Source organism: Hyphomicrobium sp. CS1BSMeth3, assembly GCF_900117415.1.
Classification (GTDB): domain Bacteria; phylum Pseudomonadota; class Alphaproteobacteria; order Rhizobiales; family Hyphomicrobiaceae.
The window spans coordinates 284,726-398,776 of the sequence record NZ_FPEI01000006.1; the positions used below are offsets into that span (position 1 = coordinate 284,726).

Annotated in this window: 103 protein-coding genes, 1 tRNA gene and 2 pseudogenes (2 of these 106 only partly in view); 65 read left to right on the forward strand and 41 right to left on the reverse strand. The window is 62.2% G+C overall.

From position 1 onward, the window contains the following. The 8 genes and pseudogenes from fdnG to CS1BSM3_RS16470 all read left to right on the forward strand — a co-directional run. Positions 1–2,794: the 3' portion of a formate dehydrogenase-N subunit alpha gene (fdnG, locus tag CS1BSM3_RS16435; RefSeq protein ID WP_143149242.1), read on the forward strand. Its footprint begins 296 nt before the window's first position; only the last 2,794 of its 3,090 coding nucleotides appear in the window; the start codon falls outside the window, past its left edge; it ends in the stop codon at positions 2,792–2,794. Between the two features lie 12 nt (positions 2,795–2,806). Further along, a complete protein-coding gene (gene fdxH / locus CS1BSM3_RS16440) occupies positions 2,807–3,712 on the forward strand; it encodes a formate dehydrogenase subunit beta (protein WP_072388705.1) in 906 nt (301 codons plus the stop codon). Then, positions 3,709–4,395: a formate dehydrogenase subunit gamma gene (locus CS1BSM3_RS16445; protein WP_072388707.1), complete on the forward strand. Its 687-nt coding sequence runs from the start codon at positions 3,709–3,711 to the stop codon at positions 4,393–4,395. Before fdxH ends, CS1BSM3_RS16445 begins: the two co-directional genes overlap by 4 nt. Before the next feature lie 35 nt (positions 4,396–4,430). Further along, a complete protein-coding gene (gene fdhE, locus CS1BSM3_RS16450; protein WP_143149243.1) occupies positions 4,431–5,369 on the forward strand; it encodes a formate dehydrogenase accessory protein FdhE in 939 nt (312 codons plus the stop codon). 19 nt (positions 5,370–5,388) lie between these two features. Beyond that, positions 5,389–6,822, forward strand: a complete 1,434-nt coding sequence (selA, locus tag CS1BSM3_RS16455) for an L-seryl-tRNA(Sec) selenium transferase (RefSeq protein WP_244540539.1) — start codon at positions 5,389–5,391, stop codon at positions 6,820–6,822. Then, positions 6,819–7,622: a tetratricopeptide repeat protein gene (locus CS1BSM3_RS16460; RefSeq protein WP_072388711.1), complete on the forward strand. Its 804-nt coding sequence runs from the start codon at positions 6,819–6,821 to the stop codon at positions 7,620–7,622. Before selA ends, CS1BSM3_RS16460 begins: the two co-directional genes overlap by 4 nt. Further along, a pseudogene (gene selB / locus CS1BSM3_RS16465) lies at positions 7,619–9,450 on the forward strand (selenocysteine-specific translation elongation factor); the annotation flags it as partial. The gene CS1BSM3_RS16460 and the pseudogene selB, both read left to right, overlap by 4 nt. A 127-nt stretch (positions 9,451–9,577) precedes the next feature. After that, positions 9,578–9,672 (forward strand) — tRNA-Sec (locus CS1BSM3_RS16470). A gap of 230 nt (positions 9,673–9,902) precedes the next feature. Here the strand turns inward: CS1BSM3_RS16470 and CS1BSM3_RS16475 are convergent. Next, entirely contained in the window at positions 9,903–10,106 is a 204-nt protein-coding gene (locus tag CS1BSM3_RS16475; RefSeq protein ID WP_072388713.1) for a YgaP family membrane protein, read from the reverse strand. 13 nt (positions 10,107–10,119) lie between these two features. Continuing rightward, positions 10,120–11,340: an MFS transporter gene (locus CS1BSM3_RS16480; RefSeq protein WP_072388715.1), complete on the reverse strand. Its 1,221-nt coding sequence runs from the start codon at positions 11,338–11,340 to the stop codon at positions 10,120–10,122. Between the two features lie 410 nt (positions 11,341–11,750). Between CS1BSM3_RS16480 and CS1BSM3_RS16485 the strand changes: the two genes are divergently transcribed. The 3 genes from CS1BSM3_RS16485 to CS1BSM3_RS16495 are packed head-to-tail and all read left to right on the forward strand — an operon-like array spanning position 11,751 to position 16,346. Next, entirely contained in the window at positions 11,751–12,104 is a 354-nt protein-coding gene (locus CS1BSM3_RS16485) for an ArsR/SmtB family transcription factor (protein ID WP_210188842.1), read from the forward strand. 55 nt (positions 12,105–12,159) lie between these two features. Beyond that, positions 12,160–13,152, forward strand: a complete 993-nt coding sequence (locus CS1BSM3_RS16490; RefSeq protein ID WP_072388719.1) for an efflux RND transporter periplasmic adaptor subunit — start codon at positions 12,160–12,162, stop codon at positions 13,150–13,152. Then, positions 13,149–16,346 (forward strand): efflux RND transporter permease subunit, encoded by a 3,198-nt coding sequence (locus tag CS1BSM3_RS16495; protein WP_072388721.1) that lies wholly within the window; start codon positions 13,149–13,151, stop codon positions 16,344–16,346. Before CS1BSM3_RS16490 ends, CS1BSM3_RS16495 begins: the two co-directional genes overlap by 4 nt. Before the next feature lie 255 nt (positions 16,347–16,601). Here CS1BSM3_RS16495 and CS1BSM3_RS16500 read toward each other — a convergent pair whose 3' ends face one another. From CS1BSM3_RS16500 to CS1BSM3_RS16510, 3 genes are all read right to left on the reverse strand, one after another. Then, positions 16,602–16,850, reverse strand: a complete 249-nt coding sequence (locus tag CS1BSM3_RS16500) for an acyl carrier protein (protein WP_072388722.1) — start codon at positions 16,848–16,850, stop codon at positions 16,602–16,604. Positions 16,851–16,856: 6 nt separating this feature from the next. Further along, on the reverse strand, positions 16,857–18,686 hold the full coding sequence (locus tag CS1BSM3_RS16505) for an HAD-IIIC family phosphatase (protein WP_244540540.1): 1,830 nt from the start codon (positions 18,684–18,686) through the stop codon (positions 16,857–16,859). Positions 18,687–19,063: 377 nt separating this feature from the next. Next, entirely contained in the window at positions 19,064–20,269 is a 1,206-nt protein-coding gene (locus CS1BSM3_RS16510) for an SDR family oxidoreductase (protein ID WP_072388726.1), read from the reverse strand. Between the two features lie 214 nt (positions 20,270–20,483). Here CS1BSM3_RS16510 and CS1BSM3_RS16515 point away from each other — a divergent pair, with 214 nt between their 5' ends. The 9 genes from CS1BSM3_RS16515 (at position 20,484) to CS1BSM3_RS16555 (ending at position 28,922) form a co-directional block, all read left to right on the forward strand. Next, a complete protein-coding gene (locus tag CS1BSM3_RS16515) occupies positions 20,484–20,765 on the forward strand; it encodes an acyl carrier protein (protein ID WP_072393864.1) in 282 nt (93 codons plus the stop codon). Between the two features lie 12 nt (positions 20,766–20,777). Next, positions 20,778–21,245, forward strand: a complete 468-nt coding sequence (locus CS1BSM3_RS16520; RefSeq protein ID WP_072388728.1) for a 3-hydroxyacyl-ACP dehydratase FabZ family protein — start codon at positions 20,778–20,780, stop codon at positions 21,243–21,245. Position 21,246: 1 nt separating this feature from the next. Further along, positions 21,247–22,476, forward strand: coding sequence for a beta-ketoacyl-ACP synthase (locus tag CS1BSM3_RS16525; RefSeq protein WP_072388730.1), 1,230 nt, complete (start codon positions 21,247–21,249; stop codon positions 22,474–22,476). Beyond that, positions 22,469–23,752, forward strand: a complete 1,284-nt coding sequence (locus CS1BSM3_RS16530; RefSeq protein ID WP_072388732.1) for a beta-ketoacyl-ACP synthase — start codon at positions 22,469–22,471, stop codon at positions 23,750–23,752. Before CS1BSM3_RS16525 ends, CS1BSM3_RS16530 begins: the two co-directional genes overlap by 8 nt. Further along, positions 23,752–24,987, forward strand: a complete 1,236-nt coding sequence (locus tag CS1BSM3_RS16535; protein WP_072388734.1) for a beta-ketoacyl-ACP synthase — start codon at positions 23,752–23,754, stop codon at positions 24,985–24,987. The genes CS1BSM3_RS16530 and CS1BSM3_RS16535 overlap by 1 nt, the downstream gene beginning before the upstream one ends. Further along, positions 24,977–26,254 (forward strand): beta-ketoacyl-ACP synthase, encoded by a 1,278-nt coding sequence (locus CS1BSM3_RS16540; RefSeq protein WP_072388736.1) that lies wholly within the window; start codon positions 24,977–24,979, stop codon positions 26,252–26,254. Before CS1BSM3_RS16535 ends, CS1BSM3_RS16540 begins: the two co-directional genes overlap by 11 nt. A 179-nt stretch (positions 26,255–26,433) precedes the next feature. Beyond that, entirely contained in the window at positions 26,434–26,862 is a 429-nt protein-coding gene (locus tag CS1BSM3_RS16545; protein ID WP_244540541.1) for a cupredoxin domain-containing protein, read from the forward strand. Positions 26,863–27,021: 159 nt separating this feature from the next. Then, positions 27,022–28,377: an oxygen-independent coproporphyrinogen III oxidase gene (gene hemN / locus CS1BSM3_RS16550; protein ID WP_072388738.1), complete on the forward strand. Its 1,356-nt coding sequence runs from the start codon at positions 27,022–27,024 to the stop codon at positions 28,375–28,377. Between the two features lie 155 nt (positions 28,378–28,532). Continuing rightward, positions 28,533–28,922: a c-type cytochrome gene (locus tag CS1BSM3_RS16555; RefSeq protein ID WP_174263702.1), complete on the forward strand. Its 390-nt coding sequence runs from the start codon at positions 28,533–28,535 to the stop codon at positions 28,920–28,922. A 24-nt stretch (positions 28,923–28,946) separates the two neighbouring features. Here the strand turns inward: CS1BSM3_RS16555 and CS1BSM3_RS16560 are convergent, their stop codons facing one another. The 8 genes from CS1BSM3_RS16560 to CS1BSM3_RS16595 form a co-directional block, all read right to left on the reverse strand. Next, positions 28,947–29,345, reverse strand: coding sequence for a bacteriohemerythrin (locus CS1BSM3_RS16560; protein WP_072388740.1), 399 nt, complete (start codon positions 29,343–29,345; stop codon positions 28,947–28,949). Between the two features lie 8 nt (positions 29,346–29,353). Further along, positions 29,354–29,860, reverse strand: coding sequence for a hypothetical protein (locus CS1BSM3_RS16565; protein ID WP_072388742.1), 507 nt, complete (start codon positions 29,858–29,860; stop codon positions 29,354–29,356). Continuing rightward, positions 29,853–31,427 (reverse strand): cytochrome b N-terminal domain-containing protein, encoded by a 1,575-nt coding sequence (locus CS1BSM3_RS16570; RefSeq protein ID WP_072388744.1) that lies wholly within the window; start codon positions 31,425–31,427, stop codon positions 29,853–29,855. The genes CS1BSM3_RS16565 and CS1BSM3_RS16570 overlap by 8 nt, the downstream gene beginning before the upstream one ends. Beyond that, the gene (locus CS1BSM3_RS16575; RefSeq protein WP_174263703.1) at positions 31,424–32,224 is read right to left on the reverse strand and encodes an SCO family protein; all 801 of its coding nucleotides are present in this window, start codon (positions 32,222–32,224) and stop codon (positions 31,424–31,426) included. The genes CS1BSM3_RS16570 and CS1BSM3_RS16575 overlap by 4 nt, the downstream gene beginning before the upstream one ends. Beyond that, positions 32,221–33,132, reverse strand: a complete 912-nt coding sequence (cyoE, locus tag CS1BSM3_RS16580; RefSeq protein WP_072388748.1) for a heme o synthase — start codon at positions 33,130–33,132, stop codon at positions 32,221–32,223. Before cyoE ends, CS1BSM3_RS16575 begins: the two co-directional genes overlap by 4 nt. A 195-nt stretch (positions 33,133–33,327) precedes the next feature. Beyond that, complete coding sequence (locus CS1BSM3_RS16585) at positions 33,328–35,064, reverse strand: cbb3-type cytochrome c oxidase subunit I (protein ID WP_210188796.1); 1,737 nt, start codon at positions 35,062–35,064, stop codon at positions 33,328–33,330. A gap of 12 nt (positions 35,065–35,076) precedes the next feature. Beyond that, positions 35,077–35,646 carry a cupredoxin domain-containing protein gene (locus CS1BSM3_RS16590; RefSeq protein WP_072388752.1) on the reverse strand — a complete coding sequence of 190 codons (570 nt, stop codon included), beginning with the start codon at positions 35,644–35,646 and terminating at the stop codon, positions 35,077–35,079. Between the two features lie 12 nt (positions 35,647–35,658). Then, positions 35,659–35,838 carry a hypothetical protein gene (locus tag CS1BSM3_RS16595; protein ID WP_072388754.1) on the reverse strand — a complete coding sequence of 60 codons (180 nt, stop codon included), beginning with the start codon at positions 35,836–35,838 and terminating at the stop codon, positions 35,659–35,661. Between the two features lie 267 nt (positions 35,839–36,105). Here CS1BSM3_RS16595 and nirK point away from each other — a divergent pair, with 267 nt between their 5' ends. After that, complete coding sequence (nirK, locus tag CS1BSM3_RS16600) at positions 36,106–37,209, forward strand: copper-containing nitrite reductase (RefSeq protein ID WP_072388756.1); 1,104 nt, start codon at positions 36,106–36,108, stop codon at positions 37,207–37,209. Positions 37,210–37,298: 89 nt separating this feature from the next. After that, positions 37,299–38,156 carry a formylglycine-generating enzyme family protein gene (locus CS1BSM3_RS16605; protein WP_072388758.1) on the forward strand — a complete coding sequence of 286 codons (858 nt, stop codon included), beginning with the start codon at positions 37,299–37,301 and terminating at the stop codon, positions 38,154–38,156. 221 nt (positions 38,157–38,377) lie between these two features. On the opposite strand, the gene CS1BSM3_RS16610 is transcribed toward CS1BSM3_RS16605, so the two are convergent. After that, positions 38,378–38,797: a pseudoazurin gene (locus CS1BSM3_RS16610; protein ID WP_244540542.1), complete on the reverse strand. Its 420-nt coding sequence runs from the start codon at positions 38,795–38,797 to the stop codon at positions 38,378–38,380. A 188-nt stretch (positions 38,798–38,985) separates the two neighbouring features. Between CS1BSM3_RS16610 and CS1BSM3_RS16615 the strand changes: the two genes are divergently transcribed. Further along, a complete protein-coding gene (locus CS1BSM3_RS16615) occupies positions 38,986–39,690 on the forward strand; it encodes a Crp/Fnr family transcriptional regulator (RefSeq protein ID WP_143149387.1) in 705 nt (234 codons plus the stop codon). A gap of 321 nt (positions 39,691–40,011) precedes the next feature. Here the strand turns inward: CS1BSM3_RS16615 and CS1BSM3_RS16620 are convergent, their stop codons facing one another. The 3 genes from CS1BSM3_RS16620 to CS1BSM3_RS16630 are packed head-to-tail and all read right to left on the reverse strand — an operon-like array spanning position 40,012 to position 42,281. Continuing rightward, positions 40,012–40,365: a metal-sulfur cluster assembly factor gene (locus tag CS1BSM3_RS16620; protein ID WP_072388762.1), complete on the reverse strand. Its 354-nt coding sequence runs from the start codon at positions 40,363–40,365 to the stop codon at positions 40,012–40,014. Beyond that, positions 40,362–40,895 carry a DUF2249 domain-containing protein gene (locus tag CS1BSM3_RS16625; protein ID WP_072388764.1) on the reverse strand — a complete coding sequence of 178 codons (534 nt, stop codon included), beginning with the start codon at positions 40,893–40,895 and terminating at the stop codon, positions 40,362–40,364. The genes CS1BSM3_RS16620 and CS1BSM3_RS16625 overlap by 4 nt, the downstream gene beginning before the upstream one ends. 18 nt (positions 40,896–40,913) lie before the next feature. Beyond that, a complete protein-coding gene (locus CS1BSM3_RS16630) occupies positions 40,914–42,281 on the reverse strand; it encodes a hypothetical protein (RefSeq protein ID WP_072388765.1) in 1,368 nt (455 codons plus the stop codon). Positions 42,282–42,592: 311 nt separating this feature from the next. On the opposite strand from CS1BSM3_RS16630, the gene CS1BSM3_RS16635 reads away from it, so the two are divergent. Beyond that, positions 42,593–43,327 carry a Crp/Fnr family transcriptional regulator gene (locus CS1BSM3_RS16635; RefSeq protein WP_244540543.1) on the forward strand — a complete coding sequence of 245 codons (735 nt, stop codon included), beginning with the start codon at positions 42,593–42,595 and terminating at the stop codon, positions 43,325–43,327. A 194-nt stretch (positions 43,328–43,521) separates the two neighbouring features. Here the strand turns inward: CS1BSM3_RS16635 and CS1BSM3_RS16640 are convergent, their stop codons facing one another. The 5 genes and pseudogenes from CS1BSM3_RS16640 to CS1BSM3_RS16655 all read right to left on the reverse strand — a co-directional run bounded on the left by CS1BSM3_RS16640 (position 43,522) and on the right by CS1BSM3_RS16655 (position 47,735). Then, positions 43,522–45,150, reverse strand: coding sequence for a GMC family oxidoreductase (locus CS1BSM3_RS16640; RefSeq protein ID WP_072388767.1), 1,629 nt, complete (start codon positions 45,148–45,150; stop codon positions 43,522–43,524). 4 nt (positions 45,151–45,154) lie between these two features. Continuing rightward, a complete protein-coding gene (locus tag CS1BSM3_RS16645) occupies positions 45,155–46,102 on the reverse strand; it encodes an ABC transporter substrate-binding protein (RefSeq protein WP_348532919.1) in 948 nt (315 codons plus the stop codon). Next, positions 46,086–46,214 (reverse strand): annotated as a pseudogene (locus CS1BSM3_RS28880) (hypothetical protein); the annotation flags it as partial. The pseudogene CS1BSM3_RS28880 and the gene CS1BSM3_RS16645, both read right to left, overlap by 17 nt. After that, the gene (locus CS1BSM3_RS16650; protein WP_072388771.1) at positions 46,183–46,989 is read right to left on the reverse strand and encodes an ATP-binding cassette domain-containing protein; all 807 of its coding nucleotides are present in this window, start codon (positions 46,987–46,989) and stop codon (positions 46,183–46,185) included. The gene CS1BSM3_RS16650 and the pseudogene CS1BSM3_RS28880, both read right to left, overlap by 32 nt. After that, positions 46,986–47,735 carry an ABC transporter permease gene (locus CS1BSM3_RS16655; protein ID WP_348532904.1) on the reverse strand — a complete coding sequence of 250 codons (750 nt, stop codon included), beginning with the start codon at positions 47,733–47,735 and terminating at the stop codon, positions 46,986–46,988. The genes CS1BSM3_RS16650 and CS1BSM3_RS16655 overlap by 4 nt, the downstream gene beginning before the upstream one ends. Before the next feature lie 91 nt (positions 47,736–47,826). Here CS1BSM3_RS16655 and CS1BSM3_RS16660 point away from each other — a divergent pair, with 91 nt between their 5' ends. Then, positions 47,827–48,564: a GntR family transcriptional regulator gene (locus CS1BSM3_RS16660; protein WP_244540544.1), complete on the forward strand. Its 738-nt coding sequence runs from the start codon at positions 47,827–47,829 to the stop codon at positions 48,562–48,564. After that, entirely contained in the window at positions 48,561–49,694 is a 1,134-nt protein-coding gene (locus tag CS1BSM3_RS16665; RefSeq protein ID WP_072388774.1) for a mandelate racemase/muconate lactonizing enzyme family protein, read from the forward strand. Before CS1BSM3_RS16660 ends, CS1BSM3_RS16665 begins: the two co-directional genes overlap by 4 nt. A 200-nt stretch (positions 49,695–49,894) precedes the next feature. Here the strand turns inward: CS1BSM3_RS16665 and CS1BSM3_RS16670 are convergent, their stop codons facing one another. Then, on the reverse strand, positions 49,895–50,362 hold the full coding sequence (locus tag CS1BSM3_RS16670) for an Lrp/AsnC family transcriptional regulator (RefSeq protein ID WP_072388776.1): 468 nt from the start codon (positions 50,360–50,362) through the stop codon (positions 49,895–49,897). Positions 50,363–50,488: 126 nt separating this feature from the next. Here CS1BSM3_RS16670 and CS1BSM3_RS16675 point away from each other — a divergent pair, with 126 nt between their 5' ends. Further along, positions 50,489–52,171 carry an acyl-CoA dehydrogenase family protein gene (locus CS1BSM3_RS16675; RefSeq protein ID WP_072388778.1) on the forward strand — a complete coding sequence of 561 codons (1,683 nt, stop codon included), beginning with the start codon at positions 50,489–50,491 and terminating at the stop codon, positions 52,169–52,171. 328 nt (positions 52,172–52,499) lie between these two features. On the opposite strand, the gene CS1BSM3_RS16680 is transcribed toward CS1BSM3_RS16675, so the two are convergent. From CS1BSM3_RS16680 to CS1BSM3_RS16705, 6 genes are all read right to left on the reverse strand, one after another. After that, complete coding sequence (locus CS1BSM3_RS16680; RefSeq protein ID WP_072388780.1) at positions 52,500–54,680, reverse strand: VIT and vWA domain-containing protein; 2,181 nt, start codon at positions 54,678–54,680, stop codon at positions 52,500–52,502. A gap of 6 nt (positions 54,681–54,686) precedes the next feature. Then, positions 54,687–56,264 (reverse strand): exosortase T, encoded by a 1,578-nt coding sequence (xrtT, locus tag CS1BSM3_RS16685; protein ID WP_174263704.1) that lies wholly within the window; start codon positions 56,262–56,264, stop codon positions 54,687–54,689. Between the two features lie 48 nt (positions 56,265–56,312). Then, complete coding sequence (locus tag CS1BSM3_RS16690) at positions 56,313–57,074, reverse strand: di-trans,poly-cis-decaprenylcistransferase (protein WP_072388782.1); 762 nt, start codon at positions 57,072–57,074, stop codon at positions 56,313–56,315. A gap of 39 nt (positions 57,075–57,113) precedes the next feature. Beyond that, positions 57,114–57,503 carry a transcriptional regulator gene (locus CS1BSM3_RS16695; RefSeq protein WP_072388784.1) on the reverse strand — a complete coding sequence of 130 codons (390 nt, stop codon included), beginning with the start codon at positions 57,501–57,503 and terminating at the stop codon, positions 57,114–57,116. Then, positions 57,487–58,104, reverse strand: coding sequence for a hypothetical protein (locus CS1BSM3_RS16700; protein WP_072388786.1), 618 nt, complete (start codon positions 58,102–58,104; stop codon positions 57,487–57,489). Before CS1BSM3_RS16700 ends, CS1BSM3_RS16695 begins: the two co-directional genes overlap by 17 nt. Before the next feature lie 598 nt (positions 58,105–58,702). Beyond that, positions 58,703–59,689 (reverse strand): LacI family DNA-binding transcriptional regulator, encoded by a 987-nt coding sequence (locus tag CS1BSM3_RS16705; protein WP_083528658.1) that lies wholly within the window; start codon positions 59,687–59,689, stop codon positions 58,703–58,705. A 143-nt stretch (positions 59,690–59,832) separates the two neighbouring features. On the opposite strand from CS1BSM3_RS16705, the gene CS1BSM3_RS16710 reads away from it, so the two are divergent. From CS1BSM3_RS16710 to CS1BSM3_RS16755, 10 genes are all read left to right on the forward strand, one after another. Further along, positions 59,833–60,729 carry a phytanoyl-CoA dioxygenase family protein gene (locus CS1BSM3_RS16710; protein WP_072388790.1) on the forward strand — a complete coding sequence of 299 codons (897 nt, stop codon included), beginning with the start codon at positions 59,833–59,835 and terminating at the stop codon, positions 60,727–60,729. A gap of 54 nt (positions 60,730–60,783) precedes the next feature. After that, a complete protein-coding gene (locus CS1BSM3_RS16715; protein ID WP_072388792.1) occupies positions 60,784–61,770 on the forward strand; it encodes a TRAP transporter substrate-binding protein in 987 nt (328 codons plus the stop codon). 67 nt (positions 61,771–61,837) lie between these two features. Continuing rightward, a complete protein-coding gene (locus tag CS1BSM3_RS16720; RefSeq protein WP_072388794.1) occupies positions 61,838–62,401 on the forward strand; it encodes a TRAP transporter small permease in 564 nt (187 codons plus the stop codon). 10 nt (positions 62,402–62,411) lie between these two features. Then, positions 62,412–63,701: a TRAP transporter large permease gene (locus CS1BSM3_RS16725; RefSeq protein WP_244540545.1), complete on the forward strand. Its 1,290-nt coding sequence runs from the start codon at positions 62,412–62,414 to the stop codon at positions 63,699–63,701. Between the two features lie 698 nt (positions 63,702–64,399). Continuing rightward, complete coding sequence (locus CS1BSM3_RS16730; protein WP_174263705.1) at positions 64,400–65,203, forward strand: IclR family transcriptional regulator; 804 nt, start codon at positions 64,400–64,402, stop codon at positions 65,201–65,203. A 1-nt stretch (position 65,204) separates the two neighbouring features. Continuing rightward, positions 65,205–66,713 (forward strand): class I adenylate-forming enzyme family protein, encoded by a 1,509-nt coding sequence (locus CS1BSM3_RS16735; RefSeq protein WP_072388798.1) that lies wholly within the window; start codon positions 65,205–65,207, stop codon positions 66,711–66,713. A 182-nt stretch (positions 66,714–66,895) separates the two neighbouring features. After that, on the forward strand, positions 66,896–67,822 hold the full coding sequence (locus CS1BSM3_RS16740) for an ABC transporter substrate-binding protein (protein ID WP_174263706.1): 927 nt from the start codon (positions 66,896–66,898) through the stop codon (positions 67,820–67,822). Further along, positions 67,822–68,697, forward strand: a complete 876-nt coding sequence (locus CS1BSM3_RS16745) for an ABC transporter ATP-binding protein (protein ID WP_244540547.1) — start codon at positions 67,822–67,824, stop codon at positions 68,695–68,697. Before CS1BSM3_RS16740 ends, CS1BSM3_RS16745 begins: the two co-directional genes overlap by 1 nt. Further along, a complete protein-coding gene (locus tag CS1BSM3_RS16750) occupies positions 68,690–69,559 on the forward strand; it encodes an ABC transporter permease (protein ID WP_072388802.1) in 870 nt (289 codons plus the stop codon). Before CS1BSM3_RS16745 ends, CS1BSM3_RS16750 begins: the two co-directional genes overlap by 8 nt. A gap of 76 nt (positions 69,560–69,635) precedes the next feature. Continuing rightward, positions 69,636–70,943 carry an LLM class flavin-dependent oxidoreductase gene (locus CS1BSM3_RS16755; protein ID WP_072388804.1) on the forward strand — a complete coding sequence of 436 codons (1,308 nt, stop codon included), beginning with the start codon at positions 69,636–69,638 and terminating at the stop codon, positions 70,941–70,943. Between the two features lie 430 nt (positions 70,944–71,373). On the opposite strand, the gene CS1BSM3_RS16760 is transcribed toward CS1BSM3_RS16755, so the two are convergent. From CS1BSM3_RS16760 to CS1BSM3_RS16790, 7 genes are all read right to left on the reverse strand, one after another. Next, positions 71,374–72,432 carry an ABC transporter substrate-binding protein gene (locus CS1BSM3_RS16760; protein WP_083528659.1) on the reverse strand — a complete coding sequence of 353 codons (1,059 nt, stop codon included), beginning with the start codon at positions 72,430–72,432 and terminating at the stop codon, positions 71,374–71,376. 769 nt (positions 72,433–73,201) lie between these two features. Then, entirely contained in the window at positions 73,202–73,999 is a 798-nt protein-coding gene (locus tag CS1BSM3_RS16765; protein ID WP_072388806.1) for an ABC transporter permease, read from the reverse strand. Continuing rightward, positions 73,999–74,871 (reverse strand): ABC transporter permease, encoded by an 873-nt coding sequence (locus CS1BSM3_RS16770; protein WP_174263707.1) that lies wholly within the window; start codon positions 74,869–74,871, stop codon positions 73,999–74,001. Before CS1BSM3_RS16770 ends, CS1BSM3_RS16765 begins: the two co-directional genes overlap by 1 nt. After that, positions 74,844–75,530 carry a DUF1028 domain-containing protein gene (locus CS1BSM3_RS16775; protein WP_072388810.1) on the reverse strand — a complete coding sequence of 229 codons (687 nt, stop codon included), beginning with the start codon at positions 75,528–75,530 and terminating at the stop codon, positions 74,844–74,846. The genes CS1BSM3_RS16770 and CS1BSM3_RS16775 overlap by 28 nt, the downstream gene beginning before the upstream one ends. Further along, positions 75,527–76,681, reverse strand: coding sequence for an ABC transporter ATP-binding protein (locus tag CS1BSM3_RS16780; protein WP_072388812.1), 1,155 nt, complete (start codon positions 76,679–76,681; stop codon positions 75,527–75,529). The genes CS1BSM3_RS16775 and CS1BSM3_RS16780 overlap by 4 nt, the downstream gene beginning before the upstream one ends. After that, a complete protein-coding gene (locus CS1BSM3_RS16785) occupies positions 76,678–77,760 on the reverse strand; it encodes an ABC transporter substrate-binding protein (RefSeq protein WP_083528660.1) in 1,083 nt (360 codons plus the stop codon). Before CS1BSM3_RS16785 ends, CS1BSM3_RS16780 begins: the two co-directional genes overlap by 4 nt. A gap of 16 nt (positions 77,761–77,776) precedes the next feature. Next, positions 77,777–78,781, reverse strand: a complete 1,005-nt coding sequence (locus CS1BSM3_RS16790) for a glutamate cyclase domain-containing protein (RefSeq protein WP_072388814.1) — start codon at positions 78,779–78,781, stop codon at positions 77,777–77,779. A gap of 141 nt (positions 78,782–78,922) precedes the next feature. Here CS1BSM3_RS16790 and CS1BSM3_RS16795 point away from each other — a divergent pair, with 141 nt between their 5' ends. The 8 genes from CS1BSM3_RS16795 to CS1BSM3_RS16830 all read left to right on the forward strand — a co-directional run bounded on the left by CS1BSM3_RS16795 (position 78,923) and on the right by CS1BSM3_RS16830 (position 87,718). Then, positions 78,923–79,825: a LysR family transcriptional regulator gene (locus CS1BSM3_RS16795; RefSeq protein WP_072388816.1), complete on the forward strand. Its 903-nt coding sequence runs from the start codon at positions 78,923–78,925 to the stop codon at positions 79,823–79,825. A 551-nt stretch (positions 79,826–80,376) separates the two neighbouring features. Continuing rightward, the gene (locus CS1BSM3_RS16800) at positions 80,377–81,381 is read left to right on the forward strand and encodes a LysR family transcriptional regulator (RefSeq protein ID WP_072388817.1); all 1,005 of its coding nucleotides are present in this window, start codon (positions 80,377–80,379) and stop codon (positions 81,379–81,381) included. A gap of 62 nt (positions 81,382–81,443) precedes the next feature. Continuing rightward, positions 81,444–82,613 carry an LLM class flavin-dependent oxidoreductase gene (locus CS1BSM3_RS16805; RefSeq protein WP_072388818.1) on the forward strand — a complete coding sequence of 390 codons (1,170 nt, stop codon included), beginning with the start codon at positions 81,444–81,446 and terminating at the stop codon, positions 82,611–82,613. A 100-nt stretch (positions 82,614–82,713) separates the two neighbouring features. Then, positions 82,714–83,892 carry a CaiB/BaiF CoA transferase family protein gene (locus CS1BSM3_RS16810; RefSeq protein WP_072393890.1) on the forward strand — a complete coding sequence of 393 codons (1,179 nt, stop codon included), beginning with the start codon at positions 82,714–82,716 and terminating at the stop codon, positions 83,890–83,892. Next, positions 83,880–84,629 carry an enoyl-CoA hydratase/isomerase family protein gene (locus tag CS1BSM3_RS16815; protein ID WP_083528661.1) on the forward strand — a complete coding sequence of 250 codons (750 nt, stop codon included), beginning with the start codon at positions 83,880–83,882 and terminating at the stop codon, positions 84,627–84,629. The genes CS1BSM3_RS16810 and CS1BSM3_RS16815 overlap by 13 nt, the downstream gene beginning before the upstream one ends. A gap of 96 nt (positions 84,630–84,725) precedes the next feature. Beyond that, positions 84,726–85,745, forward strand: coding sequence for a TRAP transporter substrate-binding protein DctP (gene dctP, locus CS1BSM3_RS16820; protein ID WP_174263708.1), 1,020 nt, complete (start codon positions 84,726–84,728; stop codon positions 85,743–85,745). Positions 85,746–85,810: 65 nt separating this feature from the next. Then, positions 85,811–86,368 (forward strand): TRAP transporter small permease, encoded by a 558-nt coding sequence (locus tag CS1BSM3_RS16825; RefSeq protein ID WP_072388822.1) that lies wholly within the window; start codon positions 85,811–85,813, stop codon positions 86,366–86,368. Between the two features lie 36 nt (positions 86,369–86,404). Continuing rightward, the gene (locus CS1BSM3_RS16830) at positions 86,405–87,718 is read left to right on the forward strand and encodes a TRAP transporter large permease (protein ID WP_072388824.1); all 1,314 of its coding nucleotides are present in this window, start codon (positions 86,405–86,407) and stop codon (positions 87,716–87,718) included. Between the two features lie 310 nt (positions 87,719–88,028). Here the strand turns inward: CS1BSM3_RS16830 and CS1BSM3_RS16835 are convergent, their stop codons facing one another. Genes CS1BSM3_RS16835 through CS1BSM3_RS16845 form a run of 3 tightly spaced genes read right to left on the reverse strand, consistent with a single transcriptional unit; the run spans position 88,029 to position 91,268 of the window. After that, on the reverse strand, positions 88,029–89,627 hold the full coding sequence (locus CS1BSM3_RS16835) for a GMC family oxidoreductase (protein ID WP_072388826.1): 1,599 nt from the start codon (positions 89,625–89,627) through the stop codon (positions 88,029–88,031). 59 nt (positions 89,628–89,686) lie between these two features. Then, complete coding sequence (locus CS1BSM3_RS16840) at positions 89,687–90,484, reverse strand: SDR family NAD(P)-dependent oxidoreductase (RefSeq protein WP_072388828.1); 798 nt, start codon at positions 90,482–90,484, stop codon at positions 89,687–89,689. A 16-nt stretch (positions 90,485–90,500) separates the two neighbouring features. After that, the gene (locus tag CS1BSM3_RS16845; RefSeq protein ID WP_174263709.1) at positions 90,501–91,268 is read right to left on the reverse strand and encodes an SDR family NAD(P)-dependent oxidoreductase; all 768 of its coding nucleotides are present in this window, start codon (positions 91,266–91,268) and stop codon (positions 90,501–90,503) included. A 233-nt stretch (positions 91,269–91,501) separates the two neighbouring features. Between CS1BSM3_RS16845 and CS1BSM3_RS16850 the strand changes: the two genes are divergently transcribed. From CS1BSM3_RS16850 to CS1BSM3_RS16860, 3 genes are all read left to right on the forward strand, one after another. Continuing rightward, a complete protein-coding gene (locus CS1BSM3_RS16850; RefSeq protein WP_072388832.1) occupies positions 91,502–92,536 on the forward strand; it encodes a TRAP transporter substrate-binding protein in 1,035 nt (344 codons plus the stop codon). A gap of 93 nt (positions 92,537–92,629) precedes the next feature. After that, entirely contained in the window at positions 92,630–93,139 is a 510-nt protein-coding gene (locus CS1BSM3_RS16855; protein WP_072388834.1) for a TRAP transporter small permease, read from the forward strand. A gap of 7 nt (positions 93,140–93,146) precedes the next feature. Beyond that, entirely contained in the window at positions 93,147–94,454 is a 1,308-nt protein-coding gene (locus CS1BSM3_RS16860) for a TRAP transporter large permease (protein ID WP_072388836.1), read from the forward strand. Positions 94,455–94,790: 336 nt separating this feature from the next. Here the strand turns inward: CS1BSM3_RS16860 and CS1BSM3_RS16865 are convergent, their stop codons facing one another. After that, positions 94,791–96,188: a M20/M25/M40 family metallo-hydrolase gene (locus CS1BSM3_RS16865; RefSeq protein WP_072388838.1), complete on the reverse strand. Its 1,398-nt coding sequence runs from the start codon at positions 96,186–96,188 to the stop codon at positions 94,791–94,793. A 127-nt stretch (positions 96,189–96,315) separates the two neighbouring features. On the opposite strand from CS1BSM3_RS16865, the gene CS1BSM3_RS16870 reads away from it, so the two are divergent. Together CS1BSM3_RS16870 and CS1BSM3_RS16875 are read left to right on the forward strand one after the other, a co-directional pair. Next, positions 96,316–98,478 (forward strand): molybdopterin-containing oxidoreductase family protein, encoded by a 2,163-nt coding sequence (locus tag CS1BSM3_RS16870; protein WP_072388840.1) that lies wholly within the window; start codon positions 96,316–96,318, stop codon positions 98,476–98,478. A 145-nt stretch (positions 98,479–98,623) separates the two neighbouring features. Next, positions 98,624–99,760, forward strand: a complete 1,137-nt coding sequence (locus tag CS1BSM3_RS16875) for a helix-turn-helix transcriptional regulator (protein WP_072388842.1) — start codon at positions 98,624–98,626, stop codon at positions 99,758–99,760. Positions 99,761–99,853: 93 nt separating this feature from the next. Here the strand turns inward: CS1BSM3_RS16875 and CS1BSM3_RS28040 are convergent, their stop codons facing one another. After that, positions 99,854–101,065: a hypothetical protein gene (locus tag CS1BSM3_RS28040; RefSeq protein ID WP_143149248.1), complete on the reverse strand. Its 1,212-nt coding sequence runs from the start codon at positions 101,063–101,065 to the stop codon at positions 99,854–99,856. Between the two features lie 215 nt (positions 101,066–101,280). Here CS1BSM3_RS28040 and CS1BSM3_RS28045 point away from each other — a divergent pair, with 215 nt between their 5' ends. The 15 genes from CS1BSM3_RS28045 to glmL all read left to right on the forward strand — a co-directional run. Beyond that, positions 101,281–101,433 (forward strand): helix-turn-helix transcriptional regulator, encoded by a 153-nt coding sequence (locus tag CS1BSM3_RS28045; protein ID WP_210188797.1) that lies wholly within the window; start codon positions 101,281–101,283, stop codon positions 101,431–101,433. Between the two features lie 245 nt (positions 101,434–101,678). Continuing rightward, positions 101,679–102,116: an OmpA family protein gene (locus tag CS1BSM3_RS16880; protein ID WP_174263710.1), complete on the forward strand. Its 438-nt coding sequence runs from the start codon at positions 101,679–101,681 to the stop codon at positions 102,114–102,116. A gap of 213 nt (positions 102,117–102,329) precedes the next feature. Then, positions 102,330–102,755: a hypothetical protein gene (locus tag CS1BSM3_RS28050; RefSeq protein ID WP_143149249.1), complete on the forward strand. Its 426-nt coding sequence runs from the start codon at positions 102,330–102,332 to the stop codon at positions 102,753–102,755. A gap of 69 nt (positions 102,756–102,824) precedes the next feature. Beyond that, a complete protein-coding gene (locus CS1BSM3_RS28305) occupies positions 102,825–103,211 on the forward strand; it encodes a hypothetical protein (protein ID WP_174263711.1) in 387 nt (128 codons plus the stop codon). 492 nt (positions 103,212–103,703) lie between these two features. After that, a complete protein-coding gene (locus CS1BSM3_RS16890) occupies positions 103,704–104,651 on the forward strand; it encodes a dipeptidase (protein ID WP_072388848.1) in 948 nt (315 codons plus the stop codon). Positions 104,652–104,657: 6 nt separating this feature from the next. Then, a complete protein-coding gene (locus tag CS1BSM3_RS16895; protein WP_348532905.1) occupies positions 104,658–105,638 on the forward strand; it encodes a dipeptidase in 981 nt (326 codons plus the stop codon). Positions 105,639–105,719: 81 nt separating this feature from the next. Beyond that, complete coding sequence (locus CS1BSM3_RS16900) at positions 105,720–106,379, forward strand: FABP family protein (protein ID WP_072388850.1); 660 nt, start codon at positions 105,720–105,722, stop codon at positions 106,377–106,379. 258 nt (positions 106,380–106,637) lie between these two features. After that, complete coding sequence (locus CS1BSM3_RS16905) at positions 106,638–107,318, forward strand: Crp/Fnr family transcriptional regulator (protein ID WP_072388852.1); 681 nt, start codon at positions 106,638–106,640, stop codon at positions 107,316–107,318. A 124-nt stretch (positions 107,319–107,442) separates the two neighbouring features. Continuing rightward, positions 107,443–108,396, forward strand: a complete 954-nt coding sequence (locus tag CS1BSM3_RS16910; protein ID WP_072388854.1) for a Bug family tripartite tricarboxylate transporter substrate binding protein — start codon at positions 107,443–107,445, stop codon at positions 108,394–108,396. Between the two features lie 17 nt (positions 108,397–108,413). Next, entirely contained in the window at positions 108,414–108,998 is a 585-nt protein-coding gene (locus CS1BSM3_RS16915; RefSeq protein ID WP_072388856.1) for a tripartite tricarboxylate transporter TctB family protein, read from the forward strand. A gap of 9 nt (positions 108,999–109,007) precedes the next feature. Then, complete coding sequence (locus tag CS1BSM3_RS16920) at positions 109,008–110,522, forward strand: tripartite tricarboxylate transporter permease (RefSeq protein ID WP_072388857.1); 1,515 nt, start codon at positions 109,008–109,010, stop codon at positions 110,520–110,522. Positions 110,523–110,619: 97 nt separating this feature from the next. Then, positions 110,620–111,609, forward strand: a complete 990-nt coding sequence (locus CS1BSM3_RS16925; protein ID WP_072388859.1) for a quinone oxidoreductase family protein — start codon at positions 110,620–110,622, stop codon at positions 111,607–111,609. A gap of 18 nt (positions 111,610–111,627) precedes the next feature. After that, a complete protein-coding gene (locus tag CS1BSM3_RS16930; RefSeq protein WP_072388862.1) occupies positions 111,628–112,707 on the forward strand; it encodes a mandelate racemase/muconate lactonizing enzyme family protein in 1,080 nt (359 codons plus the stop codon). Between the two features lie 5 nt (positions 112,708–112,712). Beyond that, entirely contained in the window at positions 112,713–113,192 is a 480-nt protein-coding gene (glmS, locus tag CS1BSM3_RS16935; protein WP_210188798.1) for a methylaspartate mutase subunit S, read from the forward strand. Between the two features lie 12 nt (positions 113,193–113,204). Further along, positions 113,205–114,051: the 5' portion of a methylaspartate mutase accessory protein GlmL gene (gene glmL / locus CS1BSM3_RS16940; RefSeq protein WP_072388864.1), read on the forward strand. 578 nt of this gene lie beyond the right edge of the window; the window shows 847 of its 1,425 coding nt (coding positions 1–847); it begins with the start codon at positions 113,205–113,207; its stop codon lies off the right edge, out of view.

Consider the following 114,051-nt stretch of genomic DNA (forward strand, 5'->3'; position numbering starts at 1 on the left):
CGCCGGCGCTCTCGACTTCATCCACTCGAAACAGCGCGTCACCCGGCCGATGCACAGGAAGCCGGGCAGCGACAAGTTCGAGCCGGTCACCTGGGATTTCGCGATGGAGCGCATCGCGAAGCTCATGAAGGAAGACCGCGACGCGAACTTCATCGAGAAGACGCGCGACGGCGTCACGGTGAACCGCTGGCCCACCATGGGCTTCCTCGCCGGCTGTGCCACCTCGAACGAGGCGGGCTGGCTGACCTGGAAGGCCGTTCGTGGCCTCGGCATCGTGGCCGTCGACAACCAGGCACGTATCTGACACGCCCCGACGGTAGCCAGTCTGGCTCCGACATTTGGGCGTGGCGCGATGACGAACTCCTGGACCGACATCAAGAACGCCGATGTCGTGCTCATCATGGGCGGCAACGCGGCCGAGGCGCATCCGTGCGGCTTCAAGTGGGTCACGGAAGCCAAGCACCATAACAAGGCGCGCCTCATCGTCGTCGATCCGCGGTTCACGCGCTCGGCCTCGGTCTCGGACTTCTACTGTCCGATCCGTGCCGGCACCGACACCGCGTATCTGCTCGGCGTGATCAACTACCTCATCACGAACGACAAGATCCATCGCGAGTACGTGGCGAACTACACCGACGTCTCGATGATCGTGAAGGAAGGCTTCTCGTTCGACGAGCAGGAGGGCGTGTTCTCCGGCTTCAACGCGAACAACCGGACGTACAATCGCGACACCTGGGACTACGAGATCGGCGCTGACGGCTTCGTCGTCAGGGATACGACGCTCGAGCATCCGCGCTCCGTCTACCAGCTCCTGAAGAAGCACGCTGCCCGGTACACGCCGGAGATGGTGGAGCGCGTCTGCGGCGCGCCGAAGGACAAGTTCCTCAAGGTCTGCGAGATGATTTCATCGACCGCCAATGGCGAGAAGTCGATGACGATCATGTACGCGCTGGGCTGGACACAGCACAGCTACGGCTCGCAGACCATCCGCACGGCGGGCATGCTTCAGCTCCTGCTCGGCAACATCGGTGTTCCGGGCGGTGGCGTGAACGCGCTGCGCGGCCACTCGAACGTGCAGGGTCTGACCGACATCGGTCTGCTCTCGCAGTCGACGCCCGGTTATCTCGGCCAGCCCCGTGACAGCGAGCCGACGCTTGCTGCGCACATGGCGAACCGGAATTTCCGGCCGATGATGCAGAACTCGGTGAGCTTCTGGCAGAACTACAAGAAGTTCTACGTGAGCTTGCTGAAGTCCATGTACGGCGCGTCGGCGACGGCCGAGAACGACTTCGGCTACGAGTGGCTGCCGAAGCTCGACAAGGTCTACGACACGCTGCAGATGTTCGAGCTCGTCCACCAGGGACAGGTGAACGGCTTTGTCTGCCAGGGCTTCAACCCGCTGCTCTCCGTGCCGAACAAGGGCAAGCTGATCGCGGGCCTCTCGAAGCTGAAGTTCCTGGTGTCGATCGACCCGCTCGAGACGGACACGGTGAAGTTCTGGGAGAACCACGGAGAGGCCAACCCGGTCGATCCGTCGAAGATCCAGACCGAAGTGTTCATGCTGCCGGCAACCTGCTTCGCCGAGGACGAGGGCTCGTTCACCAACTCCTCCCGCACCATCAACTGGCGCTGGAAGGCGGCGAACGGCCCGGGCGAAGCACGCAACGACATCGCGATCATGGCGGAGCTCTTCCTCCGCATTCGCGAGCTCTACGAGAAGCAGGGTGGCAAGGCTGCAGATCCGATCCTCAAGGTCGACTGGAGCTATGCCAATCCGAAGCTGCCGACGGCCGATGAGCTCATGCGTGAGATCAACGGCAAGGCGCTTGTCGACATCCCGGATCCGGCGGACGCGACGAAGACCCTCTACAAGGCGGGTCAGCAGCTCGCGACCTTCGGTCATCTGAGAGACGACGGCACGACCACGTCGGGGTGCTGGATCTACACCGGCGCCTATACCGAGCGCGGCAACATGACGGCGCGTCGGGACAACTCCGACCCGTCCGGCAGGTACGTGTACGGCAACTGGGGCTTCGCTTGGCCGGCCAACCGCCGCATTCTCTACAACCGCGCGTCGGCCGATCCTTCCGGCAAGCCGTGGAGCGAGCGGAAGTCCTACATCACGTGGAACGGTAAGGCGTGGGGCGGGGCGGATGTGCCTGACTATCCGCCGCCGCTTGCGCCGGACCGCAATGCCGGCCCCTACATCATGAACGCGGAAGGCGTTGCTCGCCTCTTCGCGCGCAAGATGATGAACGAGGGCCCGTTCCCCGAGCACTACGAGCCGTTCGAGAGTCCGGTTGCAAATGCCTTGCACCCGAAGATGTCCTCGAACCCCGCGGCGCGTGTATTCGGTGGCGACCGTGCGGCTTTCGGTACGTCGAAGGACTTCCCCTACGTGGCGACGACCTATCGGCTTACCGAGCACTTCCACTGGTGGACCAAGACCAACAAGCTCAACGCGATCACCCAGCCTGAATTCTTCGTCGAAATCTCTCCCGAGCTTGCGAAGGAGAAGAACATTTCGAACGGCCAGTGGGTGAAGGTCTCGTCCAACCGTGGCTCGGTCAAAGGCAAGGCGGTCATCACCAAGCGCATTCCGGCGCTCAAGATCGACGGCAAGACGGTGCATACCGTCGGCATGCCGATCCACTACGGGTTCATTGGCGAGACCAAGAAGGCGATCGGCGTGAACTCGCTGACGCCCTACGTCGGCGACGCCAACACCCAGACGCCGGAATACAAGGCGTTCCTTGTCAACATCGAGCCGCTCAGCGGCCCGGCCGTAAGCTGAGGGAGGGCTGACATGTCTCAACTTCAACCGGCATTCGGCCTCGCGAAGCGCTCCGCGACCACCGGTGCACTGCCGCCCGCAAAGGCGGAGACGCCGGTCGCCAAGATGATCGATGTCTCGAAGTGCATCGGTTGCAAGGCGTGCCAGGTCGCCTGCATGGAGTGGAACGATCTGCGCCAGGACATCGAGGAGAACGTGGGCGTTTACGAGAACCCCCACGATCTTACGCCGAACGCCTGGACGCTGATGCGCTTCGCCGAGTGGGAGAACCCTGAGCGCGGTCAGCTCGAGTGGCTCATCCGCAAGGACGGCTGCATGCACTGCCAGGATCCGGGCTGTCTCAAGGCCTGCCCGGCCCCCGGCGCGATCGTGCAGTACTCCAACGGCATCGTCGACTTCATCTCTGCGAACTGCATCGGCTGCGGGTACTGCGTGAAGGGCTGCCCCTTCAACATTCCCCGCATCTCGACGGCCGACAACAAGGCCTACAAGTGCACGCTGTGCTCGGACCGCGTCGCCGTCGGTCAGGGTCCGGCCTGCGCCAAGGCCTGCCCGACGAAGGCCATCACCTTCGGCACCAAGGACGACATGAAGAAGCTCGCCGCCGAGCGCGTCGCGGACCTCAAGGACCGCGGCTACTCCAAGGCTGGCCTCTACGACCCACCGGGCGTCCAGGGCACGCACGTGATGTACGTGCTGCACCACCTGGACAAGGCTCCGCTCTATGCGGGCCTTCCGCAGAATCCGCGGATCAGCCCGCTCGTCGAGCTGTGGAAGGGGGCCGGCAAGTATGCCGGCCTCGCCCTCCTCGGCGTCACGGCAGCCTTCGGCGTCGTTCACCATCTGCTCGCGGGCGCCAATCGCGTCACGCATGAAGATGAGGAGAACGCCGAGAAGCTTCGGGGAGGCGGGGCATGAGCCAGCACAGGGGAGAGGCACCGCTTCAGGTGCCTCGCTACTCCGGTAGCGCGCGCATCAACCACTGGGTCGTCGCGATCAGCTTCGTGCTGCTGATGATCAGCGGGCTCGCGCTGTTCCACCCGAGCCTCTACTGGCTGACCGGCCTCTTCGGCGGCGGTCCGACGGCGCGCTGGCTCCATCCGTGGCTCGGCGTCGTGCTGGTCATCGGCTTCCTCGGACTGTTCCTCCGCTTTTTCGTGGCGAACCTGCCCGAGCGGACCGATTGGGTCTGGCTTGCCCGTCTGCGCCATGTTCTGGCGGGGCGGGAGGAGTATCTGCCCGAGGTCGGCAAGTACAACGCGGGCCAGAAGTTCGTCTTCTGGGCGCAGGCCTTCCTGGTGCTCGTCATGTTCGTGACCGGCATCGGCCTCTGGCCGGTGGGGCTTGCCTACTTCGAGCAGCTTCTCGGCTTCAAGGCCACGATCGACCAGCGGCGCCTCGCCGCCGTTATCCATGCCGGGGCGGCCGTCCTCACGATCGCCATCTGGATCATCCATGTGTACGCGGCGATCTGGGTTCGTGGTACTATCAGTGCCATGACGCGCGGTACCGTGACCGGTGGCTGGGCCTGGCGCCATCACCGCAAGTGGCTGCGCAAGGAGATTGGCAAGGAGCCCGGCGGGCCCCAGCCTGCCGAGTAGGCAGAGTAGTGTAGTGACAGAGATTCGAGGCTCGGATGCCGCGTGACGGTTCCAGACGCCCGGCCGGCGATGCCGTGCCGTTGGCCCCCATGGACATCGGCGAAGTCGCAAACCCGCCCTTCGCCGTGCTCCCCGACCCTGGCCGCGTGTTTCTTGTGCGCAGCGAGCGCTTTGCCGCGCTCGCGCCGGGCCATCAGCTCGAGCCCTATCTGCACCTCCTGTCGCAGATCACGCGCGCCCAGCACGACATTCTTGGCGAGCTGCCGGAGCCGGTTCTGCCGTCGCCGGAGCGGCTCGCGCTCGCCCGCGACAACACCATGCCGCCGATCTCGACCGGGCAGATTGCGCTCGACGAGACCGCCGACCGCACATTCGACGCGCTGTTGAAGACGCTTGCCGCCGCCGACCTTGCGGAGACCTCGCGCACGGCCTTGGAGGCCGTCGAGAAAGCCGGGCCGGACGGTCGCCGCAATATGATGCAGGCCGTGATCCTGGACGAGATTCCCGGCGATGCCATTGCCGAGCACGTGCTTGCCGCTGCCGCCGTGCAGGTCCTCTTCACGCGCCTCGCAGCCCGCCTGGACGTCGAAAGCCTCAAGCGTGTTGCGGATGGCGCCTGCCCCTCGTGCGGCGGCGCGCCCGTCGCGAGCGCCGTCGTCGGCTGGGAGGGCGCTCACGGCACGCGCTTCTGCACCTGCTCGATCTGCGCCACGCAGTGGAATGTCGTGCGCATCAAGTGCCTTGTGTGCAGTAGCGAGAAGGGGATTGCCTATCACTCCCTCGAGGGCGGCCAGGAGACCGTCATGGGCGAGACGTGCGAGGCCTGCGACTCCTATGTGAAGATGCTCCATCAGCACAAGGACCCGTCCCTGGAGCCGATCGCCGACGACGTGGCCTCGCTGGCGCTGGACCTCACCCTCACAAAGGAGGGGTGGACACGCGCTTCAGTGAACCCATTCCTGATGGGGTATTAGATCGGGGCTGGAGGCGGTCGTGACAAAGGCATCCGTACCAATACCCTCTGTCGACGAGGTGTTGCGGGGCGAGGCCGGCAAGGTCGTCGTCGCCCGTTTCGGCCATGCGGCGACGCTTGGTGCCGTGCGCGCGGCCCTCGACGACCTGCGCGCGCTCAGCCGGCATTCGGCCCTCCCTCATGCGAGCCGCGAGGATACGGCCGCGACGATTGCGGCGCGGGCCGCCGAGGTGCTCGAGGCCGAGGACGCGCCGCGCCTGCGCCGCGTGCTCAATCTCACGGGCACAGTCCTCCACACAAACCTCGGCCGCGCCGTCCTCGCCGAGGAGGCGGTTACGGCCGCGGCCGCCGCCATGCGTGCACCGGCAGCACTGGAGTTCGATCTCGAGAGCGGCAGCCGCGGCGAGCGCGACGACATCGTGCGCGGCCTCATCTGCGAGCTGACCGGCGCGGAGGACGCGGTCCTCGTCAACAACAATGCCTCTGCCATCCTGCTCGTGCTCAACACGCTGGCGCTCGCCAAGGAGAGCATCGTCTCGCGTGGCGAGCTCATCGAGATCGGCGGCAGCTTCCGCATGCCGGACATCATGGCGCGCGCCGGCACGCGTCTCAGGGAGATCGGCACGACCAACCGCACGCACCTGCGCGATTACACCGACGCGATCGGCCCCGAAACCGCGATGCTGCTCAAGGTGCACACCTCCAATTACCTCGTGCAGGGTTTCACCAAGGAGGTCGGCACGAACGAGCTTGCCGTCCTCGCGCGCGAGAAGAATCTGCCGCTCGTCGATGATCTCGGCTCGGGCACGCTGATCGATCTCGCCAAGTACGGCCTGCGCCGCGAGCGTACCGTGCAGGATGCGCTCAAGGATGGCGCCGACCTCGTGACCTTCTCTGGTGACAAGCTGCTCGGCGGCCCGCAGGCCGGCTTTATCGTCGGCCGCCGCGATCTCGTGCGCGCCTGCGCGAAAAATCCGATCAAGCGCGCCGTGCGCCTCGACAAGATCCGCCTGGCTGCCCTCGAAGCCACGCTCAAACTTTACCGCGATCCGGATCGCCTGCCCGATCGCCTGCCGACACTCGGCTATCTGACGCGTCCGCTCGATGATATCCGCGCTCAGGCAGAGCGCGTCGAGGGGCCGCTCGCGCGAACGATGGGTGATCTCTTCGACGTCGCCATCTGCGATTGCACGAGCCAGATCGGCTCGGGCGCGCTTCCCCTCGAGACCATCCCCAGTGCCGGTCTCGCCATGACGCCGCGTGCGAAGAAGCAGTCCGGCCGCCAGCTCGAGGCGCTCGCCGGTGCCTTCCGTCGCCTGCCCGTTCCGGTAATCGGGCATATCGAGAAGGGCGCGCTCGTCTTTGATCTGCGCTGCCTCGACGCCGAGACGCTCTTCGTCGAGCAACTCGAGAAGCTGACGATCGTGCGCAGCGAAGCCGAGGCCGAGCCATGAAGCTCCTGGGCCTCAAATTCGGCCGCGACAAAGCTCCCGCTGCGCCGCCGCCAGCCGATACTCAGCTCCGCGAAGCCGGCGCGTTCTTCGCGGCAGAGGAGTACGAAGCGGCCATTGCGATCTGGCTGCCGCTCGCCCAGGGAGGCAACGCCGAAGCCCAGCATGGTGTTGCACTCTGCCTCATGCAGGGGCTCGGTACACCCGCGGATCAGCAGGCCGGCGCCAAGTGGCTCCTCGCTGCGGCCGTTGAGGGCCATGCGCAAGCACAGCGCAACCTCGCCGAGGCCTATCTCAAAGGCGAAGGCGTGCCGCAGAGCGACGTCGATGCCGAGCTCTGGTATCGCCGCGCCGCCGAGCAGGGTGATGCGGCCGCCCAGGATATGCTCTCGTGGCTGCTCGCCAATGAGGACGGCCGCACGCCCGACTATGCGGAGTCCCTGAAGTGGGCGCGCGCTGCCGCCGAGCAGGGCGTTGCGGCCTCCATGACGCGCATCGGCCTCTTTCATCACAACGCGCTCGGCGTCGCGCGCGATTCCGACGTCGCGATCACATGGTGGCGGAAGGCGGCTGCGCTCGGCGATCCCGACGGGCAGGCCATGCTCGGTGCAGCCCATCACATCGGCCAGGGCGTGCCGCAGGATCGCGTGAAGGCCTACGCCTGGCTCATGCGGGCGCGCTGGGGCGGCAGCAAGCTTGCCGAGCGGTTTCTGAGCCCGGTCTATGCGACGCTCTCGCCCGATGAGATCGAAGCGGGCAAGGATCTGGCGCGGCGACTTCCCGAGGCGGAGGTCGGGTCATGATCATCGGCACGGCAGGCCATATCGACCACGGCAAGACGAGCCTCGTGCGCGCGCTCACCGGCGTCGAGACCGACCGCCTCAAGGAGGAGCAGCGCCGCGGCATCACCATCGAGCTGGGCTTTGCCTATCTGCCGCGTCCCTCCGGTGACATCATCGGCTTTGTCGATGTGCCGGGCCACGAGCGTCTCGTGCACACCATGCTCGCCGGCGCCACCGGTATCGACTTCGCGCTGCTGGTCGTCGCGGCCGATGACGGCGTCATGCCGCAGACGCGCGAGCATCTCGCGATCATCGATCTGCTCGGCATCCGCCGCGGCGCGGTGGCGCTCAGCAAGTGCGATCTTGCGACGCCCGAGCGCCTCGTCGAAGTGAGCGCACAGATTCGCGCGACGCTCGCCGGCACAGGCCTGGAAGAAGCGGAGATCGTGCCTGTCTCGACCGTGACGGACGAGGGCGTCGCCGATCTTCTGGCACTGCTCGACCGGGAAGCCATTGCGACTGGCCTCAGATCGGCCGACGGGCGCTTCCGTCTCGCCATAGACCGCAGTTTCTCTTTGCGCGGCGCGGGCACGGTCGTCACGGGAACGGTCCTCTCGGGCCGTGTTGCCGTTGGCGATCGGGTGCTGACCTCGCCCGGCGGCATCGAGGCGCGCGTGCGCTCTGTTCATGCGCAGAATGCGGCCGCCACTCTCGGCCTCGCCGGTCAGCGCTGCGCGCTCGCGCTTGCCGGTCCCAAGGTCGATCCCGAAAGTGTGTCGCGCGGCGAAGTCCTGCTTGAGCCGACGCTGCACAGTCCGACGAACCGCATCGACGTGACGCTCAAGCTGTTGCCGAGCGAGCGCAAAGCGCTCTCGCAGTGGCTTCCTGTGAAGTTCCATCACGGCTCGGCCGAGCGCAACGCCCGTGTGCTCGCGCTCAAGTCTGGCGGCATCGCGCCCGGCGATGGCGACTACGCGCAGATCGTGCTCGACCGGCCGGCGGCCATGGCTGCGGGTGACCGCTTCGTGCTTCGCGACTCCGCGGCCTCGCGCACTATCGGCGGTGGCACCATCCTCGACCTGCGCCCGCCGGAGCGCCACCGCGGCACGCCGGCTCGTCGCGCCGAGCTCGAGATCCTCGCCGGACACGATGCGATGTCCATGCTGCGCCAGCTTCTCGAAAGTGGGCGCGGCTTCGTCGATATTGCTGCCTTCTTCCGCGACCGCGCCGCGGCGGAGCCCCTGGTCGAGGAGGCCATCCGGGCGCTCGATCTCGTGACTTTTGCCGATGGCGATCGCGTTATCGGCCTTACGCAATCGGCGTGGAGGGCTTATGCAACCGAAACGATCGCGACGCTCGACCGCTTCCATGCCGAGAAGCCCGATCTGCCGGGCCTTGGGCAGGAGCGCCTTCGGCTCGCGCTGAACCCGCGCCTTCCCGGCCCCGCGTTTGTCCGCGCGCTGCAGCAGCTCGTGGCCGAAGGTCAGCTCGTCCTCGACCGCTCCTGGGTGCGCCGGCCGGGCCACGAGGTTCGCCTCTCGGATGAGGAGGAGAAGCTCTGGTCGCGCATCTTCCCGCTCCTCGGCGGCGAGGCGCGCTTTCGTCCGCCGCGCGTGCGCGACATCGCCAAGGCACAGCGGATCGACGAGGGGTTCATTCGTCGCCTCTTCAAGCTGGCGGCCCGCCGCGGAGACGTAGACGAAATCGCCCAAGACCATTACTTTCTCGGGCAGACCGTGATCGAGATGGCGGACATGGCGCGCGAGCTCGCGGCCGCGGATCCCAATGGCGAGTTCACCGTCATTGCGTTTCGTGACCGCCTCGCCAATGGCCGCAAGGTCGCGATCCACATCCTGGAGTTCTTCGATCGCCAGGGACTGACAATGCGTCGCGGCGACATTCGCCGCATCAACCCGCACAAGCGGGATCTGTTTTCGCGCGGGCCGGTCGGGGCAGACCCGGCGGCGTCGCGCGACGGAAGAGAAACGTCCCCGGTGGGGCGGCCGGACTTCAAATCCGGAGAGGGTCGCGAGACGGCTCTCGGTGGGTTCGACTCCTGCCTCTTCCGCCAAAATTCCTCAAGAAGGCGTTGATGCTTTGCATGAATTTATATTGCTTAGCTCTATGATCCCACCATCCCTCGGCCATTGAGCGAAGCGGCGCCAAGCGCCTGCTCCGCTGCTCGCGACGCCGCACGTGGACGAAGAGACGCGAGGTGCAATGGCATTGCTCGCGGTCCCCAAATCACCAGAGAAAGTTCGCGCAGGGTGCAGGCGGCTTGAGTGTCATGGGCGAGCTCCATCAGTGAAAGGCTTCGCCGGGCTTGATGCCGAGCTTCTTGAAGATAATCGCCGCCGGGCAGAAACCCGTGAACGATGCTTGGATCAGGTTGAGGCCGACGAATGCGGTCAGCAGATACCAGTAGGGCGAGACATAGTACCCGAGCGCCAGCGACACGAGCACAATGAGGCCAGCAAACAACAGCACGGCACGATCGACAGTCATGGCCTTTCTCCTTTCATGAAACACGGGTTTGAGGGTTCTCTTCCTTGGGCCCGCCTTCGCGTGCGGCACGCCACACAAGGGGCACCAAAATGAACGCCACGACCGGAAAGATGAGCCAGTTGATCGTTGCCCATCCGGAGGCGTGCAGCAGACTGCCGGAGAAGAAGGATGCGGCAGCGACTACGCCGAACACGAGAAAATCGTTGGTACCTTGAACTTTGCTGCGCTCGGCAGGCGTATGGCAATCCGCGACCATGGTGGTCGCGCCGATGAAGCCGAAATTCCATCCGATGCCGAGAAGGACGAGCGACGTCCAGAAGTGAAAAAGGTCGAGGCCGGTGAGTGCGATCACAGCCGAGAATGCGATGAGCAGCAGCCCGACAGCGGTCACACGCTCCTTCCTGAATTTCGTGATCAGATGACCGGTGACGAAGCTCGGCGCGAACATGGCGAGTACGTGCCACTGAATGCCGAGGGCCGCGTGGTCGACGGAGTGGCCCTGCCCAACCATGGCCATGGGCGCGGCCGTCATCACGAACGTCATCAGCCCGTAGGAAACAACGCCGGCGATCACGGCGAGTACAAAGCGAGGATTGCGCAGGATCTCTCCCAGCGGCCGCCCGCTATCGGCGGTCGAGATGCTGAGCGTATCTGGCTTCGGTACTCGCAACAGCATCAGCACGGGCATGGCGAGCAGGGCGAGCGCCGCCTGGCTGAGAAAGCTCCCGGCGAACGGCGTCGCAGGTAGAGCGTCACGCGTCCAGATCACGAGCTGTGGGCCGATGACCGCCGCGACGAGACCGCCGACCATCACCCAGGAGATGGCCCTGGCCTTCATCGCGCCGGAGACGGTGTCGGCGGCAGCGAAGCGATAGCTCTGGACATACGCGGCATAAAAGCCGGCGGTAAAGGTGCCGAGGCAGAAGAGGACGAACGACGCGGCGGCGATGCCTGACGCCGCGATGAGGCCTGCTGAGAGCCCGAACATTGTCCCGATCAGATACCCACTACGTCGGCCGAGGCGACGCATGATGAAGGCGGCGGGCAGCGTGCCGAGGGCGAGGCCGAGATTGAACAGGCTCACCGGCAGCGTCACCAGGGCCGGGTCGGACGAGAGCGACTGACCGACCAGCCCGCCGAGAGAAACGATGATGGGCGGGCTCGCTGCGCCGAGCGCCTGCGCCATGGCCAGGACAGCAATATTCCGCCAGGGATCGGTGGTGGTGCGCGTCATGGGCGTGCCGCCGCGTTAGCCGCGGATCCCAGTGGCGCATCGTTGCGGGTTGGCGTGCCGGCGCGGGCAGGCTTGCGCCCGGGTCGCCGCCATTGCTCGTTGATCACGTGTATCCATGGCGCTTCGCGGCGCCAAGCCTCTATAACATTCGTTATATTGAATATTCGCAATAACGAATGTACGATGTCAAGAGAAAGGATGTGCAGTGCTCCGGACACAGGGTCCGCTTTGGTGAGCGGGGCAACATGCCGGCCGGAATATTGGCACGGCGCGGGTGGTCGCTCGCCTCGCTGGTTTTCATGCTGTCCGCCCGCCGCTCCCCAATCCGCAATAACGTCGATCTTCGGGCATCGCTTGACATAGATCCGTTAATTCATATATTCGCATTTATGAAAATACAAATCGAACGCATGCAGGACGCTGCTGATCGGGCCTGTGAGCTATTGAAGGCGATGGCGAACCGCCATCGCCTTCTCATCCTCTGTCAGCTTGTCCAAGGAGAGCGGTCCGTCGGTGAGCTTGCCGAGTTCCTCGGTATCCGCGATTCCGCGGTCTCGCAGCACCTGACGCTTCTGCGCAAAGACGGCCTCGTGAGCGCGCGTCGTGATGGTCAGACGATCTGGTACTCGATCGCCAGCGCCGAGGCACGCGCCCTGCTTTCCACGCTCTACGACGTCTTCTGCGAGCCGGTGCCGAGACGTGGTGCAGCACCCAAAGGCAAGATCACGCCACGCTCACGCCGTCGTCTCGAACGCGATCGGTGAGCCGGACGCTGCTGCGCCTGCAAAGGCAGATAAAATTCAGAACGGGTTATCCTCCATGTGGTTTAGGCTGCTTGTCGCTCTGGCAACTTCCATTGCGCCGCTGCAGGCTCTTGATGCTGCAGACAGCTATTCCGTGTCGCTGAGAAACATCTCCGACGACAAAGCTGTGTTCGCGACCGTCGAAGCCCCAAAGCCCGTCCAAGCGAGGGTGCGCACGGGAGGAACGGTCGCCCAGCTCACGGTCAGGGAAGGCGATCGCGTCGAGACCGGGCAGGTGATCGCCACAGTGGGCGATGAAAAGCTCGCCCTGCAGATGAAGTCCCTCGACGCCCAGATCGCCGGACTCCAGGCGCAGCTAGCACAGGCCAAGACGGATCTTACGCGCGCCGAAAGCCTGGCAGAGCGAGGTACCGTTCCAAGAGCGCGCCTCGACGAAGCGCGCACGGCCGTCGACGTCGCCGCGAATGCACTGCAAGCGCGCATCGCCGAGCGCTCGGTGGTCGAGCGGCAGCTTGCGGAAGGCGAAGTCCTGGCACCGACGGCAGGTCGCGTGCTGAGTGCCCCCTATACGGCTGGCGCCGTTGTTCTTCCCGGCGAGGTCATTGCCACAATTGCCGAGCAGAATTTCGTGCTCCGTTTGCGCGTGCCCGAGCGCCACGCTCAGTTTCTCAAGGTCGGCGATCGTGTCCGCGTCGACGGCGAGGAGATCGGACTTTCAGGTACGCGCTTCGGCACAATCAGGCTGATCTATCCGCGGATCGAGGACGGCCGGGTCGTCGCCGATGCGGTCATAGAGGGACTAGGCGACTATTTTGTCGCCCGGCGCATCCGCGTGTGGATCTCGGGCGGCACGCGGCAGGCCTTCATCGTGCCGGCCCCACTCGTCTCGACGCGGTTCGGTGTCGATTACGTCAGGGTCGCGCGCGATGGTGGGAAGTCCCTCGATGTACCTGTCCAGCGCGGGCGCTCGCATCCCACGCCCGAAATGCCGGATGGCCTCGAGATCCTGTCCGGCATCAAGGCCGGCGACCGGCTGGTGCGGCCGTGAACCTCGGTCTCTCCGGGCGCCTGACGCGCGCGACCATCCGTTCTCCTCTGACGCCTCTATTCCTGTTGGCAGCGATCGCCATGGGGCTGATCGCACTTCTCGTGATCCCGCGCGAGGAGGAGCCGCAGATCAGCGTCCCCATGGTCGATATCCGCGTCAATGCCGATGGCCTCAAGGCACCCAATGCCGTGGAGCTGGTGACCAAGCCGCTCGAGACCATCGTCAAGGCCATCGACGGGGTCGAGCACGTCTACAGCCAGAGCGAGGACGATCGCGTCATGGTGACGGCGCGCTTCCTCGTCGGCACCAAGGCGGAAGACGCGATCCTGCGCGTGCACGAAAAGATTCGCGCCAATATGGATCGCATCCCCGTTGGGATTCCTGAGCCGCTGATCGTGGGCCGCGGCATCAACGACGTGGCCATCCTCACGCTCACCCTGTCGCCAAAGCCCGAAGTGGCCGCCCGCTGGACCGACAAGGACCTTTATGAACTAGCCGACAAGTTGCGTGCCGAGCTGACGAAGGTCGAGAATGTCGGCCTCACATACATCTCCGGCGGCAGCCCCCAGCAGATCCGCGTCGAGCCGTCGCCGGAGAAGCTCGCTCTCTATGGCATCACGCTGCAGCAGCTCGTCGCCAAGGTGCGGGAGGCCAATCGCTCCTTCCTCGCCGGGCAGGTTCGCGATGGCGGCACAACAAGGACCGTCGCGGCAGGGCAGACACTCTCGGGCGTGCCCGACATCGGCCTTCTGCTGATCACCGCCCGGGATGGACGGCCGGTCTATGTCAATGATGTCGCCTCGGTGGTGATAGGCCCAAGTCCCCAGGAGCATCGCGTATGGCACGATGCGCGCAGCGACGATGGCTCCTGGCATCGCACTCCTGCCGTTACCGTTGCGGTCGCCAAGCGGGCCGGTGCCAATGCGGTTGTCGTTGCCGAGGAGCTCCTGCATCGACTGGATGTCGTCAGAGGCTCGCTGATCCCCGAAGACATCGGCGTGACGATCACGCGCGATTATGGCGAGACAGCCAACGAGAAGGCCAATGAGCTGCTCTTCCACCTCGGACTGGCGACCATCTCGATCGTTATCCTGATTGCTGTCGCCATCGGTTGGCGCGAGGCTGTCGTCACGCTCGTCGTCATTCCGACGACGATCCTGCTGACGCTGTTTGCGGCCAACCTGATGGGCTATACGATCAACCGCGTCAGCCTGTTCGCGCTCATCTTTTCGATCGGGATCCTGGTCGACGACGCCATCGTGATCGTCGAGAACATCGCCCGCCACTGGGCCATGCGCGATGGGCGCTCGCGCCTGCAGGCGGCGATCGAGGCCGTGGCCGAGGTCGGCAATCCAACGATTGTGGCGACGCTGACGGTCGTTGCTGCGCTGCTGCCCATGCTGTTCGTCTCGGGCCTCATGGGGCCGTACATGGCGCCGATCCCGGCCAACGCGTCCGCGGCCATGCTGTTCTCGTTCTTCGTGGCGGTTGTCATTGCTCCGTGGCTGATGCTGCGATTGGCGCCTGCCAATGCTGGCGAGGCGGCAGCGCACGATCAGCATGGCGAAGGTCTGCTCGGCGGCCTTTACCGGCGTCTTGCCGAACCGGTGATCCGCAGTCGGCGAACGGCGTGGATCTTTCTGATCGGCGTCGGTGTTGCGACGCTCGCCGCATTGGCGCTGTTCGCGACTAAGTCCGTGACGGTGAAGCTGCTCCCCTTCGACAACAAGTCGGAGCTGGCTGTGGTTCTGGATCTGCCCGAAGGCGCAAGCCTCGAGGATACTGAGCGGGCTCTGTTCACGATGACGGAAGTCGCGCGCGACCTGCCCGAAGTGCGCTCGATCCAATCCTATGCCGGCACACCTGCTCCCTTCAATTTCAACGGCCTGGTGCGGCACTATTATCTGCGCCAATCCGTCGAGCTCGGCGAGCTACAGCTCAATCTTGCGCCGCGCGGCGAGCGCGCTCGCGCCAGCCACGCCATTGCCCTCGATCTCAGAGAGCGCTTGAAGCAGGTCAGCGTTCCCGCCGGCACGAGCGTCAAGGTCGTCGAGGTGCCGCCGGGGCCACCCGTGCTGGCGACGCTGCTCGCCGAAATTTACGGTCACGACTCCGAGACCCGGCGCGCTGTTGCACGTGAGGTAAAGAAGATCTTCGCCTCCGTGCCCTACATTGTCGACGTGGATGATTCCATCGGCGCGCCGCGGCCGCGCCTGCGCGTATCCATCGACCAGGATCGTCTCGAGTTCTTCGGTGTGTCGCAGAGCGACGTCTACGACACCCTGCAGATGCTGCTGGGCGGCATATCGGTCGGCTATTCCCATCGCGGAGAAGACCGCAATCCCATCGAGATCGCCGTTCGGCTGCCGAAGAGCGCGCTCGCCTGGTCGGAGGCCATGGCGTCGACGCCCGTGCCCGCCAACGCCCTACCCGGCAACCGCAGCGTGGTCGAGCTGGGCGAGGTGGTGCGCGTGACCAGGGAGGAAGGCTCACCGGTCATCTTTCGGCGCGATGGTCGCTTCGCCGACATGGTGATGGCGGAGCTCGCAGGCGCCTACGAGGCGCCGATCTACGGCATGCTGGAGGTTGCACGGCTCATCGACGCGCACAACTGGGGCGCCTTGCCGAAGCCGGCGCTTAAGCTCCACGGCCAGCCGATCGATGAATCGAAACCCACACTGCTCTGGGATGGCGAATGGGAGATCACCTACGTCACCTTCCGTGACATGGGTGCCGCGTTCGCCGTCGCGATCCTTGGCATCTACGTGCTCGTTGTGGCGCAGTTCGGCAGCTTCCGCCTGCCGCTCGTCATCTTGACCCCAATTCCGCTGACGCTGATCGGCATCATGCTCGGGCACTGGCTCTTTGGCGCCCCATTCACGGCAACGTCGATGATCGGCTTCATCGCGCTCGCCGGTATCATCGTGCGCAACTCGATCCTACTCGTCGACTTCATTCGCCATGGGCGACAGCCGGGCAGATCGTTGCGCGAGGTCCTGCTTGAAGCGGGCGCCGTGCGCTTCAAGCCGATCATCCTGACGGCGCTTGCCGCCATGATCGGCGCCGCGACCATCCTGGTCGACCCGATCTTCCAGGGTCTCGCGATCTCGCTGCTGTTCGGGCTCGCGTCCTCGACGCTCCTGACCGTCCTGGTCATTCCCGCCATCTACGTCGTGCTGCGGGACAATCGGTGAGTTGAGCCAGAAAGCACTCGACCGCTATCTGGTCCAGCATTGAGAGGCTGCCCCGGAAGGTACTGCTGCGCAGCGCGCTGGATGGCGCTGCCAATCCTGCGGCTTGCTGGCCTCCATTTAAAAGCAGACATTCGGTCGTATTGCGCGAAAGGTCGCGCTAGTCAGTGGGACCAGGGACAGCAGTTGAGCCCAACCATCTCGCGAAGGCGCGAAAGGCCGCAACGGGACTACAGTGCGCGTAGATGATGTGGCCGGTCATATGCCGTGCCGCTGCAGGACCGCTTCGATATCACCGACCGTGCGCATTTCCATCATCTCGTCCAGAGAGAGATCGATGTCGAATGTGGTCTCGATTGCCCGAACCAGCGCAATGTGCTGGAGAGAGTCCCAGCGTGATACGTCATCCTTTGACGTGGCTGTGGTGAGCAGGTCCGTATGCTGGAACACGTCCTCGAAGATGGTTGCGAGTAAAGGATAGGAAAGGTCTGACTGCTGCGCGATCATACTCGCTCATGCCTCCAATATTGCCGCAACGAACTCGGACCGAGGCACGGACTGCGTGCTGAGATCAAACGCCCAGGAGGATGCACTGTCGTCACCTCCAATGAATGAGAAGCCATTCTCCCGATAGAAGTTGCGGACCATGCCGTTCTTCTTTGTTGAGATAAACTGCGCCGTTACGCGCGCTATCCCGCGTTGGGCGAGAACAAGAAGCAGGCTGCCAAGAAACGCTTTCTCTACTTCGCGGCCAATGACGCGGCAGCTCATCAGGAACGTCTCGATCGCAGCGTTCGAGCCTTCGAAGGATACGGTCGCAGTGATTGCGATGCCGTGATCGCCGAACTTGTCGGCAACGCGGCCGAGCAGCGCCAGGCCGCGCTCGGGATGATCGAGGTAGGCGGCAATATCGGCATCGCTCAGCCGTCGCGTGGTCAGATTGAACTGGTTGGTGCGTTGTTGCATCTGCGCAACTCGCACTACCGCTTCAGGGGCGACGTGTGAGACCGTGAGACGCTGCTGAAGTCCGCGAAGATATTCCTCCACGCTGGCCGCCGAGTTCTTGAGAGCACGGTTTTGGCGCTCCGCGGCATACATTTCCGTGCGGCGCTCATCTTCGTCGGTGAGCCGGATCGGCCATGTGCGCGTAAGCTCGCGAATCCAGTTGGGGCGCCGAGCAGGATCAGTCGGAAGTTCTGCAACGGCAACCTCCGGGACCAGCCGGCGCATGGCCTCCCGTTCGTGGGGGCTGTCATCAATGAAGATGAAGCTATCGAGACCGAGGTTCAACTCGCTGGCAATCTGGCGAATGTTCTGAGGCTTGGATTGCCAGTTGATTGCCGTAGCTGCAAAATCGGATGGCTTCAGGATCATGCCCGGATGACGTTCGAAGACAGTAATGGCATCGGGATCGTTCTTGCTGAGTGCGACGAGTAGAAACCCCTGGCGCTTCAGGCGCAGGCACTCCTGCTGAAAGGCTTGGAAAGCATTGCCAGGATAGTCCTCGCCACAGGCAAGGCGCTCGATGCCATCCTCACCGTAAGTGCCGCCCCAGAGCGTGTTGTCGAAATCGAGCGCAAGAACCTTGGCTGGCCCGCGCGTAAGAAGCGCCCAAGTCTGGGCGAAGGCGGACGCGATCGCGCGGCTCGCATCGGCCGAGTAGGCTATGCGGCCGTAGAACCAGAGCTTGGGATCGTGATGTCTCGAAGACGGGATGTCGACAAGGGCACGATCCGCATCGACGGCGATGATGTTTCCACTCTTCTCCGATGCCGCGAACAATCTCGCATTGATCAGATGCACGGCGTGGCGCAGGCCGGAATGGTGCCGGCTGTCCAGCAATCCGGCCGTCGGCGCGGAAGGGATAGGTATCGAGTTGATCAGCAATGGCGACGTCGAGCGGGACGCGAATGTGGAAAGTGCGCTACTGAGATTGTCGGCTTGCTCGACCAATCGGCTATGGAGCGCTGTAGGATGTAGGCGCCAATCGCGGGCGGCCAAGCTGTCGAAATCGAGGAGAACAATATGCACATCGGCTTCGGCATCCGGCTTCAGCAGTGTCGTGAGTGCGCCACCGAACTCGGCTTGAGAAATGTGTGCGTTGCGGCCGGCGCCGCCGAATGCGGGGCCTAGGTCGGCCGCCAGCATTTCGGTAGTCGAGAAGCCCGCGAGGCGGATCTGCAACGGCGACAAGGACGCAAGATGAGAAGCGAGCTTGGCGCGGACGGGAGAAAGAGCCTGCGGCATTGAGGGCCAGAGAGCCAGACCAAGGCTGCAAGCCTCGTCATCCGCCCCCAGGGACATGAGTCGGTCGACGATGGCGCCAGCAACCTCTGGTCTCATGTGCTCGTGCTCCGCAAGGCGCGACAGGTCCCCCGCTATAAGTGTCGGGGCGACCGCGCCGCGGTTCAGATCGTTGAGGGCGCGCTGTTGGAGGTCCCGTGCACAGTCGGTCGGCACCGCGTGACCCGCCACGAGCAACGCATCCACAAGATCGCGAGGTGGTGCCAGACTTCGCTCGGCAAGTGCTGCAAATATGCTGGCGACACGAGCAGGAGAAACGCCGGACCAATCCACGGAGCGTGGAGTCACCCGCCGATGCGCGGCTTCCGCCGCGTTACTGATGATCGTCTCGAGAATCTCCTCGCGTGAGGGGCGGACAGCGGGGTCGTCGGCAGCGTTTATCGGCGCAGGCTCCCTCGACAGTGCCATGCCCAACCTCAGATCATTGTCTCGCCACCTGTCACCAGCAGATTCTCGCCGCTGATGAAGGAGGCATAAGGCGACGCGAGGAGGAGAACGGCGCCTGCGACATCCTCGGCTGTCGCAAGCCTGCGCAAGGGCGTGCGCGACACCATGGCTTGTCGCACACGATCGGGGATGTTGGCCGTGAGATCGGTATCGATCATCGAGGGCGATATCATATTGACTGTCACGCCCTGTGGCCCGAGCTCTTGTGCCAGGTTCTTGCCCATGGCGAGCAGCGCAGCCTTCGCCGCGACGTAGGGCAGCCAGTTGTGAGCCGTTCTGCCGAGTGAAGCAGATGTGAGGATGGTAATGATCTTGCCCTTGCTCTGCTTGAGTGCCGGCAGCAGCGCCTTCGTCACGCGAAAGGCACTCCCGACGATTTCTTCATGAGCTGTGCTCAGATCGCTCCATGAGAGATCACTGAAAGGCGCGGACCTGATGCGTGGTCCCGCATTGTGAACAAGAATGTCGAGACCGCCCTGGCCACCGATTTCCTCCGCGAGTCGGCGAACATCGGTCTCGTCCGTCACGTCGGCTCCGATCAGATGGCACCTCCCACCTCGGTCGATGATCTCTCTCTCCAAGCTCTCTGCTGCGGTCCTGCTGCGGCGGTAGTTGATCCAGACTGAGGCGCCTTGCGCGGCAAGTAGGCGGGCAATCGCGCGTCCTATGCCGCGGGAGCTTCCTGTCACGAGCGCGGTGCGGTCTTCCAGCAGACGGATCCTCGGCATCGCCGGAGCATCCTTCGGGACGGGCGCCGGTTCCGTCAGGCGCAGAACTTTGACGAGAGCCGTGCCCCTCAGCACACAGGTGCCATCGGCTTTGTGGATCTGCGTTCCCAGGGTGACGAGACGGGTTTCCTCGTCGATCTTCTCGATTGTTGCGCGAGCTTCCACGATGTCACCAATAAAGACGGGACGCGTGAACTCGAGGGCCTGTGAAACGTAGAGCGCACCGCGGCCGGGGAGCCGGGTCCCGATCAAGGCGGACAATAGGCTCGCGTGCAGAAACCCATGGACGACTCGTTCCGAAAACTCCGTCCGCGCAGCGAACTCTTCGTCGATGTGAAGCTCGTTGTAGTCACCCGACAGGCGCGCAAACGTCGCCACATCGTCGGCGTCGATACGCCGCGACAACATTTCGGTCTGGCCTATCCGGAGCTCGCGTAAACGATCCATTGTCTCTTCTTGGCTCGGAGGTCCGGTCCCACTTGGCGCGTAGATCGATATCCAGCTCGTCGAGCCCATGTCTTGACTTTGGTTAAGTCGGATCGATCTGAGGCTTGCTAAGGGGAGGACAGAGATGTCGCGCGAAGCCGCTCTAGCTCTTGCGAAAAAGCGAGTGGAAATCGCTTCGCGATGCGTATCAGCCATCGAGACGTGGACAGCAGCGATGACTTCAACTTTCGAAACTGTCGCCAGGATCATCGCCAGCACGAGCGATGTTCCGCTCGAAAGTATCACTCCCGATAGCCATGTGATGAAGGATCTCGAGGTCGACAGCCTGGGCTTTCTCGATGTCGTCTTCGAGATCGACAAGACGTTCGACATCAGGTTGCCGGTGGAGGAATGGCTGCAGAACGTGCAGGGCGGGTACGACGGCGACACCTACTTCGTTCTTCGCAATCTCTGTGACTACATCGATCAGACGGCCGGCTCGGCGGCCGTGGCGTAATCCTGTCTCATCATGCGCCTCGAATACTTCCAGATGCTCGACGGAGTGGAGAGGTTGGACCTCGACCTGCCAACTCTCGTGGCTTCTGCGCAGGTGCCCGAAACAAGTCCGGTGTTCGAGGGGCACTTTCCCGGCCACGCGGTGATGCCCGGCGTTCTCCTGCTGGAGACAATGGCGCAGGCGGCCGGCTACCTCATGCTCGCGAGCGACGGGTTCTCGCGGATGCCATTCTTCGCAGGCGTGAAGAAGGCCAACTTTCGCGCCTTCGTGCCGCCCGGGGCGGATCTTCTGGTGCACGCTACGCGCGTTCACGACGGCTCGGGTTACGCAGTTGTGGACACCAGCATACTCTATGGTGGGAAGAGTATGGCTGATGCGTGTCTGATCATGCGCAGCGTTGCCTTTCCCAACACAGCGCTCGAGCAGCACGTGCGCAGTGAGGGAACCCGCCTCGGCCTGCTTAAGGAGACGCACGCCTGACATGCTTCTCAAACGCACAGAGGCATGGATCACCGGCATCGGGCTTGTCAGCTCGCTCGGTGAAGGTGTCGATGCGCATTGGCAGGAGCTAGGACCGCACGTCGCGCCAACTATCAACGTCGACGATGCCGGCTATGCGCCGTATTCTGTTCATCCGCTCGCTACGGTCGACTTTTCCAGGCAGATTCCCAGGATATCCGACCAACGTCAGATGGATCGCTGGCAACGGATCGGCGTGCACGCCGCCGGTCTTGCGCTCGCTGACGCCGGCATCGCTGGAAAGCCTGAGCTCCTCGACAGGATCGATCTTTCGATCGCGGCCGGAAACGGCGAGCGGGACTTGGTGCTGGACGAACACGTTCTTGAGGCGATGGAGGGGCACAGAGATCTGGATGGAACGCTCAATCACCAGCTCGCAACTGGCCTGAGACCGACGCTCTACCTTGGTCAGCTCTCGAACCTGCTCGCTGGAAACATCTCGATCGTGCACAAGGCGGCAGGATCCTCGCGTACCTTCAAGGGCGAAGAGATGGCCGGCGTTGCAGCGCTCGAGGATGCCGTTCGACGTCTCGGCGCTGGCCAGAGCGAGCTGATGCTCGTCGGCGGGGCACTCAACGCCGAGCGCAAGGATCTCCTGCTCAACCTCGAGCTTGGTGCTTCACTTCTGCACGGCGGCTATCGCAGCGTATGGGCGCGGAGGGAGGTGGGTGGTGGCATGGTACCGGGGAGTATTGGCGTATTCCTCGTTCTCGAAGCTCCGGGACATGCCGCCGATCGCGGCGCAAAGCCCTATGCGCGCATCGCGGCCGTTGCGTCCGACCGGTCGGCGCGCGGCCCAGGTGAGGCCGCGGTTACGATGCGCTCGTTGCTTGAGGGGTTGGCTCCTGTTGTTGACGACGATCGTCCGCTTGCCGTTCTGAGTGGCGCCAGTGGCGTCGAACCCGCAACCAGCGAGGAACGCCAATTCCTGCAAGAGTTGAAAGACGCACTAGGGCCCACGCGCACTTACGGCAGCAGGTTGGGGCATGGCATCGAGGCTCATTTCATCACCGGCGTGGCACTGGCAGCGTTGGCGTTATCGAAGCGGTCTTTCTACCCGCCCAGTGACCACACTGAGAGCGCGGCGGACACTGGCTTCGCCTGTCGCCAGATCCTGGTGACGAGCCTCGGACACGATTGTGGTGAGGCCCTCGGCCTTGTCGAGGCAGTTGAGGAGAGACCTCGTGGCTAGGGCGCACGGCGATCATAGGGGCCGCCCACTCGTCGCCATCACCGGCATCGGCGTCGTGACATGCCTGGGGCATGGCGTGCGCGATAACTGGTCCAAGCTGACGTCAGGACAATCGGGCATCCGGCCGATCACGCGTTTCTCCACCGAGGGGCTCAAGACAACCATTGCCGGCACGGTCGATGGACTGTGCGACGCGCCTTATTCTGCCGCCGATCTTTCGGCGGCCATGGCCGAGGCGGCGGCACATGAGGCTATCGCACAAGCTGCGATCGGTGAAAGCGGTGCATTTCCCGGCCGCCTCATTGTTGCAACGCCGCCTTCTGAGCTCGAATGGCCGCACTTGCGTGCTCTCTACGCTGCTGGGAGCGGTGAGCCGGAAGGCGGCTATGCGCGACTTCTTTCCGCCGCGCGCAGTGGAACGTTTGGTGACATGGCTCGGCATGTGCGTTTTGCCAGCATCGCCGGTCGGCTACAGGAGAGATTTGGCACGCGCGGCGCCCCCCTCTCTGTTTGCACGGCGTGCGCATCCGGGGCGACAACCATCCAGTTGGGGGCTGAAGCTATCCGCCGCGGCGATGTCGGTGCTGCGCTCTGCATCGGCACCGATGCCACCGTGCATCCGGAAGGTCTCATACGCTTTTCGCTGCTCTCCGCGCTCTCGACCAGAAACCATCCCGCCGAGTGTGCCTCAAAGCCATTCTCCAAGGACCGCGACGGCTTCGTTATGGCCGAAGGTGCCGGCGCACTCGTTCTGGAGGATTACGATCGCGCACGGGCGCGCGGGGTTCGCGTTCTCGGCATTGTGCGAGGTTGCGGAGAAAAGGCGGACCACTATCACCGCACCCGCTCGGAGCCAAGCGGCGCGGCAATCATCGGTGCTATCCGCAAGACGCTCGACGATGCTGGCCTTGCTCCTGAGGATATCGACTATATCAACGCTCACGGCACCAGCACGCCAGAGAACGACAAGATGGAGTATGTGTCCCTCAGGTCCGTACTCGGCGAACGTGTCAGCGAGGTTCCCATAAGCTCGAACAAGTCGATGATCGGGCACACGCTGATTGCGGCCGGCGCTGTCGAGGCCGTGTTCTCGGTAATGACCATGCAGACGGGGACGCTGCCGCCTACGATCAACTACGACACTCCCGATCCGGAGCTTCCCCTCGATGTGGTCGCCAATGTCCGGCGCGATGCGACCGTGACGACGATGCTGTCGAACTCGTTCGGGTTCGGTGGCCAGAATGTCTGCCTGGCTCTATCTACGGAGCCCATCTGATGCGCGGGAACGATCACGAAAACGAAGTCTGGATCACCGGTGTTGGACTTGTCAGTTCACTCGGTGAAGGCGTTGAAGCTCATGCACGCATTCTCTCGGGAGAGCAACCATGCGCCGCTTGCGTCGATGAGACGACATTCGCGCCATATCCCGTGCATCCTCTCGTACCGTTGACGCTCTCCAAGCAGATTCCCAAAAACAGCGACCAGCGACAGATGGAGGGGTGGCAGCGTCTCGGTGTGTATGCTGCTGGCCTCGCTCTGGAAGACGCGCAGATCAAGGGATGCGCCGACCTGCTCGATCGGATGGATCTCATCGTCGCCGCCGGCAGCGGCGAGCGCGATACCGCCGTCGACTGCAAGGTGCTCGAAATGAGCGGCGCGTCAGACAGTGCGCCGTTGCGCGCCAGTGAAATCCTGCCAAGCGCTCTTCGTCCTACCTTGTTTCTGGCTCAGCTCTCGAACCTCCTCGCCGGCAACATCTCGATCGTCCACCATGTCACAGGGTCGTCGCGCACCTTCATGGGCGAGGAAATGGCGGGGCTTTCGGCGATCGACAATGCCTTCCAGAGGATTGCGGCGGGTCAATCGGAGATGTGCCTCGTCGGGGGCGCCGTCAATGCCGAGCGCGAGGATCTGCTTCTTGCTTATGAGCTCGGCCACAATCTCTGGCGTCACTCCTTCGAACGCATCGAGCAGCGGGCGCAGCGAGGCGGTGGCTTCGTCCCTGGCAGCGTCGGCGCATTTCTGGTGCTCGAGCAGCGGCGTCACGCCGAGAGACGATCGGCGCGTGCTTACGCGCGCGTAACGGCAGTCGGAACAGATCGGATGCGTCGAACCAATGTCGAAGCGAATCCGTTCGCGTGTGTGTCCAATCTCATTGATGAGACAGTGGCCGGAAGTACGGGGGCAGTGTTCAGCGGTGCCAGTGGTGTAGCCCCCGTGACAGCAGCGGAATTCGCTTTCCTCGATGAGCTGAAGCGCCGCGCGCAGATCGAGTATGTGTGGCCGTATGGGAACATTCTGGGCCATGCGGTGGAAGCACATTTCCCGGCAGGGATCGCCCTTGCCGCCCTTGCCCAGCATTCAGGGCGTGTATCCCGCACTTTGCTCGGCGAATGCCCGGGCAGGTTCAGCTCTGTCGATCGCATTATCGTAACCGGCGTTGGGCATGAGCGCGGCGAGGGGGTGGCTGTCATCGACGGGATACCGACGCGAGGCGCCAATGGGATCTGAGATCCACGACAAGTTCGGCCGCCCCTTGGTCGCTATTACGGGCTGCGGGCTCGTTACGTCGCTCGGCCTAGGCAAGGAAGCAAACTGGTCAGGGCTCACGCAGGGACGCTCGGGGATCCGAGGGATTGCGCGCTTTTCCACCGATGGCCTGCGCACGGCGATCGCTGGCACCGTCGATTTTCTGAGACCTTCGCCCTTTTCGGCGCCGGCTCTGGCGATCGCCATGGCTATTGCTGCGGGCGAGGAAGCAGTGATCGAGGCCGATATCGCCCGCGTCGGCAGCTTTCCCGGTCCGCTCTACCTCGCCACACCTCCGGCGGAGCTCGAATGGCCACAACGCAAGTCACTGTGGGATGAAATCGGCGAGAGCGAGGCTGCCGGCTACCAGCGCCTGCTCGCCGCCGCACGTGGTCGCAAGCACGAGGATATGGCGAGCCTTTTCCAGTTCGGCAGCGTCGCCGATCATCTGGCGGACAGGTTCGGCACGCGCGGGCTGCCGATGTCCGTGTCGACCGCGTGTGCGTCCGGTGCGACAGCGATCCAACTCGGCGTCGAGGCCATTCGTCGAAGGCAGGCGAATGCGGTGTTGTGCATCGGCACGGACAGCTCGGTCCAGATCGAGGCGCTGATACGGTTCATTTTGCTGTCTGCCCTTTCCACGCGAAATGAAACTCCCGAGAAAGCCTCGCGACCATTCTCGAAGGATCGCGACGGCTTCGTCATGGCCGAGGGCGCCGGCGCTCTTGTCCTCGAGGAGTATGCGAGCGCAAAAGCGCGCGGGGCACGTGTTCTCGGTTTCGTGCGGGGCTGTGGCGAGAAGGCCGATGACTATCACCGCACACGCTCAAAGCCCGACGGCACGGCGATTATTGGCGCCATTCGCAAGGCTCTGCTGGACGCCGGCGTCGAGCCGGAAGAGATAGGATATGTGAATGCGCATGGGACCAGTACGCCCGAGAACGACAAGATGGAGTATCTCTCGCTCAAGGCTGTGCTGGGAGACCATCTGGCGCGCACACCCGTCAGCTCGAACAAATCCATGATCGGCCATACGCTGTCGGCAGCCGGGGCTATTGAAGCCGTGTTTTCGCTGATGACCATACGGACCGGAAAGCTACCGCCAACCATCAACTACGATGTGCCCGATCCGGAGATACCTCTTGATGTTGTGCCAAATGCAGCAAGGGATGCAGCAATCACGACGGTTCTCTCGAATTCATTCGGGTTCGGTGGGCAGAATGTTTCGCTCGTTTTGTCCAGCCCGTGAGGTTGCCTACGGCCGGGTGTTCCTTGCGCTGTGAGCTTGGTACGCACTCCCGAGCACAAAAGCTTCACGATGCGAATTGCTGGAAGCCCAACCTGGAAGAAAGAGGAAAGAGCATGTCCGCAAGACTGACCATTGCTGCGCTCTGCCTTTCTGGAATGGTGGCAGTGGGAGCTCCACCGTTGAGCGAGCTGGTTTCCAAACCCGCAGAGGCGCATACCGAGCACGTATTCGCCGCCGGAGAACCAGGCGACCCCAGGAAGGCGTCCCGCACGATCGAGATCGGGATGGCGGAAGGTCCCGGCTCCATGACCTACAGCCTCGACAGCATCGCGGTGCGCCGAGGAGAGCAGATCAGGTTCGTGCTCAGGAATACAGGAGATCTTGCCCACGAGTTTCTGCTCGACTCCATGGAGAACAACGCCAAGCACAAGAGCGAAATGGAGCAGAACCCGGAGATGGCGCACGACGAGGCCAATGGAAAGCGGCTCGAGCCAAAGACATCCAGCGAAATTGCCTGGCGCTTTACGAAGGCCGGCGAGTTCGAGTTCGCCTGCCTCATTCCCGGACACTACGAGGCAGGAATGAAGGGCATCATCGTCGTCAAGTAGGTCGCAGCGTCGGTGACGAGGGAGCCATCGAGGACGTGCCCAAGATTACGTCCCGTTGCGGCGCTTGGTCAGCCCGTTCGTTTGCGTTAGCACAAAGCCGCTCTGATAAAACGATGACAAGGCTCGTTTATCATTGCCGTGAGAATGGAAGCGGCTGCCATGATCGATTACCAAGCGATGGCGCGGTATGCTGATGAGCGGCTGCCGCGCTACACAAGCTATCCGACAGCACCGCTGTTCTCTTCGGCGGTAGCAGCGCCAGACTATTGTCATTGGCTTGCAGCGCTGCCTCCTGCAACCGAGACATCGCTTTACCTCCACATACCGTTCTGCCGATCGATGTGCTGGTATTGCGGTTGTCACACGACCATCACTCGGCGCAACGAACCGATCAGCAACTACGTCGATGTTCTCCAACGCGAGATCGAATTGGTCGCGCGCCACGTGCCCGCTCCTCTTACGGTGCGTCATGTTCATTTTGGCGGTGGCACGCCCACGACCATCGAACCGGAAGCTCTGAGGGCACTTGTGGCACGACTGCGCGCGACGTTTCACGTCGTGCCCGGAGCAGAGATCGCAATCGAAATCGACCCGAGAACACTGACGCCGGATATGACGGTGGCACTGGGCGAGGCTGGCTTCACGCGCGCCAGCCTCGGCGTGCAAAGCTTCGATCCTCGCGTGCAGAAGGAAATCAACCGCGTCCAGAGTGTTGACTGCACAGCCGCTGCGGTGGACGGCCTGCGCGCCGCCGGCATTGATGGCATCAACTTCGACCTGATCTATGGTCTGCCGCTGCAGACGACTGCTTCCTGTGTCGAGACGGTGGAGCAGTGCCTCGCCTTGCAGCCAGATCGCTTCTCAGTGTTCGGCTATGCCCATGTGCCCAAATTCAAGAAGCATCAGCGCAAGATCAATGAGGCCGGTCTCCCGGGAGGTCATGCCAGGCACGACCAGGCGACGGCGATCGCGGATGTGCTGGTTGCGGCGGGTTACGTCCACGTCGGCCTCGATCACTTCGCGCGCCCCGGCGACACCCTGGCTCGCGCGCAAGCCGAGGGCCGGCTGCGGCGCAACTTTCAAGGCTACACCACGGATGCATGCGGGGCATTGATCGGCTTCGGCGCCTCGGCAATTGGCCGTCTTCCCCAAGGCTACATGCAAAACGAGGTGGCACTCGGCCGTTACGCCGATTGCATCATGCAGGGTGAGCTTGCCGCTGCGAGGGGATATCGGCTCACCCCTGACGACATCTTGCGGGCGGACCTCATAGAACGGCTGATGTGCGATCTTGCGGTCGACGTTGCCGAGGTCTGTGCCCGGCATGGGATAACGCCTGTAACCCTCGCCCCGGCACTGATCCGGTTACGTGCGCTCGCCAACGAAGGCATCGTTCACATAGACGGGGCGCGTATCGTCGTTGCAGATCACGCACGTCCTCTGGTGCGCACCGTTGCGTCGACCTTCGATGCCTATCTTGGCGACTCTCAAAGGCTGTACAGCCGCGCGGTTTAGCGAGGCGGGGTGAGGTGCATTGCGCGCGCAGAGTCATGTCGCGAATGCGACACGCAATGAAGACTTAACCGCGGTCAAGGAGCGCCCGGCGGTCTGACGCCAAGGTGGCACAACGTGGATCCGAGCCACGAGCACCCCATGTTGGAGCCATGCCGATGATTGCGCGCCTGCGGTTTCCAGTCGCCCTGATGAGTGTGTCACTGCTCGGCGCGACCGCGCTAGCCGAGGGCAATGCAGAGAATGGCGAAACCGTCTTCCGGAAGTGCCGGACTTGTCATGAGATTGGGCCGAATGCCAAAAATAAAGTTGGCCCTCACCTCAATGGGATCATCGGGCGCAAAGCGGCGGCGCGGGACGGCTATGCTTATTCTCCGGTATTCAAAGGGCTTGGTGAGAAGGGCGTGGTGTGGGACGAAGCAACGCTGCTCAAGTACATCACCAAGCCGAACGACATGGCGCCGCGCAGCAAAATGGTATTTCCCGGCCTGGCTGACGAGAGCGAGCGCAAGGATCTTCTTGAGTATCTGAAGAAGTTTCCTGAGTAGGATTGGTGCGATTGTCTTCTGGGGTCATACGCCAAGCATCTTGTGCAGGCGTGCGTCCTTACTCTTGAAGTGATCGACGAACCAGTCCCGCACGGCGCGTCCGAGCGCCTCTTCATAGTCGACAAACGCGCCGCTTTCGTGGGCGTCGATGATGTCGCGGATGTCATCCAGCAGCTTCTCGTGATCCGCCTTGTGCGCCGCGTACTCGTCGTATCGATGCTTGCGCATGACCGTTTCCTCGAGGGCAAAATGCGCGGATATCTTTGCGAACACCTCGCCGAGGAAGCCGCCGATGACTTCTTTTCCTGCGTTGCTCCCGATCTTGCTATGCAGCGCGTTGATAAGGTCCACGAGTTCCCGGTGTTCGTGATCGACCTCACGAACGCCAGTTTCGAACTCGGTTTGCCATTCGATGAGCGCCATGACTGCTCCTATCGGATCGTGAACGTTCCTTGGTCACTGCTGAAGTCTATTGCGAGATTCTGCTGCGCCTTGAGTTCGATAGTGACCCGGCGCTCGTAGTCGAATCCTTCCATTCTATTGCTGTCGCGCAGGCGCGCCGTAATCTCGTGCCGGCCGGGCGCAATCGAGAATTTTCGATAGATCCTAGCGGGACCATCTCGAGATAAGCCGGTCGGCTGAATGACGTCATCATAGATGGGGACGTCACCGACGAGGAGCTGGACGCGCATCGGCAAGCGCTCGCGCCCGCATGTGTGCGGCCGGCGCTCGCGGGGCGGTAGCTTGGCGATTTCTTCCGGAGCCAGCCGCCGGCATTCCTCGACGCGCTTCGCGCCATGCGCGAAGCTGAACTTGATCTGCGCCTTGTCCGTCGGGAAATAGACAACCATCGGCCGGCTGGAGAAGTAACCGATAGCAAGCGCAAGAAGCCCATAGATTGCAGCTTGTCCCACGTATCTTGCCGCGTCGCTAATCACGAATGAACTCCTCGAGTTTTGCCATCCGCTCGGCCACGGCCCGTGACGGCGGCGCGAGCAATTCATCGAGCTCACGCGAGAAGTCCCGAAGCGCGCTGTCGAGTTTGGTGCGTCCGTCGCGCCCCGCCCACACAACTCTGAGCCGTTCGGCTGGTACGCGTGCGCGCAAGTGCGGGTCGCGGGCCCTCGCAAGGCGTGCTTGCGTCCACCGGATGCCGAAGCGAGCATGGCCGCTGTTCTCGGAGCATCCGACCAGCACGACGCCATCGGCGAGGTTCTTGCTCAGCACGAAGTCGATGAATGAAGGCGGGAGCTGGCCGATGCAACGCAAGCTGACCGATGACGTCCCAGGCGGAAGGTTGCTGATGGAGGAACCGTGCTCGCAGCCGAAAACAAGTATGCGACTTTTGCCCTGCAGAGGCGCGGTTGCCGCGAGCACGGCATCGCGAAGTGCACTGATACTGTGATCGGGCAGATCGATGCCTGGAATTAGGTCGGACGCCGTTCGGAAGGGTGTCGAGGTCGGGCAGGATCCTGCGCAGATGCCGCATCCCACGCACAGTGCAGGGTTGACGATGGCCTGGCGTTCGAAGGGGCGTCCATCAGTCCGGTTGCCCATGATGATGGCGCTGTACGGGCAGTCGTTGAAGCATCTCGTGCAGCCGTTGCAATTGGCGAGATCGACCACGGCCGCCGCAGGTTTGCGCATGGGGGGCAGCCAGGGCATGGCAAGCAGGATCAGCAGCAGTGCTCCCGAGGCACCCCATGTCACCGGGCCCGGCCAGCGGTCCAGCAGCGGGTAGAGCGGCAGGTAGAACCAGTCCAGCCCGACGGTTGCTGGCACTTTGGCGAGGTCGGCGGGGCCTTGGCTCGTTGCCGGATGCACGAGCGAGAGGGCGAGCAACGCCACGAAAACGCCGATGGCAAGGCCGCGCGGTGGATTGATGCGGGGCTTCGTCACGCGCTGGAGATGCACCCAGAGAATAACCAGCGCGATGAGCGGCACCGCGATGTGCATGAAGACCATGAGCGTGAAGAAGCGGCTCTCGAGCGTGTCGGGCGAGAAGAAGTTGCGCGCGATCGACGCGCCGAAGATGGGCAGTTTGTCGAGCCACTCGGTGGTCACGAGCGCCACGTATTGCGCAAGCGTGTCCCAGACCATCCAGTAGCCGGTAATTCCGGCTACGAAGATGAGCACAAGAGCGGGAACGCCCGTCACCCAACTGAACCAGCGCACGCCGCGATACCGATCCAGCGCAAACTCCCTCAAAAGGTGCGCGATCACAACGACGATGAGCCCGTCCGACGCGTAGCGATGGAGGCTGCGCATGACGCCTGCCGCATACCACTGGTCGCGGGTCATGTACTCGACCGAGGCGAAGGCGTCGTGGACGGCCGTCTCGAAAAAGATGAACAAGTATATGCCGCTGACCGTGACCACCCAGTAGAAGAAGAAGCCGAGCGCGCCGAGGTTGAGCAACGGGTTCCACTCAGGTGGGAACACTTTGCCAAGCCCGCTCTCGGCCAGATCGAAGATCCGGCGGATGGAAAGCCGGAGCAGTCTCATCGGAAGGACCTCATTCCGCGGCCGCTCGAGCGCCACCACTCTCTTATGAGCGCGAGAACGATCAGGCTAAAGCTGAAGAGCCCGATCCCGACGCTGATAAACAGCGAGTAGTTGAAATAGTAGCGGCCGGATTTGGGATCGTAGACCGTGCAGAAGTAGCGAATGCGATCGACGAGAATGTCGAGCGACTTCAGAGGTTCGCTGCGCCTGAGGACAAGCGCCTTGAGCGGATCCATGATGATCGGCGGCTCGAAGACCGCGCCATAGATCTGTTGGCTGACGCGCCCCTCTGCATCGATGAGGCTGACTTGCGCCAGATGATCAAAACCGCCGGCGCGGCTGTAGATGCCGAAGCCAACCGCCCTTGCCAGCGCGTCGAGGCTCTCCTCGTCTGCGGCGAGGAATTTCCAGTTGGGCAGGTCGATGCCGCGCGTGCGCGCGAACAGACGCAATCTTTCAGGCGTATCGTTGCGGATGTCGAAACCGACCGTGATGACGGCGAAGCTGTCCTCGCCAAAGGCTCGGCGTCCGGCTTCGACAGCCGGATAGAGACTTTCGAGCAGGGTCGGGCAAACGTCGGCGCACCCAGTGTAGATCATGCTGACCAGCAGAGGCTTGCCGCGATAGTCGGAGAGCCTCACCGTGCGCCCGCTGGTATCGGTGAGCGCGAGATCTGGCAGTTGCTGGCCGAGGGCCGCCTGTGACAAGGCAATGGCATTCTCGGCATTGCTGGCGGCCAATGCGCTGCTCGGCACGAGGGCGAAAGCCAGCGCCAGCGCAAGGAATTTGCGTCTCATGCCAGCGGTCCGAGTAGCCATCGATCAAGCACGACGCCAGTCAGCAGTAGAAGGAGCTGGGCCAGCGATGCGAAAAAATTCCGTATCGCATTGCGGCGTGTCGGCGCGCGCGCGAGCCCAATGCTGGCCGCAGTGAAAAGGATGCCGCTCACCACGGCGAACGCGAGGTAGATCATCCCCATGCCGAGCGCTGCCGGCGCCAGCGCAATGAGCGACAACGCGACCGTGTGCGCAAGAATGACCTGTGCGCAGATCCGATCGCCGACCACGAGTGGCAACATCGGAACGAGATTGGCGGCGTAGTCATCACGTGCAGCGATCGCCAGGCTCCAGAAATGCGGTGGCGTCCAAAGGAACAGGACGACAGCGAGGAGGATCGCCTCGATGGATATGACCGGATCGACGCTGGCGGCTCCGGCGAGCACGGCGAAGCTGCCGGCGAGGCCGCCGATCACGATGTTGAGACACGTGCGCCGCTTCAGCCACATCGTATAGACGATGCCGTATGTGAACGCGCCCATGAAGGTGTAGAAGGCCGATTGGGCATTGCCGGCAATGCCGGCCATGATGACCGCCACTGCGAGCAGCGCCGCGATGCCGCCGAGCCACGCCCATCCGGCATCCAGACGGCCGCTCGCAAATGGCCGGGTCGATGTTCGAGCCATGCGCGCGTCGAGATCGGCTTCGGCCCATTGATTGAAGGCACCTGCGGCCCCGGCTGCCAGAAGAACGGCGATGGCGACAGCCGCCATGCGCCACATCTCGGGAAGAGCTCCTGGAGATATCGCCAGCCCGCCGATCGCGCTGAGCATGATCGACACCGCGATCCGCGGCTTGAAGATGCCCATCACTTCCCGGATGGTCAGCGGCTCCCGGAGAATGGCTGCAGCAGCATCAGCCCTGTTCATCGTCGGCTCCTGCGGGTTCCTGTGGAACCGGCCTCGTGTGATGATCGAGAAATTTGCCACCTTTCAGGGCACCGTATCGAGCGAATTTCTCGATCTGAATCACACGAGCAAATCTATGCTTCCAGTGCCTCTTTTGATTCCGAAGTTTGCTCGCGACACCAGGATCGGGGTGTGGCGAACTTCGGAATCGGGGCACTAGCCCATCGGCCAGAGCTGGGAGAGGTACTTCCAGTTGACGAAGTAGTAGAGGACGAAGGCCGTGAAGAAGACGGACACGAGAATGTACGTGCCCGGCAGCTTCCAGGTGCCCGCATTGCCATAGCTCGACACCGCATCGCCAACTTGGCGCTGAGGCATGGGGCCGAGCGACTCGACGATGTTCGACGCATCCACGGGCTTGCCCCACAGGACGCTCGCCACGACGATGACGACGAAAAGGGCTCCACCGATGGCGGCCATGACCGCGGATAAGCCGTTGAGAGCCAGCATCAGGAATGCGGCCGCCGGATAAGCGAAGGACAACGTCGCGTCAGAGAATGCGACGTCCCAATGTCGCCGCGCGACGCCGAGCGTGCCTGCGCCCATCATGAAGAGCGAGATGCCCGCGACGCCAATGCCGAAGAGGTAGGGCTGCCACTTCGCCAGCCGAGGCCATATGACCTGGCGTTGGAAGATGAGGGGCAGCAGCAGGTAGGTGACGGCCATGAAGGCGAGCGTGGTGCCGGCGACGACCGTGGCGTGGAAATGCCCAGGCACGTAGAGCGTATTGTGCAGCATGATGTTGATCTGCTCGGTGCCGAGAACAACACCGGAGATGCCTCCAAGGAAGCCGAACATCACGAGCGAGAGGAACATTCCCGAGAAGGCCGGGTTCCCCCACGGTGCTTTCCGCAACCACTCGAAGGCGCCGCGCGTATAGCCGTTGCGCCGCTGGGCAGCTTCGATTGCGCCAGGTACGGTCATGCCATGGATCATGCTGCCGAGCACGGCCATGTACATGAAGTACGAGGTGTTGAAGACGCGCCATTCCGCGCTGACACCCGGCTCCACCAGAAGGTGGTGAGCAGAGGCAAGCTGCAGGAACAGTATGTAGAGGAAAAACGCGGTGCGGCTCACCTTTTCGGAGAGCGGTTTGGCGCCGAGCAGGATGGCGATGATCGCGTACCAGATCGCGACATGGGCCGATACGTTGACCTGCTGGGAGCTGTGACCCATTGCCCACCAGACGAGCTTGTACATCACCGTATTGATCTCGGAGATGTAGCCTATTGACCAGAGCCAGGTCGGGATCAGGATGATGGCGCCCGATGCGATCGTGAAAATCGCGATGATACACGCCGTCAAGGCGCCAAAAGTAACCAGAGGGATCGAGCCTTCGTATGTCTTTTCTTCTTTGGCGATGACCAGCGTGCCGAGAAAGACGAGACAACCGAGCAGCGCGCCGACCGCGAACAGGATCAGGCCCAGGTAGAAGTTCGGATGCGCCTGGAGTGGTGGGTAGCTCGTGAACATCACGCTCGACTGCCCCTGCAGGACAGTGACATTCGTGAGCAGACCGCCGCCCAGCATGAGCACGAAGCCGAGCCAGGCGATGCGCGGCGCAGCCAGCCTGCAGTTGAGCAGAACGGCCGACGCGAAGTAGAGCACGGCCATCTCGAAGAAAAGGATCCACAGCAGCAGTACATCGAGACCGTGCGCCGTGAGCACGAGATAGAACATGTCGGCAGGCAGCAGATGCACGGCCTGCCAGCGCGTCAGCGCCACCATCAGGCCGAACAGCCCGCCGATTGCCAGAAACACGATTGCGGCAACGGCATTCGCCTTGATCAGCCGCTGCGCTGCCAGATCGATCTTGAGACCGCTGGCCGGGCATATGCGGAACCTCGCAGCGATGCCACCGATCACACCCGTCTCAGCAGTTGCCATAGCCATGGCTTGATCCCCTCACTGTGGCTTGCCACCCGCCGCTGACCCGGGCTCGACGACATGAATGCGGCCGACCATGGTGTGGTGGCCGATGCCGCAGAACTCGTTGCACACGACGCTGAATGTCCCCGTCTCCGTCGGCGTAAGCGTGATGACGTGCTCGATGCCGGGATGAACCTGAATGTTGATATTCACGGGCTGAAGCGAGAAGCCGTGCTGCCAATCCAGGGATGACAGATGCAGGCGATAGCTGCGCCCCTTCTCGAGCTCCAACACCGGCCACCACTCCCATAGCCGGCTCAGCATGTAGACGTCGCCCCCGGCTGGTGGCCGGGCGACCGGAATGCCGGTCGTGCCCTCTTCGCGAACCTTGAACTGTTTCGTGAACGCTTCGGTGCGCTTCTCGAACACCGCGGGGTCTATGCGGTAAGCTTGAGTGGAAAGGTTCTGGCGCCCTTCGATATGCCAGTAGACCATCGCGCCGAACATCACGAGGCCCCACAGGAAGGCGATCACTATCCAAATGATCTCATCCTTTTCGATGGGCTCGTTCCACCAGACGCGCTTCTCGGGAGGATGGATAGCCACGACTCGCTCTCCTCACTTCGCAATGGGCATCTGAGTGAGCTCGATGAGCCCCCAGAGAATGTAGAAGACGGTCGGGATCGTGACCCCGAGGAACAGGAGCAGAAACGGGTTGTCGAGAGCCCGTTGCATTGCCGGAATGCGTTCCGGCGGCGAGACCGACGCGTGTGGTTGCTGTTGCCCTGCATTCGCCATGGTGGGCTCCCTCCCGAAGCTGATGGCCCGAAGCTGATGGATTGAAACTGAGTGTCTGCACAGTTTCGTTCCTTGACTTCGGTTAAGCGTCCATCCGCGCATGTCAGCGCAGCGCGCGCGGTTGCGCGCGTGCCTGCTCATGGATGCGGTGCTGGCCGTGTCGGCTATCGGCAGGAAGTTTGCTGCAGCACAAAGAGGCTGTTTTGCGCCGCACCTAATCTTTCTTCGTAACATCCAGGCAAGACCAGCTCACGAAGGAGACAGGTCATGTTCACCAGACGCGAGACACTCATGAGCGTCGCCGGCGCCGCTGTCGTCGCCGCGATGCCGGCAGCACCTGCGGCCGCACAGGAGGCGGCCAATATCGCCAAGCTTCCTCGCAAGAAGGTAACCCTGGTGCAGCCTCCGTTCGTCCATGAGCATGATCAGGTGGCCAAGGGCGGCCCGAAGGTCGTCGAGTTCACGATGACCATCGAGGAGAAGCCGGTCGTCATCGATGATGAGGGCACGGTTCTCCAGGCCATGACCTTCAACGGCTCTATTCCGGGCCCGATGATGGTGGTTCACGAGGGGGACTACGTCGAGCTCACGCTTGTCAATCCGGCAACCAACGAGATGCCGCACAATATCGATTTTCACGCTGCTACGGGTGCGCTCGGCGGCGCCGCACTGACGGACGTCAATCCCGGCGAGGAGGTCAAGCTGCGCTTCAAGGCAACGCGGACCGGTACCTTCGTCTATCACTGCGCGCCCAAAGGCATGATCCCCTGGCACGTCGTCGCGGGCATGAGCGGAACGATCATGATCCTGCCGCGCGACGGCCTGAAGGACGAGAAGGGCAAGCCGGTCCGTTACGATAGCGTCTACTATATCGGCGAGAACGAGTTCTACATTCCGCGCGATGCCAACGGGAAGTTCATCAACTACAAGACGCTTGGCGACAGCTTCCCCGAGACGCTCAAGGCCATGCGCGGTCTGATCCCGACCCACGTCGTCTTCAATGGCCGCGTTGGTGCGTTGACCGGCAAGAATGCGATGACGGCGAAGGTCGGCCAGACCGTCCTGTTCGTCCATTCTCAGGCCAACCGCGATACACGGCCCCACCTGATCGGTGGCCACGGTGACTACGTTTGGGAGGAAGGCAAGTTCGCCAATCCACCGGCCAAGGATCTCGAGACTTGGTTCATCCGAGGCGGATCTGCGGGAGCGGCTCTCTATAAGTTCCTTCAGCCGGGCGTCTATGCCTACGTCAACCATAACCTGATCGAAGCAGCCGAGCTTGGCGCGACGGCACACGTGATCGTCGATGGGAAGTGGAATGACGACCTGATGACCCAGGTCAGCGCACCAGGGCCGATACGGACTAACTAGCATCATCTCCAAGGCGGGGCGCTGTTGAGCGTGCCGGCGGCCCGCCTTCTTCCCGAAGGCGGGCCTATTGCGCTCGGAGAGTTCGTATCATGAAACTTCAAGCTGCCAGTGTTGCCGCCATCAGCGTACTCGCGATCGCAGCGGGTGCTGCCCTGCTGCAACCGAGCCATCGGGCTGCACCATCCTTGATCCAGACCGTAACGATCAAGCCGGCTTACTTTGCCTATCGCCTGCCGGGTGAGTTTCTGGCGGACGGCCGCGTCGTCGATGCAGCACGCTTCGATGCAAGTCCGAGGCACCCACTCGAAATCATGACCTATCAGGTCAGCGCCGCTGAGTATGCCGCCTGCGTTGCCGACGGGGCCTGCCAGCCGGCCGACAGCTCGGGAGCCGCTAAAGATCTTCCTGTAACGGGTGTCAGCTACCTGGATGCCGTCCGCTACGCCGAATGGTTATCTTCGAAAACGGACGAGAGCTGGCGTCTGCCAACGGACGAGGAATGGGCGTTCGCCGCTGCCGAGCGGCTTGGTGACGATGCGCTCGGCAATGCCGATAGCGAGATCGCCAATCCAGCGGCGCGATGGCTCACGGCCTACCGCGAGCGCAACGCGCGCGAGGGGCGCGATACCCTGCCGAAGATGAGAGGCCATTTCGGCGCCAACAGCCGTGGCCTGTATGACATCGCCGGCAACGTATCGGAGTGGACTAGCACTTGCTACACGCGCACACACGTTGATGCAGCCGGCAAATCTGTGCAACGGACCGAGAATTGCGGCGTGCGCGTCACCGGCGGTCAGCATCGCGGATATATGACCAACTTTCTCCGCGACGGCAAAAGCGGGGGCTGCGCCGCCGGCATGGCGCCCGATAACCTCGGCTTCAGGCTCGTGAAAGACCCTGCACCATCGTTTGCGCGTCGCCTGTGGCAGGGTATGGCGAGAGGCTGACGCCAGCGCAAACAGGATCATGGTCAGCCGCCGCGCCGATTGGTCCGGCGGCTACTTGCTCTTCAAGGGCATCGTGTATTCGGGCTGCTTGCCTGGGGGACGCGGTTTCATGCTCCTGCGCATCAGGCTCGCTCTGTGCTGTTGTAACTATAACACAGAAGGCCGGGCGGCTCTCGATCCGCCCGGCCCTCCATGCGACGGCTTTGGTGAGTTGCCCCCGATCAATCGACCGGTACCGTCGCGAGGAGGTCGGCAAAGACCTTCTTGGCCCTGCCAGGATGCGTCACTGCTTTGGCCTCTTCGAGATTCACGGGGTCACCAACCAGGATCAGCGCGACCATGCCCATGCCGTAATGCGGGGTGCATTTGATCCCGTAGACGCCCTGAGCCGTCAGCTTGACGGTAAACTCCTCGTTGATCTTGCTCTTGAAGAGCTCGGCTCCCTCAGGAAGCATGCCCTTGATGGCTTCGGCGTTGTGCGACTTGTCCGTCGGCACGAAGCGGATTGTGTCTCCCGGCGCCGCCTTCACCAAATCCGGCACGAACACCATCGCGCCTTTCTCGCCCTTGTTGAGCATGAGCACTTCATGCTCGGCCGCTTGAGCGCCACCCGCGAGCATAAACGCCGCGAGGGCCGCCATTGCGATTGTCCGATTCATGATCATTGCCTTTCTGCGTGACACCTCGTTCGGTATCACTATTTTGATAGGCCGATCACAGCCGGCCGACGTTGTGGAATCACAAACAAAAGGACCAAGGGGCCGCGCGCGGCGATGCTTGTCACGCCTGTTGGGGCATGGGACAGTCAGCCAAAACGAGGAGTATGCCGGTGGTCCGTCTTGACCGTGCTTTAATCGCCGGCCTGCCGCTTTTTTCCGGCATGGCACCCGCCGATCTCGACAAAGTGCTGGAAGGCGCGACATCTCGGCGCGTCGCGAAAGAGGGCTTCATCTTCGAGCAGGGCGGCGAAGCCACTTCCTTCTTCGTGCTCCTCGACGGGCGCGTACGCGTCGTAAAGACAACCCCGGACGGTCAGCAGGTGATTGTGCGCTACATCGTGCCTGGCGAAGTGCTCGGTATCGCCCGGGCTCTTGGCCGCAACACCTATCCTGCAAGCGCAATCGCTGTCGTCGATTGTGTTCTGCTCGCGTGGCCGGAGCGCCTGTGGCCGGAGTTCGCGGCGGCCTTCCCGAGCTTTGGCGCCAATACCTATAAAATGATCGGCCAGCGGCTCGATGACGTCCAGACGCAAGTTGTCGAGATGGCTACGGAGCAGGTCGAGCAGCGGGTTGCTCACGCGTTGTTGCGGCTGGTCCAGCAGACCGGCAAGAAATCGAGTGACGGCATTCTGATCGATTTTCCAATCTCACGGCAGGATATTGCCGAGATGACCGGCACGACACTGCACACCGTCAGCCGACTGCTCACCGCGTGGGAGCAGAAAGGACTCGTCAAGAGCGCGCGCCAGCAGGTCACGATTGTTGCGCCGCATCGCTTGCGCCTATTGGCCGACGGGCAGACCGACAGCGAATAGCGCGTTGGCCGGCTGTTTGATCGCCGCGAGCAGCTCTCGCCGAAGCTAATCTCCATCGAGCCCGTGCGCGCCTATTGCGTGCTAAAGCAACGGACTTGAAATTCACCTCAGTTCGAGGCTAGGCGGGGAGTGAATTTCAAGTCCAAAGTTGCATTAGAAGACTATGAATCTAAAGCGTCTTTGGACCTTAAATGCGACTTTGAGATCGGCCCAGGCGTGGGTCGCATTTAAGGTCCGACGCTTTAGTGCACGACCATAGTTCGGGTAAAAGTCGCCCTTCTTTGCGCGCCAGCAAATAGATCTCGCATGCTTCTTCGAGCCTCAGCGGCCGGTATGCGATGCGCGCCTGACGGCCCCGCCGCCGCCGAATCTCTGCCGGGCTGCTTCAGAGGCCATCAGCGGGGTCCACGGTGGCTCGTAGGTCAACTGCACCTCGATATCCCGCACGCCCTCGACCTCTCGCGCAGCAGACTGCACCGCCTCCTGGAGGAAAACCGTTGCCGGGCATCCGGGGGTCGTTGTCGTCATGGCTATCCGCGCGCTTCCGTCGTCGCTCACCGCGATCTCGTAGATCAATCCAAGCTCGACGAGGCTTTCGCCAAGCTCCGGGTCGATAACAATGCTCAGCGCATCACGTATCGCGACCGTCAATGCCTCTTTGTCCTTCGGGCTCATGGCGACGGCTCCTGTTCGACAGCCCGGATTTCGATACGGTACGAGCCGTCAGTCTCCATCGTGCCCCGCCATGCCAAACCCCGCGCCTTCAGCTCGTCGAAGAGGAACAGCGGTTCGCGTGGTAGTAGTGCGACGAGCGTCTCACCAGGGGCGAGTTGCTCGACGCCCTCGAGGGTACGCACCAACGGCTCCGGCGGATCGAGATCTCGATTGTCCATCTGGATAGAGGGAGGCGGCCACGCATCAGCGCTGGCCGATGCGATCGTTGATGGCGCGGAGAGTTCGCGCGAGGTTGCAATGTCGCTCGGCGTGAAGATGACTTCCCAATCGCCATTTCCGATCTCGCGGGCTGATGGTGTAAAGCCTCGTGAACCCAACACCTGGAAGAGGGGGATTGGCTTGAAGGTCGCAAATAGCCGGAGGCTTTGGCCCGGCTTCAGCTCCGCGACTGCGTCCATGATCACACTGAACGGCTCCCCGCCTTCCTTGAGAATGGGGCGAACGTCGAGATCGCGATGCGGCATGTTCATGGCGGCCTCCGGGCCGGATCAGCGGTTGGACGCAGCAGGTAGAAACAGGCGCGGCACGCGTGCACCTTCGGGAAGGCGCGCTTCCGGCGCCACGTTGTGCAGCCGGCGAGCAAGTATCAGCTCGGCGATTATGATGATCACGGCGATGAGCGTTGTCGCCGCGGCGGCGCGCAGCAAGCCCGGAGCTTCGGCGAGGAGCGCACCGGTTCCGATCGCGACGCTCGCAAAATAGAGTACGAACCACGGCTCAACCCGTCGTTCGACGACGAGATCCTGTACGCGAGGCGTCGGCCTGCGGCCCATGACGGGACCGTAGCATTCGAGCCATGTCAGGAACGGCACGATTTTGTAGAGCTGAGAGAGGCCAAGGCCGGAAAGCCAGCCGAAAGCGAACAAGTATGTGATGGCGCCCGCATGCACGTCGAGGGTGCCACGAACGGCGGCAGCGATGAACAGCGCGATAGCCGCATAAAGCGCGACAAGGGCGCCCCCTGCCGCCCTGAGATTGAGCTCGGTCTTGCGTCGCTTGCGGTTCCTATAGAAGAAGGCGATATCAGTACCGTAGAGGACGACTGAGCCAAGAGCCAGGGCTCCTGCGACTGCCAAGACTATGCTCACTTTGGTACCGGCTGCCGCTCCGACCAACACCATGAGAGGCATCACGGCGACGACTAAGACGAGCGCCATGCTGAGGCTCAACCACGCCACGCGGCCAGTCGCGCGTTCCGTATCTGGGGACAGCATGAACATGGGCAGCAGCCGGTAGCTGACGCCGATCGCTGTACAACTCAGCCAACCTCCAAAGCCGGCAAGAGCGTGATACGGAACGGCATTCGCGTGCAGTTCGACGAGAGTAGACGTTGCCGTCACGCCGGAAAGAACGAAAGCAAAGCTGCCGCCCAGAAGGAATGTGCCGCCTAGTGAGGCGAGGCCTGTTGCGACGAACCGGGCCGACAAGGGCAAGGTTGGTGCGTCGAGCATAGTGCGTGCGAGGGGCCAGATAGCCGTCAAGAAACCCGCGGCAAGAAGAACGCCCCCCCATGCGAGCAGCGGTAGTTCGATCTCGACAACGCCGGCGAGACGCAGAAACCCCGCGAGAAGGAGGCCCAATCCGGCAAGCAGGCTCAGCAGGGCGGGCAACACCAGCGCCTGATCGCGCAATGGCTTACCCACCAGGACTGGCACAAACTGGAAGAGTGCGCCGAGTATGAGCAGACTGAGCCAGCCGATCGCCACGAGGTGCACGATCACAAGCGTCTCTGGCGCTCTCAAGCCAGTCTGGGGATAACCAAATCCTGCCGCGATCGCCGTCAAACCTGCAAGCAGGCACAGCAGTGCAGCGGCAAAGTATGCCATCGTCCAGCGCGAGATGGATGCGCCAAGCATCGATCGAGACCATCAGTTGCGAAGGCGTCCTGTATCTAGGCACAAAACATGTATCAATGATATATATTTTATTGTGAGGGTGCTGCTGTGGCTCAAGATGGCGATCGTGTCGATGTGAGAAGCGTCCCGGCCTGAGGTCGCTTGCAGCGTATGACCATACGAGCGCGCCGGGGAACAAAGGTGCAGGAGACACAACCGGCTGGTTGGCAATTTGATCCGCGTCAAAGTAGCGTGAGTAATAAGAGACATATAAAATACATCTATCAGGCAATCTTTGCTCGCCCGATCGTGCAACGGGCAAGGAGGAGCTAGTGGAACGTGGGCCACTGATCCGCAACGCATCGCCGATGGAGCCTGAGGATTGGCACCTCGTCCGATCGACGCCGCTCTTTGGACGCATTCCAAAGGATGTCACGGCGAGGCTCGTGGGATCGTCAGGGCCGAGGTGCTACGAAAAAGGTGCGCTGCTCTTCCAGCAGGGGGATCCGGCCGATGCCTTCTATGTCATCCTCGAGGGCTGGGTGAAGATTGCGCGTCTCACCTCGGAGGGCGGCGAGGCCGTCGTCGGCATGTTCCGGCGCGGCGAGACCTTTGCCGAGGCCGCGATGTTTCTCGGTGGCCGCTATCCGGCCAATGCCGAGGTGGTAGCGCCGTCGCGTTTGCTGAAAATTGACGGGGAGAACCTGCGCAAGAGTATCCGCGAGAACCCGGACCTCGCGCTCTGCATGCTGGCCTCGGCATCCCACCACCTGAAGTTCCTCGTCGAGCAGATCGAGCAGATCAAGCTGCTGTCCGCCCCGCAGCGCATCGCCGACTTCCTGATCCAGCAGTGCCGCACCCGCCGCGGTTCTTGCGTGGTGGTTCTGCCTTACGAGAAGGCGCTGATCGCCAATCGCCTCGGCATGAAGCCCGAGAGCTTCTCGCGCGCGATCGGCAGGCTGCGCAATCTCGGCGTCTCCGTCGATCACGAGTACGTTTCAATCGCCGACGTGAGCACGCTCGTTGCCTTCGTCGAGAAGAGCGAGGAGAGCGAGCGCGCACGCTGACGGCCCACCTTGGCAAGGACACCTACAGCCACATTCACTACGACGGAGCACAGGCGAGGACTATTTCGGTCCGGGAAGCCGGCCTGCAGTCATTCCCAGACGGCTTCATGCACGGTTGTTTCTGGCATCGGCACGACTGCGAGCTATTCAAGTGACCCAAGACAGGCGTGCATTTTCCCTACCCTTGCACTGAGCTACAGAGCAGAGTCGTCGCGAACTTCTCCGCAATCACCGAGGATGAGTTCCGAACCGCGCAATCCGATCATGAGGGATGCGGCATTGGTGTTCGCCGACGTGATCTTGGGCATCACCGAGGCGTCGACTACGCGCAAGCCCTCGACACCGCGAACCCGAAGCAAAGGATCGACGACAGCGCCCTCGCCCTTTCCCATGCGGCAGGTTCCTACCGGGTGGAATACGGTGCCGCCATGGGACTGCGCGAATTTCAAGAGGTCGGCATCCGTAAGCGCATCGGGGCCGGGCAGAACCTCGCGAGTCCACAGACCTCGGAATGCCGGTTGCGCAAAGATTTCCCGCAGCAGCTTCAGGCCTGCGACGGTTACTTTGCGGTCCAACTCGGCGGACAGATAGCGAGGCTCGATCTGTGGTGATGCGAGCGGATCCGCGGAGCGAATTCTGAGCCGGCCGCGCGACTCGGGATGACACTGCCACATGGCAGCGGTGAAACCGGAGTACGTGTGCAGCGGGTCGCCCGGCTTGTCGACCGAGAGCGGCATCACGTTGAACTGAATGTCGGGACGGCCGTTCCGGGCAAACGTGGTGCACGCTGCGCCGCCAACCTGTCCGGCTCCGATGGTCAATGGCCCACGACCGTGTGCGAGCCATTGCCAGCCCATCCTCGCGAGCGCGATCGGATTGCGCACGTCGTTGTTTAGCGATTGGCGCGAACCGAGTTCAACAATGCTGCGCGCCTGATAGTGATCCTGAAGGTTCTCGCCGACGTCGGGAAGGTCGGCCACAACATTGATCCCGAGCGAGCGCAGATGCTCAGCCGCTCCAATGCCTGAAAGCTGTAAGAGCTGCGGCGATTGCAGAGCGCCGGCCGCGAGGATGACCTCGCGTGAGGCGCGTGCGGTCACGCGCTCGCGCCCGGATGCCCATTCCATGCCGACGGCGCGCGCGCCTTTGAGCAGGACGCGCGTCGCGTGAGCGCCCGTCTGAACGGTCAGATTGGGCCGCGAGAGCGTCGGATGGAGAAATGCAACGGCTGAGCTTTCACGCCAACGCTTGCCGATGCTCAACTGATATGAGCCAACACCGTAGGTGGTCTCGCCGTTGAAGTCAGGATTGTAGGGGAGGCCGAACTGTTGAGCCGCTGCAAGCCACGCACCGCACATGGGATGGTCGTTGCGCAGCGTCGAGACGCTCAACTCGCCATGCGCTCCGCGGTGCTGGCTCTGTGGTCCGTCGAAAGTTTCCAGCCGCCGGAAGCAAGGCAGCACGTCGCGATAGTTCCAGCCATCGGCGCCCGCTTTCTCCCAATCGTCGAAGTCCTCGTGCTGACCTCGAATGAAGATAAGGCCATTGATGGAGCTGGATCCGCCGATAATGCGTCCGCGCGGCCAGGCAATGGCGCGCCCCGCTGTGCCTTCCGCCGGCTCGGTCGGAAACAGCCGTGAAAAGCGCGCGTCGTAGATCGTACGGAAATAGCCGACCGGCAACTTGAGCCAGAAATTGCGATCCCACCCGCCTGCCTCGAGAAGCAGGACCTTGCATCGAGGATCAGCGGAAAGCCGGTTGGCGAGAATGCAGCCCGCCGAACCGGCTCCCACGATGATGTAGTCGTACGTCGCTTCCGACAAAGCCTCAGGCCTTCGTTGCATCCATGAAGATGGACGGATCAAAGTACTGGGAAGCGGGAATCGGATTCGGAATGTTCCCCGTGGAGGCGAAGAAGTCCGTCACCTGCTGGAGCCACTTGGTGACGCTCTCGTCGCCGTAGAGCTTGCGCCACTCGGCCACCGGGAATGTCTTCTGAGCGCCGTACTGTTCCTTGAAGTCCTTGAGCGGGACCTGCGGGTACTGCTTCTTCTGCAGCACTTCCAGCGCCTCGTCCGTCTTGCCCGTGAGATACTCGTTGCCTTCGCTCCAGGCTTTCACGACGCGCACGAGCACATCGCGGCTCTTGCTGTGGAAGTCTGCGGTCGTTGCCCAACCCGACATGATCGCGGCCTTGGGATAGTACGCCGAGGCATCGACGAGCTTCTTCGCGCCAGGCACCTTGTCGCGCACGGTGATGTTGAACGGCACCCAGAGCGCGACAGCCGGCACGGCTCCGGAGATGAACGATGTCACCGCGTCGGGCATGCGCTGATTGAGCAGCTCGATATCCTTGCCCGTCATGTTGTTGGCCTTGAGGGCCGTGTCGAGGAAGACGTGCGCCGTCGTGCCCGCCGTCGTCGCAATGCGCTTGCCCTTGAGATCGGCGATCGACTTGATGCCCTGGTCCTCGCGGACCCAGAGCTGCGCAGTGGCGAACTCCACGGCATTGGCGAGGAACATCTTGCCCTGGCCGCGCGCGGGAAAGTTCGAGATGACGGCGCCAGTTGAGAGTACGTCGAGGCTGCCGCCGATCATGGCCTGAAAGATCTCGAGGCCTGTCTGAAACTGCTTGAACTCCGGCTCGAGGCCGTATTTTGCGAAGGCGCCGAGATGATCGGCAAGCCACATCTGGCCATCGACGGCCAGGGTATGCAGGTAGCCCACCCTGATCTTGACTTTCGCCTGCGCAATAGCGGGCGAGCCCAGTGTCATGACGCCAGCCGCTGCGCCCGCACCTTGCAGAAATGTTCTGCGGTCGACCTTCATAGGTTTCCTCCTTCGACGCTCTTGCTTCAAGACTGCCGTTGTTTTGCCTGCTGCGCATATTCCTGCATTACGAGACCGCGCACGTGTGCACGAAGCTCGCCGAACTCCTTGCTTTCATGCAGTCCCTCCCTGCGGGGATAGCTGAACGGAACCTCGATAATCTCGCGAATGCGCGTGGGGCGCGCGGTCATGACGATAATGCGGTTGGAAAGATAGACTGCCTCTTCGACCGAGTGCGTGATGAGCATCACGGTCTTGCCTTCTGCTGCGAGCACCTCGAGGAGCAGATCCTGCATGGCCGTACGTGTCTGCGCATCGAGCGCACCGAAAGGCTCATCCATGAGCAGGAAATGCGGCTTGACAGCATAAGCGCGCGCAAGCGCGAGGCGCTGGCGCATGCCGCCTGAAAGCATACGCGGCCATGAATCCGCGAAATCCGACAGCCCCATGAGCCGCATGTAGCGCTGGCAGATCTCCTCACGCTCCTCAGGGCTCGTGCGATTGGCGCGCAGATTGAGACCAAAGGCGATGTTCTCTCTCACGGAGAGCCATGGAAAGACGCCATACTCCTGGAAGATGACACCGCGATCCGGCCCAGGGCCACTGATCGGCTGGCCATCGAGCGCAACCGTGCCCGCCGTTGGCTGCATGAAGCCAGCCACGATGTTCATCATCGTGGTCTTGCCGCAACCCGAGGGGCCGATGACGGACACGAACTCGCGATCGTGAATGTGGTAGCTCACGTCGTCGACAACGTGCATCTGGCCGCCGGCCGGCGTGTCGAAGCGAACGGAGACTTTGTCGAAGACGATACGGGGTGGTCCGATGCTCACGCGATGCGCTCCTGCCAGGAGACGAAGCGGCGCGCGAGCGTGCGAAGGCCGAGATCCATCAAGAGCGCGATGAAACCGATGCAGATGATGCCGACGTAGATAATATCGAGCTGGAAGAACGAGCCGGCATTCTGGATAAGCGCGCCGAGGCCCTGCTGCGCGGCAATCAGCTCTGAGGCAACAAGCGTCGCCCAGGCTACGCCGAGCGCCACGCGAAGTGCAGTGAGCATGTGCGGCACTGCCAGGGGAATGATCACCTTCCGGAAGATCTCGCCGTCCGTTGCTCCGAGCGTGCGCGCGACGCGCACATAGATCGGGCTGATCTGCGAGATGCCCTCGTACATGACGATCACGCCGGCAAAAAACGAGGCGTAGAACAGAATGACCGTCTTCGCGAGTTCATCGACGCCGAAGTAGACGATGACGAGCGGAATGAGCGCGATCGGCGGCAGCGCGCGGAAGAAGTTGATCAGAGGATCGATGAACGTGCGAATCGTTTTGTACCAGCCAAGCACGAAGCCGACGGGAACAGCGAGTGCGATGCCGCATAGGACGCCGAGGAAGACGCGACGCGTGGACATGAGGATGTCCATCGGCAGGCGGTCGCGCATCAGTTCGACGAAGCGCTTGGCCACCTCATGCGGGGTCGGCACGAGTGCAGGATTGATCAAACCGCTGTAGTGAATGCCGTACCAGCCAGCCAAAAGGGCAAGCCAGGGGGCAAGGATGAGAGCCGCTCGACGCACGTTTCCTCGAATTGTTCTTGTTCGTTCTGGTCTAAACATCCCAAAGGTACTATTTATAGGATGTTTAGCGCAAGCCAAATTCTGAACCCTCATGCCCCAAGCGATGCATCACATATTCGGCGACACGCCCATCCCCCGCTACGTTCAACTTGCGGATCTCTTCCGCCAGCGCCTGGACAAGGGGGTATGGCTGCCCGGCAGCGTCCTGCCTTCCATTGAGCAGCTCATGGAAGAATTCGAGGTCGCGCGCGTGACGGTGCGCCAGGCCATCTCTTTGCTGGCCGAGGAGGGCTTGCTCTCTCCACAGCGTGGTCGCGGCACGTTTGTCACGGGCAAGGCAACGACCCGCCGACAACTGCGCGTGGAGACGACACTTGGCGATCTCGTCGCCATGTATAGCGGCGATCGACCGGAGCACGCGACCCTCGCCGAGGACATCGCGAGCCCCGTCATCTTCGAGCGCGACGGCATTGCCGCGCCCAAGTATTTCCATTTGCGGCGCGTGCATTCGCGCAATGGCGAACGCTACTGCGTCATTTCCATTTATGTGGATTATCGCGTGTTCCGCCGGGCGCCATCCCGCTTCCGTCGCGAGCTCGCACTTCCCGTGCTGACGTCGCTACCCGGTCTGAAGATCGCCTCCGCGCGCCAGACGCTTACGATATCGACGGCGGACGTGGAGACGTCGCGCCTGCTTGGCATCGCCGTGAACACGCCCATGGCTGAGGTTCGCCGTGTCATGTGCGGGCCCGATCGAACTGTTATCTATCTCGCCGAGGTCAGCTACCGCGGCGACTACATTCATCTGGAAATGGACCTCAAGCCATGAGCACCGAGCTGAAACTTCGCCGCGTGACAACTCGCGTCTTCCGCTGTCCTCTCGAGCGGCCTGTGACGACGTCATTCGGCACTATGCGCGACCGTCCCATGGTCCTGATCGAGGTCGAAGACGATCAGGGGGCACGAGGCTGGGGCGAGGCTTGGTGCAATTTCCCGGCCGTGGGCGCGGAGCATCGCGCGCGTCTTGTCGACAGCGTCCTGACGCCACTGCTGCTCGCGCGCACCTTCCGCAATCCCGTTCAGGCCTTCGAGCACATGACGTCGTCCACCGCCGTTCTGGCGCTGCAGAGCGCGGAGCCAGGGCCGTTTGCGCAAACCATAGCTGGCGTCGATACCGCGCTGTGGGATCTCGCGGCACGGCGAGCGGGAAAGCCCCTATGGCAGCTACTCGATGATAGGGGCGGGGCGACGATTGGCGTCTATGCAAGTGGCCTCAATCCGGATAGGCCCGAGCATCTCGCCAAGTCGAAGCAGCAGGCGGGTTACACCAGCTTCAAACTGAAGGTCGGCTTTGGGACGGAGCGTGACATCACCAATCTCACCAAACTACGAAGCACGCTGGGGCCCGAAGCGGGCCTCATGGTCGATGCCAATCAGGGCTGGAGTGTCGATCAGGCGCTAGAGATGCTGCCAAAGCTCGAGAAGTTCGGGCTCGGTTGGCTCGAGGAGCCCATTCGCGCCGATGTGCCATGGAGCGAATGGCAGCGCCTGAAGAGTGCAACGCGAATCCCGCTGGCGGGCGGAGAGAACATTGCGGGGGTTGCGGACTTCGAGCGCGCTTTCGACGCCTCGGTGCTTGACGTCGTGCAGCCGGACCTCGCGAAATGGGGTGGGCTCAGCGCCACGCTTCGCGTCGCGCGCCGCATTCGTGAGCTGGGGCTGCGGTTCTGTCCGCACTATCTCGGAGGTGGCATCGGTCTGTTGGCTTCGGCCCATCTCCTTGCCGCCGTCGGCGGCGATGGTCTGCTCGAGATTGACGCCAACCCCAATCCCTTACGCTCAATCATCGCTGTCGATCTAGAAGACGTGCGGGATGGGGGAGTGACGCTGCCGGCGCGGTCTGGTCTCGGAGTTGAGCCAGACTTGGTTACACTCGACCGCTATCTGGTCCAGCATTGAGAGCCTGCACGGGGGCCGCCGTTGATCGCTCGGCGGGTCTGGTCGGTGAGCTCGAAGCGGAGCGGACCGGATTTGGATCAAATCTCCCGTGACTTGGTTACCGGCCTACGAGTCTGACCGCTGCAGACGAAGTTGCCAGGCGGCATCACGCGATGCATTCGCGCATTGCCGCGATTGCCACCGAATGTCATCGGCGCATCTCACACGGGCAGCACCGTCGTGTGCTTTACGACGCGCATAATGAGTGTCGAGCGGTAGGCGCCGATACCAGGCAGCTTGGCCAGCCTGTCGAGCACGAAGCGTTGGTAGTCCTCGACATCGCGCGCGACGACTGTGAGCTGGAAATCCCACTCGCCGAATAGGATCATGCATTCGATCACCTCGGGCATGGCAGAGACCGAAGCGGAAAAGCCGTCGATGGCATCGCGTGTCTGAGCGGCGAGCCGTACATCCACCTTGACCCGCACGCCGAGCCCAATTCTCTCAGGGTCTACAAGGGCGACATAGCGGCTGATGACACCTGCCTCCTCCAGCGCACGTACGCGCCTCAGCGTCGGCGCCGCAGTCAATGCGATGTGCTCGGCCAGAGCATCATTGCGCATGGCGCCATCGCGCTGCAGCTCTCGCAGGATGCGTCGGTCGGCATCGTCGAGCTTATAGGTCGGCATGATAGATCTCCCGGCGCAATCTGATTGCTAGAAATGGTATAGATCGATCGAAATACGCAATCCACGACGTCCGCATTACTTTTAAATTGCCGGCATGTTCGCCATTGCGCAAGAGGGAGACCGTCCATGACCGCATCAGTTTCCGACGATCCCGCCTTGGGGTTTGCAACTCACGAGGTGATGAATCAGGCCGGTGCGCTCGAGAACTACAATGCCTTCTCAAATGACAAGCCGCTGGCTGAAGCCATCAAGGTCTTCGGCGCGGATTGGTCGGCTGACCACCTCGCGCACGCTGGCGCGCTCGTCGGCAGCGAGAAGGTGCAGGCGTTGGCGCGCCAGGCCAATCGCCACACGCCAGAGCTGCGCACGCACGACCGCTTCGGGCATCGCGTCGACATCGTGGAGTTCCATCCCGCCTACCACGAGCTGATGGAGATGATCTTCGGCTGTGGCGCGCATTCGTTCGCGTGGACCAACCCGCGCCCCGGTGCCCATGTCGCGCGTGCTGCGCTCAGCTATCTCTGGAACCAGGGTGAGAACGGCATCTGCTGTCCGATGGGCATGACGTTCGCCTCGCTCGCTGCCCTCCGGCACGATCCGACACTGCTGGAGGAGTGGGCACCGCTCATCAATCGGCCTGCCTACGACGCCCGCGCAGGGTACGCCAAAACCAAGGCCGGCGTCACGGTCGGCATGGCGATGACGGAGAAGCAAGGCGGCTCCGACTTGCGTGCCACCATGACCAGGGCCCGGCCGGAGTCACCGCGACGAGGCTCCGGCGCACCCTATCTGCTCACCGGACACAAGTGGTTCTTCTCGGTGCCGATGAGCGATCTGTTCCTGACGCTGGCGCAGACTGACAAGGGCCTGTCCTGCTTCCTGGCGACCGGATGGCTCCCCGACGGTAGCCGCAACCGGCTCAAGCTGCAGCGGCTCAAAGACAAGTGCGGCAACAAGTCGAATGCCAGCAGCGAGGTCGAGTTCTACGGGCTCCATGCCGTCATGCTGGGAGAGGAAGGCCGCGGCATCCGCACCATCATCGAGATGGCACACCTGACGCGACTCGACTTCGCAGTCGGCTCGTCTGGATTGATGCGTCAGGCTCTGTCCCAGGCGATCCACCACACCAGCAACAGGCGCGCCTTCCAACGCAGCCTGATCGATCTGCCGATCATGCGCAACGTTGTCGCTGACCTCGCTGTAGAGAGCGAGGCGCTGATGTGGATGAGCATGCGGCTTGCGCAGGCGCTCGATCACGCCGAGACCGATCGAGCGGAGGCCATGTTGTCGCGCATCGCAACGCCTGTTGCAAAGTACTGGGCCTGCAAGCGGGCGCCGCAGTTTGTCGCCGAGGCGCTCGAATGCCACGGCGGCAATGGGTTCATCGCCGACCATCTCATGGAGCGGCTCTATCGCGAGGCGCCGCTCAACGGTATCTGGGAGGGCACCGGCAATGTCATCTGTCTCGATGTGCTGCGCGCCATGCAGCGCGAGCCAGACAGCGCCGGCGTGTTCCTCGGCGAGGTGCGCAAGGCGAGAGGCGGCGATACCCGCCTCGATACCTTCACCGATCGGCTCGAACGGCGGCTGATGAAGGTGAACGATCTTGAGCCCATCGCCCGCCGCGTCGTCGAGATGATGGCCTTCGCGCTTCAGGCGAGCCTACTCGTGCGGTACTCGACGCCTGCGGTTGCCAGCGCTTTCTGCGCAACGCGCCTCGACGGCGACTGGGGTCGCGCCTTCGGCACGCTGCCCCACGGGCTGGATACGCAGTCCATTGTCGATAGAGCCCGCATCGAAGCAAGCTGATGATGCCTGGCATCCACCACGAGTGAGACGATCAGGCAAAGCCCTATGTCGTTGTTGGCCCATCTCGACGGGCAGCCGACGGAGGCTATCGGATCACCGCGACCGTAGGCGATGACATGCGCGAGAATGTGCCGGCTCGCCGCCGCAACGGTCGATCCCATAAGCGGAAGTCGAACAACTTGCAGTGGGCGACGCCATAAGCGCCGCCGCAGGCAAAGCGTCGAAGGGTCAGATATCGACATTCTCGGCAACCTCGATCGCATTGTCGACCTCGATCCGGGTCCGCCTTGATCCTATGCAGACATCGCGATCGGAGCAGTGGCTTGCGTTAGTGCGGCGATGCGCTCGCCAATTGGCGCCGCCGCAGGAGCGCTGCAACCAGCATCAGAAGCACCGCAGCTAGGCCGCCGAGCGCTTCCGGCTCGGGGGCTGCAGTGCCGCCGAAGCCGATACCGGTGGTGCGCGTCGGCGAGTGGCCAGGAGCGGAGACGTGTCGGACCGCAGGCTGCGGCCTGGGGATGCCATAGGCCCCCGGGCCGACGCCATGCACCATGGGAAGGTTGATCCGGCTGTCGCGCGCCGATGCCGGCTCGGCATTCACGATCTGCTGGCTGACGGCGACGAATGAGGTCCATTGCGTCGCAAGCGAATGCGCAAGGCCGAGATCCGTTACGCGTTTCTCGATCTGCGCATTGGACTGCCTGCTGTGCCGTAGGTGCACCGGCACAATCAGCTCGCGCGTGCTGTCGGCGATCTGCGAGCGCGCCCATACCAGCGGGATCGCTCCGGTCGTGGCCCCCGTGGGCCCGGCGGGTAGCTCGACCACGAGCGGCAAGGTCGCGGTGCGCCCATTGATCTTGCCCGTCACCCTGATGGTATGTGATCCAGACGCGGAGAAGCGCCCCTGGACACGGATGGAGTCCCCTGCGAAAAGATCGGGAATGGTGGCCGGCGTCACTTCCGATACCTTGACGTCGCCCCAGTCGATGGTGACGTCCGTCATCACCGTGGCTTCGAGCTTCCTGGCGAAGGCAATGGCTGCGTCGCCGCCCTTCTCGGTAGGATCAACCACGCGGGCGAAGCCGCGCCCGACTCGCGCCATCTCGTTGAGCAGGTAGTGGTTGACCGCCGAGCCGATGCCGAAGACGTACGTGCGGGTCTGGCCGATGTTCGCCGCGACCATGCGCAGGATCTCGGCCTCGTTGCCCACGTAGCCGTCCGACAGGAACACCAGGATGCGGCGGGCACCAGTCATGACCGGCATGTCGAAGGCTTTAGTCAGGCCCGCAACGACCTCGGTGCCGCCGTCCGCCGTCAGGCTGTTCACATAGCTCAGTCCTCGGCGAAGGTTGTCCGGGTTGGCTGGAATGGCGGACGTCGCAAGTTCGGTCGCATTGTTGGAGAAGCGAATGATGCGGAAATAGTCGCTCGGCCTCAGTGCCTCCAGGGCGTGCTTCATGAACAGCTTGCTGGCGTCGATCGGAGCGCCATGCATCGAGCCGGAGGTATCGAGCAAGAACACGATCTCACGCGGAGTGATGTCGCTGTCGGCGATGATCTGTGGTGGCTCGAGCATCAGCGAGAATGTGCCGCCATTGCTGTCCCTGTGAGCCAGCATTCCGGCCTGCACGGTCTTGCCCGCAAGCGTGTAGAGCAGCACGAAGTCCCGGTTGTCGATGGTGCGGCCGCGCGCCAGCGTTACCGTGCGCGACGTCGCGTTGGCATCTCCGATCGAAGATATGCCATGCGTTGCGCTCAACACCTGCGGAATGGCGACGCCGGCGGCGAGGTTGATGCGGAGCGCGACGCGGTCCTCGTCGATCTCTCCGGGGGCCGTCAGGCCGTTGACCGGCGGGTAGGATGGGATCGGGCCGAAACTCCATTCCCCGGCGGTCTCGGCTGGAGGACGCGGCGCATCGATCTGCCGCGTTTCTGTCGCGGCGACTACATTGGTGGGCGGACGCGGTTCGTAGCGTGGGCCTACAACGAGCGGGATCTTGAGCTGGTATGCGCCGTCGACGCGCGGCACCGTCTGCACGTACTTGAGCGTCACAATGATTGGCATGCCGGGCATGAGGTTGGCGACGCTCTGGGTGAACATGTTCGGGCGATGCTGCTCCAACAGTGCGGCGGCGTTGCCTTTGCGTTGGGCAGTCTCGAATGTCTGGCGCGCGGCTTCCTTGCGTTCGATGCGGGCTGCGACGATCTCATCACCGATCTGCATTTGCATCGCGTGGACTGCGGCCTCTTCGTTCAGCGGGAAAAGATAGGTCGCGTTGAGCGGTGTGAGTGTCGGATTAACGAACGTCTGCACCACGGTGACCGCGGCGAGGTCACCCTGCACATCGGCTGTGATGTCGGTTTTAAGCGAGGGGAATCGCACGGTGCGGCCGTCCACCTCGCTTCTGATCTCACCTGCGATTTCGGTAGGCGTTCCGGCAGCGGCCAATGCTGCAGGCCATGCGAGCGTCCCGAGCGATACGAGAACGGCAATCCATTTCGAAAGCATGACAGGTCAGCCTTTCTTCGGTGGTTGAAACGCCAGTCGGGAAGGTGGGTCGACGCCCAGCACGCGGAGGGCGGACGACGAAAAATCGGCGTGCTCGGAGACGGGGAGATCGGCCGGTGATATCCGCTGGATGGCTGTCCACTGCGCCGCCTCTCCTCGCAGCCAGTGCCACACGGCAGTGGCGACGCTTCCCGTCAGGTGGCCACGATCGGAGAGGAACGTCACGTCGATGCGATAGCGCTCGCCCGTGGGCGCGACCGCCAGATAATGCGCGGTCGGGATCGGCTCGAATACGAGACCGCCGTAGCTCACGTCGAAGCCGATGCCGCGCAGGCATTCATCCGGCGCGTGCAGGTGCCGCAATGGAGATGACGTCCGCACAAGCAGCAGGCGGTGTGCGCCGTAGCTCGCCTTGACTGCGGCACCTCCGTACCGCGTGAAGTAAGCGGCCTCGCGTGAGTCGATCGGAATGGGCTCTGCGCGCTCTCCCATGATCCACGCTGGCGCCTGGAGAGCGAAGTCCCTGCGGGCGACATCGACGGGGCTGCGCGGCAGGTTGACGATGACGAGCGCGAGAGCAAGTGCGGCAAAGGCAAAGGGCAGCCGGCGATGCGACTTGGGGTCGGCGGTCGATGAGGCGGTGCTGCACGCAGGAGCGCAACCAAGATGGTCGGCAGCGCGCGCCGGCGGGCCCGCCATCGCCATCCAGGCAGTGAGCGGCAGTAGGCCCAACAGCAGACTGCAGTAGCCGATTGCGTCATGCCAGGGCTTGGCCATCACATCTATTCCGCCGATTGCGGAGGGAAATGCGATGCCGATCGCGAGCAGAGTGATGCGAAGGATATTGGCAGCAACCGCGGATGCCAGAAGCAAGGCGAGTCCCGTCAGGGCCATCGGCACTCGCGGACGCAGGACCGTGCAGGCCATCGAGAAGGCCAGTGCGCTCAGCAGCAATGTGCGCGCTCCCGAGCACGGCAGGTCGATCAGCACGTCGCGCCCGGCGAGCACGATGCGGACGCCCTCACACACGACCGCATCGAACGCGCTGCGCAATATCACGCACGCGCCGTCAGCGGAGATCTGCTGCAGCGCGTAGCCCAAGCAACGTTGGAGTATCCGTTCGAGCGGCAAGGCAAATGCGAAGGTGATTGCGAGCCAGGCGGGCGATATCGATCGCTTGCGCTCGTTCAGATGCAGCAGCAGGCCGATGGCGTAGACGTCGACGACGAGCGTCAAGGCGCCAAGCACGTTGATTGCGCTGAGCTGTCCGACAAGCCGCACCACGGCGGATATGGCGAGGAGGCCGATCGCGCGGGTGGACTTCAGCGAGGCGGATCTCGCCACCGGACTCGCCGTGCTCCAGAGCAGGAGTGCCGCGACCATCGCAACGACGAGTAGTCCGTTGGAGTCATAGGCCGGATCGCGCCAGGTGTTGATCAGCCAGGCGATGGGATCGAGCGCCAGTATCGCAGCGGCAAGGGCGAGAACCAGGGCCGCGAGTTGGCTTGGCGTTAGCCTCCGCAGCAGCGTGAAGCTGCCAGGGCGCCGCACGGCTTCAAAGATGTACAGGTGTCTTGAGAGCATGCGATCGATATCCGGTGTGCTGGATGGCATGATGTCGACGAGGCGACGTCATGGAGCACTAGCGGGGGCGCGGGATGCGCGATCGTGATCGGCGCTCGCAGTCGGTTGACCGGCGGTGGTCGACAATCCTCCGAAGCGCCGATCGCGCGCCCGAAAGTCCCCAAGCGCCAGCGCCAGATCGTGCGCACGAAAGTCGGGCCACAGTCGGTCCGTGAAATACAACTCGGCGTAGGCAGCTTCCCACAACAGGAAATCTGACAGTCGCTTCTCTCCGCCGGTGCGGATCAACAGATCGACGTCGGCCGGCACGCTATTGCCGGCGAGCTGCTGTGCGAGCTCCTCGCGCGTTGGCGGAGGCCGGCAGGCTGCGACGGCGCCGAGGATCGCATCGCGACTCGAATAGTCGATGGCAAGCCGGAGTGTCAGCCGCGTCCCGCGTGCGGTGACTGCTTCGGCGTGCGCAATCAGCTTTGCCAGTTCATCCGACAGGCGATCACGGCGACCGATCGCGACCAGCTTGACCGACGCTTCGACGAGGGGAGTGAGATCGCGAACAAGATAGAAGCGAAAGAGGTCCATCAACGCGGCCACTTCGGAGGCGGGTCTGCGCCAGTTGTCGGACGAGAAGGCGTATACCGACAGCGTCGCGACACCCATGCCGGGTGCAGCTTTGACGACACCGCGCAGCGCGGCGATGCCCGCGAAATGTCCTGACGTGCGTGGAAGACCTTTGGTTGTCGCCCAGCGGCCGTTGCCATCCATGATGATGGCGACGTGGAGGTTGTCTTGGTTATGTACACTACTTTGCATTGCAGAGTTTCCATTTAAAAAAGGGGGCCGTCGGCTCGCTCACGCTGGTCGTGGCCGCAGTCGGAGTGCCGGTGCTTTAGTCGGTGTCTTGGCCTCGCCGGCTGCCTTTGCCGCGTCGAGCACGACGCGCTCGAGGACTTCGATATAGTCGAGAAACCTGCGGCGGCCGGACGCTGTGAGACGGCACGTCGTTAGCGGGCGCTTACGCTCGAAGGTTTTGATGATCTCGACGACATGCGCTTCCTCGAGCACCTGCAGGTGCCGGCTGAGGTTGCCGTCGGTCAATCCGCACAGATGCTTCAGGTCAGAGAACGCCAAGCCCTTGGGATGAGCCATGAGCGAGGTCATGATGCCGAGCCGCGCCTTCTCGTGAAGCACACGGTCGAGCCCCTCATACGAGAATGGTGCCTCGTCACCGGATTTCGACATCGTCGCCTCCCTCGGCAACGCGCAGAATGATAGCGAGCACCAGCTGGCCGATCCCGAACGGCAGCCCCATGGACCAGGGCGAGAGCGTGCGCGTCTCGCTGGCCAGAGCGAGCACAGTGGCACCCGTAACAAAGTACCACGCGGCGGCGATGATGATGGTACGCGGCAGGAAGCGGACGGCCGCGAAGAGGCCAAGAGCAATCAGCATCTGCCACAATCCGGGAAGCAGCCAGAGTGCATCATCGGCCAGCCGCATCAGCACTGCAGCGATCACCGCGCCTGCAGCTCCGACAGGGAGGAAATGCTCCACAGCACTGACAAGCATGGCATCGGCCAGGCCGGAATGCTGGCGGCGGGTGCGCGCACGCATCTCCACGCCGATCAGCACTGCCGAGACGGCCGCCACAGCGATCCAGACGCTAAGGAAGCTGACGGGATCCTGGTGCGGTAGAAGCTGCATGGACTGGGCCGCCGCCGCCGCGATCGAGAGCAAGCCGGTGGCCGCGATGACCGTCGGGCCAAATCCACGAAACGTCGTGCCGGCCGCAAGTTGAAGGCGGATGTTACCGATGTCCGCCAAGGCCTTGTGGAGATCGCTCATCTCTACATCCAATTACTTTGCATTCCAAAGCATAGACGGCCGCGACGCGGAAGGCAAGTACCTTATGATTCGCCTCGCCAGTTCGGTCGGGCGTCGACATTTTCTCGTGTTGAGGATTGGAGCACGTCAGAGGGCAGAGGAAGCAGACATCCGGCGCATGTACAGATCAGAGCTCGGTGCTCGCTGCATTGCGAGCATCTGGCGACCAACATGGGTATAGCCCCTGGTCAGCCTCCCCGATCAGCTATCCGAGCTTTGAGCTTGCCGCTTTGGGCGCGTCAGTCTTTGCGTGCCGGCTCGCCCATGTCGCTGCGGCCGGCGAATAGGAATTGCCCCGGCTTGTGCCACTCACTCGCAGATATTCGTCGACGGCCTGACGAGGCTGGTCGGTCAGCTCAAACCGAACTGTCCGCCCGTCTTCTTCTGGCGGATAGTTGTGCCATCCATCGAGCAACCACTCGGGGCAACGTCATCGATCTGGACTGCGACGACGTCACAATCACCAGCCGACGACCCGGAGCAGAAATCGCACGCAGCCGCCACCGTACTAGATCTCGATTTCTTAGTAGCCCGCCGGGCCAGGCCGGGGCGGCGATGGTCAAGCCGTCATTCGACGCACGATCTGAAACCCTAGATCGACAATGCGCTTGTGGGTCGCCTCGCCGTTGCCGCGGCGCAGGACAAGCCGTGCAGCTTCCTCACCAATGGCAAAGCCTGGAACACGGACGGTGGTCAGTGCGAGACCGTTCTCACTCGCCATTTCGAAGTCTCCGAATCCGGCAATGGCAATGTCGTCCGGAACCCTGAGGCCGCGCCGGCGCGCCTCCGAGAGCGCGCCCAGGGCAATGCTGTCGCTGGCGCAGAACACGGCCGTGGTGTCCTCCCAGCGCATCAAAAGATGCGCTAGTCCGCTCGCGCCTGCGCTCGGATCATCGCCGAGCCCGGCCACCGACGCGACACGCGGTGCATGAAGGCTGCGCGCAGCGAGAGCATCCTTGTAGCCGGCGCGGCGCAATTGACCGCGCCTGTCGAACGGGCTCGAGCGACCTATGAAGCCGATGCCCTTATGGCCTGCGTCCGCCAGGAACTCGGTCATGGCGTTGCCGGCTGCGCGGTTGGAGAAGCCGACAGCGCTGTCGATTGGTGCCTCGGGCAACTCCCACAACTCTACGATCGGTATCCGCGCACGCTTCAACAAGCGGTTCGCCATGTCGGTATGCTGGGTGCTGGTCAGCACGAGGCCGTCAGGGCGGCGCGCCAGCATGGCGGCGATGGAGTCAGCCTCGATTTCCGGCGTGTAGTTGGTTGTCGCCAGTAGGAGCTGATAGCCCTGCTCCCGCAGGGTCTGGGAAAGGCCATCCACCGTGGATGCGAAGAACGAGCCGCCGAGCGTCGAGACCAGGGCTCCGATGATCCGGCTGCGACGCGAGGACAAGGCTCCCGCAGCCTCGTCCGGCACGTAGCCCAGCTTGCGAATCGCTGCCTGCACGCGCCGGCACGTCTCAGGCCGCACCTTGTCGGGGGTGCGCAGCACGCGCGAGACTGTCATCGTTGACACCCTCGCCGCAGCCGCGACTTCGCTCATGCGCACCCAACTGCGCTTGTCTGCCACTTAAGGCCTCACCTTTCAAAGTCCCGCAGGAGCCGGCGTTGACATATCAGCGAGGGCAATGTTAGCGATAACATAAATAAAAATCTCAATTTCAAATCCGGTTCGGGAGGACGCCCATGCTCAGCAAGGAGCAGATCGAGTTCTACAACGAGAACGGCTATCTGATGGTGGAGAACGTTCTCACCCCGGATCAGCTCGCGCGCTTGCGCGAAATCTCCTACGACTTCATCGACAAATCGAGAGCCGTCACCACGAGCGACGATGTGTTCGATCTCGATGAAGGTCATTCGGCTCAGACGCCCAAGCTCACGCGCATCAAGCTGCCGCACAAGCAGCATCCCTATTATTGGGAGATCGCGAAGAACTCGCGCATCACCGAGGTGCTCCGCCAGCTCCTGGGTCCCGATGTGCTGCTGCAGACCTCCAAGCTCAACACCAAGGCCCCCGGCGGCGGCGCGGCTGTGGAATGGCATCAGGACTGGGCCTTCTATCCGCACACCAACGACGACATTCTTGCCTGCGGTGTCATGCTGGAGGATGTCGACCTCGTAAACGGTCCGCTGCAGGTGATTCCAGGCTCTCACAAAGGCCCCGTCCTCAGCCACAACAACAAGGACGGCGTGTTCTGCGGCGCCATCGATCCCGAAGATCCCGACTTCCACTCCAAGCAGGCCGTGACGCTGACCGGCAAGGCAGGCAGCATGACCGTGCATCATGCGCGGACGCTGCACGGCTCGGCCCCGAACCGCAGTGATCGCGCGCGCCTTCTCCTGTTCTACGAGTGCCTGGCGGCTGACGCCTGGCCGCTCGCCGGCGCGAGCTCTTACATGCATCGCCTTAGCGCCAAGGACTTCCTGGCCGACCTCGAAGCGCGCACGATCATCGGCAAGCCATCGCTTGTTCCGCGTATGGAGGCGGTTCCGGTCGTCCTTCCCCTGCCGCCGGCACCCGATGCCGGCTCCATCTTCAAGACGCAGAAGACCGGCGGCGCCAAGACCGCGTTCGCGGCTTGAAAAACCGCTATCCGGCGGTCGCTAAAAAACGAAAAACGTACGGGAGGATTGTCCATGCGTAGCATCAAGTCGTTGTCGACTATCGCAGTCGTGGGTTTGTCGATGCTGCTGCTGCCGGCCGCGGCATCGGCCCAGAAGACACTGACATTCGGCGGATCCGACGCCATCGGCTCGTTGCTCGATCGCCAGAACGTGCTCTTCACCAAGCTCGTCAACGAACGCGCGGCGGGCAAGCTCAAGATCAACTTCATCCAGGGCGAGCAGCTCGGCAACGATCAGCAGGTGATCGAGCAAATGATCGCCGGCTCGGTCCACATCTACGGTGATGTGCTCGATTGGTACGCCAACTGGGTGAAGGACTTCGCCATCATGGGCTGGGGTTTCACCTTCCGCGATGTGGCTCACCTGCAGAAGTTCACCGAGAGCGCGCCTTATCAGAAGCTCGCCGATGAGCTGCGCGCCAAGCAGGGCATCCGCATCCTGGCGGCGTCGGCAACCCAGCCGCGCGTCATGTTCGCCAACAAGCCGATCACGAAGCTCGATGACATCTCGGGCATCAAGATGCGCGTGCCCGAGATCAAAGTATATGTGAAGCTCTGGGAGACGCTGGGCGCCCGCCCGAGCCGTCTTGCCTGGGCGGAAGTGTTCCTCGGCCTCAAGAACGGCGTTGTCGACGCGGCGGAAGGGCCCGTCTCGGCCGCCTTCTCCGCGAAGTTCCACGAGGCGGCGAAGCACGTCATCCGCACTGATCACATCTACTCATCGGCGCACATCACCATCAACGAGAAGGCCTACCAGGAGCTCAGCCCGGAGCTGCAGAAGATCCTGGTGGCGGCGGCCAAGGAGGCTGTGGATTGGGCGCGCGACCAGTCGGCAAAGGAGACCGAGGAGGTCATGTCCAAGATGGCGGCAGCCGGTGCCACTGTGCACAAGGTCGACATCACGGCAATCCAGGCACGCTCGCAGCAGGCCGTCGCCGACATGGAGAAAGACGGCGCCTGGTCGCCAGGCCTCTGGAAAGCGATCCAGGAAATCAAGTAGCGCAGCGTCGTTTGCGGTCCTTGCTCTTCGGCGCTTGAGTAGCGAGGGCTTACCGGGGGATCGAGCCATGGCTTTCTCGCTGCGCCTCTTCCGGCGCGTCCTCCAATACATTGGTCACGTCGAGCGCTGGCTCGGCGTGACCTTGATCGCCATCATGGTGATCGCCATTACCACGCAGGTGTTCACGCGCTACGTCTTCAATCGCCCGATCATCTGGGTCGAGGAGCTGGCGACCTACTCGTTCATCTGGAGTGCCTTCATCGGCGCCAGCCTGGGCCTGAAGTACGGCCGCCATATCAAGATCGAGACCTTCGTCGACTATCTGCCCGATCACGCCAAGGCAGCAAGCCGCATCCTCGTCAATCTGATCGTCATTGCGATCATGTGGATGCTCGTGCGCGAGGTCGGCAAGATCATCGACATCGAGAGCCGCTCGACGTCCGTCTCTCTGCCATGGCCCGTGCCGCGGGCATGGTTCTATTCGATCCCGCTCGCCGCCTCGTGCGTCTCCATGCTGGCGACGTGCGTCTATCTCGTGCTCGTCGAGGTCGCGACGCTCGCTGGTGCAAAAGGAGTAGACGCGAAGGAGGGTGTCATGGGGCTGCCTCCTTCGGAGCAAAGTCACATCTGAGGGCGCGCGCGTGGATTTTTCCATTCTGCTGATGTTCGCGGTATTCGGCGCCCTGATCGCCATCGAGGTGCCGATCGCCTTCGCGCTCGCGGGTAGCGCGCTGCTCTACCTGATCCTCAATCCCGTCGTGCCTCTTACCATCGTCGTGCAGCGCATGGCGCCCGGCATCGACAGCTTTCCCTTGCTGGCCGTGCCGTTGTTCATACTCGCCGGCCAGCTTTTGAACACCTCGGGAATCGCCGCGCGCATATTCCATTTCGCGCACGCCCTGGTTGGTCACATCAGAGGCGGCCTCGCCCACTGCAACATCGTCGCCAGCATGATTTTCTCGTCGATGTCGGGCGTAGCGCAGGCCGATGCCGCCGGTCTCGGTCTCATCGAGGTCAAGGCTATGCGCGAGCGCGGCTTCGATCCGGCATTCGCGGCAGCGGTCAGCGCGGCCTCGGCCACGATCGGGCCGATCATTCCGCCGAGCGTGATCATGGTGATCTACGGCCTGATGGCCCAGGTCTCGGTGGCCGACCTTTTCCTAGCGGGCATCCTGCCAGGCATCCTCATGGGCGTGGCGATGATGGGTATGGTCTATTTCCTGGCCGTGACGGGGCGCGTGCATTGCCCAGTGGAGCGGCGGGCGACCCTGGCCGAGCTGTCGCAGTCGTTCCTGGCCGGATTGCCGGCATTCCTTGCACCCATCGTGCTGGTCGGCGGCTTGATGCTCGGCATTGCAACGCCCACCGAGCTCGGTGCCTTGACGGTCGTCTATGCCATCGCGCTGGGTTTCTGGTATCGCGAGCTCACCTGGAAAATGGTGTTCGACGCCATAAACGAGACCCTCATTTTCTGCGGCGTCCTCGTCTTCATCATCGCCGCAGCCGTGCCGTTCGGATGGCTCATCTCGTTTACACGCCTGCCGGCAGAGCTGTCGGCCGTGGTGCTGCAATTCACGCAGGACCCTGTCGTCGTCCTTGCCATCATCAACGTGCTGCTGCTGTTCCTCGGCTGCTTCATGGAGACGACGGCGATCCTTCTGATCGTCACGCCGACGCTGCTGCCCATCATCCTCGCGGTCGGAATCGATCCTGTACACTTCGGCATCATCATCTCGCTGAACCTGATTGTCGGCGCCATAACGCCGCCCTTCGGGGTGATCCTGTTCATCTTGAAGGATATTGCCAAGATCACGTTTGCGCAGATGGTGCGTGCGGTGCTGCCGTTCTATATCCCGCTGGGAATTGCGTTGCTGATCATCACCTACTGGCCTGGGTTCGTTTTGTTCGTGCCGTCGCTGTTCAAAGGTTGAACGATTTCCACTTGGCTAAGAGCCGCCATAGCCTAGTGGCAGGCGCAGTCGGGACACAGCGCGCCGCCGCGAGCTCGAAGCCGCTCGTACGTTGCCTCGTTGTCCGCTGCGAGGCGGTCGACCTACGGAGGATCGCCAGTTGCCCGAATAAGCACCAGATTGAACGCGTACATACTTTGTCTTTTGGCGGCTGCAATAGCGGGCCTTGATGCGTTGCCGCTCAAAGACTGAAAGCACGATACGGCCATTGTGCCGATGTCGACCGGCTGCAGCCGCGATAGTTCGGTTCGGTTCTCTTCGGCAGGTTCCGAAGTATGACCGGACGTCATACCCGATGTGTCAGCGGTCACGCCGCTGAGCCAGCCGATGTGTGCAAACTCCGCAGAGCGCCGCAGTGCCTCGACGCAACATCCCAGAAGCAGAAGATCTGCTCCTCAAACTGACGGCGCCGGGTATGCAGTCGGCCAAGTCCGCTAAGCGGGCTTCACGTACGGAATTTAGGCAGACGACACACTCCCTTCCGCCAGCTTCTCGCGCCTTCGGTGCTGTGGCGGCCGCTGTTCAAGGTGTAGCAAGCACTGCAGGCCATAATTCTGCAATGTAGAACGCAGTAGTGGAGTGATCTGCTTCTTCACTTGACCACAATGGTTCAGCTCCGCATGATATCCTTAGGTCGTTCTACGGAGCAGAACACAAGGATGGTAGTCGACAGAAACCGGTTTATTGCGTCAGCCGCAGGAACGTTCGAACTCCTGGAGGTTTTTGGGGAACACCCAGGCCAGATGTCGCTCTCGGCACTCGCGGCTAAGGTTGGCAGGCCCAAGAGCAGTGTGCATCGCGGATTGGCGACATTGATCGGCATCGGCTTTGTCGAGCAGGATCCGACCACCTCGCATTACCGATTGACGTTGAAGACGTGGCGGATCGGGATGGCTGCGCTCGCAGATTTTGATCTCGTGACATTGGCGCGCCCGCATCTCGAAAGGCTCATGGCTGCCGCCGATGAGACCGTGCATCTCTCGATGCTCGATCCTTCCGGCGACGTGATCTACGTCTCGAAGGTCGAGAGCGCACGGTCGATCCGCGTGCAGACGCAGCTCGGAAAACTCAACCCGTCGCATTTGACGGCGACCGGACGGGCGATCCTCGCCTTTCGGAAGGACATGGCCGACAAGGTTCTTGCTCGACCACTCAAGCCAGTGACGTCCCTCAGCATCGTCGATCCGAAGCGCATTCGAACCGCCTTAGATGACGTGGTGCGCAAGGGGGTCGCGGTTACAAAGGGCGAGAACCACGTCGAGATGGGCGGTATCGCTGCCCCCATACGGGATCACAGCGGAGAGGTGGTCGCGTCGTGCGGCGTCGCCATTCCGATATTCCGTATGGACCGAAAGCTCATCGAGCGGTGCGCGCCTTTCGTCATTAGCGCTGCGACCGCAATCTCCGAGAAGCTCGGTCACCAGCCTGATGTTCGTTTGACCAAGCGGTACGGAACGTCCTGAGATGCATGTCAGGGCCGCTAGCACCGTCGTGGGTGAGATCGGCCGCCATTGGTCACGCATTTCGCCGCATGCAATCGCATTGGAAGATGGCTCGGCAGCCCTCACCTATCTCCAGCTGTACGAGCGTGTGGAGAGTCTCGCCGCGCGATTAGTTCGCAAGGGAATTCGTCAGGGTAATGTCGTCTCGGCGCTCTTGCCGAACAGCTGCGATTGCATCGTGGCCGTTCTCGCCGCCGCGCGCGCCGGCGCCACGTTCTGTCCACTCAATCCGCGTTTTACTGCGCGCGAGCTAGCCCGCCTCATGCGGGTCGCCAAGCCTCGGGCGGTGCTCGTCGACTGCCACCGTCATCCTGCGCTCTCAGATCCTGCGCTACTGGAACTCTGCCGTGAAGGCCTCATCGTCCACCTCGACGCGGACGAAGCGTCGCCTATCGTCCCGCTTCCCTCGGTCGATCCAGCGGATTTCTTTAGCCTGATGTTTACGTCCGGTACGACTGGAGAGCCGAAGGGCGCCCTGGCGACACACGCGGCGCGCGTGGCCTGGATCTCCAGCGGCATCTCCGAGTATGGCGTGACGCGCGACGATTTCTATCTCAGCGCCATGCCGCTCGTGCACTCAGCGGGATTGACGCTGGCGCTGATCCACCTTGAGGCCGGCGCGCGCGTGCGCATCATGCCGCGCTTCGATGCGAAAGCGTTCCTTCGTCTCATCTCGGATCAGAAAATAACATCGGCGCTCGCGGTCCCGACGATGCTAGCGATGCTCCTAACGGAGCTCGATGACGGCTGCGGGAAATACGAGTTATCGGGCCTGCGTCGGCTTATAACGTGCGGCGCGCCATTGTCGCAGACAACAAAGAGCGCGGTTCTGAAGGGCCTCTCGTCACGTCTCTACGATTTCTACGGATCTACCGAATCCAATAGTATGACGGTGCTGCGCCCAAGCGATCAGTTGCGCAAGCCGCGCTCGGTTGGCAAGCCCTTCCCCGGCGTAACGATCAGGATCTCGGGCCCCTCCGGCGAGGCGCTATCATCGCAGCAGGTCGGTGAGATCTGGAGCTGCAATCCATCCACGATGAGCCGCTATCTTGATGCGCCGGAGGCGACAGCCGCTGCCTTCTCCGGCCAGTGGTACCGCACCGGCGATCTCGGATATCTCGACGACGAAGGCTACCTTCATCTCGCCGGCCGCGCGCAAGAGATGATCATCAGCGGCGGCATGAATATCTATCCCTCGGAAATAGAAGGCGTCTTGATGGAACATCCCGATGTCCGCGACTGCGCGGTAGTGGGGATGGCTGACGAGACATGGGGCCAACTGGTGAAGGCCTATATCGCACCTCGCGGCGAGGCCCGTCCAACGCTCGGCGAGATGCAAGCGCACTGCAAACGGCAATTGGCTGATTTCAAGAAGCCGAGGCAAATCGAGATCGTTACCGAGATCCCGCGCAATGCAGGAGGCAAAGTCGTCAAATCAGCTCTGACGAATGCGTCGGCCCATCCGGCATGACGCTGACGCGGATCTAAGCCCGATAAACGGGCCTTCAAAGAAAATTCAGCCAGGAGGAAACAATGTCTTTGAGGCGAAAACCGAATTTTCCTGCTTCGCAGTCGCGAGTGTTGGCGATCGGGTTCGCGTGCCTTGTTGGTGCGCTAGCTGCGATCGCGCCCGCGCGCGCAGAAGTCTCCGAAGTGCGCATAGTCCGTCAGTTCGGCATCCACTATCTGCCACTCGTGATCATGGAGCACGAGAACCTGATCGAGAAGGCCGCTGCGGCAGAGGGACGAAAGGATCTGAAGGTGATGTGGGCGCGGCTGTCCGGCGGCGCTTCGGTCAACGATGCTCTGCTCGCGAAAGCCGTGGACCTCTCCGCTGGCGGTGTCGGCCCGCTCCTCGTGCTCTGGGATCGGAGCAAAGGTGGGAAAGGCGACGTGAAAGCGCTTGCCGCAGTCAGTGACGTCCCCATGACGCTAACGACCCGAAATCCGAAGATTAAATCGATCGAAGATTTCACCGATAAGGACAAGATCGCGCTTCCGGCCGCCAAGACATCAATGCAGGCTGTCACGCTGCAGATGGCTGCCGCGAAGAAGTGGGGGCCGAAGGAATTCGAGCGTCTCGATCGGCTCACGATGTCCCTGCCGCATCCCGATGCGACCACGGCCATGCTGTCGGGCGCGGGGCAGATCAACTCTCACTTCACTGCCGCCCCGTTCGATTTCCTCCAGCTCAAGACGCCCGGTATCCATGCGGTCCTCGACAGCTACGAGGTCTATGGCGGCCCAGCCACACTCATCCTCCTCTACGCAGCTCAAAGCTTCTGCGACGACAATCCGAAGACGTGTCAGACCGTCGTGAAGGCGATGGGGCAGGCAATGGACTTGGTGCGATCCGATAAGAAGCGTGCGGCCGAGATCTATCTCAGCGTGACCAAGGAAAAGACGACGGTCGAGGATCTCGTCGCAATGCTGGAGAACCCCAAGATCCAGTTCCGGCTCGAGCCGAGTGCAACGGTTCCTGCTGCCGAATTCCTGCATTCGACGGGCCGCATCAAGAACAAGCCGGCATCTTGGAAGGACTACTTCTTTCCCTTCTCGCACGGTCTGAATGGTAGCTGATGATGTTCGACACGAAGACGAAGACAGCGGGGACTGCGAGCGTGCGTGATGGCGTTGGTCAGCCTCGACTGAATGAGGGCGGCAGAGCCGTTGGCGCAGTATCCGTCCTGTCCGGGCGCGGGGTTACGCTGCAATACAAGACGCCGGATCATCTGGTGGTTGCTACCTACCGCGTTGACTTCGATGTCCACGCGTCGGATCGCTTTGTCGTCCTCGGGCCATCGGGGTGCGGGAAGTCGACGCTTCTGAAGGCAGTCGGTGGATACATTGCGCCCACGGAGGGTGAAATTCGCCTCAAGGGAGAGCTGGTCCGAAAGCCTGGGCCGGATCGAATCATGGTGTTCCAGGAGTTCGACCAGCTTCTCCCCTGGAAGTCGGTACGCGAGAACGTGACCTTCGCTTTGACGGAAAGTGGTCGCGCCTCGGGTAAGGCAGCCGACGAGCGCGCAATGCACTACATCGAGAAGGTAAAGCTCACGAAGTTTGCCAACTCCTATCCGCATATGCTTTCGGGTGGCATGAAACAGCGCGTCGCGATCGCTCGCGCCATGGCCATGGAGCCTGAGATTCTGTTGATGGATGAGCCCTTCGCCGCGCTCGACGCACTAACCAGGCGAAGGATGCAGGAAGAACTCCTGCAACTCTGGGACGACACGCGCTTCACCATGATGTTTGTCACGCACTCCATAGAGGAGGCCGTGATGCTGAGTTCGCGCATTCTCCTGCTATCGCCGCATCCGGGGCGCGTGCGCGCGGAGTTCAACAGCAACGGCAAGGACGAAATTGAGCCGCTGACCGGGCAGAAGCTGTCCGTTGCGATCAACGGCCTTCTCTTTGCCGATCAACCAGAGATCGAGGGCGACGATCATGACTGATACGGCTGCTAGGCGCCCCGCGTACATTCGTGAAGTCATCGACGCCGGCAACTACGGTACCGTCGAGAAACCTCTGACGATCTGGGAGCGCGCCTACCGGATCGAAGCCCTGCGAAAGGCCGTCCTGCTCGTCATTCTGGCGGGTGCATGGCAGGCTTACGCGCTCCACCTCAACAACTCTCTATTGTTCCCGACCTTCACCGAGACCATCCAGGCGCTGTGGACGAACATCACGACGCTTGGGCTTCTGGAAAAGGTCTGGATGTCGATCAGCGTGCTCGCGCGCGGCTATCTGATTGGGCTTTTCCTCGCTGCGACGCTGACGGTGCTGGCGATGAACACCCGCATCGGCAGGGACCTCCTCGAGATCCTCACGTCGATGTTCAATCCCCTGCCAGCAATCGCGCTGCTGCCGCTCGCGCTGCTGTGGTTCGGTCTCGGCAATCAAAGCCTGATCTTCGTCCTGATCCACTCCGTGCTTTGGCCGGTGGCGCTGAACACGCACGCGGGCTTTCTTGCGGTTTCGAACACATTGCGCATGGTCGGCCGCAACTATGGTCTTTCGAGCCTGCGCCTTGTCATGAAAATTCTGATCCCCGCGGCGCTGCCGAGCATTCTTGCGGGCCTCAAAATCGGCTGGGCGTTCGCGTGGCGAACGCTTATCGCGGCTGAACTCGTCTTCGGGGCAAGCTCAGGTTCCGGCGGTCTGGGTTGGTTCGTCTTCGAGCGCAAGAATGACCTCGATATTCCCGGCGTCTTTGCCGGCCTTCTGACCGTCATTCTGATCGGCCTTTTCGTCGAGTACGTGATCTTCCGCCGCCTCGAGCAGCGGACCGTCGTCCGGTGGGGGATGCAACAGTAATGCAAGCGTCTCGATATGCCGGCCCCAAATCCAACAATGTGTGCGCAGTTGTCGTTGTGCTAACTGGGAGCGTCCGATGAAGAAACAGCTTCATCTCAATCTCTTCATCTACGGTCGCGGTCATCACGAGGCCGCCTGGCGGCATCCGCGTGCATCGAAGCGTTCGCTGATGGATATCGAGCACTACGTCGAGTGCGCGAAGAAGGCAGAAGCCGCCCACTTCGATTCCATCTTTCTGGCGGATGTTCTGAACCTGCCGCCCGACGTTGATACCTCGGCGCGCATCTGGCTCGAACCCTTGACGACGCTCGGCGCCGTCGCTCATGCGACCAGCCGCATCGGTCTGATCGCGACGGCATCGACTACACATACAGAGCCGTTCAATCTTGCGCGCCAGTTCTGCTCGCTCGACCACATTAGCCAAGGCCGCGCTGGCTGGAACATCGTGACGTCATTCAGCAATGCCGGCAGCCGGAACTTCGGTGGCGGTGGTCGGCTTTCGCACGCAGAGCGCTACGACGTCGGCGAGGAGTTCGTCAACGTCACGAAGGCGCTCTGGAATAGTTGGCGTGACGATGCCGTCGTCGATGATCGTGATGGCGGTATCTTCATCGACAAACATCGCGTCAAGGAGATCGACCACAAAGGCCAGAGCTTTGAAGTAGCCGGTCCCCTCAATCTGCCTCGTAGCCCGCAAGGCTGGCCGGTGCTGGTGCAAGCGGGGTCCTCCGACACCGGCAAGGCATTTGCAGCGCGCCATGCCGAGGCAGTGTTCACGGCGCACATACAGAAGGGTACGGCCCAGGAGTTCTATCGCGACATCAAGTCTCGCGTCGTCGAGGTCGGCCGGGCACAGGATCAGCTTCTGGTGCTGCCGGGGATCAGTCCCATGATTGCCGGCACCGAAGCCGAAGCCAATCGTCTGCAGCAGGAACTCAACGAGCTGGCAGATACGAATGTAGGCCTCACCCGGCTCTCCGATCGCTTCGACGGGTACGATTTCTCTGGCATCAAGCTCGATCAGGTGCTGCGTCCAGAGGATTTCCCGGATCCCGCTGAAAATCAGAGTTCTCGGGGACGCACCGAGCTGATCGTCGGGGCGGTGCGTCGGGAGCAGCTTACGATGCGGCAACTGCTGGCCAAGCTCGCTGGTGCGCGCGGCCACTTCGTTATCGCCGGGACCCCGGAGCAGGTTGCAGATGTCATGGAGGACTGGATCGACAGCGGAGCCGCCGATGGCTTCAACGTCATGCCGCCGGTCCTGCCGTGGATGTTGGACGCTTTCACGGAGGAGGTTGCCCCCATACTCAAGCGGAGGGGACGCTTCCGCGCCGAATACAATGGGCGGACGCTGAGGGATCACTACGGTCTAAATCGGCCCTGACCACCTGCGCGTCACGCGGAGCGACAACACTCTGCAGGGATCGCAGATGACCCGTTGCGATATATGGCCTTCGGTCGGCTGTGATCCCTCAGCGGGATCGCTTTCCGCGTCGCTGTGCGTTGGTTCGCCGACCATTCTCGGCGCGCTTTTTGCGCGGAGGAGGAGCGCTTTTCGGTTTGCTCGCCTCGCGTGGGAGGAGCGAGGCGCTCTATTGCCAGGTAGTCGGAGCGCCTCGCAGTCACCCATCACCGCCGCCCGCGAACAGCTTCGCGACCGCCGATCTTTCCTCACTCTCTGCGGATCCTGCTTGTGTCGCAGTCTTGTCGTGTCTCCCTGGGCCGCGATGAGCTGCAGATTCCATTACGCATTCTGATCATTCTGCGCCGCAAGTTCTGACAAGGACACTGGGCCATCTCTATTGGGACAGCAATCAGCTGCCGGGAAGACTGTGCGCCGACGGGAAGAATAGATCCTTCCACGATTCCGTTCGTGTTTTGACGCGACCAATCTTGTGCATGAAATCGGCATACGTCTTGATGCCGCTAGGAGAGATCTTGAAGACCGACGAGGGCTCTTCGAGAATCTTCACTAGCTCCTCAACGTTGATCTTGTCGTTGGTGAGCGCCAGATAGATTTTGGCGGCGCGTCCCTTATCCAATGAAATGAGTTTCATGGCTTCACCGAGGGCCGTGACGACTGCAGCGTATGTCTTCGGATTCTGGTCGTGGAATTTCTGAGTTGTGTAAAGCACGAGGCACGTAGCAGGGCCGCCTATGATGTCGGAGCTATCGAGCACCTTGTGCACATTCGGGCTCCTCAGCTGAATGGCATCCCATGGCGGCGCGGCGAAATGTGCTGCGATGCTTCCTGATCCCGATATCAGTGAGGCCGTCGCGTCGGCGTGCGCCAGCGATACCGTGAACCTATCGTAGTGATCGTACCCCTTGTCTCCCCACTTCTTCGCCGCAGCCATTTGAAGGAGAACTGCCTGCATCGAAGTTTTCACAGCAGGTAGCGCAATCTTGTTTTTCTCGTTGAAATCGTCGAGGCTCTTGATATTGGGGTTGTTGGTATTGAGTATCATTGGAAGGTCGCTCAGGGCGCCGGCGGCCTTGATGTCACCCTTGCCTCCTTTGGAGCGGTCCCAAAGTACGATAAGAGGACCGACGCCACCGGCTGCAAAATCCACTGCCCCTGAAAGCATGGCGTCATTCACCGCAGCGCCACCGGCAAGTCGTGACCACGTGACCTTAAGATCAGGCAGGCCTTGCTCTTTAGCCGCCTTCTCCACCAGTTTCTCATGATCCATGACGAACAGGGCAAGCGAAAGAATGCTAGGCTGCCGGACGATGCGAACTTCGCCCACCTCCGCGGCAGCCTTAGTTGGCACAAACACTGCTGCGGCCAGGAGCATCATCGCAACGATGTGCCATGGGCGGTGGTATTTGGAGCCTGCGATTGAGCTATGTCTTGTCTTGATTTCGTGCATCGTTTCCTCAGCTCTTTTTCATAGTTCTTCCTGCAGAAGCGCTCGCGAGTTCTACTATGTAGAACCGTCTTGAGCTCTTGAATTATAATCGGAATTCCTCTCGATGCATGTTGTAGTTCATGAAGTAGTATAAGTTCTGCAATGTAGAACTATTTGATATCTGCGCATCAGTAAGGCGCCGCCCGCTTGGGCTTAACTGCCCCTCATTTGCATATGCTTTGTGGCCCGGCGTCGGACGCACTCGGCAGCATATGGGCGCGAGCGCGTGCTCGAGATTGCGGTCATACCGTCAGAGGCGATCCGCTGCGCCTCAGCGATCGGTTGCGATGGGCGGGGAGCTCACACGCCCTTCACCAGAGCTGCTCTGGCCAATATCGGAGGTCGATCCCGCAAGCTGCCATCCCATGAGGCTTGATCGGCAGGGCAACGAGCGCCGCCGCCGCGTCCGGTATCGGAGGTAGTGCGCCACGCACTCAGATGTCGATCTTTTTGGTGATCTCGATAGCGGCATCGAACTCGATGCTGAGATTGGCCCGTCGCGTCAGCCTCGTCGCAAGATCAGTCAATGGTCGATCCCACGAACTGACATCGGCGCCTTTCCGGAAGCGGCTCAGTCTTTATGTCTGGTCGCAGGGGGCAAGCGGTCGTGCCAGAGAAACAAAGCGAAGTTGACCCAGAAATGCCAATTGAGGCGTGTCCTCCGGGTAGCCGCGAGGCATTATTGCCCATTGCACGATCGTCCGATGGTCGGAAGCATAGGAGCACAGACCTAGCGCCTATGCACGCCTCCACTGCGGATCATGACTTCAGCGCCTAGCGCGAGGGCCACGGTGGCGATCATGGTCAGCGTGGAGACGGCGTTGATCTCCGGTGTAATGCCATATCGCAGCATCGCCCAGATTGTAGTCGGGAGCGTGTTCTCGGTCCCGGTCGTGAAAAAGGTGACGACCACTTCGTCGAAACTCAGCGTGAAGGCAATCAGGGCGCTGCCAAGCACGGCCGGACGCAGCAGTGGCAGGAGTATATCGATGAGCACGCGAGTTCGCGTCGCACCGAGGTCGGCCGCGGCTTCCTCGATGCGCGGATCGAGCCCGACGAGGCGCGCGCTGACGACGAGAATGACGTAGGGGACAGCCACCACGGTGTGTCCAACGATGACCGTGAGCAGCGAAAGCTGCATCGAAAGCAGGTTGAACATATTGAGCAGCGCGATACCGACCACGAGGCGTGGCGTCATCATCGGCGTCGATAGCAAAGGCCGCATGAACTTCTGAGTGCGCGCTCCACTGCGGGCTAGTCCGATGGCCGCCAGCGTCCCGAATGTCGTCGCCAAAACCATCGTCGCGAATGCTACGAGCGTGCTATTCCAAAGGGCGGCCAGCAGTTCGTCGGACTCGAGGAAGCGCCAATACCACTTGAGGGTCAGGCCCCGCATCGGGAACGAGGGGAAATCACTGTCATTGAATGAGAACGCAACTATTACGAATAGCGGGAGAAGGAGAAACAGAACGACCAGCGCCGTCCAGACCGCGAGGGCCAAAGTCCCGATGCCTTGCTCGCGCGTCATCACTTCAGCCCCTGGACCTTGCCGATGCGGAGTAGGCCGAGCGCCACGATGAGGATGCCCGTCATCAGTGTCAGCGCCAGTGCCGATCCGAAAGCGTACTCGAAAACGAGGCCGAACTGCTGGGCGATGACGCTGCCGATCATTAGGACGCTCGGGCCTCCGAGCAGCTCAGGCGACACGTAGGAGCCTGCCGCGGGAATGAAGACGAGGAGGCAGCCCGTGGAGATACCAGGACGCGAGAGCGGCAGGGTCACCGTCCAGAATGAGGTCCATGGGCTCGCGCCGAGGTCGCTGCTCGCCTCCAGCAGTCGGTCATCGAGTTTATCGAGGACGGCGAATACCGGGAGAATAAAGAACGGCAGATAGATGTGGACGAGGGCGATAATGACCGCGAACTCGGTGTAGAGAAACCAGCGCACGGGCTGATCCGTCACGCCGATGCCCTGCAGGAACCAGTTGAACGCGCCGCTCGTCCCCAGCACCAGCATCCATGCGAAGCTGCGCACGAGATAGCTCGTCCATAGTGGCAGCACGATGAGTGTGAGGACGAAGACGCGCAGACGCTTCAGCCGCCGCGCGAGATAGTAGGCGACCGGATAGCCGACCAGCGCAGCCAAGATCGTGACGATCGTCGCAATGGCGAACGTGCGCACGATGATTGAGAGATAGAGCGGCTGCGCGAGCTTCGTGTAGTTGGTGAGCGTAAAGGTGGGCACGAGCTGGTAGTTCGCGACCACCCAGAAGCTCACCACCAGCATCGCGGCGATGGGCAGGGCGAAAAACAGCCCGAACCACGCCGTGGCGGGCGTCAGGAGCGGAACAATGCTGCTGCGCCCTGTGCGCATCAGCTTGCCTGCTGCTTCTTGAGCCAATCCTCCCAGCCCTCCATTTCGGGCTTGTGTGGCCGCTCCTTGTAGTAGGGGATGAGCGGTCGCCAGAGGTCGAGGAGTTTCGTCATGCCGACAATGGCGTCCTCCGGCCCGGGTGCCCAGTCGACGCGAAGGTCCGTTCGCGCATACGCTTCGGTGTCGTAGACGAGGATGACCGACGAGCGCTGTCCGCCGAGGTCGCCACCGGCATCTCGTCCGGCTGTGATCGCCGCGAGCAGCCGGTCCTCGAGGATCTTACCCTTCGATGCGAGAAAGGCCTCGTTCATGTCTTTGACGACACGATCGCTCTTGAGATAGTTGCCCATCACCAGATAGCCATCGCCAGTGATCGAACCCTTGTAGTCCTTGTTGCTGTCGCCGGTATGCACAGCCGCGCGCCCATGTCGGTCGACAATGCCAATTTGCCGCCAGGCAAAGCCCGGATCGGTCTCGCTCAACTCCTTCAGCACCTTCTCAGGCGAATGCCCCATCGTCAGCAACTCGATCGCCAGCGGCCCAAGACCCGGATCCGTATAGGCCTGCGTACTGACGGCGCCGACGTTGGCGCGGATGAAGGGGCACCGTCCGCCGACAGCAAGGGGATTGGTGCATTGAGCAATACCAAGCAGATTGCCCTCGCGGGCGATGGCCGTGAACGTCATGGGCTACTCTCCGAGGCGTTTGAGTTTCTTTCAGCAGGAATGAGCCAGAGAGCGGTGGCCGGCAGCTCCAGGGTGATGGTGTGGCCTGGGATGATGGCCGCTGCTTCGGGGGCGGTGGAGGAGATGCTCGTTTGAATGCGGACATCCGCCGGACCGCGAAACTCGACGAGCATGTCCGCGCCGCGGAAAGTTGCGGATTCGACAGTCGCGCGCAGCGTGTTGGCGCCGTCGCCGCTGGCTACCGCGACTCTCACGCTTTCCGGACGGATGATGGCGTGCACTTTGTCGCCCGATCGCACAGTCGGACCTGATGCGACGAACATGCCGGCGGGCGTCTCGATACGAGCGCCACCGTCCTCGATGGTTCGTACTGTCCCGTCGAGGATCGAAATGTCGCCGACGAACTCGGCGACGTAGCGATTGGCGGGACGGTGGTAGATCTCGGCCGGCGTACCGCGCTGCGCAACGCGACCTTTCTCCATGACGACCACGCGATCGGACAGCCCGAGCGCTTCGTGCTGGTCGTGCGTTACATAGACGAACGTGATGGCCGCAGATCGCTGCAGTGACTTGAGCTCCGCCTGCATGCGCTGCCGGAGTTTCAGATCGAGAGCCGCAAGCGGCTCGTCGAGCAACAGCACGCGGGGCTTAGTGACGAGTGCTCGTGCGAGAGCAACACGTTGCTGTTGGCCGCCGCTCAGCTCGGACGGATAGGATTTGGCTTTCTCACTCAGACCGACCACATCGAGCTGCGCCGCCACCTTGGCCTTGATCTCGGCGTCAGGTATCCGGCGTCGCTGCAACCCGTAAGCAACGTTCTTCTCCACCGTCATATGGGGGAATAGCGCGTAGCTCTGAAAGACCATTCGGGTGGGTCGATCTATCGGCGAGAAGGACTCGACTGGAGTGCCCGCAATGCGGATTGATCCGCTATTTGGTGTCTCGAGGCCGCCGATCATGCGCAGCAGGGTAGTTTTTCCGCAGCCGGAGGGGCCGAGCAGCGTGACGAAATGCCCCTCGCCAAGAGCGAGGGACACATTGTCGATCGCCGTGTGGGCGCCGAAGGATTTCCTCACGCGGTCGATCTCGATAAGGCTATGCTCGGCCGTCATCGTTCCCATCGGCTCGATCTTGCCCGCTAAGATGGTCAAGCAGCTTTGACCTCGGTCCAGATCTCGGTCCAGCGCGGCTTGTTCTTTGGCAGCTGCTTGAACTGGAGATTGGCCATCCGCTCAGGCTGAATGCCGAGTTCCTTGATGAGATCCGCGGGCAGGCGCTCGAGCGCCTTCGACGAGGTGCTCGCGTAGCGCGTCGCGCGGGCCAGCACCTCACCATACTCCGGGCTGATGGTGAAGTTGGCGTAGCTCTCCACGTGAGCGCGATTCTTGCCGCCCTTGACCGCGGCGATGCCCTCGGACCAGCCGAGCGCCCCCTCCTTTGGCCAGATCCACCGGATATCCATGCCATTGTTCCGCAGCGGCGCCACGACCGATAGCGTTGCCCAGGCGATCGCCACTTCCTTGTTCGCGAACATCGTGCGCAGATCGGCAATGTTCCGCCAGTAGGTGCGGTTCATCGCCTTCTGCATGATCATGACCTTCTTGACTTCTTGCAGGGCTTTCTCGTCGAGATCGAAGGGGTTCTTGATGCCGAGATAGAGAGCACCCACGGCGATGGCATCTTCGGAATCGTCGCGCATGGCAACGCGCCCCTTGAACTTCCCTTCGAACAGCAGCTTCAGGCTGTCGACATCACCTGTCTCCGCGAAATTGTAGGCCACGGCGTTGGCACCCCACACGAACGGGACGCCATAGAATTTGCCGCCCGGTGACCAGTCCGGAATGGTCGTGAAGGCCTTGGTGACCTGCGCGAGATTGGGTATCTTGGCTGGGTCGAGCGGCTCGATAAGGTCGGCGTCGGCAGCCACCTTCACGTAGGTGTGGAGCGGTACGATCATGTCATAGAGACGCGTGCCGCCACCACGAAGCTTGGCGATCATCTCGTCGGCGCCTGAATAGATGGTGGTCTTGACGTCGAGACCTTGCTCCTTGCCCGCGGCGACGATCTTCTCGTTCGCGAACGTCGGGTAGGTGAAGAGATTGAGTTGCGGCGTCTGGGCGAAGGTGGGCCGTGGAACGATCGGCATTGCGCCGGAGGCGGCGAGCAAAGCGAGCAACCTCCGGCGGGATATGCCAGCGGGGGCGAGAACGCGAATTTCCCGACGTGTCATTTCCTTACCTCTCTGGTCAAAATGGACGTTTGTAGCCCTTGATCTGCGCGTTTCGAACAATGCCGGCGAGCATCGTCACGACGGCCTGCTGCATGGCGAGCGGCGTGCCGTCGACAGCGAGGATGTGGCGGCCGGTGCTGCCGTCCACCGCGTGCGTTGCAACGCACGCCTCGATCATGCGCCGCTCGGTCTCGACGTCATGGAGCAGGTCCGTGCGACCGAACAGGATCGACAACGCCGCGATGACGCCGTAGGCGCCCCAGTTCGAGACGTTGGCCGGGAACAGCACGTCAGTTGCGACGCGGGTCGCCAGACGTTCGCCGCCGGGCTTCCATTTCTTGACGGCACCCTCGATCCGTCCGAAGCCGATCTCGTTTCCGTTGTCGCCGATCCCGATGGAGGGAATGCCTCGGGCCGCCGCCAAGTCGAAGATGTGCTCGGCGCGCGCACGCGATGCCGCAGCAGGCGTGCCTGAGGACATGTGCGCGATACCCTCGGCGTTCGGGCCGATTTTTTCAGTGGCGATCACCAAGGTGGGCGAGAAGCTCTCGAAGTAGGCCTCCGCCTGTGTCACGGCGCTGCTGTCGGCGGCGAGCGGCAGAACAGTGGTCGTGAAGGCGGTTTTCGAAGCGTAGTCAGGATTGCGGAGACCTAGGCCCGCCGCCAGAGCCGTTGCGGACAAGTTCTCGACGAACTCTGCCTCCGTAAGAAGTATGGGCGTGGCGCCGGTTGCTGCATGGATGCCGAGAGCGAGCACGGCGGCGCCCGGTGGTCCGTCGGTCTCGCCGGCTGGCATGTAGAGCGGGTCGCCGGCGCCGGTCGCGATGAAGATCGTCTTGCCGGCCTTGGCGTGCGCGGCAATAAGCTGGGCCGCTTGCAAACTCAGCGGCAGGCCACCCTGGGCATCGAGCGCCGCGCCGTAGAGGTTCTCGATCACGCCTCGCGACGAGACCGAGATCCGCGCTTCTACGGTCACCAGCCGGTCGATCGCACGACAGGCCGTCACGATATCCTGGTCCATTCAATAGCCCTGCATCGAGCGCGATTTTGTCACCACCGCCTGCAATTAGGCAGATGCCAAAGCGATCACACAAGAAGAGAAAATCGCTTGCAGCGATGCCGAAGTGGCATCACACTGCCCGTCTGCATCGGAAACAGGCAGATGCTGCACAATTCACTTCGCTACATCCTGGCGGTCGCGCAGGCCGGATCCATTCGCGTGGCTGCCAACATGCTCAACGTCGCGCAATCGGCCATCAGTCGGCAGATCATCAATGTGGAGGCGGATCTCGGCGTGAGCCTCTTCGAGCGTCATGCCCGCGGCGTGTCGTTGACGCCGGCCGGCGAGGTGTTTCTCCGCTTCGCGAGAGACACGCGGGGGCTTTCGGAGCGTGTGCGTTCCGAGATCGATGCACTGAGCGGCTTTCGCCGCGGCGTGGTGCGGATCTGGGCGATCGACTCCGTCTCGCAGGATGTGCTGCCGCGCGCCATCATCCATTTCACGGCCGAAAATCCAGGCATCCGCTTCGAGGTTACCGTGGCCTCGACGGAAGAGGTGGTTGCTGCCGTCGAGGACGTGCGCGCGGATATCGGCATTGCATTTCAGCCGCAGCTTCCAGCCGCTGTGCGCGCTTCCCTGCGCTTGCGCTTCCCGGTGCACGCCCTGATGTCCGTGGATCACCCCTTAGCCAAGGCCGATAGCCTCTCGCTCACCGAAGCCTTGGAGTATCCCATTGCGCTGACGCCGGCCGGCTCAGGCAGCCGCATTCTCCTTGAGGCGACCGCACTGGCTGCTGGCGTGGGGCTCATGCCGAAGTTCGAGAGCAATTCTATCCAGATGCTTTCGAACTTTGCGCAAAGCACGTCGGGTATCACTTTTCTCTCGCGATTATGCGCAGCATCCGGTTTGAAATCAGGGCAACTCGCGGCCGTCCGCCTGCGTGACCGTCTGATGAGCGTGGCGCGTATAGAGATGCTGTTGCTTAGGGACCGGGCGTTACCTGCGGCAGCCGCGCAATTCCACGAGCATATGGCGCGCGCCTTGCGGTATGCATCCAAGCAATGACGGTCTGCTGATTGCTTCGGCAGGTCATTTCGGAGCGGACAAAGTTGCCGGCGAGGGTGCGTTGGGTTGCGCACTAATTGCTGCTTTCATGTGCTCCGGTCGCCCGACATGTCGCTCTAGCCCGTCGATGGGCGACGACGGATTTAGAGTGTAAAGCGGACGCAACTTGATCAGCACACTCGTCGAAAAGTGAGCGGTCATCAAGTCTGCTTTCTCCGCTAGCGCGTAGACGCATTATCCCAATTGCAGACATCCAGCCAGCTCGCTTCGACGATCCCGGGTTGCAGAAAGGATGTCTGCTATGCAAGGTATCGCGAGGGCGCCGCATAGGTGGCCAATCGACAGAGTTCTGGTGTCGAGCGTGAATGGGCGGACGATCATGTCTTCCGGGTCGCGCGGATAATCCGCTAGGCTGACATACGCGAGATGGCCAGCTTCCGCGCCGCAGCGGTTGGTCCTTGCGCGCTCACTAAAGCGCTCGCATCTCGCCACGACGCATCCACGGCCGGGCGCCGGGGTGGCGGAGATAGCCCTTTCACGGATGACGTGTCATGAATTTTCGGCAACTCGAGGCGTTCATCGCCATTGTTCAGCTTGGAAGCTTTGCGGCGGCCGCAACGCGCCTCAACGCGACTCAGTCAGCGATCTCTGCCCGGGTTCAAGAACTGGAAAGCAGCCTCGGTATCGAACTCTTCGATCGGCGCCACAGGCGTGTGCGGCTAACGCCTAAGGGACGCGAGCTCTTGGAGTATGCGGAGCGCGCGATGGACCTGGCGAGCGAGATTAAGCATCGCGTGGGGGCGCCGGAGATTTTTTCTGGGGTTGTCCGGGTTGGGGTCGCCGAGTTGATTGCTCTCACTTGGCTGCCTCAGTTCGTTGCTTTGGTGAGTGAGCGCTACCCGCTTATTTCGCTCGATTGTCATGTGTCGCTCACCAGGAACGTAGCGGCGCGTCTTAAAGCCGGCGAGATAGATGTCGCTTTGATACCAGACGCAGTCGGGCTGGACAGCGGATACGAGCGGCAAGGAATCGGGGCCAACCGTCTCGTTTGGATGGCCAGTCCACGCCTCGGCTTGCATGGGCGAACGCTCGCCCAAGAGGAGTTGGTTGAAAATCGCTTGATATTGATGGGCCCGGGATCACTCTACCACGACGTAGGCTTGGCTAATTCGTCGCGAAGTGCGATCGCCCGGCCTATGCCCATCATCTGTGATAGTATGAACACTGTGGCTTACCTTACCAAGGCGGGTCTCGGGATAAGCCTGCTATCACCTGAGTGTTACGCATACGAAATTGCATCGGACCAGCTTGTTCTCCTTTCAACGTCCCACGTCCCGCGTCTCCTGGAATTCGTCGCCGCTTACCCGAGAGGGCGTCAGAACGCCGCCTATCGCGCTATTGCTGAGATGGCTCGGGAGGCCAGCACGTTCCCGCGAGAGCAGGAGCACGAAGGGAATGTCGGCAAGAATGCTGCGGGTGCCGCGACGCCCATGAAGCCGGCCAAGACAAGGCGGCAAAGTCCCATCAAAATAATCGATGACATCCCAACAAAATAAGTCGCTTATTCCCGCACCAGCTCACGGATAGCATCCTCCCTCAGGTCGGGAGGAAATATACAATGAACACCGTGGCCGGTGAGAATGCGCCGCTTCAGCGCGCGCTTCAGCAGCCCTTGATGCTGGGGCTGTTCCTGCCTCTTCAGTCAGGCGCATGGAGTCCGTCGACGGCCCCGCGCGGGACGTCTTGGTCCTTCGACTACAATAAGCGCTGCGCCGTGCGCGCCGAGGAGTTGGGTTTCGATCTCGTGTTCGGCCTCGCCCAGTGGCTTGGAAAGGGCGGTTACGGCGGGGGGATGAAATTCCGCGAGATGTCGACTGATCCGCTCATCGTCACGGCGGGTCTTGCGGCCGCCACGAAGCGTGTCCTGCTGATTTCGACCGTACATGTGCTCTATGGCTGGCACCCCCTGCACCTAGCGAAGTTTGGCGCGACGATCGACGAGATGAGCGGCGGGCGCTGGGGCCTGAATGTCGTCACGGGGTACAAACCGAGCGAGTTCGAGATGTTCGCGCTCGCGCCGATCGAGCATGATCACCGCTATGTCATGGCGGACGAGTTCGTCACGCTTTTGAAGCGTCTCTGGGAGGACGGCGAGAACGTCACCTTCGACGGCCGATTTTGGAAGACGAAGGAAGCCTTCGTGGCGCCGAAACCGAAGCATGGCCGCTGCATACTGGTGAACGCGGCCTCGTCCGGCGCCGGCCTTGCCTATGCCGTCAAGCACTCGGATCTGATCTTCGTGACGAGCCCCGCCGGCGCCGATCTCGACAAGGCCTGCGCGTCGCTTCCCGCGCACAACGCACGTATCAAGCAGTCCGCGCGCGAGCAAGGGCGCGAGGTGCGGACTATCATCAACCCGCATGTGATTTGCCGCGAGACCGAGGCCGAGGCGAGGGCTCATCTCCAGAGCATCATCAAGCATGAAGACAAGGTTGCCGCCGAGAATTTCTTCAAGATGATGATCGGCGGGGATCAAGCTTCATGGAAGAATTCCCAGCGCGAGCAGTGGGTGGTTGGCGGAAATGTTCATATCGTCGGCAGCCCCGAGCAGGTGGTCGACGGCTTCAGGCGCTTGAAGGAAGCCGGCTGCGACGGCATCCAGGTTAACTTCTTCGACTTCCTTCCTGACCTCGAGTTCTTCGGCAAGCGTGTCCTGCCCCTCATGGAGCAGGCCGGACTGAGGTTGCCGGTTTCTGCTGCTCTGTCCCCAACGGAGGCCTCAGCGTGATCCGCTCTGTCCCTCCGCCAGTCGAGCGCCCGCCCCCCACGCACGACCGTCCGATGAGATGCCGCTTGTGCACGAAGGACGTACGATGACGGAGGCAGGGATGGCTGGCGAAGCTAGCAAGCAAGCGCAAAAGCCGCTTGCAGGTGTGCGGGTTCTTGAGTTCGGGCAGTTTGCAGCCGGCCCATACGCAACCCTTCTCCTCGGCGACTGGGGTGCCGACGTTGTCAAGGTCGAGCCACCGGGAGGGGAATCTCTGCGCGGGTGGCCCCCGATGGTCTCTGGCCCCGACGGGCAGTACAGCTTGAACTTCGCGTCGGTGAACAGGAACAAGCGCAGCATCGTACTCGATCTCAAGGACGAGAAATCGCAAGATACGGCATGGCGCTTGATCGAGAACGCGGACATCCTCCTTGAGAACTACAGGCCCGGCGTGATGCGGCGCCTCGGTTTCGGGTATGAGGAAGCGAGCAAGCGCAATCCCAGATTGGTCTACTGTTCAGTGTCCGGCTACGGCCAGACCGGCCCCTATGCGCAACGCGGCGCATTCGACGTCGCCGTGCAGGGCATGAGCGGGATGATGAGCGTGACCGGCGAGCGAGAAGGGCCACCGGCCAAATGCGGGGTGCCGGTCGCCGATTTCGGCACGGCGACGATGGCGGCTCTCGCCTGCGTGGTCGCGCTTCGATCCGCCGAGCAAACCGGCACCGGGAGCCGCCTCGACGTATCCATGCTGTCGTGCATGCTCTCGATGGCGGCACTGCAGACGAGCGAGTACTGGGGGACGGACATGGCGCCTGCCCGACTGGGCTCGGCCCATCCTCGCAATGCTCCCTACCAGGCCTTCCAAGGCAGCGACGGCAAGTGGCTCATCATCGCGGCAGGTAACGAGAAGCTGTGGCGGAGCGTTTGCGATATCGCAGGTACGCCAGAGCTGCTGGATGATCCACGATTCTCCACCTTGGCCGCGCGTGCGAAGAACCAAGTCGCGCTCGCAGATACGCTCTCACCCGTGCTCGCGACGAAGACCGCCGACGAGTGGCTGAAACTACTGGACGCCGTCGGCGTGCCGGTCGCGCCTATTCTTGATTACGCCGAGGCCCTCGCCGATCCTCACGTGCTCGCGAGCGGGCTGATCGGCTCGATGAACCTCCCGAACGGGGCGAGCACGCCGACCGTCGGTAATGCGGTACGAATGACGGGCTACCACTTCTCGGTTTTCCAACGGCCACCCGGAGTGGGCGAGCATTCCGAGCAAGTCCTCACCGAGTGGACGCCGTGATCTGGATGCGCGCTCTGACGGGTCCCCTCGACGGCACCGGCGACATGGTGGTGCGCACGACACTAAGTCTCTCGGCGTGCGAAATTCGCCTCAGCCGGCCGGATCGCGCAAATGCGCTGAGCCCCACGCTGGTGGAGACGCTGATGCGCGCCGTGACCCGCGCGTATTCGGACGGTACGCGTCTTCTGGTTCTCCGCGGCGAAGGCCGGAATTTCTGCGCTGGCTTTGATCAGAGCGACGCGGCGACCATCGACCATCTCGAGATCTCCGCGCGCACAATGCAGATCGAGGCGCTTCTGCAGCTTCTTTGGCAGGCTCCCTTCGTGACAGTCGCCCGGGTGCATGGTGCAGCGTTCGGTGCCGGCGCGGATCTGGTGGCGGCCTGCGATTACCGGCTCGGTACGGATGGCATCCGGATGGCTTTTCCGGGCTTTCGGAAGTTTGGCGTCACCTTGGGCACGCGCCGCCTTGCTACGCTCATCGGTAGCGATCGGGCGTTCGATCTGGTTCTTCGCGGTCGCACCGTTGACGCGGAGGAGGCCATCTCAATGCGCCTGCTCACCCACCGCCTAAACGATGAAGGTGCTACCGCCTTCATCCGACAGCTCGCATCGGAAATCGAAGAGCTTGGAACGCGGCCATTTGCTGCCCTGCGGGAAGCCACGCGAGGGGAGGGGGCTGCGGCCGGCGACCTCAGCCGTGTTGTTCGCTCGATTGGGGAGGTGAACTCGCCCTAGTTCGAGCTTGGGCAATATTCGTCGAACCGGCGCCTCGAAGTAGTGCCTGTGCTGAAGCAATCATAGAAACCATAGAACATGGGGAAGGAAACAACGATGCGAAGCATTACACTCGCCATAGGTGCGTTGATTGCCGGAAGCGCCGCTGCGTGGTCGGCAGAAACATATCCATCAATGAACCTGAGGCTTGCTCACAGCGTGCCGCCGACCACGGCTCAGTCCAAGATCGAACAATGGTGGGTGGACGAGATCAACAAGCGATCCGGCGGGAAAATCAAGATCCAGATCCTCTGGGCCGAGAGCGGTGGAAAGTCCACCGAGATCATCGAACTCGTAGGCAGCGGCGCGATCGAGCTCGGCGCGACGCCGGCCTCGTACTATCCCTCCGAGCTCCCTTTGAACGGGGTCACGACCTCGTTGCCGATGATCTTCCGCGACAACGCAGAGGCGGCTCGGGTGCAGGACGGCTTGATCGCCGATGTTCCTGCGATGAGAGAGGAGCAGAAAAAGAACGGCGTTTGGTCGCTGTATTGGAACAGCCTCGGTCCTTACCGGGTCTTGTGCAAGATGCCGATTACCGCCCTAGCGGACCTCAAAGGCAAGCGGATGAGAAGCTACGGTGCCTACGTTCCACATATGTGGAAGGCGCTCGATGCGGTTGGCGAGGTCGTGCTCACGAACGAGGTCTACGAGTCGCTGGATAGGGGACGCCTCGACTGCACCTACTTCTCATACCAGCTTATCGTGGACCTGAAGCAATACGAGGTTGCGAAGCAACTGAGCACTGCCAACTTCGGTGCGCTGTCGACCTGGCCGGTTTGGGTGAACTACGATCTCTGGCACAAGAAGTGGCCCGAGTCGGTCAAGAAGCTGTTCACGGAAGTCAGCGCCGAGGCAGCTGCGCGGTCGGTCAAAGCGATTGCTCAGGCAGAGGAAGAAGCGCTAGCCTTCCTTCAGAAAAATGGCGTGCAGGTAGTCGAATTCAAGAATCAGAATGAGCTGAACGCGCGCGTTCCGGATATGCGCGCCTTCTGGCTCGAGCAGATGAAGGAACGCGGTCTCGGTGTTCCAGCGCAGCAGGTGTTCGACTACTGGGTAGCAAAGTCGCCCAAGTAGGCCCATCACGTACACTGGCGCGGGGACGCTTACGAGCGTCCCCGATATCTGTGAGGAGACCCCGAATGCTTCGGGCTATCAATCGCGCGATCTCGCTGCTCAGCCAGCTCTGCTTCATACTTTCTGCAGCGGCTCTTTTCGTGATCGCGGCCTATGGCGCCGCAGATGTGGCGGTCGCGGTCGCAGGCGGTGGCGGCTTGCCTGTCACGCGCGAGGCGTCGTCAGTTCTCCTGGCCGCCGCCGTCTTTCTTTCGTTCGGATACTCGCAATACAGGCGCCAGGACATCCGCGTCGACGTCTTGATCGAGCTCTGCCCGTCTCGGGTTCAACGGCTGTCCCTCCTCCTTTCTCTGATACTGGGCATCTTCGTGTTCGCCGTGCTCACATGGCAGTCCTGGGAGCTGTTCCTCCGGAGCTGGCGAGTGGGGGAGACTGCGGTCGCCCTCGTGCGGTTTCCGATCTATCCCGCGAAGCTGGCCCTTGCGCTCGGCAGTCTCGCCGCGACTCTCGAGCTCACCCGTCAATTGGTCATTTTCTTCTGCGGAAGAGCCGCGGAGCCGACGGGCGCAGGAGAAAGCTCGGACGCCACCGCAGGTACCCGCGCCGGTCTGAAAGATATCTAAGGCAGGGACGCCGTCCACTGTCAGGGGGAATGTGGCTTGGAAACGCTGGCAATCGGAATCTATGGGATCGGCGCGCTGCTCGCGCTTCTCGCTTTCGGAGTGCCTGTCGCCATCGTGCTCGCTACAGTCGGGGCCGCTGGGCTGTGGTTCGTCGGTGGGCAACCGCTCCTTCTGACAACCTTCCGTACGTTGCCGTTCGGAGTGGTGAGCGACTACCAGTTTGTCGTCCTGCCGATGTTCATTTTCATGGGCACTCTGGCCGCGAGAACCGGGCTGGTCTCGGAACTTTACAATGCGGCGTACCGGTGGATGAGCCGGCTGCGGGGCAGCCTCTACATGACGACGACGCTGGCGTCGGCCGGCTTTGCGGCCATTTCGGGCTCGACGGTCGTCAATGCCGTCGTGTTTACCCGGATGGCACTTCCGGAAATGCTGCGACACGGCTACGATCCGAAGCTGAGCAGCGGCTGCATCGCGGCCGCGGGGACGTTCGCGGCGCTCATCCCGCCATCGATCATCATGGTGGTGTATGCTGTCATGACTGGCGAGTCGGTCGGGCAGCTGTTGATCGCCGGCGTCGTGCCAGGACTTCTGACGGCCGGCGCTTACGTGCTCGCGATTCCGGTTCTCGTCCGGCTGATGCCGGATGCCGCTCCCACGACCCTCGAGCGATTTTCGTTTAGCGAGCGCTTGGTCAGCCTGAAGCCCATCTGGGCCGTCATTCTGCTTTCCGGCGTAGTTCTCGGCGGCATCTATGGCGGACTGCTTTTTCCGTCTTCGGCGGCCACAGTCGGTGCGGCCGGCGTCCTCTTGATCGGCCTTGCACGCCTGCGGATTGGCTGGGCGGACCTGCGAGACTCCCTTGAAGAGACCGCGTCGCTCACCGGCATGATATTCTTCATCATCATCGGTGGATTGATCTTTTCGCGTTTCCTCGTCAACAGCGGTGTGACCGGAGAGTTCAACGATTTCCTGACGTCTTCGGGCATGACGAAGGCAGCGTTCCTCGCCGTCATCGTGGTCGTCTATCTCATTCTCGGCTGCCTGATCGACAGCCTCTCGATCATGATCGTGACCATGCCGATCGTATATCCGCTCCTCAAGCCTTTGGCCATCGACCCGATTTGGTTCGGCGTTCTGATTGTCAAGCTGATCGAGCTCTCGACCATAACGCCTCCCGTCGGGCTGAACTTGTTCGCCGTCCTCACTGCGGCCGAGGGAAAGGTCTCTACCCGACAGATCTACATCGGCGTGCTGCCCTTCGTCCTGATCGAGCTGATCGTGCTCGCCGTGCTCATTGCCTTCCCCGAGATCTCGCTCTGGCTGCCGGCCCAGATGAGTGGGAAGTGATTTATGCCTCGGCGTCTGCCTGCTTGATGAGTGCCACAGTCAGTCGGGGCGTTCACCGGACAAGTTCCCAACATGTTACAGGCCTAAATCGTCCACTCCTGAGGTGCCGGCGCCTCGGCAGCTTCTTCGGTCGATTCCATTTACGGGCATCCAGGCAGAGAGATGGTCGATGCCTCGCGAGCGCAGATCGATGTCAGCTTCCGCAAAAGGAGCGGCCCTCACGAAGACGCAACTGCAACAAGGCCCGGCTGGACACCCTTGGATGCGGGCTTCGGAACTTGGGCCGCAGCTCGCTGCATCGACGGCGGCTCTATCGCGCGTCCTGCTGGATCATGTCAGAAGCCTTCTCGGCGATCATGATCGTGGGGGCATTCGTGTTGCCCGAGGTCAAGGTCGGCATGATCGAAGCGTCGACGACGCGAAGGCCCGATATGCCCCTCAAGCGAAGACGATCGTCGACGACAGACATGTCGTCGTGGCCCATCTTGCAGGTTCCCACAGGGTGATAGATCGTCGTCGCGGACTGGCGTGCAGCTTCCAGCAGCTCATCGTCGGTCTGCAGATGGGGGCCTGGTGCGTACTCGGACTCGATCACTTCTGCCAGAGGCGCGGCTGAGGCGATCTTGCGCGAGAAGCGCATTCCCGCCACCTGCGTCGTCCGGTCTAGTTCGGTCGCAAGATAGTTGGGATGAATCGCCGGATAGGCAAAGGCGTCCGCAGACGTCAGCAGAATTTCACCGCGACTCTCCGGTCGGAGCTGACACGTCGACATGGTGAAAGCGGAGAACTTATGAAGACCCGCGCCGAGCTTGTCGGCGCTCAATGGCTGGACATGGTACTGGATATCAGGCGCCTCCAGTCCAGGCCGCGTGCGCACGAACGCACAGGCCTGGCTCGCACCCATGGCCAGCGGCCCGCGCCGCGTGAGCATGAACTGAATGCCAGCCATCGTCCGGCCGACGATATTGCGAACCTCGTCGTTCACGCTGATCGGCCGATTGAGCTTGTAGACGATGCGCACCTGCAGATGATCCTGCAGGTTCTTGCCGACGCCCGGATGGGGGGCGACAACTTCGATGCCATGATCCTTGAGATGCGCCGGCGGTCCAATGCCCGACAGCATGAGGATCTGCGGTGAGCCTATGGCGCCGGCGGAAAGTATGACTTCGCGCCTAGCTCTCACCTCGTATTGCTTGCCATCGAGTGCATACTGGATGCCGACCGCGCGCCCGTTCTCGACAATGACGCGTTGCGTGTGTGCGTTCGTGCGGACGCCGAGATTGCCGCGTCGCTTCGCGGGGCGCAGGTAACCTGCCGCTGTAGAACAGCGCAGTCCATTACGCGCGGTCAGCTGGAAGTAGCCGGCGCCATCCTGCTCCTCGCCATTGAAGTCACCCGTGCGCGGCACGCCCACGGCTTCGGCTGCATCGATGAAGCGCTCACATATCTCGCGCTCGATCCGCATATTGCTGACACCGAGGGGGCCGCCCGCTCCGTGATAGTCGTCCGCTCCTCTTTCCTGATCCTCCGCGCGCATGAAGTAGGGAAGCACGTCGTCGAATCCCCAGCCTGCACAACCGAGCTGCCGCCAATGATTGAAATCGGAGGCGTGCCCGCGAATGTACAGAAGGCCGTTGATCGAGCTCGAGCCGCCGAGAACCTTCCCGCGCGGCCAATCGAGGCTGCGTCCGCGGAGACCCGGACATGGCTCGGTCTTGAACATCCAATCGGTGCGCGGATTGTGCATTGTCTTGAAGTAGCCAACCGGGATGTGAATCCAGATGTAACGGTCGTTACCGCCGGCTTCGAGCAGCAGCACGCGCGCGCGGCCGTCGGCCGAAAGCCGATTGGCGAGGACGCAGCCCGCCGAGCCGGCCCCCACGATGATATAGTCCCAATCCCCGTCCATCTGTCTGCCCGTCTATTCTGCCGCTCGCGCGCGCTGAACTTCCACCACCAGATCCGTCCCTATTGAGCCGTCCAGCCGCCATCGACGATGAGCGAGCTGCCCGTTACGAAGCTCGACGCATCAGATGCCAAGAACACGATCGGACCGATCAGCTCGCGGGCTTGTCCAAAGCGCCCGAGCGGCGTCGTCTGGGTAATGCGGTCTCGCACTTCCGGCGCGTGCTGGCGCGTGAGCGGCGTGTCGATGTAGCCGGGCGCGATGGCGTTCACGCGGATGCCGTGCGGCGCGAGTTCGAGGGCGAGCACGCGCGTGAGCTGCACGATTGCAGCCTTGGCTGCTGCATAGGGTGCAACGTTCTGAGCTGCGACATGCCCCAGCACGGAAGCAATATTTATGATGACGCCGCGTTGGCGCTCTTTCATGCTTCGCCCGACGGCGCGACAGAACAGGAACGTGCCGCGCACGTGCACCTCGTGCAGTGAATCGAACTCGGCGAGCGTGTAGTCGATCAGCGGCTTGCGAATGTTGTGACCGGCATTGTTCACCAGAATATCGACCGGGCCAAGACCTTCGAGCACCTGCTTCGTCGCGCTCTCGACATCCTCTTCGATGTTGACATCGGCGCGCACGGCAAGCGTGCGCGTGCCGCAGCCGGCTGAAATCTCTCGCGCGCAAGTCTCAGCCGCAGTGATGTCACGGTCGACAATGACGATGTTCGCACCATGGCAGGCCAATCCCCATGCCATCGCGCGGCCGAGGCCCGAACCACCACCTGTGATCAACGCGATCCGGCCAGTGAGATCGTTCTGGCTGCGCACGCTTTCGACAGATGGCAGGGCCGTCAGGAGGTCCTTCATTTTCGCTCTCCGCTGCTCAATAGCTGGCCCGACCGCCGCTCACGTCGTAGCAGGCGCCCGTGACAAAGCCGGCCTCGTCCGAAAGCAGGAATGCGATGATGTTCGCAACTTCATCGGCGCGGGCGGCCCGCCCCATGGGAATGCGGCTGATCGAGTCCTTGGAGAACCAGTCCGGCATCTCACCCTGCATGCCGGTCGACTCGATCAGAGAGGGGGCTACGCAGTTGACACGAATGCCGTGCGTGACCAGCTCCTTCGCCCACGACTTCGTAAAGCCGATCACGGCCGCCTTGCTCGAGGCGTAGATGGACATGTCCTTGGGACCATCCTTGCCTGCCACCGATGCGATCGTGACGATCGAGCCCTGGCGCCGCTCGATCATGTGCCGCGCCACTATGCGCGTGCAGGCAAAGACAGAGCGCACGTTGAGATCGAACACACGATCGACATCTTCATCGGTGGTTTCGATCAGCGGTCGAATCGGACCGAGCATGCCCGCGTTGTTCACCAAGCAGTCGACATAGCCGAACTGCGCGATGCTCCGCTCGAGCAGTTCGTCGAGCGCCTTGTCGCCGAGAACGTCAGCTTCGATGGCCACCGCCGTCCCGCCCGCCTCGACGATCGATGCTTGCACCTTCCGCGCGGCAGCCATGTCGTGGTCCGCGATCACAACCGAAGCGCCGCGACCAGCCAGGCCCTGCGAAATGGCCTTCCCGAGGCTCGCCGCGCCGCCTGTCACGATCGCGACGCGCCCGGAGAGCGTGGGATGCATAGGAGCAGACATTTGACCGTTTCCCCTCAGCATTTGCGTGATGAGCACGCGCGTTTTTTGCGTAGAGAGCGCTGAGCGCCCACTCAGTCTGCTCTTGGCACCCAACACATACGTTCCGTTCAATGGAACGTAATGCTTCAATATTTGACACGGAAGAAAACTAGTGATGCAGTTCGATTGCTGTCAAGGCACGCACGTGCGCCGCAAGGTGATGGAACGCACGGTAGCTTAGGGGAGGTATTGCGATGGATGCAGCTCTTGGGTGCATCAAGGGATCTTTGACGACATTGGCCGGCTTTGGCCTCACGCTCGCCGTGTCGCTCGCGCCGATGACGGCGGCGGCACAGGACATTCCGTACATCAAGAAGACTCAGAAGACGATGCGCCTGGCTCACGGCGTCGTCCCGGGATCGCCGTACGATCTCGGTGCCCACCGGTTCGCCGAGCTTGTCGATCAATACACCAAGCGCGCAATCCAGGTGAAGATCTTCCCGAATTCTCAGCTCGGTCTCGAGCAGAACACGGCCAAGGACGTGCAGCTCGGCACGCTCGATCTCACGCTGGTTGCGATCAACAACGCGTCGATCTGGTACAAGCCGCTCGACGTCACGATCATGCCCTTTATCTTCCGCGATCGCGATCACGCCAACGCGGTGGTGAATGGACCTGTCGGCAAGGAGCTCTTCGAGGGGTACCGCAAAGCTTCCGGTGTGCGCATCATCTCGGTCTTCGAGTGGGGCGATCGCGCGATCATCAATAAGATCCGGGCGATCAACAAGCCGGATGATCTGAAGGGCGTGAAGTTGCGTTTGCCCAAGAACGAGGTGATGCTCGACAGCTACGCTGCACTTGGCGCCACCACGGCCGCCATCGATTGGGGTGAGCTCTATACGGCTCTGCAGCAGGGTGTCGCAGACGGCCTCGAAGGCCCGCCGCAAGGCATGATCGACATGAAGTTCACGGACTTCCTCAAGAACTACTCGTACATCAATATTTTCTATGGCCTTGCTGTGATCCTGGTCAACGACAAGGCGTTCCAGGCAATGCCGAAGGAGCACCAGGAGGCCATCACGCGGGCGGGTTTCGAGGCCGGCGAGTATCAACGCTGGGTTTCCGCCGTGTCGCATCTCGATGGCCTGAAAAAGCTTCAGACCGTCGGTGTGAAGGTCAATGTGGTCGCGGATCGCGAAGCCTTCGTCAAAGCCGTTCAGCCCGTCTACGACAAGTACCGCAAGGCAATTGGTGAGGAGTGGTTCAAGAAGGTCTCGGAAGCCAAGTAGTTCCTGGAGAACCCGAGTGTCTCGCGCGGCTACATGTGTTCGCCCGCGCGAGCGCTTGTCTCATCGGCGGCACAGACTCCCAAGAGACCTGCGATGCGCTTACTCAAATGGCTCGATAATTGGTTCGAGCAAGCCGTTCTCGTCGCGCTTTGCACAATTCTCGTGGCCTGCCTGTCGTACTCGGCGGTCGTGCGCTACTTCCTCAGTCACCCGGTTCTGACAGGCCTCTCGCACAAGGCCGAGGAGCTGGCGATCTTCGCCTTCGTATTTCAGCTCTATTTCGGCGCCGTACTGGCAACGAAAGAGCGCGCGCATTTCCGAGTCTCCGCTCAGCTCGACTGGTTGCGGCCGCCGTTTCGGCGATGGCGTTTTGTCATCGGCGACGTGATCTGGCTTGGTTTCAATCTTTTCGTCGTTTGGCAGGGGATCGTGCTCATCGGCAGTGCGCTCGAGAGGCCCGAGCCCTCAATGGCGCTCCAGATCCCCATGCAATGGATCTACATGGTCATTCCGTTGACGTTCGCGCTCACATGTTTCCGCCTTGTTCAAACCTACATGAGGCCGGAGCCCGAGGATGACGATCCCATGAAGAAGCAGCTGTGAGACTGTCATGCTCGCGGAATTTTTCACCGAAGCCCACATCACCGCGATAGTCTTTGGAACGCTCGGCATCGCACTACTCCTGGGCATTCCGATTGGCTATTCGCTCGGGCTTGCGACATTGGCCGGATTGCTGCTGACGCCGATCCCGCTCGTGTACATGGCGCAGTCGCTTTACACCGGTGCCGGCCTCTTTCCGCTGATTGCAATTCCCGGTTTCATCCTGGCCAGCGAACTCATGATGCGAACCGGGCTCACGGATCGCATTGTTCGCGTCGCCTACATCGCTGTCGGTAATGTCCCCGGCGGTCTGGCGGTAGTGACCATCATCTCATGTGCGTTCTTCGCGTCGCTCTCGGGGTCGGGTCCCGCGACGACGGCGGCAATCGGCGGCACGATGATCCCGACGATGATCCGGGCGGGATATCCCGCGCCGTTCGCCGCAGCGGTTGCCGCGACAGGCGGTACCCTCGGCATCCTCATTCCGCCGTCCAATCCGATGATCGTCTACGCGGTCATGACGAAGGATGTCTCGGTGATTGGCCTGTTTGCGGCCGGTGTCCTTCCAGGGCTCCTGTTGACGTTCTCTCTCGTCGTCATGTGCCTGATCATCGGCAAGAGAAACGGATACAAGGCCACGGGGGAGAAGTTTGCACTCCGGCCATTCTTACATGCGGTATGGGACGCGCGCGTCGCACTCGTCATGCCGATGGTGGTTCTCGGAACCATCTACACCGGCGCAGCGACGCCAACAGAATCATCAATGCTGGCCGTCATCTACGCGATGGGGGCCGGCTTTGCGACACGACGGCTGTCGTTTGCCGATATCGCCCATTCCATGGTAGCGGCAGGCAAGCTGACAGGCGCGGTCCTGATCATCATGGGGCCGGCAATGGCCTTCGGAAAGCTGCTGACGCTCTATCAAATTCCGGAGGAGATCGCGAACGGGTTCATGTCGCTCACGCAGGATCGCATCCTGATGCTGATGTTGTTTGCAGCATTCATGGTGCTCTGCGGCATGTTCGGTGAATCCTTGAGTCTGATCGTGCTCCTGACGCCGATCTTTCTACCGATCGTGATGAAGCTCGGCGTCGATCCCGTTCAGTTCGGTATTCTCTTCGTCGTACTGTGCGAAGTCGGCTTCCTGACGCCACCGCTCGGCGTGACGCTATTTGTCGCTTCGGCGATCAGCAAGGTTTCGATCGAGCAGGTGAGCAAGGCCGCGTTGAAGTTCGTCGCACTGCTTCTGGCCTTTGTGATGCTGCTGATCCTCGTACCGTGGGTCTCGACGGTCGGCTACAAGTGGGGCATCGGCTAGCGCCTCACTTACCGATCCGATGTGGCAACATCGCCTCCTGAAGGGGCGTCGGATTGCCGACGCTACTCGCGGCCTGCCGCAGTTTTGAGTGACGAGCTTGTCGGCTTCCGGCCTATCGCTGCAGGGCGTCTGCTTTCAAAACTGTAGCGGCCGAACCAGGCACTGAGATCAAGTGTGGACCTGCCGACCGGGCCATGACTGCTTTCTCTGCAAAGCTCCGAGCGCGTATCCGGCATCCAAATAGCGGTCATCGATCTCCGCACGATCGAGCCCCATGGTGACGCCCCTGTTGCGGGCTTGCGAGCTGGTTCTGGTGTTTCTCCTGACGCATGAACGTCACGCCCTACCAGCCATGGCCATATCCCACCAGAGGCCCGTCATGCCGATCACGCCCTGACGCGCTATCTCGACCAGCATGTGCTCATCTGGGCCGTGCTGACCACAGGAGTTGTGTCCGTGGGGGACCCACACCAAAGGCAAGCCGAGCAAGTCCTGAAAGACATCACCCGGCATTCCGCCAGAGGTGCAGGGAATGACCTGGATATGGCGGCGGAGCGATCGGCGTAGGCTCTGCTCGGCAAAGGCGATCCAATGGGATGTCGGATCTATAGCGCTGGCGGGCATATGCACACCGCCCTTCTCAATACGAACCGCTGAGAAGCCTTCACGGTCGAGATGCGCACGTAGGGCCGGTAGAAATGTATCGGGCGGCGTTGCGGGCGTATAGCGGATCTGGCAGGTCGCCCGCCCCGTTGGAGTGACTGTGTTCTCCGGCGCGTCAGGCACACCGCTCTTCATGGCGAGCACGATAAATGCATTCCATGCGTAGAGCTTCTCTGCTGGGAGCAGCCCCGGCTCCCCCCAGTCTGGCTCGACGGTTGCGTCATCTGTTCCACCATCCAACGGACAGGCGCGCAGGAGCTCACGTATGTCGGGGCTCGGCCCTTGCCCACCATTCGGCAGCCAGTCGCGAACCAGCACCTTCCCCCGCTTGTCGCAGATCGAAGCAATGGCGTTGCTCAGAACCACACCAGGATCGGTCGTCAAGCCACCCCAATGACCCGAGTGCACTTTGCGGGAGCGCGGAGAAACGACGAGGTCGAAGCGAAAACTGCCACGCGATCCGGCGGCGACTGTCGGCGTGTCGGGAGCTGCACGGGGGCCGTCGCTTGCCAGGAAGACATCGCCGGTGAGACGAGAAGCCATCGTTTCGACGTAACGGCGAAGGCCCTTCGACCCAAGCTCCTCCGCACTTTCCAACACGAGCTTTATATTGAAGCCTAGCCGGCCGCCGCGCGCCTCGAGGACGCTCTCGAGCGCAAACAGGTTTATGGCATGTTGGCCTTTGTTGTCGGCTGAGCCACGTCCGTACCAGCGGTCCTTGTCGCGCTGTAGTTTCCAGGGCCCTGCGCCGCAGGTCCATGCGTCGTCCATACCCAGAACGGTATCGGCATGACCGTAGGTGACGACTGTGGGCAGATCAGGCCCCTCAAGACGTTCGGCCAGAAGAATCGGCCCTATATTCGCCAGCGGGTTGGGATGGATCTCCACCGTAAAACCCATTTGGCCGAGCCAGGGGGTCATCTCATCGGTGAAGTAGCGCATGATCTCGGACGCATATGCGGCGTCGTGGGACGTGCTTTTCACTGCAACGAGACGGGCCAACCGCGCCTCGAACGCGCCGCCGTCAAAACGCTGCGCCGTAAGTGCTAAGACAGCGTCCCGCTGTGTCATTCGACTTCTCCTAGTTCATCATCGTGGGAGACATGCCCGATACGACGAGCGGAAATACTCCTGTGCATTGCACCTTGCCGTCAACCTGACAGCCCGGCAAACTGAGCGCCCACGCTTGGAGGCGAACATGACCTCAGGACAATCCACCGAGGCCGTTGCAGACGGCGTCTATACGACCACCTGCTGGGAATGCTCGGCCTACTGTGGCGCGCTCGCCACCGTCAAAGACGGCAAGGTCGTCAACTACGCGCCCAATCCCGCCAGCCCACATTCCGCGGGTGCATTCTGCATCAAAGGTATTCGGGGGGCGCCGGGCTTGACCTACAATCCCAACCGGCTGCTGTATCCACACCGCCGCATTGGTGCGCGGGGTGAAGGCAAGTGGGCGCGCATCTCGTGGGACGAGGCTCTCGACGAAATTGCCGATCGCCTCGCCGAAGTCCGCCGCACCTATGGACCTGAAGCCATCGTCGGCGCCACGAGTGGCGCTGCATTCAGCCGATCGATCGTCACAGCCCTCATGCTGCGCTCCATTGGCTCGCCGAACTGGATGATCAATCAGGATCTGTGTGGCGGCTGTCGCGCCGTCTCGGGAAAGATCACCGGCCTGCCGATTGTCCGAGGGGAGGATATCGACAACACACGCTGCGCCTTGATCGTCGGCCGCAATGCGCAGATCGCCGATCCTGTCGAGTGGGCGAAGCTGAAAGCCGCGAAGAAGCGCGGCGCCCGCATGATCGTGATTGACCCCAAGCGCACGACGGCTGCGGAGCTTGCAGACATCTGGATGTGTCCGCGGGTCGGCACCGATGCTGCCATCGCGCTGGCGATGATGCACGCGCTGATCAGTGAGGGACTTTACGACCGCCAGTTCGTGCACGAGCGATGTCATGGCTTCGAGGCGTTGGCGGAACGTGCCGCGCAATTTCCCCCTGATACGACCGAGAGACTAACGGGCGTGCCAGCGCAACAGATCGTCGAAGCCGCCCGCACATACGCCGACGGTCCATCGACGTTCGTTTCAGGCCACGGGATCGATGCGGCGAGTAATGGCGTGCAGACATTTCGCGCCTTTCATGCGCTTGCAGCCATCTCTGGAAACATCGACCGGCCCGGTGGCAATCTGCGCCAGCGCACACCCAAAGGTTTCTCCAGCTATCTCGAACTGCTCCACCGACCGGAGCATCGATTGCCCGCCGATGTCGAAGCGCGCACTATTGGCGCTGACCGCTTCCCCCTCTGGGCTGGCCCGCGTGGTTGGCAGACCGCGTGCCACAACCCGTCGGTGATCGAGGCCATGCTGACAGGCAAGCCGCATCCCGTGCGCGCTCTCTATGCCAGCGGTGTCAACATTCTGGTGACGTATCCCGACACGCGGCGGACCATTGCCGCCCTGCGCTCGCTCGACTTCGTCGCCGTCGCTGCCCACCAGATGACGCCCACAGCGGAATGGGCCGACATCGTGCTTCCCAAGACGACAACGCTCGAAGAGGAAGAGGTGATGTTCGTGCCATCGGGGCCGACGGTCGTCTTCACGCGAGCTACGGTTCCGCCGCAGGGCGAAGCACGGACGGAGATCGGCATCGCAGCGCCGCTTCTCGATCGCCTCGAGGCGCGACAGGCGGTGACGGCGCGCCTGATGCCGTGGCGCTCTCAACGCGAGCTCAACACGCATCTCCTCGGCGACAGCGGCATTACGATCGAGATGCTGGAGGCCGAGGGCTTTCATCAGGTGTCGTCCGATCCGGTCCCGTCAAGTCGTCCGTTTCCCACGGGCACGGGCAAGATCGAGCTCTACTCACCTCAGCTCGAAGAATTGGGACTCGATCCACTGCCGGGTTATGTCGCGCCGGAGCGAGAGGGGAAGACAGCAGACATCCGCACGCGATATCCGCTGGTCGTTGTCACCGGCGATCGCGAAAAGAGCTACCACCACTCGCGCTTCCGCGACCAGCCTTGGGCCCTCAAGGTGTCGCCCGATCCGCACCTCTTCATGCACCCCGATACGGCACGCGCCCAGGGTCTGGACGATGGCGACTGGGTGCGCTTGGAGGTGGCAGAAGTAGCGGGGCACTGTCGGCTGAAGCTCAAGCTTTCCGACACCCAACAGGCAAATGTCGTCAGTACGGGCATGGGCTGGTGGCGCCCCATGGAGCCGGCGCCCGAGCATGGCGTGCTCGACGTAAACATCAACGCCGCGCTCAGCTACAGCGGCCCTTACGATCCCATCTCAGGCTCGTCCGATATCCGCGGGCAACTTTGCCGCGTCGAACGGATCAGCTCTAGTTGATCGTCGCGCGTCATTTCAATGTCGCTGTGACCCTGCTGCCAGGCTGCCTAAGCGATGGGGTGATCCTACATACTCTTGCTGCTTTGGAGCTGCCTATGAAAGCGAAGACGTCGACGTCCCGAACCAATAGGCGCGTGACACGAACATGACTTCGGCCACCATCAGTGAACTATTCATCCGTGCCGTCGAGGCGATCTACGACGCCGCGCCGGCGCCGGAGAAATGGCCCATGGCGCTGCAGGCGATCGCCGACTGTTTTGGCGACATCGGCACTCTGATGATGTGGCATCGCGACGATGGCGGCTTCGGCACCATTGTCTCACCGAGCCTTATCGCGGCTCAAAAGGACTACGAGGAAAACCAGTGGTACCTGCGGGACCTTCCCGCCCAGCGTCTTGTCGAGAGAGGATACTTGTCGCACAGCGATACGATTGTCGAACGCGGCGCCATAACCGACGAGGAGATGGCGACTCATCCGTACTACACGGAATTTTCCGCTCGCCATGGCATTCGCTGGCGCATGGGTATCGCGATTGCGCCCGATCCGCGCATTGTCGTCTGGATGGCCCTGCAGCGTGGACCGCATAAACCTCCTTTTGCGGACGACGAGCGCGAGCTGGCGGCGCGTCTCGGTCGCCATGTCGAGAAATCGCTGCGGCTCAGCATCCGCCTCTTCGATGCGGAGTTGACAAATCTCGGTCTGGGCGACGCATTGTTGCGGCTTGGCATTGGGGTGTTTGCGTTGGATGCGCTGGGCCGCGTCGCATTTTCCAATCCCGCCGCCCAGCGGCTGATCGGCGACCAGATCCATCTCGTCAACGGCGCACTGCGGATGGGCACAGGTTCGCAGCGCACCGAAATCGAGGCAGCCGTCGCGCGAGTGCTGAAGGGCGAGATTGGTGTTTCCGCCGATACGAAGCCCATTCTCCTGCATCGTGCGTCGTCCGACCGGCCGCTCGTGGTCTATCTGCTGCCGATCCGATTGACGGCGCATGCCGCCGCTCAATTCCTGACGCATACTCGGGCGATTGTCCTCGTCATCGATCCCAGGACGGACGAGCCAGCCGATCCGGGGGTTGTGCGGGACGTCCTGGGCCTCACTCTGGGCGAGGCTCGCGTCGCAGCTCTGGTTTGCACCGGGCTCAAGCTGCGCGAGGCTGCGGACAAGCTCGGCATTGCCGAGGAGACGGCACGCTCGGTCCTCAAGCGCGTGTTCTCCAAGGTCGGCGTCTCGCGCCAGAGCGAGCTCTCGGCACTATTGACGAAGCTTGTGCTTCGGTAGCGCCCATTTCTGCTGCCGACGAAGAGATCGCCACCGCGTAGGGGATGCTGCCGCAATTCACAGCGAACCTGTTACTCCCAGAGCAAACGCGCGTCAGCGTCGTAGCCTCCGCGCATCGCGAACGCTTCGGTACCTTGCTTCTTCGGCTGCGGTCATGGGCGTCCCATCGACATGACAATATGATCGCTCCATCATGTCCTTCAGCCATTCCGGGTTTGGAGAGCGAGGTCTCAGCTGGTTCAGAGCCGTTGCGCAGTGAGCAGACGTTGCGCTTCCAAACTGCACGCCCCCGGTTCCGCCCCCGGTACCTGCATCTTTCAAATACGCTTCCGCCTTGGTCCGATCTGTGGCGCTTAATCCCGCAATGTACTCGCGTCGCCTGACGGGATCATTGCGGAGCGCATCGAGCTTTCGACGAACGGCGTCCGAGAGCCCATAAGTGGGGCGCCCCTTAGCACCGCCATTCGGTTCCTTTGCACCGGTCTCGTTGCCCTTGTTCCCCATGTGTATTTCCTTCAGAGGGGCCGCGGGCGGCGGGTTCGTCGCCGTTGATCTGTTGGGCGAATCTGGTGGCAGCCATCGACTACCCCCGGAGCTATCGCGGTGTGGTTGACTTGTCGGGGCGGGAGAGGGCGCTATTTTCTTCTCGAGTGCGGCGATCTTCCGATCAATATGCTGCAAGAAGCTCGGATAATTCTGGCAATCTATGTCACGAATTATCCGCCATAGAGACAGGTGTTTAGGAAAGTCATTCTTTTCAATTTTGTCAAATCCATACGTCCCCTGTTCAATGCCTTCCTCAACTCCTTGAATTTCCCTGCCGCACACCACCCGCGTTGAGTTCTTAAGCGCAATGTCCGCCTGTTTCGCGTCACCTACCTCCAAGTACTGTGAGTGGGCAACCAAGTATGCCGAGTGGGCGTCCGAATAGCGCTTGCCCTGCTCATGGCGGCGAGCTTCCTGCATGCTTTTGTTTGCCAGATCCCTGATATTTACAGACAGGGCCCAATCAATTTTCGCACGTTCTTTCTGGATGTCGAATGTGGGTGGCTGCTTAGCCTGCGGCCGTGGACAGGGAATAATCCGACTGGGAATCGCGCCATTTTGAAGCTCGCGCTGGGTGAGCGTTTGCGATCCGCAGCTATTGCTGAACGTTGCGACGCCTCGCGCCTGATCAACCTGGGTGTAGACTTGTGTGCCGTTGATTGTTTGATATCCCCTTTGAGCCATAGCGTAAGGCGTCGCAAGGCTCACACCTGTGCAAAGGATCGCGGCTCTCCCCAGTAGGCGCATCATAATCGCCATTGCCTGCCCCTCATCGTCGATTTCTTTGCCCGCGTATTGTCACCTCAAGCACAAGTTCAGATTTGCCTTCGCCTGAGGACCAATCCCCAGTTTAAAATTTGCGCGCTTCTCAACAGCAATCATCCCCCATTTGGGTGATGCGCTATCGCCGATCATCGTGTGGTGAACATGCCCGGTGAGGCAAAACGGGAGCTGGCTCGGAGGTGCTGCCCTGGGTGAACTTCGCCGATGCAGGCAGAGCCAGCAGCCTCGGCGTGTCGTGCGACACCGTGCGCAGCCAGCTCAAGTCGGTTCTCGCCAAGACCGGTGCATCTCGCCAGGTCGATCTCGCCGCGCTGCTCGTCGGCGCGGGCTTCCCGCGCGAATAGGCCACGCACGACGACGAAGCTCGTGCTTCGGTAGCGGCGCATCACCCATTTGGGTGATGCGGGCGCCTGCCGACGCGCGCGAACTTCGGGGCGCTGCTCACCGCCGGGGAGCGGCGCAGTGCGGACAACTAGGATGTTCACCCGCAGTGCTTCATTCGGCTTGCGACAAGGGAGGGAAAACGATGGCGGGCACAAGCTACCGTAAGAGAGCAAGGCGCGTCGGCGCCGTGACCGGGGGCATGATATTGTTCGCGACGGCCATTGCGCTGGCGGACGGTGGGCAGGCGGAATCGCTGCTCAGGCTGGCGCAGGCGGGACCGAAGGCCGCGAGCACACCGGCAGCGCCCAGGGCGGCGCCAACTTACATTTTGGTTTTCTTCGACTACGAGAAGTCAACCTTTGGGCAGTTCGCCCAGCCGTTGGTCGACGGGATTGCGGAGCAGTTCAAGAGCACCGGCGCGAGGGAGGTTCGCATCGTCGCCCACACCGACGCCGCGGAGCGCAATAGTGACGCGCTATCCCTGGCGCGCGCTTCGGCGCTGCGCACCGCGCTCATCGCCAAGAGCGTGCCGTCACAGGCCATCGCAATCGTAGGAGCCGGGGCCACGTCGCCGCTCGTGCCGACCGCCAAGGGTGCAAAGGAGCCGCAGAACAGGCGTGCCGACGTCTCGCTCGTTCCGTGATTGTCCGAGCGCGCGCGCTTGGAGGGCGCATACTGGTATCTCAACTTTGAAGGTATCGACGCCAGCAGGCTGGTGTGCGGAGGGTAAGGCAATCCAAGTTCCGATCTCGCGAGGCTACTGGTTGAGAGCATCGGTCGAACGAACCTTGCGAGGGGAGTCCAGGAATGCGCATCGGGGAGACGTTTGCGCGCGGAGTGAGTGCATTTAAGGGCAATGGACAAAACAGTTGCCGAACTGCAAGCAACGGCTGGGCTTGGGGCGGCGTCTCGTGTGAGCGCTTTCGCTGACACGCATTCATCGAAGCGAAGAAGCTGGCAGCACCTGCGTAACCACATCATTCGTCACGGGAGGTCCAATATGGGAATAGGACTTGCGGCGCTTGTCGGTTTGATTGTCAGCTATGCGATCTTGAGAAACTCGGGGTCATCCGGACGGCACGTTCTCGGCATTGCGCTCGGTGCCTGCGCCGCGGCACTGATTGTGCTCGTTGCTTTTCAAATCAACTATCCTCTCGGCATGACCACTTCGATCCGCAATCGTGCTCTTGAAACCTACATGGTGTGGGGAGGTCTGGCTGCCATAGTATCTCCTGTCTTGGGGGCTGTGATCGCGCGCGTTTCCCGCGCTTCGCGCACTTAGTGCCGACAGGTCGCCAATCGGCGGCAGCTCCAGGGGGCAGTTCGATCCTGCTAAGATCAGGTCTTACCCATGATACTTGCAATATGGGCATTGATTGCGGTCGTAGTGATCATATCGGCGCTGCTCATCTACATCGAGCATGAGTGGGGACTTGTGCTGGGCGGCTTAACGAGCGTCATTCTGGTCGTCAGCTACTTCTCGGTCGAGCTGCTCATGCGCACGCCGCTTGTGGTTCTTCTGCCGGCATCGAGTTCGCCGCTGGACGCGATGACGATGACGGCGGGCGTGCTCTTGGTGGTAGCTCTTGTCGGGATCGCCTATCTTGCGGGCCGCAGCCGGATCGGTGAAGTCCCACCGATAAAACGTGCTGCCGCCAAGGTGACAGCCGATGCAGTTGTGCCGCTCGAGGTCATGCGGCGTCTGCGGCGGTGGATGCGTCGCAAAATAGGCGGGTGAGCCGACGACAGCCATTTCCTCCGAACTCGCTCGTCTTGCGCCCGACGAGCTCATGGGCGAGGTGACCTCCGGCGCGAACCTGCTCGGCTTCGTCGGTTTGATCTGCGGACCGCTCATGTTGGCAATTGTCGCGAGCAGGACGGGGAATTCCTCCTGACTGCCGGACAGTTGGCAGCATTCGGCTTGTTTGCAGTACGACGCGATCGGCTTCCACCGTGAACCCGCCGGAGCGAAGGCCCATCAGGATGCGCTCTAGGATTGCCCGATCGCCAAGGGCCGAGAGGGGCAGGTGCGGAAAACCCTCGATCGTAAGGCCGTTGGTGGTCATGGAGCGATGCCGGTGATTGCTGCCGGGCGCCTTGCGTAGGCAGCAATAGCAGGGCTGCTGTCATGCTGATAGTGGTGGCTCCAGTATCGACTACGTGATTGCATCTGACGTCGCGGGGAACCTTGTGACACCGCGCGCGACCAGATGAACTAGAAGTGGAGCCGATGCTGATTATTGACGCCAAGGCGATCCCGGCATGGAATCGCGCCGTGTTCGAGGATATGCGCAAGGGACGGTTGAATGCGGTCAATCTCATATGCTCGATATGGGAAGATTTCGAGCAGTCAATGCGAAGATTGGCGGAACTCAAGTCACTCATCGCGGACAACAGCGATATCCTTTACCTCGTCCGCGAGGCGGGGGAGATCACTCGTGAGGAAGGCCGCACGGGCGTCATTGTCGGCTGGCAGAACTCGAGTGGTTTCAACGATCACCTGCCGTTTGTTGGTCTTGCGGCGGAACTTGGCCTGCGGATTGTGCAAGTCGCCTTCCTGACGGCAAATGCGGCGGCGTGCGGCGCCAACGAGACGCACGACCGAGGTCTATCAGATTTCGGTCGAGATCTTGTCGAGGAACTCAACGCGCACTCGATCGCGATCGATATTTCTCATCTCCATGCACAAAGCGCACGTGATGTCGTGGCAGCGAGCAAGGCGCCAGTCTTTTTCGCTCAGACGAACCCGGCCGCATTAAACCCGATGAAGCGAAACAAATCGGATGAGGACCTGCGGGCTGTGGTCGACAAAGGAGGTGTGGTGTCGGTTGCGTCTTTGCCGCCGTTCCTGGGGCGGGGGGATGACTCAAGCATCGATGATCTCGCTCAGTCCATTTCCTATGTCCTCAATCTGGTTGGGGAGGAAGGGGTGGCGATTGGAACCGATATCACGCCGGGCCAGCCGCGTTCGTTCTACGAATACGTGGGCCGGGATAAGGGCTTCGGCCGAGAGCTCTCAAAGTTCCGGAAGTTGCCGGTTCTGCCCGGGCTTCAAACATTCGGTGACTACCCCAATCTGATTGCGGCGCTCGAGAGGAAGAAGCTGACTGCGTCCCAGATCGAGCGTGTGATGGGCGCGAACCTTCATCGCTATTTCAAATCTGTCTGGGGCGCCTAAGGGGGAATGGTCATGACGTCCATCCACAAGAAGTCGATCGTCATCGATGGCCTTGTCATCTCGAACTTCACTCGGGACGTATTCGAGGACATGAAGGCCGGCGGCATCACGGCCGCAAACTGCACATGCTGCGTATGGGAGAACTTCGAGCAGACGGCGCTCAATGTGGCGAAGTGGAAGAAGCTGTTCCACGACCACGCAGACATCATCACGCAGGTGCACACTGTTGCCGATATCCAGAAAGCAAAAAGTGATGGCAAGGTCGGCATCATCCTGGGCTGGCAGAACTCATCCGGTTACGGCGACCACCTCGAGGCCGTGCGTCTGTTCGCTGATCTCGGTATCCGGATCGTCCAGGTCGCCTACAATACGGCGAACTCCGTCGCGTGCGGATGCTATGAAACCAAGGATGGCGGGCTCACTGACTTTGGGCGCGAGCTTATAGCGGAGATGAACGCCGTCGGCGTGCTTGTTGATCTGAGCCATGTGGGTTGGAAGTCAACGCAAGACGTTGTCTCCTGGAGTAAGAAGCCGGTCGCCATCACGCATTGCGCACCGGCAGGACTGAAAAATCATCCGCGCAACAAGACCGACGAGCAACTGAAGCTCGTTGCCGATGCGGGAGGTTTCATCGGTGTGACGATGTTCCCCGCGTTCTTGGCGCGAGGTCCCGAATCTGGTGTCGAGGACTATGTTGAAGCCATTGAGTACGTCATCAACTTAATTGGCGAGGAGCAGGTCGGTGTCGGCACGGACTCGACTCAGGGGCACGATGCTGAATTTTTCCGCTGGATCACGCACGATAAGGGCTACGGCCGGAAACTTGTCGGTTTCGGCGATGTGCTTGAGCTCAGGGATTTTGAGCGCCTCGGCAAGTTTCCCAATCTGACGGCGGCGATGGAGAAGCGCGGTTGGGCGGCGAGGCGCATCGAGCGCGTGCTCGGGCAAAATTGGATCAGCCTGCTCAAACAGGTTTGGCCGGCGTAGGTGTTGTACGCCGCCGGAATTCACGTCATGGCGACGAGCGCCGGATTGCGGCTATCGCCATACAACTAGAAAGGCAACACCATGCTGCCCATTCCCGCCGACATATTCACCGAGCCCGACAATGTTGCTCCGGACGGGCTGGCCAATCTCGGGCCCCTGCGTCGGTTGGCCGGCGTTTGGCAGGCCGACAAGGGCATCGATATCAACCCCAAGGCCGCGGGGCCGGAACGCCGGGTGTTTCGCGAGCACATCCGGATGGACCCGATCGATCCGCAGACTAACGGACCCCAGCTCTTCTACGGACTGCGCTATCACATTCACATCAACACGCCCGAGGAGAAGATCACGTTTCATGATCAGGTCGGCTATTGGCTCTGGGAGCCGGCGACAGGCCTTATCATGCAGAGCGTGACGATCCCGCGCGGCCAGGCTCTCCTCGCGTCCGGACACGCAAAAGCGGATGACAGGACAATCTCCGTCAAGGCGACGCGGGGCGACACGCGCTACGGCATCTGCTCCACCGAGTTCCTGGACGAGGCTTTCCGTACGACCAGCTACTGCTGCGCCATCTCCTTCAACGATGACGGAAGCTGGACCTACGACATCCAGACGGAGCTTGTGGTCAAAGGCCGCGAGCAGCAGCCCTTCAACCATCATGACACCAACACGCTGAAGCTGGTCGAAGCGCCAACACTCAATCCGCTGGCCGTCATTTTGCACCAGGGCGCAAAAGAGAAGTAGCTCTCGGTGAATGAAGGAGATGGCGAGAGAGGCGGATATTTCAAGAAAGATTCGATATATCAATGAGATAGGAAAGGCCGCGAGATCTCCTGAGACGATTTGAAATGGCACTTCGGCGGATGCCTCTTCCGCCAAAAATCTCCCGGGCGCGCGCTGATTTTTCCTTCTCGGATCCGCATTGGTCGGGGGAGGTAGCTCGGGCTTGCGCGCTATCCTCAATGCCGCCAAGGTGAGGCGGGGTCGGACACGGACCGTCGCATGCGTGAATTGAGCATTGGGATCATCGAGGACCTGACGCCGAGCTTGGCACCCGCCCAGGCGGATCTGCTTAGCCGGGTCGCAACGCGGATCGCCTACGGCCGCGGTGAGGTGATCTATCGCCAGGGCGAGCCGGCTCGGCACATCTACCTGCTGCTCGAGGGAGAGGCGCAGTCGGCGCTCCTCAATTTCGCGGGCAATGAGACGCTTCTGCGCATTCATCTGCCGGGCAGCATCCTTGGGCTGACGGCGCTCGCGAGCGTGCCGTGGCGCGACGCCACCGCCAAGGCCATCCAGCCCACGCTTCTGGCCAAAGTCTCGTCCGATCGCGTTCGAGAGCTGATCCTGAGCGATCCAGGTCTTGGCCTCAGCCTCATTCAGCTTCTCGTCGACCGCATGCGCGATTTCCATTTCCGTGTCGGCGATCTGCAGGCGCTGAGTGTCGAGCAGCGCCTGGCGCGCGTGCTGCTCGCCGTCTCACGGCGAGAGCGGGAAATCGAGACAGGGGATCAGCGCCCCGAGATCCATCTCACGCACGAGGAGCTGGCGCAGCTCGTCGGTTCCCGTCGGCAGACGATCACGGGCATTCTCGGCCGCTTCATGCAGGGCGGCTACATCTCGAAGGCCGGGCGTCGGCTCTACATCGAGGACGTCGGTGGCCTGATGGGCCTGATGCCCTAAGTTCACCGCCAATGTCATCGCGCTGACATACAGGCGCGCGCCCGTCTGCCTATCGTTCACGGGCAGTGCTCGACGCTGCATAACCACAAGAAATTCAAACATATGTCCGGGGAGGACGGAGTTCATGCACTCTGCAAGGCATGTGGTCAGCCGACGTGTCGTCGCGTGTGCCGCGATGCTCGCGGCCCTATTCTCGACCGCGCAAGCTCAAGACTATCCGACGCGGCCGATCGAGATGGTCGTCACCTGGGGGCCCGGCGGCGGCGCCGATCAGACCGGACGCATGATCGGCAAGCTCCTGGAACCCGAGCTCAAGGTCTCCATTCCCGTCGAGAACGTCGCCGGCAGCTCCGGTGTTACGGGGTTGAACAAGTTGCTCAGCGGGCAGCCTGAAGGCTACCAGCTCGGTCTTGTTACGGCCGACACGCTGTCGCTGCTGGCAGCCCCCCGCGCGCAACGCTGGTCGCTCAACGATCTCGCCATCGTGGCTGTGCTCATCAAGCAGCCCTCCGGCTTCTTCGTTCAGGAGGGTGGTGCCTTCAAGAGCTGGGCGGACGTCGAGGCCAAAGCCAAGACGACCGAGCTGAAAGTCGGCGTCACCGGTCTCGGCACGCCTGACGAGCTCGCCGTCGAGCAGCTCAAGAAGCACCGCGGGCTCAAGCTGATCGCAGTGCCGTTCGCCAAGCCGTCCGAGCGCTATGCCTCGGTCCTCGGCGGTCACGCGGATCTCGTCTACGAGCAGGCGGGCGACGTGCGCTCGTTCATCGACAACAAGCAGCTTCGCCCGGTGTTGTTCCTCGCCAACGAGAAGGTCGAGCCTTTCACCGATATCCCGATCACCAAGGATCTCGGCATGAACCTCGTGCTCGACCAATACCGCACGCTCATGGCCAAGGCGGGGACCCCGCCCGAGAGATTGAAGCTCCTGCGCGAGAAGGTAGCCAAGGCCGGCGCCAGCGCGGAATACAAGAAGTTCCTCGCGGAGGCCTGGGCCGATCCTAACAGCGTGATCGCGGGCGAGCCGGGCATGGCCTATGTCGCCGACCAGATCAAGATCCTGAAATCGATCTGGCAGTAGTGCGGCGAGGGCAGACGATGATGATCTTGGATATAGTGCGGCGCGCTGCGCCGTTCATGATGGTGCTCGGCGTCGGCGTATGGCTTTGGACCGTCGCCAATGACTTTGCCATATCGACCACGCTCGGGCGTGCGGGGCCCGATCTCTGGCCGAAGATCATCCTCGTCCTGCTGATCGGCGCGGCCTTGTGGGGCGTCCTGGAGGCCGCTCTCAAGTCGCGCTCCGACGACGACACGAGCATCCTCATCACCAATGCCACCCGCTCGGCCGGCCATGAGGAGGATGCGCGCAAGGATCTGGAGGGAGATGCGGCAGACGGCGAGAAGCGGCCGGTCTTCGCGATGCTCGGCATTGCATCCATGCTCGGCTATGTCGCGGTCATTCCTTACCTGGGCTTCATCGTCTCGACGTTCCTGCTGCTGCTCGCGATCATGACGTTCGCCGGCTATGAGAAGCGGCTCCGCGCCGCGCTCATTGCCGCGATCGGCGCCTTCGTCTTCTTCATCGTGTTCCAGCGCCTCGTCTATGTGTCGCTGCCGATGGGCGCAGGCCCATTCAGAGATCTGACGCTGGCGCTGATGGCGCTCCTCGGCGTTCGCTAGGGGGCGGCGATGGACACACTCATCAATCTCGCGCACGGCTTCGGTACGGTCTTTCAGCCGCTCAATCTGCTGTTCCTCTTCGTCGGTCTCGTTCTCGGCCTGCTCGTCGCCGTGCTGCCGGGATTGACCCTGGTCATGGGCGTCGTGCTGGCCCTGCCCTTTACCTACGGCATGGGCGTGATTCCGGCCGTCATCCTGCTCACGGCCATGTACGTCTCCGGCACGTACGGCGGTGCCTTCACCTCGATCCTCTTCCGCATTCCCGGCGAGCCGATCGACGTGCCGCTGCTGTGGGACGGCTATCCCATGGCGCGCGCGGGCGAACCGGCGTTGGCGCTCGGCTGGACGCTCTTTGCGGCACTGGCAGGTGGTCTCGTCGCCGCGATCGCGATGGTGTTCCTGTCGGGGCCGGTGGCCGTGATCGCCTTGTCCTTGTCGACGCCCGAATACTTCGCGGTGATCCTGCTCGGGCTCTCCTCGGTCGTCGCCCTCGGCGGCAGCTCCCTGCCCAAAGCCCTCATATCGCTCGCGCTCGGCCTGCTGTTCTCGAGCGTAGGCACGGACCCCACGTACGGCGAGCTCAGGTTCGACTTCGGCATTCCGATGCTCAGCGACGGCATCGAATACCTGCTGGTCATGGTCGGTGCCTACGGCCTCGGCGAGGTGCTGACGCGGATGGAGCAGCGCTCGAAGTCGGTCAGCGTGTCGTCGGTCGGCGACATTCGCACCAAGCTGCCGAGTCTGAGCGCGCTCATGGACGTCAAGTCCAGCCTGTTCAGGGGCTCGTTCGTCGGCTTTCTCGTCGGCGTCATTCCCGGCGCCGGCGCGACGATTGCGTCGTTCGTGAGCTATGGCCTCGAAAGCCAGTACGGCAAGCGCCGTCGCCAGCTCGGCACAGGCATTCCCGAAGGCATCGTCGCGCCGCAATCGGCCGCGACCGCATCGGTCGGCGGGGCGATGGTGCCGCTGCTGACCATGGGTATCCCTGGTTCCGGCGCCACCGCGATCATCATGGCGGCGTTCATGCTGCAGGGCGTGCAGCCGGGCCCGCACGTCTTCTTCAAGTCGGGCGACATCGTCTACGCCGTATTCGCGTCGGTGTTCGTCGGCGTGATCGGCATGTGCCTCATCGGCTACTTCGCCATCAAGCTGCTGGTGCGCGTGCTCGCCTTCCCGGAGGCCATCACGTCCGCCTTCGTCGTCATGTTCTGCTTCATGGGCGCGATGGCGTCGCGCTCCACGGTCGGCGATCTCTGGGTCATCGTCTCCTTCGGCATCCTCGGCTATCTCTTCGAGCGCTTCCGCTTTCCCATCGCGCCGATGGTGCTCGGAGCGATCCTCGGGCCGCTCGCCGAGACGAGCTTCATGACCACCATGATCAGCTTCTCCAATGACTGGACGGTCTTCTTCACGCGGCCCGTGAGCGGCGCGATCATGGCGCTCGTGGTGCTGGCGCTGATCTACCCGACGATCAGCGATTGGATGGCGCGGCGTCGTCAGGCGCGGCGCGTGCAAAGGACGTGAAGAGGTTCGGGGCTGTCTTCTTTGTCATCGAACTGACAGACGGACTGCGCGCGTTGTGGAACGAAGTGGCCTGCATCCGAAGGCGAGACCGAGTGCGATGAAGGCCATCCAAGTCGAGAAGTTCGGCGGCCCCGAGCGACTGATGCTGGCGGACGTATCGAAGCCGCGACCTGGGCTGGGCGAGGTGTTGGTGCGCCTCGCCTATGCCGGCGTGAACTACATCGACGTCTATATGCGCGACGGCAGCTATGCCCGCTCGCACACCTATCAGACGCCACTGCCCATGACGATCGGCATGGAGGGTGCCGGTCGCATCGAGGAGGTCGGCGAGGGCGTCAGCGGCCTCTCGGTCGGCGATACGGTCGCCTATTGCCTCTCGCGCGGCAGCTACGCCGAGTTCGCCGTCGTGCCGGCCTGGAAGGTCGTGCGCGTGCCGGCTGGCATCGATCTTGCCATCGCGACGACGCTCATGCTTCAGGGCTCGACCGCGCACTATCTCTCCCGCTCGGCATTTCCGCTAAAGCGCGGCGATACGTGCCTCGTGCACGCTGGAGCGGGCGGCGTCGGCCAGCTTCTTGTTCAACTCGCCAAGCGCGCCGGTGCAACCGTTATCGCCACGGTCGGAAGCGAGGACAAAGCGCGGCTCGCTCGCGAGCGCGGTGCCGATCACACGATCCTCTATCGCCAGATGGACTTCGGCGCCGAGGTGCGCCGTCTGACCGATGGCCGTGGTGTCGATGTGGTCTATGACTCAGTTGGCCGCGATACCCTTCCTCGCAGCTTTCGCGCGCTCAAGCGGCGCGGGGTCTGCATCAGCTTTGGCGCGAGCTCCGGACAGCCCGAACCGGTCCCATTGCTCGAGCTGGCGGAAGCAGGTTCGGTCTTTCTCACGCGGCCGCATCTCGCCGACTACATGGCGAGCGCCGACGAGATCCGCGCGCGGGCTGCGGATCTCTTCGCCGCAGTCGCGGAGGGCGCGCTGCACGTCGCCATCGACAAAGTATTCCCGCTTGCCGAGGCCTCGGCCGCACACGGCACGATCGAGGGCCGCGCCACGCGCGGCAAGTTGCTGCTGAAGATCCACTGAGCACGAGAGATCGCCACCGTGATCGAGGATGTCCGACTTGACCGCCTGCGGCTGCCGCTCAAGGAGCCCTACAAGCTCGCGCTCGGTCCGGTCACGGCTTTCGACACCATCATCGCGCGCATCGTCGTCAACGGCCGCGAGGGCCTCGGCGAAGCGACCATTCTCACCGGCTATACGGACGAGACAATCGATGAAGCTTGGCCGCGTGCGGCGGCATTGGCTTCGCGGCTCGTCGGTCTCAGCAGCGACGCCGCCAAGGCTCTCGCCGAGCAGGACCTCGAAGATGCGCCGTTCACGCTGACGGCCTTCGTCACCGCCATCGAGATGGCAGAGGGCCACCCCTTGCTCGCCATCGACGCCGACGAGGAAGTTCCGCTGCTGGCCGGCATCAATGCGACGGACTTCGCCGGCATCGAGCGCGAGATCGAAGCTGCCGTGGTGGCCGGATACGGCACGCTCAAGATCAAGGCGGGCTTCGATGTCGAGGCGGACCTGAAGCGCGTCGCCTTCATTCAGAAATCCAATCGCGGGCGCGCCAAGCTGCGGCTCGACGCCAATCAGGGCTACAGTCGCGCGCACGGCGTGCGGTTTGCCTCGGCGCTGGCGCCAGAGTCCATCGAGCTGCTCGAGCAGCCGTGCCACGCCGATGATTGGGAGGCATCTGCGGCCATCGCCGCCGTGAGCACGGTGCCGCTCATGCTGGATGAGTCCATTTACGGGCTCGAGGACATCAAGCGCGCTGCTGCGCTGAGGGCATCCTTCGTGAAGTTGAAGCTCATGAAGATGAGCAGCCTCACGAAGCTCGCCGAGGGCCTAAACCTCATCCGCGATCTCGGCATGCAGCCCGTGCTGGGTAATGGCGTGGCGAGCGATCTCGGCTGCTGGATGGAGGCCTGCGTCGCGCGTCGCACCATCACCAACGCCGGCGAGATGAACGGCTTCCTCCGTCAGCGCACACCGATCGCGGCGGCGCCGATCGCCGTCAGGCGAGGGAGTATGCAACTCGAGGCCGGCATGATGACGGCCCTCGATGATGCGCGCATTGCCGCTGCTCGCGTGTCGCAGATGCATGCCGGCCGGCTCAGTTCAGTGAAATGAATGGAATGACCATGGTCGACAATGCCGCTCTCCCGCGCGCGACAGGCGCCGCCATCAACAAGACGCTGATCACGGGCGTCATCGGCTCCGACACGCACATCGTCGGCAACCGCATTCTCTCTATCGCTCTGGAAAACGCGGGCTTCAAGGTGATCGCGCTCGGCGCGCTCACGCCGGCCGCTGACTTCATCAAGGCAGCGATCGAGACAGCCGCCGATGCCATCCTCGTCTCGTCGCTCTATGGACTTGGCGAGCTCGACTGCCGCGGCTTCCGCGAGCAGTGCATCGAAGCTGGCCTCGATGACATCCTGCTCTATGTCGGCGGCAACCTCGTCGTCGGCAAGCGAAGCTGGGAGGAGACCGAGCGCACATTCCTCGGCATGGGCTTCAATCGCGCCTTTCCGCCGGGCACGCGTACGGACGCCGTCATCGACGCGCTCAACTGCGATTTCGCGACGCGCTCGGCGCTTGTCCCTTCAACCTAAGCTCGCTTGCGCATGTCCGCCGCTCTTCTCATCGACTTCGGCTCGACCTACACCAAGCTCCGTGCGGTGGATGTCGAGGCACGCCGCGTTCTTGCTACGGCGCAGGGACCTTCGACAGTGACGAGCGATGTCACCATCGGCCTCGACCTCGCGCTCGCCGCGCTTGAGCGTAAGCTCGGACGCCTGCCCAAATTCACGCATCGCCTTGCCTCGTCCTCGGCGGCCGGCGGTCTCAGGATGGTGACGATCGGTCTTGTGAAGGAGCTGACCGCTGAAGCCGCACGGCAAGCCGCGCTCGGCGCTGGCGCCAAGCTCGTCGGTGCCTTTGCCTATCGCCTCACACCAAGTGATCTCAGCGCCATCGAGGCACTGGCGCCGGACATCATCCTGCTCGCCGGCGGCACGGACGGCGGCAATGCCGAGGTCGTGCGCCACAATGGCGCGCGGCTTTCCGCGTCGACCTTGCAGTGTGCCATCATTGTTGCCTGCAATCGCGATGTCGCCGAAGAAGTCGTCGCCGGCCTGAGCGCCGCGGGCAAGAATGCCATCCTCACGCGAAACGTCATGCCCGCATTCGGCGTGCTGGAGATCGATCCGGCGCGGGACGCCATCCGCGAGGTCTTCATTTCCCGCATCGTGCACGCCAAGGGCATCGACCGCGCCGCCGCCCAAGTCGATGCCGTGCTCATGCCGACACCGGCCGCGGTCATGGAAGGTGCGCGCCTGCTCTCGGAGGGCACGGCCCGCCACGCTGGTCTCGGCGATCTCCTCGTCGTGGACATCGGCGGTGCGACCACCGACGTGCACTCCGTGGCTGTCGGCGCGCCTAGGCGCGATGGCGTCGTGCAGTACGGCCTGC

What these genes read in the sequence shown, in the direction of transcription:
- CS1BSM3_RS16610 (WP_244540542.1), bottom strand. Translation starts at nt 38,797, where the DNA reads ATGGCGGCCCTCGCGGCGTTTATGCTCGCGGGTGGCGCTCAAGCGGCC.
- CS1BSM3_RS16800 (WP_072388817.1), top strand. Translation starts at nt 80,377, where the DNA reads ATGAATTTTCGGCAACTCGAGGCGTTCATCGCCATTGTTCAGCTTGGA.
- CS1BSM3_RS16445 (WP_072388707.1), top strand. Translation starts at nt 3,709, where the DNA reads ATGAGCCAGCACAGGGGAGAGGCACCGCTTCAGGTGCCTCGCTACTCC.
- CS1BSM3_RS16905 (WP_072388852.1), top strand. Translation starts at nt 106,638, where the DNA reads ATGCGTGAATTGAGCATTGGGATCATCGAGGACCTGACGCCGAGCTTG.
- CS1BSM3_RS16525 (WP_072388730.1), top strand. Translation starts at nt 21,247, where the DNA reads ATGCTTCTCAAACGCACAGAGGCATGGATCACCGGCATCGGGCTTGTC.
- CS1BSM3_RS16595 (WP_072388754.1), bottom strand. Translation starts at nt 35,838, where the DNA reads ATGGCGAATGCAGGGCAACAGCAACCACACGCGTCGGTCTCGCCGCCG.
- CS1BSM3_RS16700 (WP_072388786.1), bottom strand. Translation starts at nt 58,104, where the DNA reads ATGAGCGATCTCCACAAGGCCTTGGCGGACATCGGTAACATCCGCCTT.
- CS1BSM3_RS16555 (WP_174263702.1), top strand. Translation starts at nt 28,533, where the DNA reads ATGATTGCGCGCCTGCGGTTTCCAGTCGCCCTGATGAGTGTGTCACTG.
- CS1BSM3_RS16760 (WP_083528659.1), bottom strand. Translation starts at nt 72,432, where the DNA reads ATGCACGAAATCAAGACAAGACATAGCTCAATCGCAGGCTCCAAATAC.
- CS1BSM3_RS16710 (WP_072388790.1), top strand. Translation starts at nt 59,833, where the DNA reads ATGCTCAGCAAGGAGCAGATCGAGTTCTACAACGAGAACGGCTATCTG.
- CS1BSM3_RS16690 (WP_072388782.1), bottom strand. Translation starts at nt 57,074, where the DNA reads ATGCAAAGTAGTGTACATAACCAAGACAACCTCCACGTCGCCATCATC.
- CS1BSM3_RS16745 (WP_244540547.1), top strand. Translation starts at nt 67,822, where the DNA reads ATGATGTTCGACACGAAGACGAAGACAGCGGGGACTGCGAGCGTGCGT.
- CS1BSM3_RS16540 (WP_072388736.1), top strand. Translation starts at nt 24,977, where the DNA reads ATGGGATCTGAGATCCACGACAAGTTCGGCCGCCCCTTGGTCGCTATT.
- CS1BSM3_RS16585 (WP_210188796.1), bottom strand. Translation starts at nt 35,064, where the DNA reads ATGGCTATGGCAACTGCTGAGACGGGTGTGATCGGTGGCATCGCTGCG.
- CS1BSM3_RS16695 (WP_072388784.1), bottom strand. Translation starts at nt 57,503, where the DNA reads ATGTCGAAATCCGGTGACGAGGCACCATTCTCGTATGAGGGGCTCGAC.
- CS1BSM3_RS16510 (WP_072388726.1), bottom strand. Translation starts at nt 20,269, where the DNA reads ATGGATCGTTTACGCGAGCTCCGGATAGGCCAGACCGAAATGTTGTCG.
- CS1BSM3_RS28040 (WP_143149248.1), bottom strand. Translation starts at nt 101,065, where the DNA reads ATGGCGATTATGATGCGCCTACTGGGGAGAGCCGCGATCCTTTGCACA.
- CS1BSM3_RS16890 (WP_072388848.1), top strand. Translation starts at nt 103,704, where the DNA reads ATGCTGATTATTGACGCCAAGGCGATCCCGGCATGGAATCGCGCCGTG.
- CS1BSM3_RS16860 (WP_072388836.1), top strand. Translation starts at nt 93,147, where the DNA reads ATGCTCGCGGAATTTTTCACCGAAGCCCACATCACCGCGATAGTCTTT.
- CS1BSM3_RS16660 (WP_244540544.1), top strand. Translation starts at nt 47,827, where the DNA reads ATGCCCCAAGCGATGCATCACATATTCGGCGACACGCCCATCCCCCGC.
- dctP (WP_174263708.1), top strand. Translation starts at nt 84,726, where the DNA reads ATGCGAAGCATTACACTCGCCATAGGTGCGTTGATTGCCGGAAGCGCC.
- CS1BSM3_RS16560 (WP_072388740.1), bottom strand. Translation starts at nt 29,345, where the DNA reads ATGGCGCTCATCGAATGGCAAACCGAGTTCGAAACTGGCGTTCGTGAG.
- CS1BSM3_RS16895 (WP_348532905.1), top strand. Translation starts at nt 104,658, where the DNA reads ATGGTCATGACGTCCATCCACAAGAAGTCGATCGTCATCGATGGCCTT.
- CS1BSM3_RS16755 (WP_072388804.1), top strand. Translation starts at nt 69,636, where the DNA reads ATGAAGAAACAGCTTCATCTCAATCTCTTCATCTACGGTCGCGGTCAT.
- CS1BSM3_RS16665 (WP_072388774.1), top strand. Translation starts at nt 48,561, where the DNA reads ATGAGCACCGAGCTGAAACTTCGCCGCGTGACAACTCGCGTCTTCCGC.
- CS1BSM3_RS16835 (WP_072388826.1), bottom strand. Translation starts at nt 89,627, where the DNA reads ATGGACGGGGATTGGGACTATATCATCGTGGGGGCCGGCTCGGCGGGC.
- CS1BSM3_RS16865 (WP_072388838.1), bottom strand. Translation starts at nt 96,188, where the DNA reads ATGACACAGCGGGACGCTGTCTTAGCACTTACGGCGCAGCGTTTTGAC.
- CS1BSM3_RS16910 (WP_072388854.1), top strand. Translation starts at nt 107,443, where the DNA reads ATGCACTCTGCAAGGCATGTGGTCAGCCGACGTGTCGTCGCGTGTGCC.
- CS1BSM3_RS16765 (WP_072388806.1), bottom strand. Translation starts at nt 73,999, where the DNA reads ATGACGCGCGAGCAAGGCATCGGGACTTTGGCCCTCGCGGTCTGGACG.
- CS1BSM3_RS16520 (WP_072388728.1), top strand. Translation starts at nt 20,778, where the DNA reads ATGCGCCTCGAATACTTCCAGATGCTCGACGGAGTGGAGAGGTTGGAC.
- CS1BSM3_RS16850 (WP_072388832.1), top strand. Translation starts at nt 91,502, where the DNA reads ATGGATGCAGCTCTTGGGTGCATCAAGGGATCTTTGACGACATTGGCC.
- CS1BSM3_RS16515 (WP_072393864.1), top strand. Translation starts at nt 20,484, where the DNA reads ATGACTTCAACTTTCGAAACTGTCGCCAGGATCATCGCCAGCACGAGC.
- CS1BSM3_RS16715 (WP_072388792.1), top strand. Translation starts at nt 60,784, where the DNA reads ATGCGTAGCATCAAGTCGTTGTCGACTATCGCAGTCGTGGGTTTGTCG.
- fdxH (WP_072388705.1), top strand. Translation starts at nt 2,807, where the DNA reads ATGTCTCAACTTCAACCGGCATTCGGCCTCGCGAAGCGCTCCGCGACC.
- fdhE (WP_143149243.1), top strand. Translation starts at nt 4,431, where the DNA reads ATGCCGCGTGACGGTTCCAGACGCCCGGCCGGCGATGCCGTGCCGTTG.
- CS1BSM3_RS16490 (WP_072388719.1), top strand. Translation starts at nt 12,160, where the DNA reads ATGTGGTTTAGGCTGCTTGTCGCTCTGGCAACTTCCATTGCGCCGCTG.
- CS1BSM3_RS16845 (WP_174263709.1), bottom strand. Translation starts at nt 91,268, where the DNA reads ATGTCTGCTCCTATGCATCCCACGCTCTCCGGGCGCGTCGCGATCGTG.
- CS1BSM3_RS16680 (WP_072388780.1), bottom strand. Translation starts at nt 54,680, where the DNA reads ATGCTTTCGAAATGGATTGCCGTTCTCGTATCGCTCGGGACGCTCGCA.
- CS1BSM3_RS16720 (WP_072388794.1), top strand. Translation starts at nt 61,838, where the DNA reads ATGGCTTTCTCGCTGCGCCTCTTCCGGCGCGTCCTCCAATACATTGGT.
- CS1BSM3_RS16790 (WP_072388814.1), bottom strand. Translation starts at nt 78,781, where the DNA reads ATGGACCAGGATATCGTGACGGCCTGTCGTGCGATCGACCGGCTGGTG.
- CS1BSM3_RS16500 (WP_072388722.1), bottom strand. Translation starts at nt 16,850, where the DNA reads ATGATCGCGCAGCAGTCAGACCTTTCCTATCCTTTACTCGCAACCATC.
- cyoE (WP_072388748.1), bottom strand. Translation starts at nt 33,132, where the DNA reads ATGAACAGGGCTGATGCTGCTGCAGCCATTCTCCGGGAGCCGCTGACC.
- CS1BSM3_RS16785 (WP_083528660.1), bottom strand. Translation starts at nt 77,760, where the DNA reads ATGACACGTCGGGAAATTCGCGTTCTCGCCCCCGCTGGCATATCCCGC.
- hemN (WP_072388738.1), top strand. Translation starts at nt 27,022, where the DNA reads ATGATCGATTACCAAGCGATGGCGCGGTATGCTGATGAGCGGCTGCCG.
- CS1BSM3_RS16825 (WP_072388822.1), top strand. Translation starts at nt 85,811, where the DNA reads ATGCTTCGGGCTATCAATCGCGCGATCTCGCTGCTCAGCCAGCTCTGC.
- nirK (WP_072388756.1), top strand. Translation starts at nt 36,106, where the DNA reads ATGTTCACCAGACGCGAGACACTCATGAGCGTCGCCGGCGCCGCTGTC.
- CS1BSM3_RS28050 (WP_143149249.1), top strand. Translation starts at nt 102,330, where the DNA reads ATGGACAAAACAGTTGCCGAACTGCAAGCAACGGCTGGGCTTGGGGCG.
- CS1BSM3_RS16460 (WP_072388711.1), top strand. Translation starts at nt 6,819, where the DNA reads ATGAAGCTCCTGGGCCTCAAATTCGGCCGCGACAAAGCTCCCGCTGCG.
- CS1BSM3_RS16730 (WP_174263705.1), top strand. Translation starts at nt 64,400, where the DNA reads ATGGTAGTCGACAGAAACCGGTTTATTGCGTCAGCCGCAGGAACGTTC.
- CS1BSM3_RS16810 (WP_072393890.1), top strand. Translation starts at nt 82,714, where the DNA reads ATGGCTGGCGAAGCTAGCAAGCAAGCGCAAAAGCCGCTTGCAGGTGTG.
- CS1BSM3_RS16505 (WP_244540540.1), bottom strand. Translation starts at nt 18,686, where the DNA reads ATGAGACCAGAGGTTGCTGGCGCCATCGTCGACCGACTCATGTCCCTG.
- CS1BSM3_RS16475 (WP_072388713.1), bottom strand. Translation starts at nt 10,106, where the DNA reads ATGACTGTCGATCGTGCCGTGCTGTTGTTTGCTGGCCTCATTGTGCTC.
- CS1BSM3_RS16630 (WP_072388765.1), bottom strand. Translation starts at nt 42,281, where the DNA reads ATGCTTGGCGCATCCATCTCGCGCTGGACGATGGCATACTTTGCCGCT.
- CS1BSM3_RS28305 (WP_174263711.1), top strand. Translation starts at nt 102,825, where the DNA reads ATGATACTTGCAATATGGGCATTGATTGCGGTCGTAGTGATCATATCG.
- CS1BSM3_RS16840 (WP_072388828.1), bottom strand. Translation starts at nt 90,484, where the DNA reads ATGAAGGACCTCCTGACGGCCCTGCCATCTGTCGAAAGCGTGCGCAGC.
- CS1BSM3_RS16900 (WP_072388850.1), top strand. Translation starts at nt 105,720, where the DNA reads ATGCTGCCCATTCCCGCCGACATATTCACCGAGCCCGACAATGTTGCT.
- CS1BSM3_RS16875 (WP_072388842.1), top strand. Translation starts at nt 98,624, where the DNA reads ATGACTTCGGCCACCATCAGTGAACTATTCATCCGTGCCGTCGAGGCG.
- CS1BSM3_RS16915 (WP_072388856.1), top strand. Translation starts at nt 108,414, where the DNA reads ATGATGATCTTGGATATAGTGCGGCGCGCTGCGCCGTTCATGATGGTG.
- CS1BSM3_RS16750 (WP_072388802.1), top strand. Translation starts at nt 68,690, where the DNA reads ATGACTGATACGGCTGCTAGGCGCCCCGCGTACATTCGTGAAGTCATC.
- CS1BSM3_RS16575 (WP_174263703.1), bottom strand. Translation starts at nt 32,224, where the DNA reads ATGAGACGCAAATTCCTTGCGCTGGCGCTGGCTTTCGCCCTCGTGCCG.
- CS1BSM3_RS16645 (WP_348532919.1), bottom strand. Translation starts at nt 46,102, where the DNA reads ATGACACTGGGCTCGCCCGCTATTGCGCAGGCGAAAGTCAAGATCAGG.
- glmS (WP_210188798.1), top strand. Translation starts at nt 112,713, where the DNA reads ATGACCATGGTCGACAATGCCGCTCTCCCGCGCGCGACAGGCGCCGCC.
- CS1BSM3_RS16775 (WP_072388810.1), bottom strand. Translation starts at nt 75,530, where the DNA reads ATGACGTTCACGGCCATCGCCCGCGAGGGCAATCTGCTTGGTATTGCT.
- CS1BSM3_RS16855 (WP_072388834.1), top strand. Translation starts at nt 92,630, where the DNA reads ATGCGCTTACTCAAATGGCTCGATAATTGGTTCGAGCAAGCCGTTCTC.
- CS1BSM3_RS16485 (WP_210188842.1), top strand. Translation starts at nt 11,751, where the DNA reads ATGCAGGACGCTGCTGATCGGGCCTGTGAGCTATTGAAGGCGATGGCG.
- CS1BSM3_RS16805 (WP_072388818.1), top strand. Translation starts at nt 81,444, where the DNA reads ATGAACACCGTGGCCGGTGAGAATGCGCCGCTTCAGCGCGCGCTTCAG.
- CS1BSM3_RS16795 (WP_072388816.1), top strand. Translation starts at nt 78,923, where the DNA reads ATGCTGCACAATTCACTTCGCTACATCCTGGCGGTCGCGCAGGCCGGA.
- CS1BSM3_RS16925 (WP_072388859.1), top strand. Translation starts at nt 110,620, where the DNA reads ATGAAGGCCATCCAAGTCGAGAAGTTCGGCGGCCCCGAGCGACTGATG.
- xrtT (WP_174263704.1), bottom strand. Translation starts at nt 56,264, where the DNA reads ATGCTCTCAAGACACCTGTACATCTTTGAAGCCGTGCGGCGCCCTGGC.
- CS1BSM3_RS16705 (WP_083528658.1), bottom strand. Translation starts at nt 59,689, where the DNA reads ATGAGCGAAGTCGCGGCTGCGGCGAGGGTGTCAACGATGACAGTCTCG.
- CS1BSM3_RS16570 (WP_072388744.1), bottom strand. Translation starts at nt 31,427, where the DNA reads ATGAGACTGCTCCGGCTTTCCATCCGCCGGATCTTCGATCTGGCCGAG.
- CS1BSM3_RS16870 (WP_072388840.1), top strand. Translation starts at nt 96,316, where the DNA reads ATGACCTCAGGACAATCCACCGAGGCCGTTGCAGACGGCGTCTATACG.
- CS1BSM3_RS16480 (WP_072388715.1), bottom strand. Translation starts at nt 11,340, where the DNA reads ATGACGCGCACCACCACCGATCCCTGGCGGAATATTGCTGTCCTGGCC.
- CS1BSM3_RS16625 (WP_072388764.1), bottom strand. Translation starts at nt 40,895, where the DNA reads ATGAACATGCCGCATCGCGATCTCGACGTTCGCCCCATTCTCAAGGAA.
- CS1BSM3_RS16675 (WP_072388778.1), top strand. Translation starts at nt 50,489, where the DNA reads ATGACCGCATCAGTTTCCGACGATCCCGCCTTGGGGTTTGCAACTCAC.
- CS1BSM3_RS16535 (WP_072388734.1), top strand. Translation starts at nt 23,752, where the DNA reads ATGCGCGGGAACGATCACGAAAACGAAGTCTGGATCACCGGTGTTGGA.
- CS1BSM3_RS16920 (WP_072388857.1), top strand. Translation starts at nt 109,008, where the DNA reads ATGGACACACTCATCAATCTCGCGCACGGCTTCGGTACGGTCTTTCAG.
- CS1BSM3_RS16605 (WP_072388758.1), top strand. Translation starts at nt 37,299, where the DNA reads ATGAAACTTCAAGCTGCCAGTGTTGCCGCCATCAGCGTACTCGCGATC.
- CS1BSM3_RS16735 (WP_072388798.1), top strand. Translation starts at nt 65,205, where the DNA reads ATGCATGTCAGGGCCGCTAGCACCGTCGTGGGTGAGATCGGCCGCCAT.
- CS1BSM3_RS16670 (WP_072388776.1), bottom strand. Translation starts at nt 50,362, where the DNA reads ATGCCGACCTATAAGCTCGACGATGCCGACCGACGCATCCTGCGAGAG.
- CS1BSM3_RS16620 (WP_072388762.1), bottom strand. Translation starts at nt 40,365, where the DNA reads ATGAGCCCGAAGGACAAAGAGGCATTGACGGTCGCGATACGTGATGCG.